This is a genomic window from Halomonas sp. H10-59 (genome assembly GCF_040070555.1).
GTDB lineage: Bacteria > Pseudomonadota > Gammaproteobacteria > Pseudomonadales > Halomonadaceae > Halomonas > Halomonas litopenaei.
Map to the genome: position 1 here is coordinate 963,244 of NZ_CP098828.1, position 115,343 is coordinate 1,078,586.

A 115,343-nucleotide genomic window follows, 5' to 3' on the forward strand; every position below is an offset into this window, starting at 1 on the left:
CCGAGGTCGGCGCTACCCTGCTCGGGCTGTCGCTGCCAGGCTGGACGCTGATCGGCTTTGTGGTACTGCTGGCGGTGCCGGTGGGCATGCTCACGACGCTGCGGGCCACGACCAGCGGCTATCGCTGGAACGGCTGAAGCTTGGCGGTAGAGGCGTTCTCTGCGCCGTTTTGCTGTCGGTGATGACGGCCAATCAGGTACTTGGCATGCATTCGTTGACAGGGGCGGCGGCACGAGGGAGTCTGTTCATCCGCCTGGATTCGGGGTGAGGCAGTGCTAGGGAGGCCGCCATGTTGGAAGATTGCAAGACCGCTCGCGAACGCTGGGGAGGCGTCCATCGACTGATCGACCGCTGGCTCGAGCAGCGCGAGGGTCTGCTCGTTGTCTTGAATGAGCTCGAACAGTCATGCGATGCGGATCTGGAAACCATCACCAAGGAACGCATCGACACCTTCAGCGAGACGCTGATGGACTACATCAGCGCCGGCCATTTCGAGGTCTATCCGCAACTGAGGGAAGAGGCGCGTGCCTTCGATGACACGTCGGCACTGAATATCGCCGATCGTCTGCTGGAACGCCTCGAGATGTCCACCGAACTGGTGCTGTCCTTCGACGAGGACTACTCTACTCCGGTGCGCTGCCAACGCTTTCTGCCGCGTTTGCCGGCCTGGCTCGAGCGTCTGAAGAAGGGTCTGTCGGAGCGCTTCGGCCTGGAAGATCAGCTGATTGCACGGCTCCACGACGAGCACGCTCCCGCCGAAGGCATCTCCTGACAGGGGGTGCCGGCGGTGAAGGAGGGCTGTGAGGGCGGACAGTGAGTGAGAGGGTGAGTGAGAGGGTGAGTGAGCGCGCAAGGCCAACGCGGCGCCTTGATCGCCTTCGATAACACCGAAGGCTTTGGCGTCGTCGTTCGCACCAGGCCGCCGATTTCGCCCGCTCCCGATACTCGAGGATCCGACACTTCTGGATCTGGCTCTTGAGGGGCCGCCACGTCAGGTCGTCCAGGCGGACGTGGCTGGCGACAGCCCAGGTCGGCGGTGCCATGCCAGGTCAATTGCGTCGGGCCGATTGAGTTTTGTGCACTGCAAGCATAAGATTTTCCGCGTCCTGAACGCCGCCCGAGGCAGCCAAGGTGTCGGCCGACGTCTGCAAGATGCCGCCCGGGCCCCTTCACGGCGACAATCCCAAGGAGCCATGATGAAAGACCCCGTACGTATTGCCATTACCGGTGCCGCCGGTCAGATCAGCTACTCTCTCGCTTTCCGTATCGCCGCCGGCGACATGCTGGGCCCGGACCAGCCGGTCATCCTGCAGCTGCTCGAGATCACTCCGGCCATGGAAGCGCTGAATGGCGTGGTGATGGAGCTCAACGACTGTGCCTTCCCGCTGGTTCAGGACATCGTCGCCACCGACGATGCCAACGTGGCCTTCAAGGACGCCGACTTCGCCCTGCTGGTGGGTGCCCGTCCGCGCGGTCCGGGCATGGAGCGCAAGGACCTGCTCGAGGCCAACGCCGCCATCTTCTCCGCCCAGGGCAAGGCCATCAACGACAACGCCAGCCGTGACGTTCGCGTGCTGGTGGTGGGCAACCCGGCCAACACCAACGCCCTGATCGCCTCCTGCAACGCGCCGGACCTCGACGCCGGTCAGTTCACCGCGATGATGCGTCTGGACCACAACCGGGCCAAGACCCAGCTGGCGCAGAAGGCCGGCAAGCACGTCACCGACGTCGACAGCATGATCGTCTGGGGTAACCACAGCGCGACCCAGTACCCGGATCTGTCCCACTGCAAGGTCGACGGCAAGCCGGCCTTCGACCTGGTCGAGCGCGACTGGTACGAAAACGACTTCATCCCGACCGTGCAGCAGCGTGGCGCCGCCATCATCAAGGCGCGTGGTGCATCCTCCGCTGCCTCCGCCGCATCCGCCGCCATCGATCACATGCGTGATTGGGCGCTGGGCAGCGACGGCATCGTCAGCATGGGCATTCCCGCCGACGGCAGCTACGGCGTCGAGCCGGGCATCATGTATTCCTACCCGGTGGTGTGCAAGGGCGGCAAGTACGAGATCGTCCAGGGCCTCGAGGTCGACGAGTTCAGCCGCACCAAGATGAAGGCAACCGAAGACGAGCTGCGCGAAGAGCGCGCTGCGGTCGAGCACCTGCTGGGCTGATATCGGTCTCGCAAGGCCCGACAGGGCCTTGCAGAGCATCGCCGGCACGTCGGCCAGCGGTCATCGTGCCAACGAAGAACCCCGCCACATTGTGGCGGGGTTCTTTTGTGGACGGCGTCGGCGTCGTGCGAGGGGGCTTGGCTCAACCGCGCTTGGCTCAACCGCGCAGGGAGATGATCTTCCAGCCCTTGGCCTCGGCGACTTCGCGCAAGGCAGGGTCCGGGTCCACCGCGACCGGATGATCGACCTGCTCGAGCAGCGGCAGGTCGTTGTGGGAGTCGCTGTAGAACCAGGCGCCGTCGAGGGTGTCGTCGCGCTCAGAAAGCCACTGTTCCAGGCGGGTCACCTTGCCCTGCTGAAAGCTCGGCACGCCGCTGACCCGGCCGGTGTAGCGGCCATCGACGAGCTCCGGTTCCACGGCGATCAGGTCATCGATGCCCAGGCGTTCGGCGATGGGGCCAGTGATGAAGCGATTGGTAGCGGTGATGATCAGCAGGGTGTCGCCCCGTGCGCGGTGGCGGGCGATCAGTTCCTCGGCCTGGGGCAGGATGGCGGGCTCGATCTTGCTGGCCATGAACTGCTGGTGCCAGGCGGCGAGCTGTTCCATGGAATTGTCCGCCAGTGGCTTCAGGGCCACCTCCAGGAAGGCCATCATGTCGAGACGACCGGCGTCGTAGTCGGCCTTGAAACGGTCATTGGCCTCGCGATAGGCCACCGCGTCCACGGCGCCCTGCTCGAGCAGGAATTCGCCCCAGGCATGGTCGCTGTCGATCGACAGCAGGGTATTGTCCAAATCGAAGATGGCCAGACTCAAGGTGTGTCTCCCGGCGCTTGGGTGAGGCGACCTCCCGGCCCGGCGATCTGTGTCGGAGTGGCCAGCAACAGGCGTACGTCATGCCCATGGGCCCCTGGCCCGGGAAGGCCACAAAGGGGGCGATTATGTCAGAACCTCGGCAGGGGTTCGAGATGTCGTATTGATGCGCTTCGAGCCATTGTGGAAGAATGCAGTCAATACCGATTGGAAAGGTGAAGCCCGTGATCGACGCAGACGGCTTTCGCCCCAACGTTGGCATCATCATCGTCAACGACCAGGGGCAGCTGCTATGGGCGCGTCGGGTAGGGCAGAACGCGTGGCAATTTCCCCAGGGAGGCATCAAGTCAGATGAGACGCCCCAGCAGGCTTTGTTCAGAGAGCTCCACGAAGAAATCGGCCTGACCGCCGAGGATGTGGAGGTACTGGCCTGCACCAGGGGGTGGCTACGCTACCGCCTGCCGCGACGCATGGTTCGCACACATTCGCGCCCAGTGTGCATAGGACAGAAACAGAAGTGGTTCCTGCTGCGGATCCGCTGCCAGGAAAGCCGCATCTGTGTGGATGGCACCCCCAAGCCCGAGTTCGATGGCTGGCGTTGGGTCAGTTACTGGTATCCGCTGGGGCAGGTGGTACCGTTCAAGAGGGAGGTCTACCGCCGAGCACTACGTGAGCTATTGCCTCGCGCCCAGAGCCTGGCGCTGGAGAAGGGATGAATCCAGCGCCCGCGGCAGCACATCAGCCACGTCGGCGAGAGGCCGGTGGCGTTGCTGCCTCCCACTTATCGTTCGGTCGCCCCATGGCCGGACCAGTACAAGAACAGGGGTGAGACCTTTCCATGCTCAAGGTCCTGCAACGAATCATTCAGGAGGTCAACAGCGCGCGCAGCCTGGACGCGGCGCTGGCGACCCTGGTGCGCCGGACACGCAAGGCGATGCAGACCGATGTCTGTTCGTTCTACCTGTTTGACGGCGAACGCGATGCGCTGGTGCTGATGGAGACCATCGGCCTGAGAACCCAGGCGGTGGGCCAGGTGGCGCTGCCGGTAGGGGAGGGGCTGGTCGGCACCGTGGCCCGCCGCGAGGAACCGCTCAACCTGGAGGACGCCCAGGCTCACCCCAGTTTCCGTTACTTCGAGGCCACCGGTGAAGAGCGCTACTCGAGCTTTCTCGGTGTGCCCATCATCCATCAGCGCCGCATGCTCGGTGTACTGGTGGTGCAACAGGCAGAGCGTCGTCGTTACGATGAATCCGACGAGGCCTTCCTGGTCACCATGGGCGCCCAGCTTGCCGGCGTGCTGGCCCATGCGCTGGCCACCGGTGGGTTGACCTGCCCGGCCTTTCCCGGCGTCCAGGCGACCTTCATCGGGGTCGCCGCCTCACCCGGCATGGCCATCGGCGAGGCGGTGGTGCTGTCACCGCCGGCCGATCTCGACAGCGTGCCGGATCTGGTGCCCACCGACGTCGAGTTCGAGATCGCACGGCTCAAGGACGCCATCGCTCGGGTGCGCGAAGAGATTCGTGCCGCCGGCGAGCGGCTGGCCAATCGTATCTCGGCCCAGGAACTGGCGCTGTTCGACGTCTATCAGCAGATGCTCGGCGAGGCGGCGCTGTCCCAGGAAGTCGAAAAGCGTATCCGCGAGGGCCAGTGGGCGCCCGGCGCCCTGGCCGACGTGGTGCGCCGCCATGTGCAGTATCTTGAGCGTGTGGACGACGATTACCTGAGAGAGCGTGCCGCCGACGTGCGCGATCTCGGACGCCGAGTGCTGGCCCATCTGCAGGAAGAGTCGCCGCGGTTGCCCGAACACTACCCCCAGGGGGCCATCCTGATCGGTGACGAGATCAGCGTCGCGCTGCTTGGCGAGGTGCCCCGGGACCGACTTGGCGGACTGATCTCGGTACGAGGGTCGAGCAACTCCCATGTGGCCATCATCGCCCGTGCCATGGGGATTCCGCTGGTGTCGGGGATGATCGACCTGCCATTGCCGCGACTCGACGGCGCCCCGCTGGTGCTGGATGGTCACCGAGGGCGCGTGTTCGTGCGTCCTGGCCCGGAGCTGGTGGCCCATTACCAGAGCCAGATCGACGAGGAGAAGGCCCTGGCGGCGCTGCTCGAACACGAGCAGGACCTGCCCAGCGTGACCCCGGACGGTCACGCCATGACGCTGATGGTCAATACCGGACTGACCGTCGATACGGTCGCATCGCTCAAGACGCGTATCGGCGGGGTAGGGCTGTATCGCACCGAAGTGCCGTTCATGATCACCGAACGTTTCCCCGGCGAGCAGGAGCAGACCCGGCTGTACAGGGAGCAGCTCGAGAGCTTTGCACCGCTTCCGGTGGTGATGCGGACCCTGGATATCGGTGGCGACAAGGACCTGCCGTACTTCCCCATCGAAGAGGCCAACCCCTTTCTCGGCTGGCGCGGTATTCGCGTCACCCTGGATCACCCCGAAGTGCTGATGGTCCAGCTGCGCGCCATGCTCCGGGCCTCCCAGGGGCTCGACAACCTCGAGCTGCTGCTGCCCATGGTGACCAATGTCGATGAAGTCGATGACACCCTGAAGCTGATCGAGCGGGCGATCATCGAGCTGGGCGAAGAGGGGGTGGAAGTGCGCCGGCCGCGCCTCGGGGTGATGCTCGAGGTGCCGGCGACGCTCTACCAGCTCAAGGCACTGGCGGCGCGGGTCGACTTTTTCTCCGTGGGCAGCAACGACCTGACCCAGTACCTGCTGGCGGTGGATCGCAACAACCCGCGGGTCGCCGACCTCTACGATTCCTGTCACCCTGCGGTGCTGTCGGCGCTGCATCGCCTGGCCGCCGAGAGCAGCGAGCTGAACGTGCCGACCTCGGTGTGTGGCGAACTCGCCGGCGACCCGGCAGGTGCGCTGCTGCTGATGGGCATGGGCTTCCGGGTGCTGTCGATGAATGGCCCCAACCTGCCGCGTGTGCGGGCGGCCATTCGCCGGGTATCGCGGGAGGCGGCAGCCGAGCTGGTGGAGCAGACCCTTGCGCTGGATACGCCAGCCGAGGTGCGCGCCCACCTGGCGAACCGCATGCAGGCCTGGCAGCTGGCCCATCTGCTGCCGCCCAGGGATTGAGCGAGGCAGCGGCCGTCAAGGATGGCCGCGCGCCTTGGCATCTCGCAGCGTGGCCAGCGACTCTTCAGCCGTCTCGGTCGATGGTCAGCGCCAGCCGGGTCTCGCCCTGAGGCCGCCCGCCCGGGCCAAAGCGCCGTTCCGAGATGTCGAAACGCTCGCCGTTCACGTCGCGGTGCAGCGTCAACTCGCTGGTGGCACGGGTGCCGTAGTCGTCGCCGACGATAAAGGCCGGTGACAGGAAGCGTTCGAGCTCCAGCCCCACGCCGGTGTCCGGCAGGCTAGCGTCCGGCGCCGGGTGGCGGTCGAGGAAGCCCTGGCGGGCGTTTGCCAGGGAGGCGTGTCTGGCCTCGGCGATGTCTTCGGCCAGGGCGTTGCGCACCTGGACCAGCTTGGGCCAGGGGGTATCCAGAGAGGCGTTGGACAGGCCGTGCACTCCGGCCTCGACCGCCTGCAGTGCGCAGCCGTGGCGATGCCGCTCGAGGTGCCAAAGCCGCTTGCCGTCGCCGATCAGCAGATTGAAGCCACCGTAGCGCAATGCCTCGCCCGCACTCTGGCATTCGAGCCAGGCCTCGAGGTCATCGGTTTCGAGGCCACGGCGCACCAGCAGGCCGCGGCTTTCGCTCGGTTGCGGTGGTATCAGTTCGGGGTCGCGAACATTGGTGATGGCGGCGAAGCGGCCGCGACGATGGAGGCCGAGCCAGGTCCCGCCGGCCTCGAGGTCGCGACCGGCGACCAGTCCCGGGGCGTCCGGCCAGGCGGCCAGGGGCGCGGTGGGGCGCGAGTGGACCTCGTCGCGGCTGGCGATCAAGGTGATCGGCCGCGCACTGTCCGGGGCGAAGTGAAAGGCAATCAGGCACATGGGCGCAGCGTAGCCGGATTTTCTGCCCAGGGGAATCCGGGGAGAGCCTGCAACTGTGCCACCATGACAGGCTGCGGCCGGCAACGTACACTCTTGGCTTCTTCATTCAACAGGATGGAAGATGGAAGGCGACGATAGCAGGGATCGCTTTTGGCGCAGGCTGGTGATTCCCATCCTGTGGCCGGTGGTAGCCGCCCAGGGGGTGCTGCTGGCGCTGTGTCTGGTGCTGGGCGCCTCGCTGCACTGGCTGATGCCCGCCGCCGCCGGCTGGAGCACCACCCTGTGGATCGTCATGGGTCTGCTGGTGGGCACCACGCTCAACATCCTCGTCTTCCTGGTGCTGCTCAAGCATCGCCTATCCCGCGCTCAGCGTGACTTCGACAGCCTGCTCGAACGGGTCGAGAGCCAGTTGTCGCCACAACTCGATGGGCGGCACGAAGCCCCCTCGCCGGAAGACTCGCTGATGGAGCGAGTCAGGTGGCTGCTCGAGGCCATCGACGCTCGACCGAAGGCAGGCCAAAGACGGCGTGGCAGTCCGCCTGACGTCGAGAGCGGTGATGCGGTTTGGCTCGAAAGCCAGGTGGAAGTCAGAGCAGATATCGGAGTAGATAGCCGAGCAGAGAACACGCCGGATTCGCTGGGCGAGCCCAGCGACTGGGAGCACGAAAGCCGGCGCCTGGCCGCGGCGCTGTCCCGCGCCAGAGAAGAGTCGCGTCTGAAGTCGAGCTACCTGAGCCACGTCGGCAAGGCACTGGCGCCCTTGATCGCCGAGCTCGATCAGCTGATCAACCGGGCCGGCGACGGCGCCGAGCCCGAGGCGTTACGCCGACTGAGCGATATACGGTTGTTGCTCGACAACCTCGAGGACGGCACCGACACGGCGCCTGTGGCAGAGCCTTCCGAGTCATCGGCCGACGAAGCGACACCCAGGGTGCTGATCGTCGACGACGGTCCGGTCAACCTGATGCTGGCGCGGGAGGTTCTCGAGCGCCGAGGCGTCGAGGTGGTGACCGCGACCCGCGGAGAGGAAGCGCTGGAGCGGCTGGCGGCGGTTGCCGTCGATCTGGTGCTGATGGATATCGTGCTGCCGGATATCGACGGCGTAGAGACCTGCCGTCGTCTGCGCGCGATGGAGGCGGCGGATTCGGGCCGCCCGCGTGCGGTGGTGATCGCCCTGACCGCCAATGCCAGTGACCAGGACCAGGCGCGCTTTCAGCAGGCCGGCATGGACGCCTGGCTGGCCAAGCCCTATCGTCCCCAGGCGCTGCTCGAACTGCTCGATCACTGGTTGCCGCTGCCGACGAGGTCGGTCTGATGCTGGCGTCGCTGGTCTCTTATCTGGCGCTCGGCACCGCGGCGGGCTTCCTGGCCGGTCTCTACGGCGTGGGTGGCGGGCTGATCATCGTGCCCAGCCTGATGACGGTATTCGCGCTGCAACAGGTGTCCGGCGAGGTGGCCATGCACCTGGCGGTGGGGACCTCGCTTGCGACCATTGTGATCACCGGCGCCTCGTCCGCCTGGGGCCACTTTCGCCGGGGCAGCATTCGGCGTGACTGGCTGGTAGCGCTGCTGCCGGGGCTGGTGATGGGCGCCGTGCTCGGGGTGTTCGTCGCCGGCGCCCTGTCGGGTGGCCTGCTCGGCACGCTGTTCGGCGTCTTTCTGCTGCTGGTCGCCGCCAAGCTGGTGCTGGGGCGCTCGCCCAAGGCGGGGCGTCAGGCACCCGGGCGTGGCAGCATGGTCGTCGCCGGCGGTGTCATCGGCGGTGTCTCTGCCCTGTTCGGTATCGGTGGGGGGACACTGAGCGTTCCCTGGCTGATTCGCTGCGGTGCCAGCATGACCCAGGCGGTCGGTACCTCGGCGGCCTGCGGACTTCCCATCGCCCTGGTCGGCGCCGTGACCTTCATCGCGGTGGGCCTTGGTGATCCGCGTCTGCCCGATGGCGCCTTCGGTTTTGTCATGCTGCCGGCGCTTTTGGGGATTGCCCTGACCAGCGTTCCCTGTGCGCGGCTTGGTGTGCGACTGGCGCATCGGTTGCCCGCTCGGGTGCTCAAGCTGTCGTTCGCGCTGTTGCTGACGGTGGTGGGGCTCGGCTTCCTGCTGTAGCGAACCGTCGCCGCCGCTTGCTGTCCTATTGCCGCTGTGGCGTTTTTCTGGCGGTCATCCGCTTGTATAGCGCTACGTTACTCTCTGGTCACCTCGGTCACTTTCAGGAAATCTACCGACTATGCTGTCTTATCCCCAGATCGATCCCGTTGCCATCTCGCTGGGTCCGCTCCAGGTCCACTGGTATGGACTGATGTACGTGGTGGGCTTTGTCGCTGCCTGGTGGTTGGGCTGTCGGCGCGCCCACCGCATCGGCCTGACCCGGGACGACGTGGGCGACCTGCTGTTCTACGCCGCCCTCGGCGTGGTGCTCGGCGGACGCCTTGGCTACGCGCTGTTCTACGGGCTGGATCAGTGGCTCGCGGACCCGCTGTGGATCGTCAAGGTGTGGGACGGCGGCATGAGCTTCCATGGCGGCCTGCTCGGGGTGTTGCTGGCGGCCTTGCTGTTCGCCCGGCGCAAGAACCTGGCGTTCTTCACCCTGACCGACTTCGTCGCGCCGCTGGTGCCGATCGGCCTGGGGGCCGGGCGTATCGGCAACTTCATCAATCACGAACTGCCGGGCCGCGTCACTGACCTTCCCTGGGGCATGCCGTTCCCTGGCTACGGCCCCGAACCGCGTCATCCTTCCTCGCTGTACGAGGCGCTGCTCGAAGGCCTGGTACTGTTCGTGGTGCTGTGGTGGGTGTCGAGCACACCGCGACGTCGCGGCCTGGTCTCTGGTCTGTTCCTGTTGATCTACGGCTTGAGCCGTTTCGCCGTGGAGTTCGTGCGTCAGCCGGACCCGCAGCTTGGCTTCATTGCCCTGGGCTGGGTCACCATGGGCATGCTGCTTAGCCTGCCGATGATTCTGTTCGGCGTGCTGTTGGTGGCCTGGTCTCGCCGCCAGCCGGTGGATGCCAGTACCGCGCCTGCGGCCGGCTAGGCGCTGACGAGCCGCCGATGCATGATGCGGCCGCCTTGACCGCGCCCGGTTGGACACGCCCAAGAGGCTGCGTCACGCAGACCGGGCCCCGGTGGCCGCGCCAAGCTGGCCGCGCCAAGCTGGCCGCGTCTGGTATCGAAGCATGCCGAGCAGTACAATTGCCGGTTTTTCTGGTTTCGAGAAACCGTCCCGAATCCGTCACGACCAAGCGAGTGAATCCCGATGCCTGTTGATAGCGCTGCCGAAGCCACCGACCTTCCCGCCCTGGAGCAGCCGTATCTGGATTTGATGCGCAAGGTGCTGGACGAAGGTATCGAGCGTGACGACCGCACCGGCGTGGGCACACGCTCGATCTTTGGTCATCAGATGCGCTTCGATCTATCCCGCGGCTTTCCGTTGGTGACCACCAAGAAGCTGCATCTGCGGTCGATCATCCATGAGCTTCTGTGGTTTCTGAAGGGCGATACCAATATCGCCTACCTCAAGGAAAACGGCGTGCGTATCTGGGACGAGTGGGCCGACGAGAACGGCGACCTCGGCCCTGTCTATGGCTATCAGTGGCGTAGCTGGCCGGATCCTCGCGGTGGCAGCGTCGATCAGATCGAGACACTGCTCGACCAGCTTGCCACCAACCCGCGCTCACGGCGGCTGATCGTGTCCGCCTGGAACCCGGCGCTGGTGGACGAGATGGCACTGCCTCCCTGTCATTGCCTGTTCCAGTTTTACGTGGCCGACGGCAAGCTGTCCTGCCAGCTCTATCAGCGCAGTGCCGACATCTTCCTTGGCGTTCCCTTCAATATCGCAAGCTACGCGCTGCTCACTCGGATGATCGCCCAGGTGGCGGGTCTTGCCCCCGGTGATTTCGTTCACACCCTGGGGGATGCCCACCTTTATCTGAACCATCTCGAACAGGCCGAGTTGCAGCTGAGTCGAACGCCCACCCGGGCGCCTCGCCTGGAGCTGGAGCCGTCGGTGGATAACCTGTTCGACTTCCGTTTCGAGCACATCAGCATCCACGACTATGAACCCCATCCCCATATCAAGGCCGAGGTAGCGGTATGAGCAGCGCCGACAATGCGAGCGAAGGCCAGGATCTGGCGAGGCTCGACACCTTCGTGCCGGTGGCGATGATCGCCGCCATGTCGCGTAACCGGGTCATCGGGGTCGACAACCAGCTGCCCTGGTACCTGCCGGAGGACCTCAAGTTCTTCAAGCGCATGACCCAGGCCAAGCCCCTGGTGATGGGACGCAAGACCTTCGAGTCCATCGGCCGTCCGCTGCCCAACCGGCTGAATATCGTGGTCACCCGTGACACCTCCTTTCATCACGATGGCGTCAGGGTCTGTCACGACCTGGCCAGCGCGATCGAACTGGCCGACCGTCAGGCCACCATCGAGGCCGCCGAAGAGATCATGGTCATGGGCGGGGCTCAGATCTACGCCCAGGCCATGCCGATCGCATCGCGGCTCTATCTCACCGAGGTGGATGTCGATATCGAAGGTGACGCCCACTTCCCGGCGCTTGAAGGCGACTGGCAGGAAGTCGCCAGCGAAGCCGGCTCGCCGAGCGAAGGCCAGCCCGCCTACCGCTTCGTTCGCTACGAGCGTTCAGCCGAGAGCTGAAGCGCCTAATGCCTGGTTGCGGATTTGCGGTAGTCGCCACGGGACGAAATTGGCGTCTTGCAGGTGACACGATGACCGTCGCCGAGCGGCGACAATTGCGACATCGCAAGCCCTGGCACAGACTGTGGCGACAACCCTGACAACAGCGGGGCGTGACCGGAGTCACCCCTGCAACGCGGCATTTTGCTGAGCCTGGAGGAGTCGACGTGATCGAGACACACGCAGAACACCCGTTGGAGGCGCTCGAGCAACGCACGGCGACGCTATTGGACGGACTGCGTGAGGGGCGTCGGCGCGAGCGGCAGCTGTCCAGCGAGCACCAGCGTATGGCCGACGAGCGCCGGCGCTTGGTCGAGGAGTGCGAACGGCTGGCGTCGGAGCGAGAGCGGTTGAGCGCTGAGCTGAACGCCGAATTGACCGCCGCCCGAGAGCGTCAGCGCGAGCTTGAGTCGCAGCTTGGCAGCGCCGTCGAACGCAGCGGACAGCTCGAGACGGAGCTTGAGGCACTGCGCGCCGAGCGCCAGGCGCTGTTTGAAGAAAACAGCGAACTGACCGAGGAAAATCGCGAACTCGACGAACAGAATCGTGAACTCGAGGCCCACAACGCCAGGCTGCGTGAGCGCGTCGAACATCCCGAGGCCGAGCCTCAGTCCCCCGCCTTTGTACGTCCCAAGCGACGCGCCCAGGGCCTGGCTGCATTGATGCAGCATCGCCCGCGTCATGCCAGTGATGATCAGTCAGCCGACGAGACAGGCGATCGGACGACTGAACAAGCAGCCGACCAGGCCTCTGACCAGACAGCGGCTTCCACAGCCGCTGAGCAAACCGAGCAAGCCGACAAGACATCTGCCGAGCACAGCGGTGAGCAAACCCCTGTCCAGTCTCCTGAGCAAGCCTCTGACCAGGATGCTGAGCGAGATGGCGAGCCGGCCGGCGAGGTCGCTTCGGCTGTAACGGCCAGCGAAGCGTCCCCGGACCCGTCCACTGACGCGACGGTGTCATCCGACGGCTCTCGGTCGCAGTCAAGCCAACAAAGCCAAGGGGCGCCTTCCAGGGACGCTGACCTCCAGGGTGATACATCCGAAGCGACGGCCTCCGACGAGGCTGGCCGCCAGGGGGATCTGGCCATCGACAAGGCGCCGTCTCCCCAGGCGCTGTTGGGTGAGTGGTACCAGCGCTATGACAAGACCTTCTTCAAGGGCCACACCCGTCCCTTGAAGGTGGGCATCCACGAGGACCTGGCGGCCAGCGAGCCCTGGCCCGAGAAGCTGGTGCGGCGGGCCCTGGCCTGCTACGTCAACCTGCCGCGGTATCTCAAGTCGGTCAGGGAAGGCGCCGAGCGTATCGATCTGCAGGGCGCGCTGGTCGGGGCGGTCGATGCCCAGGCCGCCGAACACGCCAAGCGCAAGCTGGACCGCCTGCAGGCGGAGCAGCAAGGGCGCGGCAAGGTGTCGCAGCGGCGCAGCGGCCAGGGCCGGCGGCGCGCTGGCGCAGGCAAGGGCAATCAACCCCAGGGGGCATCAAAGGCCGACCCGCAGCCCCATCGGGAAGTCGAGAGTGAACAGAGCAGCCGCACGGCGATGTCACAGGGGCGCGCCTCGCATCTCCACCAGCCGCAGAACGAGTCCAGGCACCAGCCTCATGGCCACGACAGCGAGGAGTCGCGGCTACAGCGCAAACTCGACGCCCTGATGGCCCGCCACAATGGTAGTCACTGACCGCGCTCCCTGGGTGTGGTCGTTGTCTGGGCGCTTTATGCCTGGTCCTGATGTGTAGCCGCCGCCGTTGACGACTGTCGACAGTGTTCAACCCAGCTGACTTGAAAGCGTCACATCAGCGGGGCATGATGTAGTCGCCATGCCCGGCGCAGCATTCTATGCAGAATCGGTACGAGGTTAGCGAACAATGTTCGTTAAGTCGGTTTTTCCGGTTCCAGCGCTGGCGGCGCCTTCGCAGGGATCGGTGTCGAATCGAGGGGCAGCGGGAACGAAAACAGTGTTTTTTTCTTGTTGCGCTCCTGAGAATCCCGGTATATGGTTGCCCTTGCGAGCATTGGACTATAACAAGGCTTCGCCGCTGTCAGGCTCGCTGCCTCGGTTCCCTGCCAGGAACCACAAGGCCAGAAAAACGAGCCGGCAATGACCGGCAAGCCAAGGCTGCCAAGTGCAGCAACGATCGAAACAGCAAGCTAGTCAAAAGGAACTCAGCAATGAAAAAGACACTGTTAGCGACTGCCATCGCCGGTGCTGCCGCCTTTACCGCTGCAGGCGCCCAGGCTGCCACCGTCTACAACCAGGACGGCACCAAACTCGACATCTACGGCAACGTCCAGATTGTCTACGCCGGGGTGAAGGACGAAGACGGTCACTCCCGTGACGAGATTGCCGACAACGGTTCTACCTTCGGCTTCGCCGCTGAGCACGTCATCTACAACGGTCTGATCGGCTACGCCAAGATCGAAATCGACGACTTCAAGGCCGACGAAATGAAGGTTGCTGGTCGTGATGCAGGCGACACCGCCTACATCGGCCTGAAGGGCAACTTCGGTGACGCGCGCATCGGTTCCTACGACTCCCTGCTGGACGACTGGATCCAGGATCCGATCTCCAACAACGAATACTTCGACGTCTCCGACTCCAACACCTTCAAGGGTGCTCCGGGTGAAGACGCCGATGACGCCAGCGTTGTTGCCGGCGATCCCGAAGGCGACAAGATCACCTACACCTCTCCGGTCTGGGGCGGCTTCCAGTTCGCTCTGGGTACCCAGTACAAGGGTGACGCCGAGAACGAAAACCTGACCGACGGTGGCGAAGCCTCCATCTTCGGTGGTCTGAAGTACACCATCGGCGGCTTCTCTGTCGCCGGTGTCTACGACGACCTGGGCATCTACGACATCGAAGACCAGTCTGTCAGCTACCTGTCCACTGACGTGGCTGCTGACGGCACCGTCACCACCACTCAGAACAACGTCACCATCGACGACGAAGATCTGGGTGATCAGTACGGTGTCACCATGCAGTACCAGTGGGACAGCCTGCGCGTCGCCGTCAAGTACGAGCGCTTCGAGTCTGACAACGACTTCCTGAAGGACGCTGACTACTACGCCATCGGTGCCCGTTACGGCTACCTGAACGGCATGGGTGACGTCTACGGCTCCTACCAGTACATCGACTTCGGTGGCAGCGGCTTCAGCGACTTCGACAGCGCCAACGATGACGAGAACGACGACGACAACGTCAACGAGGTTGTTGCCGGTGTGACCTACAACATCTCCGACGCCATGTACACCTACGTGGAAGGCGCCGTGCGTGACCGTGACAACGACCAGGGTGACGGCTACGCCGTGGGTCTGACCTACCTGTTCTAATCCGACAGGTTTGACCCCCTAGCGTTGGAACGCTATAAACGAAAGCCGATCCTCCGGGATCGGCTTTTTTTCTGCTCTCAATCGGCAAGCATGTGAGGATCCATGAAAGACGTCACCCTACCCGCGGCGCTGCTGGCGCTTGGTGTTGCCCTTGCAGGTACCACCGTACAGGCTTCCGACAGTGCCATGACCGAGCGCTTTCGCGAGGAAAACCGCCAGCTCGATCTGACCGGCTTCTTCAAGCCGGAGAGTGACGCCCGCAGCCAGAGCTTCATGTTCGGATCCCCCCATGCCCACGACTTCGAGGTGGAAGAAGAAGGCGTCTACCGCTTCGAGAGCCGCGTCAGCGCAGGCTACGAAGACAGCTACCAGATCGATGCGGTGCTGATGGATGATGCCGGCAATGTGATCGCTCGGGGCGAGGGCTACGGCCAGGACGGCGGTCTCCAGTTGGAGAGTCGCCTGACGCCTGGCATGTACGAGCTGCAGGTCAAGGGCACCCGCTTTGGCCGACGCGGCCGCGCCGGCGACGGCTACAGCATCGCCGTGGTGGGTCTCGATGATCGCGGTAATCGTATCGAGGTGGATGATGGCACGGGTCTGCAGTTCGTGGGCTCGGATCGTGACGGAAGCCAGAGCGCCTTTGTTACCAGTCGTGACGCCGTGGTCACCCTGGGTAGTCAATCCGGTGCCTCCGGGGCCGCCGCGACTCAGTCTGCCGCAGCCCAGTCCTCCAGCGCAGCAGCGACTTCTGCGTCTGCCTCCTCCGCAGCGGCAGCAGGCGAAGTGGCCTCAAGCGCAGGTGCCTCGGCGGCCACCACGGCGTCCACGGCCGGGGTGGCGGGTTCCTCCTCGGCGGCCGGTGCCACAGCAGGTGCAGCCGCCGGCGCTGGCGCGGCAGCCAGCGTCAGCGGTAGTGCAGCGCGCAGCGATAACCCGGATGAGCGTCAGGTGCAGAGCGTCAAGACCGACGTCAAGATTCGCGCTCGTGGTGAGGTACTGAGCTTCAACGTGGCCGAGCCGAGCAGCGTGCGTATCACCACCTCGACCTTCCCGCCGGGCGACGAAGACACCTATCGCCTGACCATGGAGGTGGCCGATTCCTCCGGGCGTATCGTCGCCGAGGGCGAAGGCCAGGGCTTCAACGGCAACGTCGATCTGACCACCCAGCTGGACCCGGGCATGTACCATATCCGGGTCGCCGGTCAGAAGTTCGGCAACGCCCAGGACGGCCCCAACAACTACGAGCTCAAGGTCGTGCTCGACAACTGACTATCGCGAGCGACGTATCGTCGCGAGTGGTGACAACAGGACGGGCCCTTCGGGGCCCGTTTTTTTGTGCAAGACGTTGGCCTCTGGCTGGCGTTGTCGCCCGACAAGCCGAACGACGCCACCACGGTGGACACAAAAAAATACCCCCGCCTTTAGGCGGGGGCATGGGGACGTGCTGTTACAAGTTAGCAAGTCACTGCTAGAGGGGCTGCGTCGTTGGCTCAGTCACCGACCCTTGCGATGGCCTCACGCACACCGGCAGCGTACTCCGGGTGGCACTTCTCGAAGTGGCCGAGCTGACGCTCCTTGATAAAGTCCGGGACACCCTGCATATGCCGGGCGATATTGCCGAACAGTCGCTCCCGCTGCTCCGGGCTCATCAATTCGAACAGGGCGCGAGGCTGTGCGTAGTCGTCATTGCCTTCGCGGTGGTCGTAGCGCCAGGCGTCGCCTTCCAGCGGCAGCGGCGGTTCCACTACGCTCGGGTCCTCGGTCGGTCCATCGAAGGAGTTGGGCTCGTAGTAGGCGTCGCCGTTTTGCTCTCCGTTGGCGAAGAAGCGCATCGGGCCGTCCTTGTGGTAGTGGTGGACCGGACACTTCGGCTGGTTGACCGGCAGCGCCTCGTAGTGGGTGCCGAGGCGGTAGCGGTGGGCGTCGGCGTAAGAGAACACCCGTGCCTGCAGCATCTTGTCCGGCGAGAAGCCGATGCCCGGCACCTTGTTGGACGGTGAGAAGGCAGCCTGCTCGATCTCGGCAAAGTAGTTGTCGGCGTTGCGGTTGAGCTCGAAGTAGCCGACCTCGATCAGCGGGTAGTCGCCATGGGGCCACACCTTGGTCAGGTCGAAGGGATTGAACGGCGCCTGCCTGGCCTGTTCCTCGGTCATCACCTGGATAAAGAAGTTCCAGCGCGGGTAGTCGCCGTTTTCCAGGGCGTTGTAGAGGTCTTCCTGGGTGGTCTCGCGGCTCTTGCCCACCACCTGTTCGGCCTCGGCATCGGTAAAGTGCTTGTGACCCTGGGCGGTGCGGAAGTGGAACTTGCACCACACGCGCTGGTTGTCGGCGTTGATCAATGAGTAGGTGTGGGAACCGTAGCCATTGATGTGACGAACGTCGGTGGGCAGGCCACGGTCCGACATCAGCATGGTCACCTGATGCAGTGACTCTGGCGACAGCGACCAGAAGTCCCAGGCCGCGGTGGCCGAGCGCATGTTGGTGCGCGGGTGGCGCTTCTGGGTATGGATGAAGTCCGGGAACTTGGACGGATCACGGATAAAGAACACCGGCGTATTGTTGCCGACCACATCCCAGTTGCCTTCCTCGGTGTAGAACTTCAGGGCGAAGCCGCGCACGTCACGCTCGGCGTCCGCCGCACCCTGTTCGCCGGCCACGGTGGAGAAGCGGGCCAGCATCGGCGTCTGGCTACCCGGGGTGAAGACCTTGGCCCTGGAGTAGCGGGTGATGTCCTGGGTGATGGTCAGGGTGCCGTGGGCGCCCCAGCCCTTGGCGTGGACGGTGCGCTCGGGGATGCGCTCGCGGTTCTGGTGAGCGAGTTTCTCGAGAAGCTGGTAGTCCTCGAGCAGCAGAGGTCCACGGGGGCCCGCACTCAGGCTGTTCTGGTTGTCACCGATGGGGGCACCGGCGCTGGTGGTCATTGTCTTGCGGGTCATGTGGCGTCTCCTGCTCTTGGTCTGGTCCGATATAAGGTATAGACCGCTGTCGATGAAGAACAATCGAACCTTTCTATTTCGTTTATAGGAAATGGATGTTTAGCGTTACTATTTATGCTATTCACGATGCATGTAACGTATTTCGCACCACCGCCACCGGCGGTTCGACCCTGAAGGAAAGCCTTCGTGCCCAAGCTGTGCAGATTTGTCGCTTCGCTCTCGCTGCAACTGAGAATGATGACTGGCCTGGCGATGACCTGGGTTGTCGTGGTGACGATCCTGCTGGCGTGGGGCTGGTACACCGGCAAGGACCTGGTGCGTGAGGTGAACTTTTCTCACCTGCGTTACGAGACGCATCTGATCGCCGATGAGGTGACCGAAGAGATCGAGACCCGCCTGGCGATGCTTGAGCGGGTGGCGTCCAGACACTCGAGTGGCGCGTTGCTCGATCCCGGCGGTGGGGTGTTGAAGGACAACAGCGTACTGCTCGAGCTGTTCGACGGCCTGGTGGTATTCGACGGCGACGGCAGGGTGGTCACCGATTGGCCGGTGACACCTGGGCGCGAAGGGCTCGATATCAGCGATCGCGAGTACTTCAGTTTTTTGCGCGAGGTCGAGCGGCCCTACGTCAGTGACCCCATCTATGGACGTATTACCGGGCTTCCGCTGGTGCTGTTGCTGGTGCCGCTGAAGGGCGACGACGGTCGTTTCATGGGGGCTCTGGGAGGCGTGGTCGAAGTTCACTCGGGCGGTATCTTCCGACGCTTGAGCCGGGTCCGGCTGGGTAACGAAGGCTACGCAGCGGTGTTCAGCGCCTCAGGCCAGGTGCTCTACCACCCTGACCGCCAGCGCGTGATGGGGACGCTGGGAGACCTTTCCCACAACCCGGCCCTGGACCTGGCCCTCGATGGCTGGGAGGGCGAGCGTTATGGACCTACGGTAAATGGCGAAATGACCTTTCAGGCATACCGGCAGGTGTGGCCGGCGGACTGGATCGTCGGCGTGTTCTTGCCGGAAGGCCAGGTATTGGCGCCCTTGTGGGGCTTGCTGAAACGCCTTAGCTGGGTCGGGGTGGGTATCGCGCTATTGCTGCTGCCGCTTCTTGGCTGGATGGTGTGGCTGCTGCTACGGCCGCTTTACCAGTTGCAGTCGCAGATCGCCCAGGTAGGCAAGGGGCTGCGTGGTCGCGTCTCGCTGGGTACCGAGATGAAGGAATTGACCCAGGTTGCCGAGGCATTCAATGCCGTGGAGGTCGAGCGAAACCGGGCGCTGAATGATCTGCGCGGACGTCAGGCGTTCCTCGACAGCGTGCTGGCGTCCTCGCCGGTGGGCATGTTCGTGACCGACACCCAGGGTCGCATCACCTACATGAATGACGCCCTGGCCCAGTTGACCGGTCGTACCATGAAAGGGCAGGACCGCTATGGTTGGGTCCAGGCGATCCATGCCGAGGATCGCGATGCGGCGATCGAGCTGTGGCGCTACAGCATGGCCTCAGGGAAGGACTTTCTGCGTCAATACCGCTACTGGCGGGCCGATGGCGAGCTTCTATGGCTGGAGGTTCACGCCAGCCAGGTCGCCATCGATACCGAGGTGATTGGCTTCGTCGGTACCGTCAAGGACATCACCGCCCGTCGTCAGCAGGAGGCAATACGTCAGTGGGAGGCCGAACACGATCCCCTTACCGGCCTCTTGAACCGACGAGGCTTCGAGCGTCGCCTCGAAGAGGCCATGGCGGACTGGCGCAAGATGGCCAAGCCCTCCGTTCTGATGCTGTTCGACCTGGATCGGTTCAAGCCGATCAACGATGAGGGTGGCCACCCGCTCGGTGACGAGATGCTGCGTCGCATCGCTCGGGAAGTCGGCCGCTGTGTTCGCAGCAGCGATCACGTGGCTCGCCCGGGCGGCGATGAATTCGCGGTGCTGCTGCCAAGTTGTACGCTGGCCCAGGCGCAACGTATCGGCGAAGACATCCTGACAGCGATCAACGACACCTGTGTGGTCCACGAGGGGCGTGAATACCATGTCACCACGAGCCTCGGCATCACCGAGTTTCGTGAAGGCGATGCCGATATTCACACTCCCATCGAACGTGCCGATGCGGCCAGCTATGCGGCCAAGCGCCAGGGGCGCAATCGCCTGGTGGTGGACGAGAGCGAGGCGTAAGGCCGGCCGCACCGACGACACCACCGACGTCCCCACCGCCAACTTTCAGTCTGTCGCATCAGCGCCTGGGCGTCGTCGGTCGACGACCGATGACCCCCAGGCACTTTTTCATCCAGGCCGAAGGGGGCAGGGCATCTTCAGGGATGCTATTGATTGCCGCGTAGCTGGCGCTCCAGCTGTCCCAGCCGTGGGTCGTCCGGACGAAGTCGGCGCAGCTCGGCCAGGGCCGACAGCGCCTGGGGGATGCGCCCGCTGGTGGCGTTGACGTAGACCAGGGCGTAGAGCAGGTCGGGATCTCCGGGTGCCTGCCGGCGTCCCTGCTCGAGCGCCGCCAGGGCCTCGTCCTTGCGTCCCAGGCGATCCAGCATCAGTCCGCGGTTGTAGTGGGTGCGGGCGTGGTCCGGGCGCCATTCGGCGGCCTTCTCGAGCCAGGACAGGGCCTCTTCCATCCCACCCTCTTCTTGCATCCCTCCATCCTCTGCCAGCGACAGTGCCAGCAGGTAGGCCAGGTGGCCTCGATCCGGCGTGGGCATGCCATCGAGGGCGATGCCGTCCTTCAGCAGTGCTCGGGCGTCCTGTTGGCGGCCTTCGGCGCTGAGCTGGGTGACCAGGTTGGCGCGGGCCGGCAGGAAGTAGGGGTCCATCGCCAGTGCCGCACGATACTGTTGCTCGGCTTCGTCCTCGCGTCCGGTGCGCGCCAGCAGTACCGCCAGGTTGAGGCGGTTGCCGGGCAGGTCGGCGTTCTGCTCCAGGCGCCGCTCGTAGTCGCGACGTGCCTCCAGAAAGGCTGCACGACGCTCTTGTGGCATGACCATCAACGAGGTGCCGGCCAGCGCCTTGACCGCCTCGTCGCGGACCGCCAGGCGTTCGTCATCGATCAGTGGAAGCAGCAGCTCGACCCTGGCGCCTTCGGGGGCCTGGGCGAATACTGGCGCTGCGGCGGCGCGGACCAGTGGGGACTCGTCTTGCAGCGCCTGCTCAAGCGTCGGCAGGGCGTCGCCGGCAAAGGGGGTGAGCTCGCCCACCGCGGTGGCGCGCACAATGTCAGGAGTATCGTCATCCTCGATCAGCGCCTTGAGGTAGTCCGGCGCTTCAGGGCGGCCCAGGCGGGCCGACTGAAGCGCCACACCGTAGTGGGAACGACTGGCGCTGCGGCTGTCGTCACCGAACCACTCACGAATCTGCGCCGCGGCGTCGGCGGGTGACAGGTCCTGGTGGCAGCCGGTACAGGCGTCGGGGCTACCGGTGGCCTCGGCGAGATCCGGGCGGGGCACCCGGAAGCTGTGGTCGCGACGCGGGTCCACCACCATGTAGGTGGTCTCGGGCATATGGCAGCTCACGCACTGGGCGCCTTCGCTGCCGGGGGTATGGTGATGGTGCTCGGGACTGTCGTAGTTGTTGCGCTGCATGGTCGGGAAACGCGGCGGAGGCGCCGGGTTGTGGCACTGCAGGCACAGGCCGTTGCCCTCGATCTTTACCTCGCTGGTATGCGGGTCATGACAGTCCACGCAGCCGACACCCTGCTGGTACATGCGGCTCTGGGTGAACGAGCCATAGACGTAGACCTCGCCCTGGATCTGGCCGTCGGCGTGGTACATGCCCTCGCCCAACAGGCTTGGCAGGGCGGCATCGGTCAGCGGAGCACCATGTACCGGGCCCGCGCCCAGCATCTGGCGGCGACTGTGGCAGCGAGCGCACTGCTCGACCATCTCGGGGGCGTCCATGTCGGCGAGATCCAGGGCAAGGCCCATATCGCCGGCTGAGGCGGGAGAGGATGCGGGAGCGTCTTCGTCGGCCTGCCACCGGGCCGCCCAGCCCAGGTGATCCTGGGCGGGGCCGTGGCAACTCTGGCAGCCGACACTCTGCTCGTGCCAGGTGGTGGCGAAGCTGTCGCTTTCAAGATCGTAGTGCTTCTCGAGGTTGGTCGAGTGGCAGTCGGCGCACATGGCGTTCCAGTTCTGGTAGCGCCCGCGCCAGTGCAGGGGGTCATCCGGGGTAAACGCCTGGCCCGGGTAGAGCGAGAACCAGCGCTGTCCGCCTTCGTTGGCGGGGCGCGAGTCCCAGGCGATGGTCAAACTCTGCAGTCGTCCCCCTGGCTGCTCCACCAGATACTGCTGCAGCGGGCGTACGCCGAAGGTGTGGCGGATCTCGAAGGTCTCGGCGGGGTCCTGGGGGCCTTCCAGGGTCGCCAGGAAGGTATCGCCTCGGCGGTGAAAGCGTGCCTTGACCTCGCCATCCTCGAAGCTGGCGTCGTCGAAGTCGCCCAGTACATTGTCGGGGGTGGCGTCGCGCAGCGCCCAGGCGTGGTCGGAATCCTGCCATGCCTGGGTCTCGGCCTCGTGACAGGAGGCGCAGCTTCCTTCGGGGGCGTAGCCCTTGGCTTCGGTGGCCGTCGTCGGGGGCGTTCCCTGGGGCGTTCCCTGAGGCGTCTGGGCAATGCTCTCCGGTGCGGCCAGCAACCCCGCCATCAGGGCCATGGCAAGCGCTGGTGCCGATACCATCGAAAGCGCTGGTGTCAGCGTCGACGAAAGCGCTGGTGCGGGCCCTGTGGACTCGACGCTCGGAAGGAGCGTCGCAAGTCGAGCACGCAGGCATCGAAGAAAGGATAAACGGCCAGGTTCACGCATTACGTCGGGTCACTTGTGCAGTCGGGTTCAACGCCGTCAGGCGGTCGTGGGCAAGCTGTCGGTTTGCAGGGCGCGATGATGCAAGCTCTCGTGCACTTGGCAGGGCCTGTGCCAGGCGTTGCCAGAGGGATTCTTTATTGTCCATGCCATCGCCTTCGCCGCCGCCGTCGCCACCAGTATCGCGAAAACCTGCCGCTGGCTTGGCGATCTCGCGGTCGGGACCGAGGCGGGCGCGACACAGGGCGTCGAGTCGGTTGGCAAAGCGGGCGCGCGCTTCGCTATTGCTGTCCAGATGGGGTTCCAGGGCCTCCCAGTGTCGGCGCACCGCGACCAGGTCGCGGGCATCGAGGGATCGCTTCAGACGCTGAAGCCCGGCCACGCCGCTGGCCTCGCGACGCTGGCGCTGTTGTTGCTGGTGATATTGCCAATGCGCACGCACCTTGGCACCGATGGCAAGGCGCCGCCACAGCCAGGTGGCGAGCGACACCAGCAACACCAGTCCCAGCAGCCAGGGCAAGACGCCGAGAACGAGGCGGGCCCAGTCCTCTGCGCTGCGTGCGGCGCGGGGTGCCGAGACGCTGACCTCGATTGGCGCAAGCTCGGCCTGCTCCAGGCTGTCGCTTTCGGGATCGTACCAGCGCAGCGAGACTCCGGGCAGAGAACTCTTGCCGCCAGTTTCGGCCACATAGGTCACCCGGTCGGTACGGGTGCCGCCATCGCTGGACTCTTCAAGGCGTGGTGTCTCGGGATAGACCCCGAGCGGGGCCATCGCTGTCTCGTCGCCTGCCTCCTTGGCCGTTGCAGATAGCAGGTCGGGCAGCAGCAGGGCGCTGCCGCCGCTCAGTCGCGCGGTGACCGTGCGGGTGACGCTGTCGCCGGCCTCGAGCTCGATGGGGCCGCTGTCGCCGTCGGCATCGTCTTGCTCCGGTGACTGTCGGTCGTCGCCCGCGTTTTCGGTGTCGTCAGCATCACCATCGTCTCCCTTCTGGCCCTGCGCCTGCTCACCGTTCTCTCCGCTCTTGCCGCTCTTGCCGCTCTTGCCGTTCTCACCCGCTCGCACGATCTCGAGCGTCTGGGTCAGCTCGATGTCGCGGGCCGACAGATAGGGGTCGAGTCCCTCGGCGGCCTCGGGCAGCCGGGCCGTCAGGGTCACGGGTGGCAGGGTGAGACGTTGCTGGGTCGGGGAGTTGTCCTCGGGAGAGGCGTAGGTGACCTCGAGGCTGCCGCTGCCCAGCTCGAAGCGTCCGGCGGACAGTGGCGTCAGGCGATAGCGGCGCGATACACCGGACCAGGTCTTTCCATCGACGCGCTGGCTGGTCGGGGTGGTGGCGCGATCGCCCAAGGTCACCCTGAGCCCCGGCTGGTCCAGGCTCGGAAAGGTCACCGGCTCAGGCATCCAGGTGGGTACCAGCACCTGGACACGCAGCTCGGCGCTGTCGCCGGGCGCCAGCTCCTGTGGCTCGAGTTCGACCGTGAGCCGGACCGGGGACGAGCTGGTATCCGCCGCTGTCGCTGCGGCCGAGCAAAGCGTCGACATCAGCGCCAGAGACGACAGCAGCAACGACAGCAGCATGAGCCCCGCCAGACGCGGCGCACTCTTGCCAGGGCGCGAGGCGCGGCTGACGCGACGTGGGTTCATGGCGCCGTCTCCCTGTCGTTGTCGCTATCGCTATCACTATCAGAGCTAGCGGGAGCCTGCGCCTCGATGGCGAAGCGCTGGCGCAAGAAGTCGCTGGTATCGGTGTCCAGGGTCTCGATCCACTGCTCGGCGGTGATCTGCTGGCCAGGTTCCTCCACCGGCTGTTCGGTGTCCTCACCCCGGGCCTCTTCATTGTCGAATACCACGTCGTCGGCGCCGATGCCGAGCTCCTCGCCGGTATCGGACTGCTCACGGGTGTCCTCGACGTAGGCGAGAATCTCCCTGGCCAGTTCCAGGTTGCGTTGACCTTCGGGATAGTCGGGGTCGCGCTCGAGCACCGTCTCGAAGGCGTCGATGGCGGGGCGGTACTGACGATTCTTGATCAGCGCCAGACCCTGGGTGAAGGCAGCATCGGCGCTGTCGAGCCGTTCGAGCACCTCGACCGCCGCCTGGTACTGGCCATCGCGGTAGAGCGCATAGCCGAGCCAGGCCGGATCCTCGAAGTGGCGGGCCGCACGGCCGTAGTCGTTGTGTTCGGCCCACCATCGGCCCTGCTGATCCGGCGTCAGAAAGGCGTCCGCGAGGCCCTGGGTCAGCCTTCCCGCCAGGCTGGTGTCGAGGGTCTCGGTGGCCCGGGACGCCTCCTGGGCCAGGGCCGGCGTGACGGGCCCGGCCCACAGCACCGGCAGCAGCGCCAGGCCGGACAGGCCGAGCTGCCAGCCGCGGCGAAAGCCCAGCAGAGCGAGCAGCGCCGCCGGCCAGGCCAGCCATACGCCGCGATCCTCCCAGGCCAGGCGGTCGTCATCGCGTAGCGCTTGCTGGTAGGTGGCGGCCAAGCGGCGGGTGATCTCGTCCACGTCGGCGTCGTCAACGCTCAGCCCCACGCGGGTCGCACCCGCCACCGACGCCGTGCTTGTCCCGGAGCTGCCGGGAGCGTTCATGTCCAGCACCAGCAGGGTGTCATCCTCGCCGAGACCGGCCGTGACGGAACCCTGGGCGGTGACACCATCGCTCACCAGCAGTACCGCGCCGGGAAGCCCTGCGTTGTCGCGTCGAGCCCCGTCGAGCACGCTGGCGGCAAGCGCCAGCGCTTGCCCGGCGGCGTCGCCGTCTTCCGGCATGACGTCGCTGGAAAGCCCCTCGAGGTAGGGCGTGACCAGCGCCGGGTCGTCGGTCAGCGGCACCACCTGGTGGGCACTGCCGGCGTAGGCGATCAAGGCGGTACGGGCGCCGTCGCGACGCTCGAGCAAGGTCTGGATCTTGTGCTTGGCGCGCTCCAGGCGGCTTGGTGGCACGTCGCTCTGGTCCATGCTGGCGCTGACCTCCAGCACCACCACCAGCGGGGCGCTCTGGGCGATCAGCGGGTTGGGCATGCGCGTCCAGGCGGGGCCGGCAACGCCCAGGACCAGCAGGATGGCCAGCAGCGCCAGGGTGTCCAGCGGCCGCAGTCGGCGGCGGTCGTGCCCATCGGCACGCAGGGCAGATGCCAGGTGGGGGGCAAAATGGTCGCCGCCGATGTCCGCCGAGGGGATCCGTCGGCGCCACCACCACAGCACCACCACCAGCGGCAGCAGCAGGCACCACAGTGGACGCAGCAGGTGCAGCGCAGAGAGACCGTCGAGCCACTCGCTCATGGCGTGCCCTCCTGCGTGTTGTCACCGCGGCTGGTATCAGGGTGTTCGGCGACGTCTGTCCGGGCATCTGCCTTCCCGCCAGGGGGATCGCCAGCCGTCCGTGAGCGGACCAACTGCCGGCGATCGAGTGCCAGGGTCAGCAGCACCAATGCCGCCGCCAGAGCGAGCGGCCAGTGACTCAGCGAGCGGTGCTCGCGATAGCTGTGGGTGGCGACCTCACGCGGTGCCAGTTCATCGATCCGCGCGTAGATGGCGGCAAGCGCCTGCTGGTCGGTGGCGGTGAAGAAGGCGCCGTCGGTGATCTCGGCGATGGCCTCGAGGGTTTCGCTATCGACGCGGTTTTCGCCGCTGCCCTGGGGGTCACCCATGGCGATGGTGATCACCCGCACGTCGCGCTCGGCGGCGATGGAGGCGGCGTTGATGGGGCTCATGCGGCTGCCGGTGTCGGCGCCGTCGGACAGCAGGATCAACAGCCGCTGTTCCACGTCGCTTGCCTCGAACTGGCGGATGGCCAGACCCATGGCGTCACCCAGCGCGGTATGCGGGCCGGCCATGCCGACCTCGGTCTGGTCGAGCAGCGTGGTCAGCGTCTTGAGGTCCTCGGTCAGCGGCGCCTGGACGTAGGCCCGCGAGCCAAACACGATCAGCGCCAGACGCTCGCCCTCGCGATCGGCGACGAAGTCGGCGATGACCTCCTTGACCGCCGCCAGGCGCTGGCGGGGCTCACCCTCGGCATCGATCAGGTCGGACTCATCCATGCTGCCGGAGATGTCCACCGCCAGGATCAGGTCGCGGGCGGCGCTCTGCCAGACGATGGGTTCGCTGAGTTTCTCCGGACGGGCCAGGGCCAGCACGATCAGGCCCCACACCAGCGCCTGTGTCAGCCGAGCCAGCGGCGAGCGCTGGCGGCCGCGTGGAACCGAGACACCGGCGGCCTCCACCAGTCGCTGAAAGAACGGCAGGCGCAGCGCTGCCAGCCGTTGGCGGTGGGCTGGCAGCAGCCAGTAGGCCAGTAAAGGTAGCGGCAGCAGGGCCAGCGCCCAGGGCGTCGCCAGTTCGATCATGACGCCGACTCCTGGGGAATATCGCGACGGTGGTGGCGGATCCAGCGTCGGCTCAGTGCCACGAGTTCCGCCGATGGGGGGGTGGTGCCGTCTGTCGTGGTGGCCCGGTAGGGCGCCGTGGACAGCTCCTGGCCCAGCGGGCCGTCGAAGTGCGGGGTGCGTCTGTCGCCCAGGCTTGCATCGAGAAAGCGCCACCAGCGCTGACCGGTCAGGCCGGCGACACGCTCCCGCGGGTAGGCAGAGAGGGCGGTCCGCCTGAGGATTTCCGCCAGGGCGATCGCTCCTTCGTCATCCAGGCGCTGGTCGAGCTCGATCAGGGCGGCGCGGCGATAGGCATCGGCACGCCAGCGCAGATACCGACGGATGCCCCATAGCGTCAGTAGCGCCACTATCACGACGGCCAGCAGCGACCAGCCCCAGGTCTGGGGTATCCAGGGGATCGCAGGGGGAACCGGTGCCTCGGACAGCTGATCGATCAGGTCGGGCAACATCACGATATCGTCGTTGCTCGCAGCGCTACTCATCGCGGCCCCCTGTCGCCGGGTCATCGCCAGCGTCTGAACCAGCAGCACCCTCGGACGGCAGCCCAAGCAAGGTACGCAGCTGGGGCAGGGTGGGTGAGCCAGCAGACAGCGACGCCAGGCCCACGCCAAGCTGTCGTGACCAGCGCTCAAGCTGCTGGCGGCGCTCCCTGGCCACGCTTTCCAACGCCCGGCGCTGATCGGCGTCGGAGGTATCAAAGCGGGCGTGGCGCTGACCGTCGGTGGCCACGCAGGCGAGGTCGTCAGGCAAGCGCTCGGACAAGGGGTCGCTGACCGCCACCAGCATCAGGTCATTGTGGCGGCGGATGGCGCCGAGCAGCGCTTCGGTGCGCGGGCCCGGAACGTCGAAATCGCTGAGCAGGATGATCAGGTGGTCACGGCTGGCCAGGCGTGCCACCGACGTCAGTACCTGATCCAGCGAGGTCGGCGCGGGTGCCTTGCGCTGTGGATGCAAGGCCTGGTTGGCCTGGGCCAGGGCGCTCAGGTAGCGCATCAGCTGGGCCCGGGAGCGACGCGGTCGGAACTCTTCGACGGCCTCGTCGCTGACCACGATGCCGCCCACCCGGTCGCCCTGCTCCAGCACAGCGAAGCCCAGCAGCGCGGCGGCTTCGGCGGCGGTGACCGACTTCATGGCGTGGCGGCTGCCGAAGAACATCGACATGCGCTGGTCGACCACCAACAGGGCGGGGCGATCGCGCTCTTCGGTGAACACCCGTACATGGGGAGTGCCGGTGCGCGCGGTGACCCGCCAGTCGATGTTGCGCACGTCGTCCGATGGCTGATAGTCGCGTAGTTCAAGGAAGTCCAGGCCGCGCCCCCGGAGGTGCGAGCCATGGCGGCCATTGAGCACGCTGCGAGCCGGCTGGCGCGGCAGCAGTCGCAGGCGGCGGCCCTGGGGTTCCAGCGCCGTCAGCTGGGCCAGGTCCAGGTGCACGCGCGGATCCAGCGTGGTTCGCTCCGTGGAGCCGGGCACCGTCCGGGAAGCCGGGTGTCTGGCGAATGGCAGGCGCATCGATACCTCTTGTCCAGGGATCCGTCCCTTGCCGGGGCGAGGCTCACGCCGTGGCGAAGTCTGGCGGCTAGAAGGCGTGTACGGACCGGGTTTGCACGAGACCAGGCCTCAGGGGAGCGCCACGCAGCCAAGCAGGGTGGCGACCGCGTCGTCGGCGCTGAAGCCCTGGCCCTGGGCCTCGAAGCTCAGCCCGATGCGGTGGCGCAGCACCTCCGGAGCCACCTGCTGGACGTCCACCGGATCCACGTAGTCGCGGCCTTCGAGCCAGGCGTGGGCGCGGGCGCAACGGTCGAGCGCCAGCGAGGCGCGCGGGCTGGCGCCGAGTTCGATGTAGCGGGCCAGGTCGTCGCTGAAGTCCGCCGGGTGACGGGTGGCGTCCACCAGCGTGGCCATGTACTGCTCCATCGGCTCGGCCACGTGCAGGGCGGCGATCTCGCGGCGGGCGGCGAAGATCGCCTCCTGGGCCAGGGCCACGGGGACCTGAGCAGTAGCGTCGCCGGCGGCCGGGCTTGCCTCGCGATTGTTGGCCTGCTCTTCCTGACGCACCAGGCGAATCACCTGAACCTCTTCCTCGCGGCTGGGGTAGTCGACCCGCACATGCATCATGAAGCGGTCCATCTGCGCCTCGGGCAGCGGGTAGGTGCCTTCCTGCTCGATCGGGTTCTGGGTGGCCAGCACCATGAACAGCGCCGGCATCTTGTGGGTCGTGCCGCCCACCGTGACCTGGCGCTCCTCCATGGCCTCGAGCAGGGCCGACTGTACCTTGGCCGGGGCGCGGTTGATCTCGTCGGCCAGCACCAGATTGGCGAACAGCGGGCCCGGGTGAAAGCGGAATACCGCGCCTTCCTCGCCCTGATGGTAGACCTCGCTGCCGGTCACGTCGGAAGGCAGCAGGTCGGGCGTGAACTGGATACGACTGAAGTCGGCCTCCAGGTGGCGCGCCATGGCCTTGACCGCGCGGGTCTTGGCCAGTCCCGGCAGGCCTTCGATCAGCAGGTTGCCGCCGGCCAGCAGGCCGATCACCAGCCGCCGAATGACGTCGCGCTGGCCGATGATCGACTCGCCGATGGCGGCCTCGAGTCCCTTGATGTCGTCGTTGAGGCTCATGGTTTCTCCGGGTAAAGGCGTTGCCAGTCGCGGGCCATGTCGATCAACTGCCAGTCGCGCGCTTCAGCCTGTTCCAGGCCATCGGCCAGACGTCCGATATGGCTGTCGCTGTCGTAGGCGACCTCGCGCTCGCCATCGGTGTGGTGAACCAGCACGCCAAGGCGCGGGCCTTCGCCCTCGGTGGTCCAGATCAGCATCGGCACGTCGCCGTCTGAGTTGCCCACGGCGAGAATCGGGCGCTGGCCCAGATGGCGGTTGATCGATATCACCTTGCCGGGGCCGTCATCGAGCCAGATGTCGCCGCCGCGCTTGTAGAGCTGCGGATCGTCTTCGAGATCGACCAGTTCCATCTCGCCGGTACTGCCGATGATGTTCTGGGGCGGCACGCCATAGACGTCGCTGGCGAAGACGCGCATGAACTCGAGCCCGCCACCGGAGACGATGTAGGTCGAGAAGCCGTGGTCGCGCAGATAGCCGAGCAGTTCGAGCATCGGCTGGTAGACCATGTCGGTGTAGAAGCGGCCGGTCGCGGGGTGGGTGGCGTTGGCCAGCCAGTCGCTCACGTCCTGCTGGAAGTCACTCAGCGACAGGTCCTGGTGGGACAGCGACAGCAGCGCCTGGATGCCTTCCTCGCCGGCCTCCAGCAGGGTGTCGATGTCACCTTCGGCGGCGGCCTTCTTGAGCGGCGTGTCGAGCGCCTCGGGGTCGGTCTCGCTGGCGCGGTCCAGGGCGTAGAGCAACTGGGTGTAGGCGGGCTGCTCACTCCACAGGGTGCCATCGTTGTCGAACACCGCGATGCGTCGCTCCTGTGGCACGAAGTCATCGTTGTCCGGATCGCTGGTGGACTCGACAAAGTCGACGATGGTGCTCTTGCTGTGACCGGCATTCCAGGAAGGCAGCGGGTCGGCCAGTGCCATCGCAGGAAGCAGAGACAACAGTACCGCGGGCAGCAGCGTTGCCAGTGACTGTCGTTGGAGGATGCTCGGATTAGGGGGATTCATGCACTCGGTTCCTTGAGAGAATGGAACGGGCTCTTCGACCCGTCTTTTTTCACCGACGAGCCGCCCCCGGGGGAGCGGCTCGTGGCGTTCAAGCCGGCGTCAGTGAACGCTGGCGGGCTGTTCCAGGGCTTCCATTACCTGATCCAGACTGAAACTTGCTGCCTTCATGCGTGGCGGAAACTCCTTGAAGGTCTCCAGGAAGTTTGCCACATAGGACTGGGCGGGCAGGGCCAGGAAGGAGTGATCCAGCAACCAGTCATAGTAGGTGTTGGAGGTCAGCTGAGCACGCTCGTAGGGATCGCGGCGCAGGTTGAACATCAAGGGGACACGCAGCGGGGTGAAGGGGTTCGCCCACACTTCGAAGGTTCCCTCGATGCGCTGCTCCATGAACACCAGCTTCCAGTCATCGTAGCGCAGCGCGGTCAGGTCACCGTCATCGGAGAAGTAGAACACCTCATGACGCGGGCCTTCCTCACTTTCCCCGGTGAGCAGAGGCAGGAAGTTGTAGCCGTCCAGATGTACGTTGTACTCGCGACCGATGGCCTGAACGCCACCCTCCAGCAGGTCCTGCTTGATGGAATCGTTGCCGACGGCGGCCATGAAGGTCGGCATCCAGTCCATGTGGTGCATGACCTCGTTGGAGATGGAGCCTTCCTCGATCTGACCTGGCCAGCGGACCATGGCGGGTACCCGCCAGCCGCCTTCCCAGTTGGTGTTCTTCTCGCCGCGAAACGGCGTCATGCCAGCGTCGGGCCAGGTATTCATGTGCGGCCCGTTGTCGGTGGAGTAGAACACGATGGTGTTGTCGGCGATGCCCAGCTCGTCAAGCTTGTCGAGGAACTGGCCGACGTGCATGTCGTGCTCGACCATACCGTCGGCGTATTCGTTCTGACCGGAGATACCGCGCAGCTCGTCCTTGACGTGGGTACGGAAGTGCATGCGGGTGGCGTTCCACCAGACAAACCAGGGGGTGCCCTCGGCGGTCTTGCGCTCGATGAAATCCAGCGCCGCGGCGGAGGATTCTTCGTCGATGGTCTCCATTCGCTGGCTTGTCAGCGGTCCGGTGTCCTCGATCTGCCCGTCGGCGCTGGACTTGATCACCCCACGGGGTCCGAAGGCCTCGCGGAAGGTGCGGCCGTCCGGCATTTCCATGTCGGCAGGGTAGTCCGGATGCTCGGGCTCTTCCTCGGCGTTGAGGTGATAGAGGTTACCGAAGAATTCGTCGAAACCGTGATTGGTCGGCAGGTGTTCGTCGCGATCGCCCAGGTGGTTCTTGCCGAACTGGCCGGTGGCGTAGCCTTCGGCCTTGAGCAGGGCGGCGATGGTCGGGTCCTTCTCGCTGATGCCCTGAGCGGCGCCCGGCAGGCCGACCTTGGATAGCCCTGTGCGAAACACGCTCTGGCCGGTGATGAAGGACGAGCGGCCGGCGGTGCAGGACTGTTCACCATAGTAGTCGGTGAACATCATGCCTTCGTCGGCGATGCGGTCGATATTGGGGGTCTGGTAGCCCACCAGACCGTGGGTGAAGGCCGAAATGTTGGACTGCCCGATATCGTCGCCCCACAGCACCAGAATGTTGGGTTTGGACGAGTTTCCATTGTCCTGCTGCTGGGAGTCATTCTCCTGGGCAAGCACCGACGTGGACATCGTCATGATAAGGCTGGCCGCTAGATAACCGCTCCAGCGTTGCGCTCTGTTGCGATAAGGACTGAATGCGAACACCGTCTGTCTCCCTGACCCGGTCACGTACCACGATGACCAGTGATTTGACGCGATGAGAGGCTCCAAGGGAGCCCGATCGCTCGAGTATAGGAGGAGTTGTTGACGATTCAGTGCAACAGAAGAGGTAAGGAGGGGGAGGATAATCAGGGTAAGGAGAGAAAGCGTTTCATCGCGGCGAGAAAGACCGATGTTGGCGGACGTTTCGCGACAAATACAAGGAGTTGCTGGATTGTCGTATTTTTGTAAAAAAGTGTTTTGATGACGCGGTCGACGTCGGTACAAAGATCGGAAGGGCGTCGAACGAAAGGTCAGTTAGAAAGGTCAGGCAGAAAGGCTAGACAGAAAAGCCAGACAGAAAGGCCAGAAAGAAAAGACAGACAAGATACAAGAAAGACAATCGATGGCGCGCCCGGGAGGATTCGAACCTCCGACCACCTGATTCGTAGTCAGGTACTCTATCCAGCTGAGCTACGGGCGCGCAGATGCCGCAGGGGATGCGGCGTCGAGAGGCTGCGCATGGTAGAGCAAAGAATGTGATTTCGCAAGGTGTCTTCGGGAGGCAGTACCAGGCCCGGCCTGCGGGACTGGCCGCCGAATCAAGTGGCGGAGCTGCTTGATCAGGAACCAATCAACCGATCCGCCAACTTGCCGATATCGTCGACACTGTAGTCCGGTACCGGGACGCCATCCGCCGGCAGCATGGCGTTGTAGGGCCGGAGCACCAGTGCACCCTGCCAGCCGGCGGCCTGGGCGCCGATGGTATCCCACAGGTGGCAGGCAATCAGGCACAGTCTAGATGGCGGTGTCTGCATGGCCTCGGCGACCTGGGCGTAGGTGTCCGGCGCGGGCTTGAACTTTTTGACCTGGTCGACGCTGAATGAGCGTTCGAAATACTCGGCCAGTCCTGCCTTTTCCAGCGGCGTGGGGCCAGCGCCCGGTGCCGAGTTGGTCAGGGTGACCAGGCGAAAGCCGGCCTGGCGAAGCCGCTCGAGTGCCGGGGCCACGTCGGGGTGCGCCGGCATGGAGCCGATGCGCTCACCCAGTTCGTCGAGATCGTTCTGCTCGAGGGTGACCCCGTGAATCTCGGCGGTCATGCGCAGGGCGCCTGCGCCGAGCTGACCGAAGGGCGTATAGAGTCCCGACAGGGTCATCGACTGGGAGTAGAGGATCAGTTGGGCGAACCATTCGCGCAGCATCGCCGGGTCGCCGAACAGCCGATCGAACAGCGGCTCAAGGTGGGTCAGGTCGAGCAACGTCTCGTTGACGTCGAAGACCAGCACGTCGGGGCGTTCTGGGGCAGTCATGGCGTCTCCTTGATCGAGTCCGTCGCGATCGACGGGGCCTTCGGTGGCCTCGGCCAGTCACCACGACCAGTCACCTCGACAGGACGCCACAGAGGCGTCCTGTCGATAGGGTGGTCGTTACTCGGCCTTCTTCCAGTCGAACTTGGCGAAGGGTTCGTCCACCGGGGTGTTGGCCAGGTGATTGGTGTAGTTGCTCATGACCTTCTGGGACAGGGCCAGGATCACTTCGAGCACCTGGCGCTTAGTGTAGCCGGCGTCGAGGAAGGCCTGCACGGCGTCGTCATCGACGTTGCCACGTTCGCGCACGACCGACAGGGTGAAGGTACGCAGCGCTTCGAGGCGCTCGTTGGGCAGCGGGTCTTCGTTGCGCAGGGCGTCGGAGACGGCGTCATCCACTTCCATCTGCTTGGCGATGGCGGTGTGGGCCGGCACGCAGTAGTGGCAGTTGTGCTCGACGTTGATGGTCTGCCACACCACGGTGGTTTCCTCGGCATCGAAGGAGGAATCCAGGAATAGCTGGTGCAGGCGCTGGTAGCCTTCCAGCAGGCCCGGTGCCTCGGCCATGACCGCGTGCAGGTTGGGGATCATGCCAAAGGCGTTGACCGAGTTGTCGAGCAGTGCCTGGCTCTCTTCGGGGGCGCTTTGCTTGTCGTGGAGGCTAAAGTCGGTCATCGGGTTCTCCTGTGTGATGGCGCCTGTGGCAAGGCCGCAGACCGTTGCAGACCGGGGCGTTGCACGCGCCATTGATTCCGAATTTTTTGAGCGATTGCTCAAAATTGGCCGCCAGCAGGCCCTGCTGAAAGCCGTTCGGGCATACTCTAGCTATACCTGAGCGATCACTCAAGTTAAAATTTGAGCAGTTGCTCAATTTTCTGAAGGCCGTACCGGCCACGACACCGGACCCATCCATGCCGCGCGCGACACTACATAACCGTCAGGATTCGCTGGAACGTGCCCTGCACCTGTTCTGGCAGAAGGGGTTCCACGCCACCTCGCTCAAGGACCTGGAACGCACCCTCGATATGCGGCCGGGCAGCATCTATGCCGCCTTCGGCAGCAAGGATGCGTTGTTTCAGGAGGCGCTGGAACGCTATGCCCGGCTCGGACTGGTCGAGCTCGAGCGTACCCTGGCCGAGTACGACTCGCCCTTGTCGGGGCTGGCCGCCTACCTGCGCAAGCTGGGCTGTCTGCGGGACCAGGAGCTTCCCAGCCGGGCCTGCATGCTGGTGAAGAGCCTGCTGGAGCTGGGCGAGCGAGAGCAGGCGGCGCTGGGCAAGGCCGAGGCCCTGCTCGAGGCCATGGAAGCCTGCTTCGTCGAGCAGTTTCGCGCCGCCAAGGACGCCGGCGAGCTTGAACCGAGCGCCGACCCGGTGCGCCTGGGACGGCGGCTACAGGCCGAGGTGATGGGCCTTCGCGCCTACGCCCAGCGCGAGGTCGATAGCCAGGCAGTGCACGCCCTGGCGGACGATATGGCCCGGTCGATCGAAGCGCTGCGGCTTCCCTGAACGCGGCGCGCCTGTTCTGATGCACGTCCGCCAATGGTGGGCCGCCTGCCGAGTCCGACGCAGGTAACGCCAGACTCGGCAGCGGGCAGGGCGTCAGGAGGCGGAAGGTGATGTCGCCTCGGCTGTCGCGGTATCGCTATCGGTATCGCTATCGCCTGAGCGTGGCCGGCGACGTTCCACCAGGCGACGCACGCCCACATAGAACAGCGGGGTCAGCAAGAGCCCGAACAGGGTCACCCCGATCATCCCGTAGAACACCGCCACGCCCATCGCCTGACGCATTTCGCTGCCCGCACCGGAGGCCAGCATCAGCGGGATGACGCCTGCGGTGAAGGCCACCGAGGTCATCAGGATCGGCCGCAGGCGCAGGCGGCAGGCGGTCAGCACGGCGTCCAGTCGCGACTGTCCCTGGCTCTGCTGCTCGCGGGCGAACTCCACCAGCAGGATGGCGTTCTTGCAGGCCAGCGCCACCAGCACGATCAAGCCGATGCGGGTGAAGATGTTGTTGTCACCGCCGGTCAGCCACACACCGGCCATGGCCGACAGCAGCGTCATCGGCACGATCAGGATGATCGAGAACGGTAGCGACCAGCTCTCGTACTGGGCCGCCAGCACCAGGAACACCAGCAGCACCACCAGCGGGAAGACGTAGATCATGGTGTTGCCCGCCAGCACCTGCTGGTAGGTGACCTCGGTCCACTCGTAGGCCACGCCGGCCGGCAGGGTGGTGGCCAGCACCTCCTCGATCGCCTGCTTGGCCTGGTCACTGGACATGCCCGGCGCCGGCGAGCCGTTGATGTCGGCGCTGACGAAGGTGTTGTAGTGCATGACCCGGTCCGGCCCGGTGGTCGGGCTGATCTCGACGAAGCTGCCCAGCGGGATCATCCGGCCGTCGTTGCTGCGCACCTTGAGCTGGCGGATGGCCTCGGCGTCCAGGCGGTATTCGGCGTCGGCCTGGGCGCGTACCTGATAGGTCCGGCCGAAGCGGTTGATGTCGTTGACGTAGAGCGACCCCAGGTAGATCTGCAGGGTGTCGAACACCGCGTCCAGCGAGACATTCATCACCAGCGCCTGCTCGCGGTCCACCTCCACGTCGTACTGCGGCACCTGGATGCGATAGCTCGAGTAGACACCGGCCAGCCGCGGGTCCTGATTGGCGGCGCCGACCACCGCCTGGGTCGCCTCGAACAGCCCGTCGAAGCCGACGTTGCCGCGGTCCTGCAGCTGCAGCTTGAAGCCCCCGGTGGTGCCGAGGCCAAGGATCGGCGGAGGCGGGAACACCGCCACGTAGGCCTCGTCGATCTGGGCGAACTGGGCATTGAGGCGGGCGGCGATGGCGCCGGCCGAAAGCTCCGGCGACTGGCGCTCATCGAAGGGCGCAAGCGGGGTGAAGACGATGCCCGAGTTGGAGGCATTGACGAAGCCATTCACCGAAAGACCGGGGAAGGCCACGGTGTTGGCCACGCCCGGCGTTGCCAGGGCGATCTCCTGCATCTCGGCGAGCACCTCGCTGGTGCGCTCGAGGCTCGCGGCGTCGGGTAACTGGGCCATGGCCACCAGGTATTGCTTGTCCTGGGACGGAATGAAGCCGCCGGGGACCTCCTGAAACAGCTTGCCGGTGAGTCCCAGCAACGCCAGGTAGCCGAGACCGACGATCAGCCCGAAGCGCAGCAGGCGACGAATCAGCCCGGTGTAGCCCCGCGACATGGCAGCGAAGGCCCGGTTGAAGGGGCTGAACAGCCAGCGGCCGAACAGGGCGTCGATCAGCCGGGTCAGCCAGTCGGGCTTCGCCCCGTGGGGCTTGAGCAACAGCGCCGACAGCGCCGGTGACAGGGTCAGCGAGTTGAACGCCGAGATCAGCGTCGAGATGGTGATGGTCAGCGCGAACTGCTGGTAGAACTGTCCGGTCAGACCGCTGATGAAGGCGGTCGGCACGAATACCGCGGTCAGTACCAGGGCGATGGCGATGATCGGCCCGGTGACCTCGCTCATAGCGATGCGGGTGGCCTCATAGGGCGAGTGGCCGAGTTCGATATTGCGCTCGACGTTCTCCACCACCACGATGGCGTCGTCCACCACGATGCCAATCGCCAGCACCAGGCCGAACAGTGACAGCGTATTGATCGATACGCCGATCAGCTGCATCACCGCGAAGGTGCCGATCAGCGAGACCGGCACCGCGATCAGCGGAATCAGCGATGCTCGCCAGGTCTGCAGGAACAGCACCACCACGACCACCACCAGCAGCACCGCCTCCAGCAGCGTATGCACCACCGCCTCGATGGAGCCGCGCACGAACACGGTGGGGTCGTAGACGATGTCGTAGTCGACGCCGTCGGGGAAGGTCTCGGCGGCCTCGGCCATATAGTCGCGCACGCCATCGGACAGGGCGATGGCGTTGGAGCCCGGACGCTGGAACACCGGCAAGGCCACCGCGTCCTTGCCGTCGAGCTGGGCGCGCAGGGCGTACTGGTCGGCACCGAGCTCCACCCGGGCGACGTCGCCCAGGCGGGTGATGCGGCCGTCGTCGTCCACCCGGATCACGATCTCGCGAAATTCTTCAGGCGAAGACAACCGTCCCTTGACGTTGAGCAGACGCTGGAACTGGCTCTCGCGCGGGGCCGGCTGGGCGCCCAGGCTGCCGGCGGCGACCTGCTGGTTCTGTTCACGCAGTGCCGCCACCACGTCGCTGGCGCCGAGGCCCCGGGAGGCGATGGCGTCCGGGTCGAGCCACACCCGCATGGCGTACTCGCCGGCCCCGAACAGGCCGACGTCACCCACACCCTCAAGGCGCGCGATGTCGTCCTGGAGGTTCAGCCGCGCGAAGTTCGACAGCCATAGCTGGTCGTAGCGCCCATCCGGTGAGGTCAGGTGGACCACCATGGTCAGGTTGGGTGACGACTTCTCGGTGGTCACCCCCAGCGCCTGGACCTCCTGGGGCAGGCGAGGCGTGGCGCGGGCCACCCGGTTCTGGACGTTGACCTGGGCCTGGTCCAGGTCGGTGCCGAGGGCGAAGGTCACGGTCAGCGTCAGGTTGCCGTCGGCGGTGGACTGGGAGTCCATGTACAGCATGCCCTCGACCCCGGTGATCTCCTGCTCCAGCGGGGTGGCCACGGTCTTGGCGATGACCTCCGGATTGGCGCCGGGGTAGTTGGCCTTGACCACCACGGTGGGTGGCACCACCTCGGGATACTCAGAGACCGGCAACTTGAACAGCGCCAGGCTGCCGGCCACCACGATCAGGATCGACAGCACCGCAGCGAATACCGGGCGTCGGATAAAGAAGTTCGACAGGTTCATGTGCGCGCAGGCTCCTGGTCGAGGTGCTTGGCGTCGGCGGCCAGCGTGCCCGCATCGCCAGTGGTGTCGCCCGAGGCGGCATCGGTAACGGGGCCGGGGACCAATTCAGAGACAGACGCAGTGGGGGAGCCGGGCGCGGCGTCGAGGCGTTCGGCCAGGCGACGGGTACGCTCTCGCAGTTGCTCCAGCGGGGCGCGGTCGGGGCCGTCGACCAGCGCAGGAGAGATCGCCATGCCGGGGCCGAACTTCGAAGGACCGGCGGCGACCACGGACTCACCGCCCTCGAGCCCTTCGCTGATCTCGCGCCAGGCCCCGAAGCGGGCGCCGGTGGTGACCTTGCGGTAGGCGAGTTTGCCCTGTTCGTCGGCGACCAGTACAAAGTTGGCGTCGAGGTCGGTGCCGACGGCGCGGTCGGGCACCAGCACCCCATCGCGATGGCGGGCGGCAGCGATCTGCACCCGGGCGAAGGCGCCGGGGCGCAGCGAGGGATGCCCGGCGTCGAAGCGAGCTCGCACCCTCAGGGTGCCGGTCGCCTCATCGACCCGGTTGTCGATAAAGTCGAGCTCGCCCTGGTAGGCGAAGTCGTCCTGGCCGGCCAGCTGCAGTTCTACCGGCCAGCCCTGATCGGCGGTGATCTCGGCAAAGTCGCGGTTCCAGCTGCGCTCGTCGATATCGAAGTAGGCGTCGACCTGGTCGGTGCTGACGATGGTGGTCAACACGCTCTGGCCGGCGCTGACCACGTTGCCCACCGTCAGGTCGGCGCGGGAGACGCGACCGCTGATCGGTGCGCTGACCTCGGCGTGGGCCAGATCGAGACGAGCACTGTCGAGCTGTGCCTGCAGCGAGGCGACCTCGGCATTCTGGGCCTGGGCACTGGCGCGCCGGGCCTCGGCTTCCTCGCGGGCCATCAGGTTGCGCCCGACCAGCTGATTGGCACGGTTGGCCTCACCGTTGGCGCGGGCCAGCTCGGCCCTGCCCCTGGCAAGCCCCGCCTCCAGCTCACGCACCCGCGCCTCGAAGGGCGCCAGGTCCAGGCGAACCAGCGGTTGGCCCTGTTCGACCAGGGAGCCTTCCTCGAACAGAATCTCGGCCACCTGACCGGTGACCCGGGGACGCAGGGTGACACGCTCGGGAGCCTCGAGGCGGGTGGTGTAGCGATACCAGTTCGAGACCGGCTGACGCACCGCCTGGACCACCTCGACCCGAGGCGCGGGCGCAGAGCCCGCGCCATTGGCAGCGTCACCCTGTCCGCCCTGACCTTCGCCGGGTTGGCAGGCTGCCAGCAACAGCGCCAGGGCGGCGAGCCCCAGGCCTCGGGCCAGGCGACGTATTGCACGAGGTGTCTTACGCGGTGCTGTACGACGTGCCGTGCGACTCGCCTTGCGATGTCCAGTGCGGCCAGCGCTATCGGCACCCCCTCGAGCAGGCAGGTCGTCAGACTCCGAGGGCGATACGGCAAGCGCAGGGGAGGGGGCAGGCGACACCACCTGGGGGTCGCACGGGGGGCGTTGGTCGGACATCTGGCGACTCCTGAGCAAAAGGTTCGCCAGTGTAATCCTCGATCGAGACTTGTATTAGACCGGTTGGTCGCACATTATTGATGCCAAATATGCACGCATCTGTGCGCTTGTACCTTCTGTGGAGACCTTCATGGACCAACCGAGTCGTCTGCTGCTTCTGGTCGATGTGGCCGAGCTTGGCAGCTTTTCCGAGGCCGCCAAGCGCCGCGAATTGGATCGCTCGGTGGTGTCCAAGCATATCGCGCGCCTCGAGCAGGAGCTGGGGGTGCGCCTGCTCAATCGCTCCACGCGCTCGCTGTCACTGACCCAGGCGGGGCAGGCCATGGTGCAGCAGGGGCGTGAGCTGCGTGACTGGATGTACCACACCCAGGCGCTGGCCGAGAACATGCAGCAGCTGCCGAGCGGACGGCTTAAGGTGAGCGCCCCGGGCATCCTCGGCCGCTGCCTGGGCTTCGAGGCGATGCGACGCTTTCGCCAGCACTATCCCGATGTGCAGGTGGACCTGCAGTTGGAAGAACGACGGGTCGACGTGATCGGTGAAGGCTACGACCTGGTGCTGCGGGTCGGCGACCTGAAGGATTCCAATCTGGTGGCCTCGCCACTGGCGCCCAATCATCTGTTGATCGGCGCCAGTCCCGCCTTTATCGAGCGCCATGGTGAGCCACGAGACCTCGCCACCCTGGCCCGGCTGCCGGCGTTGACCTTCAGCTCACAGCAGTTCCAGCTCGACTATCTGCCTTACCTGGATGACCAGGGGCGGGAGCAGAAGCTGCCGCTCAATAGCCAGGTGCGCACCAGCGAGGCCGAGGTGATCAAGCGCGGGGTGATGGAAGGCATGGGCATCGGGGTACTGCCGGCATTCGCCATGTACAACGAGGTCAGCGACGGACGTATCGTGCCGCTGATGACCGACCTGGCACTGCCGGAGTTCGGCGTCATCACGCTGCTCTATCCCCACCGCGAGATGCCGCTGCGTACCCGGCGCTTTATCGAGATTCTGCGCGAGATGGTCGGCTCGCCACCCCAGTGGGAGGCACGCATCCCCGGCTTTGCCGAAATGTACGGCAAGGGCACTGGTGGGATGGGCCTGGCGTCCTGAGTGTGGCAAGGGTGACGAGCCGGCTGTTAGTCGCACGTCGCTGCGCGGTGAGCCTAGCCAGCATCGAAGGCCGGCAACACTTCCTCGGCCAGGCGATGCAGGGTCTCTTCCACCGGCGCCTGGTTGCGGCGCAGGTTCAGGCCGATGTGATTGACGCCGGCGGCCTGCATGGCCTCGAGCTCGGCGATCAATCCCTGGCTGCCAACCCTCAGCCCGAAGCGGTGGCGGCGAGGCGGTTCGTCCGCGCGCTCGGCCAGGTCCAGGTGCAGGAAGCTGATGTAGGGCTTGTCGCCGGCCACCTCGCGCCACAGGCCGACCCGACGGCGGTGGTCCTCCGGCGTGCCGGGGTAGGCCAGCCAGGCATCCATGTGCTGACCGACCCAGTCCGGGCGCTGCTGGGCCAGACCGGCCACCAGCAGGGGCGGTGGCGTCGCCATCGGCAGCAGCGCCTGGCCGGCGCCCAGCCGCGCATCCTGATCGCCCCTCAGCACCGCGACGGCGTCGCGGAAGGCCTCACCACGCTGCTCGAAGGGTATTCCGAACAGCGGATATTCAACCGGACGGTCACCGCTGGCGACACCCAGCAGCAGCCGGTCACCGCTGAGCTGTTGCACGCTGGCGGCGGCCTTTCTGACCAGCCAGGGCATACGCAGCGGTAGCACCGCAGCGGCGGTGCCCAACAGTGCACGCTGCGTGGACGCCGCCAGATAGCCCAGGTAGGTGAACATCTCGAACACCTGACCGGCGTCGCCAAAGTGCGGGTCGTAGAGCGGTACATCGCGTAGCCACAGCGCACGAAAGCCGAGGCGATCGGCCAGCTGGACAGGGTTAAGGTGTTCGCTCAGATCGGGGACGCCGAAGGCGCGACCATCGCGCAGGCGGGCGGCTTCACCGGCGGGGCTCCAGTCATTGTCCAGCGCCAGCTCCAGGCCCAGGGTCAAGGGGCCACTGGTCAGTCGTTGCAAGCTCATCTTGGCTCCTGCCTCGAGGGGAGGCGTATCAGTTCGATAGAACGCTAGGCGCTGTCCGAAAAGTCGACGAGCGAAGGTTAGACAAGGCAAAAAGCGGTGAGAAAGCGCAGTTTACGGGGTGTAAATGAGCATTTTGATCCGATTTTAACGCCGTATTACCGAGCGCAGGCACTTTTCAGACAAGCCCTAATCGTTGTAATGGAGTGTGGCGCCGTCAGTGGCGGGAAAAAAGAGGCTCGCGGCGGAATCACTTTTTCGTTTGCGGCAACAATCGACACGAAGCATCCGATGATGCTGGCGCAGGCACGGGGCAGGGCGACACCATTGAACCGATACCGGGAGTCCTGCTTCACTAGGACAGCGGTATCGGCGATAAAGGTATCGTCGATAATGGTATTGCCGACTGGGGCCGGCTCAGGGAAGGGCAGCGGGCGATGCCACAGCGCAACGGGAGGAAACAATGAAAGACGAGACAACCCAGCAGGTCATCCTGGCCGGAGAGCCGATCGAAGAGCACCAGGGCCACTATTCCGACGAGCGCTTCTGGGCCAAGGTCGGGCGCTACGCCAAGGCCGCCGGCGAGGTCACCCTGTCCCGGGCGCTGACGCTCTACTACGCCGCCCGGGACAAGGACACCCCCGTGTGGGCCAAGACCACCATCTACGGTGCGCTCGGCTACTTCATCTCACCGCTGGATGCCCTGCCGGATCTGACCCCGCTGGTCGGCTACACCGACGACATGGGCATGCTGGCGGTGGCACTGATGACCGTGGCGGCCTACGTCAAGGATGAGCACAAGGACAGGGCCAGCGCTACCTTGAAACGCTGGTTTTCCTGATCAGCCCTCGACCTCCACGACCACCTTGCCGACGGCCTTGCCCGAGGTGAGGTGGGCGTAGGCCTTGCCGACGTCGGCCAGGGCGAAGCGATTGTCGTCCACCAGCGGCGTCAGTGCCCCCGAATCGATGATCTCGGCAAGCGTCGACAGGATGGTGCCGTGCACTTCCCGACCGACGTTGTGGATCATCGGAATCAGCATGAAGATCACGTGCAGCGAGGCGCCCTTGAAGTGCGCCGGCGTCATGTCCAGTTCGGCCAGCGACATGGTCGTCGCCACCTGGCCGTTGAGCTTGACCGCATTGAAGGAGTTGATCAGGTTGGGGCCGCCGACGCTGTCGAAGATGACGTCGAAGCCGGCACCATCGGTGTGCTGGTTGACGTAGTCATCGACGCTCTGGGTCTTGAAGTCGATGGCGGTGGCACCGAAGCCTTCGATCAGTTCGCGCTGATGCTCTCCCGAACCGGTGGCGTAGACCTCACACCCCAGATGGCGGGCAAGCTGCACCGCCACATGGCCGACGCCACCGGCACCGCCATGCACCAGTACTTTATCGCCGGTCCCTGCGCCTGCGCGGGTCAGGCCTTCGTAGGCGGTGATGGCGACCAGTGGCAGGGCCGCGGCGTCACGCATCGACAGGGAACGCGGTTTGTGCGCAATCAGTCGGGCGTCGGCGAGCATGTACTCGGCCAGACTGCCCTGTAGGTCGGTGAGCCCGCCGGCGCAGCCGTAGACCTCATCACCCGGGGCGAAGCCGGTGACGCCTTCGCCGACTTCCTCGATGGTGCCGGCAAAGTCCATGCCGAGCACGGCGGGCAGATCCGGTGCGATCGGCAGCTCCTCCTGGCCCAGCTGACGGATCATGGTGTCGATGGTGTTGACGCTGGTGGCGGCGATACGCACCACCACCTGACCGGCGCTGACCTGGGGGCGAGACAGGGTGGCGGATTCGAACGGCGCGTCCTCGCCGTAGCGGTTGAGGACCATGGCGGACATCGATGAGGTGGACATTGTCGGTCTCCTGTAGAGGGTGTGAATCGATGCCTACAGGATTGCCGATGCCGCCTTGGAAAAAAACGCCATGACCCGGGAATCAGTTTCTGGAAATCGCTGACAGTGCGCGCCGGCTACGGCGTAGTACGGCTTAGTACGGCTTAGTACGGCGTAGTGCTGTCAGTGCCTGTCCCAGATCGGTGGTGTGCCGATCTTCTCCAGCAGGAAGTCGATGAACACCCGGACCTTGGCGGTCAGCACGTTGGCTTTCGGGTAAACCAGCCAGATGGCGGAATGATCGTCGACCTCGTGGTCGGGCAGAACCCTGACCAGCGTTCCCTGTTCCAGGTCCTTGTGGATGCTCCACAGCGCATGCATGGTGATGCCGGTGCCCGCCACCGCGGCCACCCTCATGCTGGCGCCATCGTCGCAAGTCACGCGGGGCTTGGCCCCGGCCGGGGGAAAGGTGTGAGGGGTGCGCATCCCGTTCTTCGATAACGCCCGCGGCGTGCCACCCTGAAAGGCCACCAGCCGATGGCTTTGCAGGTCCTGCGGCGTCCTGGGCACGCCGTGGCGCTTCAGGTAGTTGGGGGAGGCACACAGTACGCGCTTGTCGTCGGCCAGCTTGCGTGCCTTGAGGTTGCTGTCCTCGATCGGATAGTTGCGCAAGGCCAGGTCAAACCCACCCTCGATCAGGTTGGTCTGGGTATCCGACAGGCGCAACTCCAGGCTGACGCTGGGATAGCGTTCGAGAAATTCCGGCAGAATCGGCGCGACATAGAGCTGAGCGAAGGTGCTGGAGGCGGCAAATCGCAGGCGCCCGGTCGCCTCTTCGCTGTCCTTGCCGAGGGCGGCGAGCCCTGCGTCCTCCTGGGCCAGCATCTCCTTGGCGAAGGGAAGAAAGGCTGCCCCTTCCTGGGACAACGATACCTTGCGGGTAGAGCGATGCAGCAGGTCGGCGCCGACCTGATGTTCCAGCTTGGATAGTCGAGCGCTGGCGACCGCCGGCGCGATGCCGAGCTGGCGTCCCGCCGCGCTGATATTCAGCGTCTCGGCCGCCAGTACAAACAGGCGTAGTCCATCTGTGTCCATTCACTAGGCTCCCGGTGACGTTGATGGCCCCGGCACCAGCTTAAGGCAAGCGCCACGCCGCAGATAGCGCGGTTAGCTGCTGAGCCGAGGCAGGGCATGAAAGGGCCGCGTCGCGGTGGCGCTCCGGCGATGCCTTACCCATGCCTTACCCATGCCTCGGCGATGCCTTACCCTGCCTCGGCGATGCCTTCACCATGCGCAGCGCCCCCCGGCCGGGCCGGGCGGCAGCACCGAGCCGCCCCGGAGGGCAGAGGCGCGGTATCGAGCCTGCACGAATTTTTCCAGGAGGCCGGGAGGCCGGGGGCACGGCGAACGCGAGGCGTCAGCAGGTCAGCGCGAGGCGAAGTCGAAGCTGCCATCCGTGCGCAAGTAGAACAGGCATTCGGCGTCCGAGGTGCAGGTCAAGAGCGGAGCCGAGTCGTCATTCGCGCTGAAATAGCTGCCAGAGGGAAGCGGTGACGAGCCCTGAATATCGGCCCCGCTCAGTTCGGCGTCGCCCTGGATGACAACCGCGCGCAAGGTGTCGCCGTCCCCGCTGATGGTCCCCGAGGCTCCTGCCGGGATCTTCAGCAGGGAGCCGTTGGCTTCTCCGGGCGCGGTGCTTCCCCAGAGAAAGGCCACTTCGGCGCCCTTTTCCTGCGACTGGCCGGGTACCTCGAGCCAGTTGATGGCATCGGCATGCAGCCAGACCATATTGCCGGCTTCCAGGTTGACGGGTTTCTCGCCATTGTCGAAGGCCTGGTCCGAGGGCTGGACCAGGTAGGGGCCCTTCAGAATTTCCAGAAAGATGGTGGCGCCTTCTTCGGCGATGGCGGAGGTAATGTGGTCCTCGCCAGCCGGCTGTGTCCAGAACGACCCCGGACCCATCCACATAGTGGCGGCATCCGGGTCATCATTGTGCACGGCACCCTCGATGACGACCGCACGGTAGGTGATGTTGTGAATATGTGGGGGCGAGGCAAAGCCTTCCTTGAACTCGATGATGGCGCCACTGGGCACATCTTTGGTGATGTCGCCCCACAGCACGCTGGCCTGGGGACTGGCGTCGCCTCTGGCAGGGTTAAGTGGCTGTGGCGTCACCTCCGAGCGCAGCACCACCTCGGTGGCGGCGGTGGCCGGGCCGGCGATCGAGAGCGTTGCCATCGCAACGCCGGTGGCAAGCAAGGGGAAAGCAGACAAGCGCATGGGATCACTCCTGAGAAGACGCTGGTTGGACGGCGGGGCCGGAGCTTCGGAATGCAAGGGTCGGCAACCGAAGCCTCGTTCAAGGCACCGCAGGGAGGAGCATGGTTACCGGCCCAGCAGTGAGGCGATGAACGGTATCGGCTGGGGTTGGGGGGATAAACCGCCTATATTCGAAAAATAAATCCGGAGAATCCGAATAATGCTCGTCCACAACATGCGCCTCTTTCTGACCATCGTGGAAAAGGGCAGCCTGGTGGCGGCGGCCAGAGAGACGGGGCTTTCCAGTACCACCGTGTCCGAGCGCCTGGCGTCGCTGGAGCAGTACTTCGGCGTGGTGCTGATCAATCGCACGACCCGCTCCATCAGCCTCACCGAAGAAGGCCGTACCCTGGTCGAGGGCGCCAAGCAGGTGCTGGCAGAGCTTGAGGAGCTGGAATCCCGCATTCGTCATGGCGCCCAGACCCTGTCCGGGCCGATTCGCATCAGCGTGCCCATCGACTTGGGCCGCGGGGTGGTGTCCCAGGTGATGGCGAACTTTGCCCGCGAAAACCCGGATGTATCGCTCGAACTGTCGCTGTCGGACGGTTTCACCGATATCGTCGGTCAGGGCTTTGATCTGGCGCTTCGGTTCGGGCAAGTGCTGGACAGCAGCCTGCGCATTCGCCAGCTGGGATCGTTTCGCCGGATCGTCTGTGCCGCCCCTACCTACCTGGAGCGCCATGGCGTTCCTGGCATCCCCACGGAACTCGCACAGCACAACTGCCTGGTGATGCGTTTTGGTGCGGCGCTGGACAACGTCTGGAGCTTTGGGCCTGAGGACGCACCGCAGCAGGTGACGGTAAAGGGCAATCGGATCGCCAACGACGGCTCACTGGTGCGCCAGTGGGCGGTGGAAGGTCATGGCATCTGCCTCAAGTCCGAGCTAGACGTCCAGGAAGACCTTGAACAGGGACGGCTGGTGCCACTGCTCGAGGACGTGGCAGCGCCCCCCAAGCCCTTGCAGCTGATGTTTCCTCCCGCTCGCGACCAACCCCGGCGGGTGAAGGCGTTCGCCGAAGCGCTCTGCCAGGAGCTATCTGTGAGAGAGCAGGCCGTCACGGCCTACAGGGCTGGCAGAGAGAACCGGTAGAGAGAACCGGTAAAGAGAGCTGGTAGAGAGCTAGCAGAGGGAACTCTGGTACAGAGAGCTGGCACTGCCGGGCGTCTTGTCGGGGGAGAGAATGTGAGGGAAGTGCCTGAAAGGGCAAAAATTGGTCCCCATTATACGGATTTTGCGAATTCTGAAACCGGAAAGCGGCCATTCTGAAGCCATCTCGACTGGGCTAAGTTGGTCCGAGTGTCATCGAGCTGAATGGTAGCCACGGGAGGCCGGCGTGCAAGGCGCAGAATGGCTCGACCATCCGCAGTGCCAGGCCGGCGACGGATTCACGAATCTGTCCGAGGGGATTGTCATGCAGTACAGAAATTTCACCACCTTTAACGTATCGGTACGCCGAGGTGCCGCCTGGGTGACCTTCCTGGATGCCCCGCTGGACCCGAGTGGTGCCATCTTTCTCGACGAGATGAGCAAGCTGCTGGATCATCTCGAGCGCGATGCCAGAATCGATGCCATCGTCTTTCAGTCTCGGTTCCCTGAAGTGTTCTCGCGCCTGGCGGGATACAAGACATTGAAGGGTGCCTCATCCCCCCAGGTCGGCGATGACGACAGCAGAAAACGTGAGTTCAAGCGTCTTCTTGCGCGAATCGAAGACCTCCCGCAGACCACCATCGCCAAGGTGGAAGGCATGGCCCGGTATGGAGGCCACGAGCTCGTCATGGCGTGTGACGTACGCATTGCCGCAAGAGGCCTTGCGAGATTCGTGCCGATGGAGGTGGGCTTGACGGGGCTGCTGGCCCGTGGCGAGTCTTACGGGCACGAGAATCGTGTGGGTCCGGTCGGTGGACTGAGTTCCTTGCTGGGTAGCCGAGACTACGGAGCCGATCAGGCGGAATATCTTGGCACCATTCACCGTGCCCTGGACCCGGAAGATGTCGCCGCCTATGTCGATGATCTGGTGAGACGCCTGACGGGCCAGACCGGCGTGACAGATGAACGCAGAGACATCGACCCTGCGTCGACACCCCTGCACGATAGCCCAAGGGAAGATGCGCAGACGGATTACACAGGCTTCGCCCTGGCCTAGGGCTTGTCTGAAAAGTGCCTGCGCTCGGTAATACGGCGTTAAAAATCGGATCAAAATGCTCATTTACACCCCGTAAACTGCGCTTTCTCACCGATTTTTGCCTTGTCTAACCTTCGCTCATCGACTTTTCGGACAGCGCCTAGTCGAGAGAAATGACGCGCGACCTGACGCACAGTGCAGCGCGCGACATGACAGACGGTATGACAAGCCCGGTGTGAACCTCCCGGGCCGGCAGGACCATGGCTTCCCGCGTGCGAGCGTGCCGACATCGACAGCACGATCCTTGATGTAACGTTCTGTTGTTTAATTGCTTTCTTTTGGATGTTTTTCCGTTTTGCCGGTCATTGGTGAGATAGGCTGGGGGCGCCGATACCTCGGCGACTTTTCACCAAAAAAAGACGGGAAGGATCCATGTCACGACACCTCTTGCTTGCCTCTCTGCTGATCGCGGTATCCACCAGCGCCATGGCCAGCGACCTCAAGCCTGGACAATGGGAAATTATCCAAAGCATGTCGGGCGACCAGATGCCTGAGCAGATGACTCAGGAGACGACCGAGACGCAGTGCATGACCGCGGAAGAATCCAGTGACATGATCGCCACGTTGCGCGAGGACTGGACATCGTCTGGTTGCGAAGACATCAAGATCAGACGCGATGGCGATACCATCGATGCCCAGGCAACCTGTCCCGCCGGCGCTCGCACGACCACCTTCGATGCCAGTATCACGATGCACAGTGACGAGCACTTCAATAGCATGATCGAGATGGACAACGGCCAGCAGGTCACCATCGAGCAGGAAGGTCACTGGGTCGGCGAGAACTGCGAAAGCTAAGCCTCAGGCGAAACCAGGCCCTGCCCCGCATCGTGTAGACGAAAGCCCGCCACTCTGGTGGGCTTTTTTGGCATCAGGGGGCGATCCAGAGATGCTGTTTTCTACCAACATCAAGCCGCTGGCCATCTTGTGATGCGCGTGATGGCCGAGTGTGGGGCGGCCAAGCCACCCAGCAGCCAACAAGTCCCAAGGGGAGCAGAAACGAGAAGTAATGAAGAAAGCAGAGCAGACATGGCGCCCTCTGCAGGATTCTATTATTTGCAGTAAAGCATTGATTTATAATTATTTTTTAGGAATAGAAAAATGTCTTTATACCAGTGGCTATACCGACGACCTTTCAATAGGCAGCTTTGTACCAACGCTTTCGCAGAAAGGGGTGCGTCCCTATATAGGCTCTCGGCCAGAAGCGAAAATTGAGATTTTTCTGATATAACGCATGCAGCGGGGACGCGACGTGAGGAGCGACCCTTGCCTGCACTGGTTATGTTCTCTGTTCATATTCACGGCGAGCCTGTTGAAATCGATTCGCCAACGAGCCTGGATCCGCTAAGGATTCTAGACGACTGCCAACATGTTTAGCGAAATCCTCCACAACATCCATGTTGTTATCACTGGGATACCCCGGCTTTGCGAGTTCCTCCCGAAGAGCGCTGAAGGTTTTAACAGACAAAAGCGATTCTTTGTCTTTGTCGGTTACCTTAGCCTCTAAAGTATGAGCCAGTTGATTCCTGACCTTATTCAAGCGCCGAATCCCAGCAGCTAGTTCTTGGATCTCGGGGGAGTAATTTTCTATAAGCGCCAATTTTTGCGAAAAACTGAGGCGTGCTTTATCCAAGTCCCCCAAAGCCGGATTAAATGCAATCAGACATTCAGTAATAAAGTGCTCGACGAAAAGATGCGCACGAAGAATACGGCCAATAGCCCCTACATCCTGATCCCATTTATTGCTAATCCGAGCAAGCTTTTGATCCATCTCGTCACTGAGATTTTGCTTTCCTCCAGAGAGTTCAATCACTCGTTTGGCAAGCTCGCTATGATCAATATTCAAGCATCCCCCTTAGAGCATAAGACTACCAGAATGACAGCTTTATAGAGTAGGCGAAGCCGCAACGGAAAATTTGTCACTGTACTTGGCATTGTTAAACACTGTATCCATAGTTGCTAATACCAACATTGTTCAATAACTTTCTGCGAGGCTCACCAACACTCTCAGATATTTTTCTTATGTATATAGCTAGTGCTTTTACCTCACCATCATCATTGTAGCCTGGCCAGAAGAAAGGTACGTTTTGGTTGCTCAGGCTTTCTATAAATGTTATGTGCGTCAAGGCTAGGAAAATTCGCGGGAAGTTTGCTGGATTATTAAATTCATTTTTCAGCATGTGTATAATGATATGCCTATTTAATCCGACCACTCCTTGCCTATTGCTTTTGTATAAGACATGAGAAAAAAACATACGAAATGCATTTATTACATCTGCCTGAGGGCAGATGTGAGTAAAAAAATCGATTTCTACCGCGGTGTTATATCCTTTTCCTGGGTGCCAAATATATTGGTTGGTTCGGCGCCGCCCCCAATTGAGGCATAGTTCTTTTAAACCTTTTTCAAATTCTTGAGAGCTAACATTTTGCGAGCTCATTCCAAGAACTGAATTTTGTATATTCCTCAATCCTGCTTCAAAAACTGGGATAAGTGACATTATTGCTACATGATCCATGCCCATGTAATAGGCTTCAATGGCTTCAAAAATTATAGTTTTATATTCTTTAAAACTATTGCTTGCAGAAAAATATCTTTGAAAATAAGTGATTGCTATCTCTATGGAAAAATTCCTGTGCAACCATTGGTCTGATCCCTTTAATGGGTTTTTTGATTGGTTTATTTCATGGATCTCTTTAGATATAGTCCCTTCACCAATATAAAGAGGAACCGGAATGGCTAATTCAATCATTTTTTCTTGAAGAGCAGTGACACGCCCCCACCTTTTGTTGTAATAATCAATGCTTCGCTCAGTTACAAAGCAAGTACCTTCATTCGTAGTTATTTCAAACCCAGGTTTCCCCAGATTTATGGGCGCGACTTTAACAGTGGTGTTCTCTTGTTTGAGAAATATTGCATGAATTTGCTCTTCCGTTACCTTTGGTAAACGACAAATTTTTTTCAATGTTTTTTGATAAATCATAGCTAATTAATCTTGCCGTTTTAATAATCGCAGTTGCGGCTGTGTTGGTGCGCGATGCAAAGCCAGTCCAGCAATATGGGATTGTCAAATTTAGTCTATTCTGAACTGAGCGTTCCATTGTCTTGCTCTAATGCTCGTCTCTTTAAGGTTTATCTCTGGATACTTCTGAATGATAAATTCAGTAAAGTTACAGAAGATGGTTCGAAACTCTTGGTATAGAACGAGCAATTTATCATATAGATTGCTTTCGTCTTGGCTTCTGAATCGGTCCATTGGCATTGGGAATATCAAACGGTTTGAATTGCCATGGTAGTTATATGTAAAACGACCTGCGCAGATAATCTCATACCACTTATCAAGCCAAGAGTTGAGCTTTAGCCTCAGCACTTCATCATGGATGTAAAAACAAGGATTTTCCCTTATTGCATTGAAGGTGTCGGACTCGCAAAGAAAATCAGCATCTACATATTTTGGAGCCATTTCTATCGCATAATTAATTCTCTCCACATCAATATACTCTAATAGTCCCTTAAGAGTTTCGATATCTCGTGCCCTTAAATCTAATGAAACAGGCTGAGTCTGCTCAGTTTCTGGAAAAAACTGAGGGTAGTAGTACTTAAGAGTGTTTACGTCTCTTTTGAGATCTTTAATAATATCCATCCAGAAAAGTATACCAACGGAGAATTTTCCTTCTTGAGCTCTCGTCACCGACAACATGCGAACATATTGTTGTAGTTTTACATCGGTAGGCGATGTGGTGGCGATATATAAGGCGAAAATGGTTGGCTGAAAACCCTCTGCTTTATGTATCTCTTCATTTATTATAGATTCGTTTATTGAGTTAGTGGTCAATTTACATTGAATTCCAACTAAACGTGCAAGATCATCTGTTCCATATATATCTATCCCATCTTGCTTTTGCCCCTGGCGTCCATGCATGGTTAGGTCACTTGTTCGCCATCTCAATTCCAAGGAGCTTTTTACAATACTCTCAAACTCTTCCCAGCCGCTTGGTTCCGGAAAATTCATACTTTCTAGAGTAGGCAACTTTTGCTCCTCTTTTTTAGTGATTAAATTTACACAGAAGTTTAATGTGCCCTAGCACACATATCTTTGTGGTGAAAGCGAAGCAAAAACGAAAAAGTTTGTACGGTGATTCGCCCTGTTAGGAGTTTGCATATTTACTCGCATACTTAATTATGGCTTCATCGAGTCGTTGGCGGCAACCTTGAACGTGAGACCCTACTTTCGATAAAGCGTCTGGATTTTTATGCGCCGCCTGAGTCCCGGCATCATGTTCAATATGGAACTCATGGTTTTCAATGAGCATTATTTGAAACCTGACCAAAGCGTTCAAATATTCTTCACAAACACCGTGAAGCTTTGGAAAGTAGATGTGGGATAAGACCATAGCTTTCCTAGCCTCCGCGGGCTGAGCGCTTCTAAGAGCACGCAGGGAAGACGCATTCATTTGCTCGTTTAGCCAATCTTGGCTTTCCGTAACGAGATACGCCAACTCCTCATATTTATTTCTAAGAAAAACACGGCGATTGTGCTTCTTCTCCAAAAAGTCACGAACCAATATTATGACCTGGGAGAAGAGTGCTCCTGCTATCGCAGCGCTTGCGGAAATTACAGCTATTAGTATTTTTGTCTCGTGTTCCATTTCTTTTGCCTAGCAACTATATTAGATTGCGTTTTCGATATTCCACTTTAACGCTGACGTGCATAAATTAGTGTGTATATTACACACCAGTCCATCTGTAGCTAACTAAAACTTCAGGAAAGTATAGGCAGGAAATATAGCGCCAATCATCCTGAATGCAGAAAAACTGGTGAACGTGCCTACTGTCTTTAACAGAACGTCAGCACTGGGTTGTAAGCCGACTTCGGACTGTTCAAGCCTTTCTAAGATCACACTGTTGCGAACTTGACATAAATTTTCCCAATACGCCACTGACGCTCCTCCAACGCGTCGCATCCTCAGCATAAATTCGCATGATTCCGCATGAGCTCTGGTGAACCTCTATCACTGGCAGAGCTCAGCAGTGGTGCGTGTTGGCGGGCAGCGCATGAATGCATTAAAACCGACAGGTTTAGCGCGCAGGCGGGGAGGGGTGTCGACAGCGCGCCAGGGTGGCGGACGGGGGAGGTGGGGGATGGTGGCAACTGGGCGCTGGTGAGCCAGGACAGCTGGTTACTCAAGGATGCCCAGGGCAGCGCTTTTGATAGGGCCCGAAACGGATCAACCCCGCCGTATGGCGGGGTTGATGGGTAGGGAGCTTGTAGTAACTGCCCTTAGGCTGAAACTCTTGCCAGAGCGGCCTCCAGCTCCTTCAGTCGTCTTACGGTCGCCATGCTGTTTTGGATGGCCTCTCTCGGTATTTCACAGCTCAGCGCTGGGATCACTGCTTGATGCTCATCGCAGTCATTCGGTAGCGGTAGCAGCTTGAGGAAAAGAGCACCGATAGCGGCCAACTGTCTCTTCTCAATGTCATGGTTGACCTGCTGGTTCTCTTCTTGGGTGAGCTGGCTGAGGAATCCTCGCCCGAGCCTCTTACTGGTATCGACGCCGAAGTGGGCCATGTACAGCGGGTCGTTGCAGGTCTCGATTGCGACGTGTTCGAACATTGGCTCAAGGCAATCGCGCACTGCTTGTGCTTGTTCTGCGGTCGCTAGCTCCTGCATGTTCTGTAACAGCGCGCTGTAGGCATGCACTTCCTTGGCTGCTTGAGCCGCTGACTCATATGTCTGACGAGCGAGTGCGGTTAGCAGTTGCAGCTGTTCGACCTTGGGCTCAAGCAGGCGAATCATGTCCTCGTGTTGCTCTGCCTGCACACGTGACTCCGCTTGTTGCTTTTGGTGCTCGAGGACGCTTTTGCTTTGCTTGCCATGGCTCGACATGAAGTCCTGCTTCCATGCCTTCTCGGCAGCCTTGCTCCGCTCTAGAAGAGCCCGATGCGTCTTGCGTAACTTCTCCAGGGTCTCGTTGGCGTTTGCAAGCTCGTCTCGCTTTTCGCGGTAGTCAGTGATGGCCTGGTCTAGACGTGCTGATGCCTTTTCCTGGCTGAGTGCCTTGACGCTCACCGGGACTGGAAATTGCTTGACGGACGAGAGTAGATCAACCGGATCCGCGAGGTGTTGCTGTTGATCTGTAGTTGTCATGGAGTCGTCGTCCTGAGTAGCTGAGGTACAGGTGCGTTGCGCTTGTCTCGTGGTCATCGTGTGTTCTCGATCAGTGGTTGCCGGCGTAGGAGGAAACTGAAAGTGGGGTGCCCTGGCACAGGACTGACGATTCGCCTGCCAGAGCGGGAGCATGGCCACCAAACGGCGCATAATTGCGAATACCTATTGATTGCATTTCTCCCTCCTTATATTCCTCTGTCTGGTTTTGAAAATTGGTGGCAACGTGGCAACAGAGGTAAAACGCTTTATTTTCAATGGATTGAAAATGGCAACCTGTAGCCGGTGTTTTTGAATCGGCAACAGAAATAGGGGGAGGTATTGGTATAGAAAGAGATGTGTTGCCGTTGTTGCCACCTCTCTTATCTATAGGCAACGCCTGTAAGCCGCATGGTTGCTGGGTTGTTGCCCCGTTGCCGGTGTTGCCATGAAAATCAGGTTCCTGTGAAGAATTGCCTTGGCTCATGCGCTACTCCTTTCCGTATCGAGTCTGTCGGGGTCAACCACGAAAAAGCGGGTACTTCCTCCTCCTGGCAGGCGATAGTTTTTCTGCCGCCGCCCCGCGTCGGTCTTGGCCAGCACACCGTAGGTTTCCAGTGTGCGAATGATGCGTTCGCGCCCATAGCCGTTGGAGGCCTCGACCAACGAAGCGCGGTTGAACAGATAGAACCGCTTTCGGTCCTCGATCTCGTAGTAGCCTGCGCGCTGTCGGACATTCGGGTTGGGCAACTCTGCCGATATGTCGGAGAAGCGGCTGTCGCCGTGCAGGGCGATAAAGTCCGCGATGGCCGTGAGAATCTGACGATCCTCGGCATTTCCATCCCCCACACTGGCTAGCCACTTCTGAAAGAGTTGCCGGCAGGCATGGGCGGCAGTCTGCACCGGCCAGGGCAATAGCCCATAGGTAATGGCCAGTTCGCCTGCTAGACCGATGATGGCAAAGCGGTCAGCGACGCGGCCGGCCTGTGGGCTGCTCGCCTCGAAAAGTTCTCGGATCTCGGTGAAGCGGTGATAGACCTGCTCTTGGTCCTTCTCCTGCACCAGCCGCTCGACAAATGCTGGTCCGACATGCCCGAAGTGCTGATAAGCCGCGGTGGTAAGGCGACGATGAAAGACAGCTCCGGTCATGTCATGAACGTTGTCGAAGGCGCGGTAGGTCCGAGTGCCCGCATTGACATCCACCATGCGTAGTTCGGCGCCGGCATGGGCGGTATTGCCCGAGATGGCGGCATGCTCAGAAAGCGAGCGTTCTCCGCTGGACAGGGCCAGCACACGCCAGTAGAGCTTGGGCCGTCCTTCGCGCTCGCGAGTCATGGTGCCCTTGCCGGTTCCGTTGGCGATGGCATAGGCCATCTCCTGTACCCGTTTGGGGTCGGCTCGCTTGATCTCGTCCAGGATCAATACCGTATCGTTGCGCGACGCGGCCTCGATCTCGATGCCGCCCTTGGACATATCCCAGGACGCGGCGAACACACCAGGGTTGCCCCAGACCGACGCGGCCATGGCTTGGGCCAGCGACTTGCCGCTCGAGGAATCACCGACCAGGTGAACACCACCACCATTGACGCCCACTTTGGCCAATAGAGGTCCTGCTAGTGCACAGCAGACCGACAGGATCAGGACCGGATTGCCCTGACAATAGTGCGCCAGTTCGGTCTGCCAGCCGGTCAGCGTGCCTCGTTCGGTAAACAACAGCGCACCCTTGCCGCTGTCCTGATAGCGAACGTCTGCGCTGCCGATGATGCGACTAGGTAGAACGAAGGCACCGCTGGCGTCATGCCAGCCTGGTCGAGTGGTGGTGGCCAATACCCGCTCCAGGCCATAGTGGCTGGCGATGTAGGCAGGAACGTAGCGACGATGGGTGTAGTCGATCTCCAGACCCTGACGCATCAGTGCTTTCAGGACCTCCTCACCTTTACCGGCAAGCGCCTCCATCGGCATGACGTGCTCCACCTCCTTGCGGCGGTACTTGAAGCGCAATAGTCGTCCGACGCTGCTGTCATCACTGTTGATGGTCTCAGCGTCAACATGCAGTGGGGCGCAGATCCACAAGTCGAAGGGCTGGCCAGCCTCGTCACCGTGGGAATGCTTGATGCCATGGAACCAGGTGCCGGCACGAAACACCTTGCCACCGACACTTACCGGGCCGTCATAGACTGCATAGGATGGGCGCTCCAGACGCTCAATCTGCGGCGCGGCCGGTTGACCGACCAGGCGCAGTGGGGACTGGCTCTCAGTCATGGCCACCCCCTGCGTCACGCCGTTGTACCTGATACCAACGGTAGAGGTCGTTGAAGTCGGTCAGGTTATCCGGGCAGTCGTCCGGCCATTCGGGGTAGAGCACCAGTGCCCCGACTGCAAGAGCTGCGTCATTGGCGGCCTGGCGGCCCGGGTTGCCTGAGGTCTGGCGATCATCGTCCCCCGCTATTACCAGATCAAGGGAGCCGTTCAGAACGGTACGCATGGATTTTGCCACCGCCAGTAAGTTGCCGGCATGCATGGCACAGACGACGGGATCTCCCGTTAGGTGATGCAGGGTTGCACCCGTAGCCCATCCCTCACCGATGAACAGTCGGCCACCAGGAACTGGCCTGCCGAGCAGCGCATAGGCGCCCTGGACCTGGCCACCCTTGAGAAACCGCTTGGTGCCGTCGGGCAGGATGCGTTGGAGATTGACGATCTCGCCACCGGCATACAGGGGGATGAGCAGAGAACCACGACGGCACTGTCGTAGATCGAAGGCCGGGACCTGGCGACTGGCAAGGTAGGGATGATGAGGGCTGGCTGGGAGTGCTCTTTCCCATGCCGACTTGGCGCGTCCTATCGCTTCCTGACGAGCAAGCGCCCTTGCGGTGTCCTGTGCTTCTCGTCGTTGTCGCTGACTATCGGCCACGTTGTGCTGGTGGTGCGTCAAGGTCTTGTCAGGAATGCCGGCTTGTCCGTGCCAGCGAAAGACACCCAATCCGAGACGACGGTCGATGGCCATGGCCGCGTCCACCTGGCGGCAACCGTTCAGGTAGCTGTAAAGGGAAACCAGATCTCCTCCATGAGCGCTCCGGTCGGCAAAGTCATTCCACTTGCCGGTGGCTAGGGAAACACCAAAGGAGCCGCACGAGCGATCACCGCGTGTCATGTTTCGGGCGACCCATTCGCTCCCCTGGCGGCTGCCATCCGGCAGCCACTCGCTGGTTAGGGTCTCGGCATAGGCCAAAGCGGCTTCTGCCACTTGCTGGATCTTGACGATGACTTCAGACATGGCCACCCCCTGCACGGCGGGGGGACTTCTTCATTGCCTGTCGGCGTGCTGCCACCAAAAGGTCTGACGCATCGGCCAGCAAAATCCGGGATACACCGGCGAGGTTGGCAATGTCGGTGACTTCCAGGGCCCCGTGGCGACCATCGAGCGAGCTCAGTGTGAACATCAGATCCTTAACGGCATCCAGGCGTTGCTCTGCTGAGTCGTAAAGGGTTTCGGGATCGGATGAAGGGTCAATTAGAAGGCATTCGGTCTCTGTCAGACACAGCCCATTCTCGAGGTGCTTAGCCATGGTGCACCTCCAGTGCCTCGAGGCGGCGGGCCTGCTGCATGTGGTGGTTGTAGCGCTGGAGTCGTGTGCGGGTGCTTGAGTTTGAGAAGAGCGCCGCACGGGCCATGGCGCGATGGGCGCAGGCCTTTGCAGACGGATTGCGGGTAGGGAACAGGCGAGATGCCATAGGGTGACTCCTGTATCTGTGGAGTCGTCCCCGGCTGCGGCCAAGCAGCGGATGGGGGCGACTGTACGCGGGTTGGCCGACCGGAGATACAGGAACCCGGCACACCCGAAGGTGTCCCACGCACAGCCGCCATAACATGCTGCGGGCACAAAAAAAGCGCCTGCTAGCAGAGGGGCGCTTGTGCGCCTGTATTCTTTCGACCGGCCAAGGTCGACCACTGAATTTGCAGTGGTGACCGCATCATAGCCAGCCTTTCCATACATGTGCAAGTGATTGCCCGTGCTGCAGGCGAGATTTGTGGTATCGTTAGTCATGAGCTATGTCTCTTGAACCCTTGCCGCGTGGCCGCGCAGCAAGGGTTTTCTGTTTTTCGGGCGCAAAGGCCCCCATACCCACTCGGCTTGCGCCGAGCAGCATCGTTCTTGCTGTTGAGTTAGGAAGTGCTAGCAGTCGGTCTGGATGACCGGGCTATCAGCGCCAAGTTGGTCGAGCGAAGATGAGACCGTGGCAAAGCTCCGCGTCACCTTCACCAATCCGCTTTGGGCGAATCGTTGTGTCGAACAATGGTTGGTCGAGGCATTGTCCAGTGCCTCCTTGATCGCCGGAATATCGCCCTCAGTGAAAGCCAGGGATTTGCCGTTCAAGGAGATGACATAGTGGCTCATGCGGATACCTCCAGTTGGTGGTTGAAGCCTTGGGCTTGGCCTAGGCTCAGATTGCGCTCCTGGATGCGCGCGGCGATCCAGGCGTCAACCTCTTCCTCGAGCCAAGCGACACTTTTGTCTCCGATAGGGACTGGCGCAGGGAAAGTGCCATTGCTAATTCCCGCATAGATGGCGGATCGACTCTTTCCGGTTTTGAGCTCAACATCTCGCCGTCGTAGAAGGCGATTGCCGAGGTGAAGGTGCTCCACCGGAGTAAACCGCGATGTGGATTCCGTAGATCGAACGGTCATACCGCATTCCTCTTGCAAGCTGCTATTTGGTAGTCGGACGGTGCCGTTTTGTCATGCTGGGTGCAGGGTAGGACTGTCGTGGAAAACGTCTCGGTCCGTACCTGCTGCCCAGGACATACTCAGCTTGCAGAGATCTTGAGAGGAAAACGACAAGCACGCGGTGTGAGAGACCCTTCCCACACCCAAAAGTCCGAAAAAAAGTGGCTTGATACTATTGACAGGCGTTCGATAGTGAATTTTGCAAGGTGTTCGGGATAGCGGACATGAGCTTTCAACAGGTTTGTCTTCAACTATCGGCGTTGGAGCTTTGGTGTTACTCCGGTTCAGAAAGGCAAAGCTAGATAACTTTCGCGTATTGAGGCGGGACATTTTCGTTCCTGTAGCGACTGCTGGTGGTGTGACTTGCGGGCACGCTGCCCGAGGTCGCTATCAGGTTGAGGTGAAAATGCAAGGGGCGCCATGAGGGGGCGTTGTACCGGCCACCCGGTACAACAGGGGATCGCTCTGGAGCATGTAAGAAGACGCGTTAGGCGTCGAGCAAGGATACAAGCAACATCGCAGTACCAGGGTTATTTAGGGAAACACTGATCTGCCCACGCCTGCATCATGGCTGGGCGCTGCTCGGGGGCCATGTGTTCCGCGTGTGTATAGACGCCCTCGATGCCGGGAAGCTTGTGCGAGAGCTGAACTTCGATCCACTCCCTGGGATAGCCCATCTCCTTCAGGCCGGTGGCCACGACGTGGCGGGTCCCATGGGGTACATGTCGACCCTCGAACCCCATGCGTTTGAGCGCCATGCCGAAGGCGGCATCCGAGATAGGCTTGCGAGGATCATTGCGTCCAGGGAACAACAACACGTAGCTCCCCGTCATAGCAATGAGTTCTTCCAGGATATCAAGAGCCTGCGTCGGTAGTGGAACCTGATGCGCTCTGCCCATCTTCATCCGCTCGGCGGGGATCTTCCAGATGCCGGCATCGAGGTCGAATTCCTTCCACCTGGCCTGACGCAGCTCTCCAGGTCGCACCGCTGTCAAAAGCAGCAGCTTGAGCCCGATTCGAACCAATGGGCTCTTGTCGTACCCCTTGATCGCCTCTACGAGTTCTGGCAGCTCGGATTGCTCGATGTGATGAAAATGCCGGCGCTGCTGCCTCTCCAGGGCGGCGCCAAGGTCAGAGAGGGGATTGTACGAGGCGCGCCCAGTGATGATGGCGAAGCGATAGATGTCTCGGCAGAACGAGTGGAGTTTGCGACGCTGCTCGAACTTGCCAGCCGTCTCTAGGCGACGCAAGACTTCCAGCCACTCAAGTGGCTTGATGCTATCGATGGCCAAGTCACCGACGAAAGGGAAGATATGGCTCTCCAGGGCACTCCAGCTCTGAGGGGCACGCTTAGACGTGGCTTTCCAGCGCTTGACCATGGTGGCGTGCCATTCACCGGCCAGCGCCCTGAAGGTGTTCTCGGAGGCGTATCGCAGCTCCCTCTTTTCCTGTTTGCGCTGCTCCACCGGATCAATCCCTTTGTCCAGCAAACGTCTTGCATCGGTGCGCTTCTCACGGGCTTCGGCAAGGCTGACTTCGGGGTAGCTGCCCAGGCTCATCATGTTGCGTTTACCGTTTGGGCGGGTATAGCGGAGTCGCCAGCCTTTACGGCCTTTGGGGGATATCCTGAGTTCGAGTCCCAAGCCGTCAGATAGCGTCACTTCCTTGCTGCCTGGCTTGGTTGTCTCGATTTTTCTGATGGTTAGCGGCATGGTGGTATAGCGAGCATCTTCGAACAGGGGGATATACCATGTTCTATACCACTGTGGTGCCGGATTGGGAAGGACGTGTCAGGAAGGGGTGGGAAGAAAAATAGCTGAATTTCAGGGGTTTTTTAGAGGTTTTTGGAATCGTGAGGAACGCTCGGGACCCTGAAATGGCGCCCTCTGCAGGATTCGAACCTGCGACCTGCCGCTTAGGAGGCGGCTGCTCTATCCTGCTGAGCTAAGAGGGCGTTGGGGCGGCATTATAAGCGGCTGACTCGCCAAGATAAACCCGCAGTTGGCAGGGAAGGTGGCTGGGACGGTGGCTAGGCAGGTGATGAGGGCGGGTGTCAGCGCTGGCCTGGCTCGGTAGAATGCGCGCCACGGCTCTTTGTTATCCACACCTGTCTGGCGTTTTCGATGTCTCAACACCCCACGAGTGGCGCTGCTGTCACTCCCGCTGCTGGTTCTGTCGCTGCTTCTGATGCTGCCGCTTCTGTTGCTGGTCATGCGTCTGGCGGTACGCCGCTGTCTGTCCATGGTGATCGTCACTTCGATGGACTGGCAGACAAGTTCTCGGCGTCGCTCTACGGGCACCTGCGCGGCGAGCTGCGCCTGTCGTTGCTGGACCGTCTGCTGCCGGAGATGCTCGATCTCGAAGGCCAGCCGGTGCTGGACGTGGGCGCGGGGCTCGGTCAGCAGGCCCAGTGGTTTCTCGAGCGCGGGCATGCGGTGACGCTGGCCGAGCCCGCCGGCGAAATGCTCGACCGGGCCCGGGAGGCGATCGACGCCCAGGGTGTCGAGGCGTCCCGGGTCCGCTATCTGACGTCGCCGCTGCAGGACCTGGCGGGCGAGGCCCCTGGGCCCTGGCCGCTGGTGGTGTGCCACGCGGTGCTTGAGTGGCTGGGCGACCCCAGGGCGGCCATCGATCGCCTGGCCGCGCTGATGCCGCCGGGGGCTCAACTGTCTCTGATGGTGTTCAACCGCGACGCCCTGCGGCTGTCCAACGTTGTAAAGGGCAACCTGGACAAGGCGCTGGAGGATCGGCTCGAGGGCAAGGGACAGCGCCAGCGGCTGACACCGATCTCGCCGCTGACCCATGACCAGGTGATGGCCTGGACCGAAGAAGCCGGGCTTCGTTGCGAGGGCGTGGCGGGGATCAGGGTGTTCCACGACTACCTGCGCCGCCCACCCCAGGACGACAAGGAACTCGACAAGCTGGTGGCGCTGGAGCACGCCTACTGCCGCCTGGACCCCCACTGGCGGCTGGGCCGCTATCTTCTCTATACCTTCCGCCGTCCGGCCGACCCCGAGGGGCGTCCATCGCCGCGCGACGGCGGCGCTGCCACCCGTGAGGAGACCACGCCATGAGTGCCGAAACCCCGGTGTGCCAACTGCTCGAGCTTCAGGACGCCGACTATCGCGGCTGGTGGTGGGTGGCGCCGCCTCGGGATAGCTGGCTCGAGCAGGGCGAAGGGACCCTGATCAGCGCCGATGTGTCGGTGCGTGCTGCCTGGCAGGCCCAGGGGCGCCCGGCGCTGTCGCCGTTCTCGCCCGAGGCGTCGCCGCCGCCCGGTGTGGTGCTGTTCTGGCCCAAGTCCCACGCCCTGGGGGAGTGGTGGCTGTTGTGGCTGTGTCAGGTATTGCCCGAGGGCACGCCGATGCAGCTGGTGGGCGAGCACCAGGGTGGCATCAAGCGGGTACTCAAGGTGCTGGCGGCCCTGGGCATGGGCTGTCGCAAGCTCGACAGCGCCCGGCGCTGCTCGCTGTTCGCGACCCGCTCGGCGCCCCAGCCCCTCGACCCTGAAGCGGTGTGGACGCGCTTCGAGGCCGCCGGCCTGACGCTGGCAAGCCACCCGGGCGTCTTCGGACACGGAAAGTTCGACGAGGGCACGGGGCTACTGATCGAGCAGCTAGAGACCGCCTTGCCCCGGAGCCAGGTGCTCGACATGGGCTGCGGTGACGGCATCCTGGCGGCCTGGATGGCACAGCAGGGGCATGATGTCACCGCGGTGGACGTCAGCGCCTTTGCGGTGGAAGCGACCCGGCGCTCGCTAGCGGCCAATGGGCTCAACGGCGAGGCGCTGGAAAGCGACGTCTACTCGGCGCTGGCGGGTCGTCGCTTCGACGCCATCGTCTCGAATCCGCCGTTTCATCAGGAGCGCTCCATCGACTACGGTCCGGCGGCCCGTCTGATTCAGGAGGCGCCCCAGCACCTGACGCCAGGCGGGCAATTGATCCTGGTGGCCAACGCCTTCCTGCCCTACGCAGATCCCCTGGAGAAGGCCTTCGGCGGCTTCGAGATTCTGGCCGACAATGGCCGCTTTCGGGTCTACCGTGCCCGCCTCGCCAGGGGCTAGGTGTTCTGACCCGGCGTACGATAGTGGATATCGGTGATCAGCCAGGTGGTCTCCCCGCCGGGGGCGGCCACCGTCACTTCGTCGTCCAGCGACTTGCCCAGCAGCGCCTTGGCCAGCGGCGCGTCGACGCTGATCCAGCGCTTGCTGGTGTCGGTCTCGTCGTGGCCGACAATGCGCACTGACATCTCTTCGCCGTCTTCCTCCTCCAGGGTGACGAAGGCGCCGAAGAACACCCGATCGGTGTCGGCCGGCAGGCGGTCCACCACCTGCAACTCATCCAGGCGTTTGGTCAGGTAGCGAATGCGACCGATGACCCGGTTGAGTTCCTTCTTGTTGTAGGTGTAGTCGGCGTTCTCGCTGCGGTCGCCAAGGGCCGCCGCCTCGCCCACCTTGGCCGATAGCTGCGGTCGCTTGACCCGGCTCAGGTGGTCGAGAATACCCCTCAGGCGCTCGGCACCTTCCAGGGTGATCAGGTTGCTCTTGGGTTCCTGACGGGGATCCTTCGCCGGGTCACGCCAGCGAGTCATGTTGCGGCCTTTCATGGCGATCCTCGGTGAGTCGTTGAATCAGACAAGGTCCACGAGGGTGCCGCGACTTGGGTCAGGTCGCAAGCGCTTTGGGTGGTGGGGGAAAGGTCAGGGGAGCGATGCAGTGAGCGGTCGACGAAGAATGCGACTGGCGAATAAATCAAACGTTCGTTACATTTCGGGGAGGGCGCCAGAACGCATGTGGCTTTCCGTATCGGGTCACAACGCCAGAGTCAGTGCTCGGCTGCGCTTGGCGTGATTGCTCGGCCTGATGGCTTGGCCTGACCGCTCGGCCTGATCGCTCGGCCGCCCACCATGACCACCCAGCATCAGGGTGCATCACAATAACAGTATCCGGAGCCGCCAAATGTCACGAACCCTGTTTTCCGCCTCGCCTGATGTTCCATCTACCGCGTTGCGTCGACGCCCGCGTCGGCTCTTAGCCTCGACGGCGCTGACGCTTGTCACCCTGTCCGCCTGCCTCGCCAGCGGCGTGGCGCTGGCCTGGCAGGGTGAGCTCGACCAGCTCAAGAATCGCTGGGAAAGCGTCACCACCTCGAGCGCCTTGTCGGCCCAGGAGGCCCCGTTGACGGCGCTGGCCGCCGAGGCCCACGAACTGAGCTCGGCCAATCCCAACGTCAGCGAGCTGCTGGTGTGGGAGGGCATCATCGAGGCGTCCCTGGCCAAGGCCAAGGGTGGGCTCGGCGCGCTGGACAACGCCAAGGCCGCGCGGCGGGCGCTGGAGCGGGCCATCGCACTCGACGCCAATGGCCTCGATGGCTCGGCCTACGTGACCCTGGGGGCGCTGTATGACCGTGCTCCGGGCTGGCCAGTGGCCTTCGGTGATGACGACAAGGCCGAGGAAATGTTCAAGCGCGCGCTGACGATTCGCCCTGGCGGTATCGACGTCAACTACTACTATGCCGCCTACCTGGCCGACGAAGGACGCGATGCCGAGGCCCGCCAGCACGCCGAGAAGGCCATCGCCGGTGCGGTTCGCGCCGGACGCGAAGCCTCTGATGAGGCGCTCAAGGCCGAGGCGCGCGCCCTGCTCAACGAGCTCTGATCAGGCGCTCAACGAGCTCTGACCCGCGCCGATTTCCCTGTCGTTTCCCGCCTTGACAGGAGGCCCCACCTGGACTCGCCTTGTGGGGCCCCTGACCGATCCGGATAATGGGCCGATCTGTCTGCGGAGGTCCCCATGCCGGAAACGAGCAACATCGATGCCCCCTTTACCGCCCAAGACGTCGAACTGGTGTCACGCGATTGCCTGCACCAGGGCTTCTTTCGTCTGGACAAGCTGACCTTCCGCCATCGCAAGTTCGAAGGTGGCTGGAGCGAGGCGGTGGTGCGCGAGGTGCATAGCCGGCACGACGCCGTGGGCGTCATGCTCTATGACCCCGAGCGCGACAGCGTGGTGCTGGTGGAGCAGATCCGTGCCGGCGCAATGGAAGACGCCCACACCCCGTGGAAGCTCGAGTGTGTGGCCGGACTGGTCGACAAGGACGAGTCTGCCGAGGAAGTGGCCCGTCGTGAGGCCCTCGAGGAGGCCGGTTGCGAGGTCGGGGACCTCATCTTGCTGCATAGCTACTATCCTAGTCCGGGTGCCTGCGACGAACGTGTGACGCTTTTCTGCGGTCTCGTCGATACCAGCGGACTGGGTGGGGTGCATGGCCTGGACGAAGAGCACGAGGATATCCGCGTCCATGTGTTGCCATTTCATCGTGCCTGGGAACTTCTCAATCAAGGGAGACTCGATAACGCCATGTGCCTGATCGGCTTTTACTGGCTGGCCGCCGAACGGGCGTCGTTGAGAGCAAGGAGGTAGCGTGACCCAACGCAGCGCCTACGTCACCGATCTGCGCACCCTGCAGAGCGAGTGCACGGCCAACTACATCCGCCTGACGCGCCTGCTGGGCGAGCTGGAAGAGGGCGAAAGTCGCGAGGTCGAACTGCTCAACGGCGAGCGTCGACTCGGTGCCCTGCGCCTGCATGTCGAAGAGCTGGCGCCCTATACCAGCATCATTCGCGTCAGCCAGGAGGGTATCCTCGACGGCGTCATCGACAGCCCGCGCATGCGCGTGCACTTGTATCACGACGTGCGCATGGCCGAGGTCACCGACTTTCAGCGCCGGCGCCACTTCGATGGCCGCTACCGCTATCCCAACGCGCATATGCACCAGCCCGACGAGAAGCTGCAGATCAATCGCTTCCTCGGCGAATGGCTCGATCACGGGCTGGCCCACGGCCACTCGCTGGATCTGCCGCAGTTGCCCTGAGCCGGTTCGCCGTTGCCGCCCGTCGAGAGATCTCCATGCGCCTGATCCAGATTAGTGATTGCCACCTGTACGCCGACCCGATGGCGCGCTCGCGCCGAGGCCTGCCCGCTCATCAGCTGGAGGCGGTGGTCAAGGCGGTGGACGCCGACCGCCCGGACCTGGTGCTGGTCACCGGTGACATCAGTCAGGATGAGTCCGAGGCCGCCTACCGGCTCGCCATCGAGCGATTGAGCGAGCTCGACTGTCCCTGGTTCTGGATTCCCGGCAACCACGACGACGTGGCGTTGATGGCCGCCGAGCGGGACATCCTGCCCGAGGTCGAGGCCGGCCACTGGCGGCTTCTGCAGCTCGACACCCAGCTTGTTGGCGAGGCCACCGGGCAGCTCGGAGAAGAGGCTCTGGCCGCGCTCGGCGCGCGTCTGGCCGAGGACGACCGGCCGACCCTGATCGCCATGCACCATCCGCCGCTGGCGGTGGGCAGCGCCTGGATCGACGCCCTGGGCCTGGTAGATGCCGACGGCTTCTGGGAGGTGCTGGACGGCTATCCCCAGGTGAAAATGGTGCTGTGCGGTCATGTGCATCAGGCCTTCCATGGCGTGATGTCTCTGGCCCATGGACGGGTCGACGTCTACGCCTGTCCCTCCACCTCTGATCAGTTCCTGCCCGGCAGTGAGGACTTCGCCGTGGACGAGGCGTCGCGCCCCGGCTACCGGGTGGTGGAGTTGAAACGAGAGGGAGAGTGGCAGACTTGGGTAGAGCGCGTCGATATCTAGGAGCCTTACGCTTGGTTCTAAAAAGATAGTTATTAATTCTTTTACGTTATTACTCGCCCCGCAGTATCCTCGCTGACATCTCCACTTTTCCCGTCATGCGAGGTGTCCGGCCATGACCAGCCTTACCGCACCAGCCCGTGAGCGCGCCGCCCAGGCGTCGCTCACGCCGAAGCGACTGACCCACCTCAAGCAGCTCGAGGCGGAGTCCATCCATATCATCCGTGAAGTGGCCGCCGAGTTCTCGAACCCGGTGATGCTCTACTCCATCGGCAAGGACTCCTCGGTGATGCTTCACCTGGCGCGCAAGGCCTTCCATCCTGGCCCGCCGCCGTTCCCGCTGATGCACGTGGACACCACCTGGAAGTTCCGCGAGATGATCGCCTTCCGCGACCGCATGGCCAAGGAAGCGGGCATGGAGCTGATCGTCCACACCAACGAGGAAGGGCGTGCCGCCGGCATCAACCCCTTCGACCACGGCTCCAGCGGCTATACCGACGTGATGAAGACCCAGGCCCTCAAGCAGGCGCTGGACCAGTACGGCTTCGACGCCGCCTTCGGTGGCGCCCGCCGCGACGAAGAGGCCAGCCGTGCCAAGGAGCGGGTGTTCTCCTTCCGCGACCGTCACCACCGCTGGGACCCCAAGAACCAGCGTCCGGAATTGTGGAATCTGTACAACGCCCGCATCAACAAGGGCGAGTCGATCCGTGCCTTCCCGCTGTCCAACTGGACCGAGCTGGATATCTGGCAGTACATCTACCTCGAGAACATCGACATCGTGCCGCTTTACTTCTCCGCCCCGCGCCCGGTGGTGGAACGCGACGGCATGCAGATCATGGTCGATGACGAGCGCCTGCCCCTGGCCGAGGGCGAAGAGCCCGAGCAGAAGTGGGTGCGCTTCCGCACCCTGGGCTGCTATCCGCTGACCGGTGCGGTGGAGTCGAAGGCCCAGACCCTGCCGGAGATCATCCAGGAGATGCTGCTGACCCGTACCAGCGAGCGCTCCGGCCGTGCCATCGATCATGACCAGGCCGGTTCCATGGAGAAGAAGAAGCGCGAAGGCTACTTCTGACGCCGGCACCGACCGCACGCAGCCACGCGCCTTGCTCCGGCCGACAGTGATCGGGAGCGAGGACGCAGATGACAGATCAAGGGCCCGGCGTCCAGCACGACGTCGGGTCACCATCAGGGGTACAGCATGTCTCACCAGTCCAGTCTGATTGCTGACAACATCGAGCAGTATCTGCACGAGCACGAAAACAAGGACCTGTTGCGGTTCATCACCTGCGGCAGCGTCGATGACGGCAAGTCGACCCTGATCGGTCGCCTGCTGCACGATTCCAAGATGATCTTCGACGACCAGCTGGCGGCCATCACCCAGGCCTCCAAGACCAAGGGCACCACCGGCGAAGAGGTGGATCTGGCGCTGCTGGTCGACGGCCTGCAGTCGGAGCGCGAGCAGGGCATCACCATCGATGTGGCCTATCGCTTCTTCTCCACCGACAAGCGCAAGTTCATCATCGCCGACACCCCGGGGCACGAGCAGTACACCCGCAACATGGCCACCGGTGCCTCTACCGCCGGCCTCGCGGTGATCCTGATCGACGCCCGTTACGGCGTGCAGACCCAGACCCGTCGCCACAGCTTCATCGCCGACCTGCTGGGCATCCAGCATCTGGTCATCGCGGTCAACAAGATGGACCTGGTCGACTACTCCCAGGCGCGTTTCGACGAGATCGTCGCCGACTACCGCGCCTTCGCCGAGCAGCTCGACGCCAGCGACATCCACTTCGTGCCGCTGTCGGCGCTCAAGGGTGACAACGTGGTCGATCGCGGCGAGCGCCTCGACTGGTACCAGGGCCCGGCGCTGCTGGAGCTCCTGGAGACCGTGGAGGTCAGCCGCGACCAGAACCTGAGCGATCTGCGCTTCCCGGTGCAGTACGTCAATCGCCCCAATCTCGACTTCCGTGGCTACGCCGGCACCCTCGAGGCAGGCATCCTGCGCCCCGGCCAGGCGGTTAAGGCGCTGCCGTCCAACAAGCTCAGCCGGGTCGAGCGTATCGTCACCTTCGAAGGCGATCTTGACGACGCCTACCCGGGCCAGGCCATCACCGTGACCCTGGAAGACGAGATCGATATCTCGCGTGGCGACTGGCTGGTGGCGGCGGACGCGGACATCACCCTGTCCAATGCCTTCGACGCCGACATCGTGTGGATGCACGACGACGCCCTCGAACCTGGGCGTCAGTACGATATCCGCATGGCCGGGCGTGCCGTGGCAGGCCACGTCGACGCCATCCACTATCAGGTCGACGTCAACAGCCTGGAGCGTCATGGCGCCGAGCGACTCGAGCTCAACGCCATCGCCCGCTGCCGGGTGGCGCTGACCGCCGAGGTGCCCATCGATGACTACGCGCGGGTGCCTGGCACCGGCAGCTTTATCGTCATCGACCGGCTGACCAACGTCACCGTGGGCGCCGGCATGATTCGCGGTGCGGCCAGTGTCGAAGGCGGCGCTACCGAGCAGGTCGACTGGGCCGGCTTCGAGCTGGAACTCAACGCCCTGGTGCGCAAGTACTTCCCCCACTGGGAGGCCAAGGACGTGCGCGAGCTGCTCAAGCGCTGACGTCCGCGACCGGCTTCACCATCGTTGGTTCGCTGCAACAGCGGCCCCTGCGCTACGGCGCAGGGGCCGCTGTCAGATGAGCACTGAAAGAGCATAGTAATAGCCGCTTCTCAGTGGCCTGGTTGAACCAGAATGCTAGTGCTTTTCGATGGGTTTAACTCCAACTGCGCAGCCAGATGGTGGCGGGCTGGTGCCTGGGCTAGACCAAAGGCAGGATGCGTCGCGTGTGACGTCATGACGACGTCTTCCATTCCCCCACGGAAGCAGGGAGGGCACGAACATGGTGGCCTGCCATCTCTATGACAATATCGAAATTGCCTGCCTGTACCATTTTCCGGTCAAGCTGTCGCTGCGAGACGGTGACGAGAAGCACGGCGAGGCACTGGATACCGCCTTCAACGAGGATCGCGAGGAGTGTCTGTCGCTGAAGACAGAGCGCGGCGAGCGCATGGTAGTGCTCGACGACATTACCCGCATGGAAGTGCTGGTCGACAACCCCCATTTCATGGTGCTGGACTTCGTCTGACGCGGATCCGCCACTGACACAGCCCCTGACACCGCCCCTGACGACGACGCCCCGCTGACTGGATCAGCGGGGCGTCGCGTCTTATGCGGGCAGGGGGGGGCAGGGGGGGGCACGGGATCAGGCTGGGCGCGTCGCGATCACGACGGCCCGACGCGGAGCCGGGTGTCCCTCGCGGGTCAGGTGGGGGCGCTCAGGGTCCAGGAAGTCACCCAGCGACTGAAAGGTCATCCAGTCGGTGGAGCGCTGCTCCTCCAGGCTGGTGGGGGCTTCATCCACCACCCGAACGTCGCAAAAGCCGACCTTCTCGAGCCAGCCCACCAGGGCGCGCGACGACGGCAGGAAGTAGACATTGGGCATCGCCGCGTAGCGATCGCCCGGCACCAGCACTCGGGTCTCGTCGCCTTCCACCACCAGCGTCTCGAGCACCAGTTCGCCGCCCCGACGCAGGGCGTCGCGTAGCTGCATCAGGTGGTCGAGGGGGGAAGGGCGGTGGTAGAGCACGCCCATGGAGAACACGCTGTCGAAGAAGCCCAGGCCCTGGGGCACATCGTCGATGCCCACCGGCAGGAAGTGGGTACGCCCGCCGTCGGCATCGCCGACGAAGTGCTTGACCGCCTGGAACTGCCAGTAGAAGCGCGGTGAGGGATCGACCACCAGTACGAAGTCGGCGCCGGCGCCGGCCATGCGCCAGGCGTGATAGCCGTTGCCGCCACCCACGTCGAGCACCCGTCGACCGCGCAGCGGCGACAGGTGCGGCGCCAGCCGCTGCCACTTCCAGTCCGAACGCCACTCGGTATCGATCGCGATGCCTGCCAGCCGGTACGGGCCCTTGCGCCACGGCATCAGCGCGCGCAGCAGGTTCTCGCTCTGGCGACGACGACTGTCATCGAGCTCCAGCTCGACCGTGACCTCGTCGCGATCGAGCTGGACCTGGCGCTTGTCGGGCAGCGCCGGCAGCTTGGCCACCGCCTTCTCCCAGGCCGGTAGGTCGCCGTGACGCTGGCGGTCGAGGCCACGGGCGAACTGCTCAGGCAGGCGGGCAAGCCAGTCGCCCATGCCGGCGTGGCGGAAGGATTGCTCGAGAAAGGCGCGGTACACATCGCGCTGATGCTCGGGAATCATTTGAAAGCCACCATGGAGGCGAAGTTCAGATACTGAAACCAGGTCAGCGAGCGCGCAAAGCCTACCCGCGCCAGGCGCTGGTGGTGCTGTTCCAGGGTGTCGGGTACCAGCACGTTCTCAAGCGCGTTGCGCTTCTGGCTAATCTCCAGGTCGCTGTAGCCATTGGCGCGCTTGAAGTCGTGATAGCGCTCCACCAGCCAGGCATTGTCCTGTTCGTCACCGGCCTTGATCTTCTCCGACAGGATCAACACACCGCCGGGCTCCAGCGCCTGGTAGAGCTTCTCGAGTACGCCGTCGCGGTCTTCCCGGGCCAGAAACTGCAGCGTGAAGTTGAGCACGATCATGCCGCTGGGACGGTAGTCGAGGTGGCGGATGTCGCCTTCGATCACCTCGATGGCGTGGTCGGGGCACTCGTGCTCGAGGGTCTGGCGGGCGCGCTCGACCATGGCCGGGGACAGGTCGACCCCGGTCAGGCTGAAGGCGTCCCTGGGCAGCTGGCCGGCCAGCGCCAGGCCCACGGCGCCAAGCGAGCAGCCAAGGTCATAGACATGGGCGCCGTGGCGCAGGTGGCGCTCGGCGATCACCCCCAGCATGCCGAGGATCTGGCCGTAGCCGGGGACCGATCGGCGAATCATGTCGGGGAAGCAGGCGACGACCCGCTCGTCGAACGAAAAGCGCGCCACCTTGTCCAGGGGTGTGGAAAAGATGGCGTCACGGTAAGATGCGTCACTCATGGATTGCCAGTGTTGTCGGGCTCGGGGGGAGTGATTGTACGCGCCCCGCGGTCAGGCTGCACGATGAGGCTTGCCGTCGCCGTTCGGCCCAGCTTTGCCCACCAGACAGGGCCCAAGGAGAGGAATCATGCCATCGATCGATCAAACGCCGGCCTGGCAGGCGTTGAAGCAGAAGGCACAGGAAGTCGGCAAGCGCCACCTGTGCGACATGTTTCGCGAGGATGCCGGGCGATTTGCCACCTTCAGCCACGAGGCTGCGGGGCTGAAACTCGACCTGTCCAAGCAGCGCTGGGACCAGCAGACCCTCGAGGATCTGCTGGCGCTGGCCGACGAGGCCGGCGTGCCCGACGCCATCCGTCGGCTGCTGGCCGGTGAGCGGGTCAACGTCAGTGAGGACCGCCCTGCGCTGCATACCGCGCTGCGTCTGCCGCAGGATGCGTCGCTGGTGGTCGAAGGCGAGGATCTGGTGCCGGCGGTGCACGCCACCCTGGACAAGATGGCGACCATGGTCGAGCGCTTCCATTCCGGCCAGTGGCGCGGCGCCACCGGCAAGCCGATCCGCGACGTGGTCAATCTGGGGGTCGGGGGCTCCGACCTGGGGCCGCTGATGGTGACCCACGCCCTGGCCGACTATCGCCCGGCGGATACCCATCCGGTCGAGGTCCACTTCGCCTCGACCATGGACGGCTCCCAGCTGGTCGACTACCTGATGCGCTTCGACCCCGAGACCACGTTGTTCGTGCTGTCGTCGAAGTCCTTCACCACCATCGATACCCTGTCAAACGCCAACACCGCGCGGGACTGGCTGCTGTCCCGGCTGGTCGAGGCGCGCCAGGAGGGCGTGGATCGCGAGCTGGTGCTGCGCCAGCACTTCATCGGTGTCTCGGCAAGCCCGGACAAGATGGCCGAGTGGGGCATCGCCTGCGACCACCAGCTCGAGTTCTGGGAGTGGGTCGGCGGGCGCTACTCGCTGTGGGGCGGCATCGGCCTGCCCATCGCCCTGGTCATCGGCATGGACGGCTTCCGCGACTTCCTGGCCGGCGCCCACGCCATGGACGTGCACTTCCAGAAGGCGCCGCTCGAGGACAATCTGCCGGTGCTGCTGGCGCTGGCCGGTATCTGGAACAACAACTTCCTGGATATCCGCGCCCACTCGATCCTGCCCTACGACGGACGCCTGGAATACTTCGCTGCCTACCTCGAACAGCTCGAGATGGAGTCCAACGGCAAGTCGGTGACCAACGACGGCGATATCGTCGACTACTCCACCTGTCCGGTGCTGTGGGGCCAGCTCGGGCCCAACGCCCAGCACGCCTTCTACCAGTTGCTGCACCAGGGCACCCAGGCGGTGGAGTGCGACTTTATCGCGCCGCTGGCCCGCTACGATGACGTCGAGGATCCGGCCACCCGCGAGCACCTGATGGGCCAGCACCGGCTGACGCTGGCCAACTGCTTCGCCCAGTCCCGCGTATTGATGCTCGGCGACGACGCCATCGCCGATGACGGTCCGAGGCCCGAGCACAAGCGCTATCGTGGCAACCAGCCCTCGACCACCCTGCTGCTGGAGCGGTTGACCCCGCAGACCTTGGGCGCGTTGATCGCCCTCTACGAGCACAAGGTGTTCGTCCAGGCCACCATCTGGGGCATCAATCCCTTCGACCAGTGGGGCGTTGAACTGGGCAAGAAGATCGCCAACGAGACCCGTGACATCATCGAGGGGCGCCAGGACCTGGAGGCGATGGATGACTCCACCCGCGGGCTGATCGAGGCCACCTGGCAAGCCGCGCGGGACTGATGGCCGTTGGCATGAGTGATGGCGATAGCGATAGCGACAGCGACAGCGCCCCAGCGGGCGCAGGGGAGGGTCGAAAACTGGCCATTTATACAGGTTTTCCGTTATGCTGAGCCCATCAACAGCGTCGAGTGCTGCCGCAGCGAGCGGCGTGCTCTACCTGCATGGATTCAATAGTGCCGGCGCCTCGCCCAAGGCGCGGCTGATCAAGGCCGCCTGTGCGGAGCTGGGGCTTCCCTGCGAGACCCCGGACCTGTCCTCGCAGGCGGCCGACGCCCTGCGGCTCGCCGAATCGCTGTTACCCCGGCTGGGGCCCAGTCCGATGCTGATGGGCAGCTCCATGGGCGGCTTTCTGGCCACGGTGCTGGCAGAGCGCCATGAGCTGCCGGCGGTACTGGTCAATCCGGCGGTGCGACCGGCCAGGCTGGTCGACACCATGCTCGGCGAGAGCTTCGTCAACGCCTACACCGGTGAGCGCTTCGTGGTCGAGCAGGGCCACCGCGACCAGATCGCCGAGATGACGCCGGAGGTGGTGACACCCGGGCGCTATCTGCTGCTGCTGGTGACCGAGGACGAGACGCTGGACAGCGCCGACGCCTTCGCCGCCTACCGTGGGGCCAAGGCGATCCTGCATCCCGGCGGCGAGCACGGCTTCAATGCCCTGGCCGACTACCTGCCGGCGGTGTTCGCCCACGGTGGTCACGCCCTGGCGCCCGGGCGAGTGGCGCCGGTACCGGCCGAGTGAGCCGTTCAGTCGACGGCGCAAAGACGATCCCAGTCATCCTGATGATGGACCACGCATGACCCAATACAGTGCCAGTTCGATCGAGGTGCTTTCCGGGCTGGAGCCCGTTCGCAAGCGCCCCGGCATGTACACCGACACCTCCCGTCCGAATCACCTGGTCCAGGAGGTCATCGACAACAGCGTCGACGAGGCGCTCGCCGAACACGCCAACGAGATCCGCGTGGTACTGCGGGACGACGGCGGCATCGAGGTGACGGACAACGGTCGCGGCATGCCCATCGACGTTCACCCGGAGCATGGGGTATCGGGGATCGAGCTGATCATGACGCGGCTGCACGCCGGCGGTAAGTTCTCCTCGTCGAGCTACCGCTTCTCCGGCGGCCTGCACGGGGTCGGGGTGTCGGTGGTCAACGCCCTGTCGCGACGCCTCGAGGTCGAGGTCCTGCGCGACGGCGAGCGCCACGCCATGGCCTTCGAGCACGGCGACAAGGTCGAGGACCTGCACGTCATCGGCACCGCCGCCAAGCGTGCCAAGGGCACCCTGGTGCGCTTCTGGCCGGATACCAGCTATTTCGACAGCCCCAACCTGGCGGTAGGGCGGCTCAAGCACCTGCTGCGGGCCAAGGCGGTACTCTGCCCCGGGCTCAAGGTGGAGCTGGTGGAAGCCGACGGCACCGCCACCACCTGGCAGTTCGCGGACGGTCTGCGCGACTATCTGGCCCAGACCACCGACGGCTACGAGGTGCTGCCGAGCTCGCCCTTCGTCGGACACTTCGCCGACGACGAGCAGGGGGTGGACTGGGCGATTCAGTGGTTGCCCGAAGGCGGCGACTCGCTGATGGAAAGCTACGTTAACCTGATCCCCACCGCCCAGGGCGGTACCCACGTCAATGGCCTGCGTTCCGGCCTGCTCGAGGCACTCAAGGAATTCTGCGAGTACCGCAGCCTGCTGCCGCGCGGGGTCAAGCTGACCGCCGAGGACCTGTGGGAGCGGGTCGCCTACGTGCTGTCGGTAAAGATGCTCGATCCGCAGTTCGCCGGCCAGACCAAGGAGCGGCTGTCGTCACGCACCGTGGCGGGCTTCGTCTCCGGCGTCGTCAAGGATGCCTTCTCGCTGTGGCTCAACCACCACGTCGACCAGGCCGAGGCGCTGGCCGAGCTGGTGATCAGCGCCGCCCAGCGGCGCCAGAAGAGCTCGAAGAAGGTGGCGCGCAAGAAGGTCACCTCCGGCCCTGCGCTGCCCGGCAAGCTGGCCGACTGCAGTGGCCAGGACCCTGCCTTGAGCGAGCTGTTTCTGGTCGAGGGTGACAGCGCCGGGGGCAGCGCCAAGCAGGCGCGCAACCGCGAGACCCAGGCGATCCTGCCGCTGCGCGGCAAGATCCTCAACACCTGGGAGGTCGACTCCCACGATATCTACGGCTCCCAGGAGGTCCACGACATCGCCGTGGCCATCGGCGCCGATCCGGCCAGTGCCGACCTGTCCAAGCTGCGCTATCACAAGATCTGCATCCTCGCCGATGCGGACTCCGACGGGCTGCACATCGCCACCCTCCTGTGCGCGCTGTTCGTGCGCCACTTCCCGTCGCTGGTCGACGCCGGCCACGTCTTCGTCGCCATGCCGCCGCTCTACCGCATCGACCTTGGCAAGGAGGTCTACTACGCCCTGGACGAGAGCGAGAAGGCGGCCATTCTGCGCAAGCTGGAAGGCAAGCGCGGCACCCCCAACGTGCAGCGCTTCAAGGGCCTTGGCGAGATGAGCCCGCTGCAGCTGCGCGAGACCACCATGGCGGTGGAGACCCGGCGGCTGGTACAGCTGACCCGGGAGGAGGGCGACGGCACCATGGAGATGATGGACATGCTGCTGGCCAAGAAGCGCGCCTCGGACCGCAAGAGCTGGCTCGAGGACTACGGCAACCTGGCGGATATCGAAGTGTGACGGGCCGCCATCGCGGTGACTTGCACGCAGTGACGCTCCCGGATTTCACGTCGTCGGTTCAGGCGACCAGGATTGAGAACGAGGGATCATGACTCTGGACATTGAGGTGGCGGAGGGCGACGTCGAGCGACTGTCCCTGCGCGAATACACCGAGAAGGCCTACCTCGACTATTCGATGTACGTCATTCTCGACCGGGCCCTGCCCCATATCGGCGACGGCATGAAGCCGGTGCAGCGGCGCATCATCTACGCCATGCGCGAGCTGGCGTTGAACGCCAACGCCAAGTACAAGAAGTCGGCGCGTACCGTCGGCGACGTGCTCGGCAAGTTTCACCCCCATGGTGACAGCGCCTGCTACGAGGCCATGGTGCTGATGGCCCAGTCGTTCAGCTATCGCTATCCGCTGGTGGACGGCCAGGGCAACTGGGGTAGCCCGGACGATCCCAAGTCCTTCGCCGCCATGCGCTACACCGAAGCGCGGCTGTCGAAGTTCGCCGAGGTACTGCTCAGCGAACTCGGCCAGGGCACCGTGGACTGGGCGCCCAACTTCGATGGCACCATGAACGAGCCGGTGGTGCTGCCGGCACGTCTGCCCCACGTGCTGCTCAATGGCGGCACCGGCATCGCCGTGGGCATGGCCACCGACATCCCGCCCCACAATGTGCGCGAGGTGGTCGAGGCCACCTGCGAGGTGCTGCGTAATCCCGGCGTCACCACCGCCGACCTGATGGCGCACCTGCCAGGCCCGGACTTCCCTACCCGGGCGGAGATCATTACCCCGCGCGCGGACCTTCGAAAGCTCTACGAGAGCGGTCGCGGCAGCGTCAAGATGCGCGCTCGCTACGAGCAGGAAGAGGGCCAGGTGGTGATCACCGCGCTGCCCTACCAGGTCAGCGGGGCCAAGGTGCTGGAGCAGATCGCGGCGCAGATGCAGGCCAAGAAGCTGCCCATGGTGGCCGACCTGCGCGACGAGTCGACCCACGAGGAGCCGACCCGTCTGGTGATCGAGCCGCGCTCCAATCGGGTCGATATCGAGTCGCTGATGGCGCACCTGTTCGCCACCACCGACCTCGAGAAGAACGTGCGGGTCAACCTGAACGTGATCGGCCTCGACGGCCGCCCGCGGGTGATGCCGCTGCCGGAGCTGCTCGGTGAATGGCTCGACTTCCGTCGCACCACGGTGCGCCGTCGCCTCGAACACCGGCTGGGCAAGGTCAACGACCGCCTGCACCTGCTCGAAGGCCTGTTGATCGCCTACCTCAATATCGATGAGGTGATCCGCATCATCCGCGAGGAGGATGAGCCCAAGAGCGCACTGATGGCAGCCTTCGGTCTGACCGACCGTCAGGCCGAGGCGATCCTGGAGCTGCGCCTGCGCCACCTGGCCAAGCTCGAGGAGATGAAGATCCGCACCGAGCAGGACGAGCTCGAGGCGGAGCGCAAGCGTCTTGAAGAGCTGCTCGGCAACGAGGCAGCGATGACCGACCTGATCGAGCAGGAGCTGCGCAAGGCCGCCGAGGAGCACGGCGACGAGCGCCGCTCGCCGATCGTCGAGCGCGAGGAAGCCAGGGCGCTGTCCGAGGTCGAACTGGTGGGTGCCGATCCGGTGACGGTGGTGCTGTCCGAAAAAGGCTGGATTCGTGCCGCCAAGGGCCACGACATCGACCCCTCCGGGCTGTCCTACAAGGCCGGCGACGCCTTCCACCTGGCCGCGCGAGGCAAGACCAACCAGCCGCTGGTGCTGCTCGATGACACCGGCCGGGCCTACACCCTGCCGGCCCACCAGCTACCCAGTGCCCGCGGCCAGGGCGAGCCGGTCACCGGCAAGGTCAACGTGGTGGCCGGCGCGCACATGGCCGGCGTCATGCTGGCACCGGGGGACGCCCGCTTCCTGCTGGCCTCCGACGGCGGCTACGGCTTCGTCGCCCGGCTCGAGGACCTGACCGGCAAGAACCGTTCCGGCAAGGCGGTGCTGAGCCTGCCCAAGGGCTGCAATGTGCTGCCTCCGGTGGAGCTGCCGGCGGCCGACGAATTGACCGTGGCCACGGTCTCCAACGAAGGCCGACTGCTGCTGTTCCCGCTGGACCAGTTGCCGGAGATGTCCAAGGGCAAGGGCAACAAGATGCTGGATATTCCCGGTGCCCGGGCGGCCCGGCGCGAAGAGTTTGTGCGCGGCCTGGTGGTGCTGGCGCCAGGGGATACCCTGGTGGTGCACGCCGGCAAGCGCAAGCTGTCGCTCAAGAACGGTGAGCTCGACTACTATCGGGGAGATCGCGGACGGCGAGGCAGCAAGCTGCCACGCGGGCTGCAGAAGGTCGACCGGCTCGAGCGCCTCGAGGCGTAACCCTTACGACGGTACGGCGCCCGCCGGTTGCTGCGGGTGCCCAAGGAAGACACACCATGACACGACGAATCCTGATGCGCGCTACCGGCCAGGCCCGCCCCGGCCAGCTTGCCGGCCTGGGGCGGATCCTGGCCCGCAGCGGCGCGCGCCTTCTGGACATCAACCAGAGCGTGACCTTCGGTATCGTCTCGCTGGAGGCGCTGGTAGCGCTTGACCACGAGGCCGACCTGGAAGGCGCCCTGTCGGGCGCCGGCGATGAGCTGGGTCTGGATGTCCAGGCGATCCAGATCAGCGCCGAGGAGTACCATCGCTGGAGCGAGACCGCGAGTCAGCCGCGCCTGATCATGACCCTGCTGGCGCCGCGACTGCCTGCCGGCATCCTGGCCGAGGTGGGGGCGCTGACCGCCGAGCACGGGCTGACGGTGGAGTTGATCCATCGCCTGTCCGGGCGCGAGCCGCTGGACGGCGAGGCACCGGCCCAGGGCAGCTGCGTCGAGTGCTGGCTGCGCGGTGAGGACGTCGACCTCGAGTCGCTGCGCGAGAAGGCGCTGGCGCTGGGTGCGACCCACGGGGTCGATATCGCCCTGCAGGAAGACTCCATCTGGCGCACCCACCGTCGCCTGGTGTGCTTCGACATGGACTCTACCTTGATCAAGGCCGAGGTCATCGACGAGCTGGCGCGCCGCCACGGGGTCTACGACGAGGTCGCCGAGGTTACCGAGCGGGCCATGCGCGGTGAGCTCGACTTCCAGCAGAGCTTCCGTGAGCGCATGGCCAAGCTGAAGGGCCTGGACGAGTCGGTGCTGGCCGAGATCGCCGAAGAGCTGCCGCTGATGGACGGGGTGGAACAGTTGATGGCCCAGCTCAAGCGCTTGGGCTACCGCACCGCCATCCTGTCCGGCGGCTTCACCTACTTCGCCCGGCATCTACAGCAGCGGCTGGGCTTCGACGAGATCCACGCCAACGAGCTGGTGATCGAGAACGGCAAGGTCACCGGCGAGGTGCGCGAGCCGATCGTCGATGCCGATCGCAAGGCCGCGCTGTTGCACCAGATCGCCCAGCGCGAGGGGATCACCATGGAACAGACCATCGCCGTGGGCGATGGCGCCAACGATCTCAAGATGCTGGCCGCCGCCGGACTCGGTATTGCCTTTCGCGCCAAGCCGCTGGTGCGTGCCCAGGCCCGTCAGAGCATCTCGACCCTGGGGCTTGACGCCGTGCTCTATCTGATCGGCTATCGCCAGGCGGATCTGTCCTGCCAGGCGCCGGGCCACGACTAGCCCGGACGTCATCGACATCGTCGCTTGGACGCGATGTTCACTTCTACTGCAAGGGAGCCCAGGGCTCCCTTTTTTTGTGTCTCCCATTCTCGCACGGTGCCAGCGAGCCTGGACGTTGTCGCGAACCTGGTAGCGACATGGCGCTGCAGGCACCCGCGAAGCAAAGTTCCCTCGCTCGGGACGAGCCACTGACCGCAACTCCGAGGGAAAGGTCGTTGCAAGCGGCCGAGATCAAACAGTGGTGGTGGAGCGATATAACCTGATCGGGGTCGTTATTATGTACGTCGAAAGGCGTAGTTGACACGAGTCAGCAGAGAGGTGTGTACGGCGGTTTCGGTAGCCTCAAGGGGCCAAAAAGAGAGTAGCCTGAATTGGCAAACTTTTGGTCCCCACGAGGAAACCCTTCCCATGGAAAATGACACAGGAAAGCTGAGACTCGGCGCCTTGCTTGCGCTGGTCGTCGGCTCGATGATCGGGGGCGGCATCTTTTCGCTTCCGCAGAATATGGCGGCGAGCGCCGCACCAGGGGCGGTGCTGATCGGCTGGGGAATTACCGCGGTCGGCATGCTGGCACTGGTGTTCGTCTTCCAGACGTTAGCCAATCGCAAGCCGGAACTCGACGCCGGCATCTATGCCTACGCCAAGGCCGGTTTCGGCGATTATCTTGGCTTCTCTTCCGCCTGGGGTTACTGGATCAGCGCCTGGCTCGGCAATGTCAGCTACTTCGTTCTGTTGTTCAGCACCCTGGGCTTCTTCTTCCCCATCTTCGGCGAGGGTAATACGCCGGCGGCCATCGGCTGTGCCTCGATCCTGTTGTGGGCGGTTCACTTCCTGGTGGCCAGGGGCATCCAGCAGGCGGCGTTCATCAATCTGGTGACCACCATCGCCAAGATCGTCCCGCTGATCATGTTCATCGTGCTGGCCGCCATCGGTTTTCACCTGGACGTCTTCACCATGGACTTCTGGGGTGCCGGCAACGCCGATCTTGGCAGCGTGATGGACCAGGTTCGCAACATGATGCTGGTCACCGTCTGGGTATTTATCGGTATCGAGGGCGCCAGCATCTATTCCGCCAAGGCTCGCGATCGTCGCGATGTCGGGCGCGCCACCGTGATCGGCTTTGTCGGTGTGCTTCTGCTGTTGGTGATGGTCAATGTGCTGTCCATGGGCATCATGAGCCAGCCGGAACTCGCTGAGCTCAAGAACCCGTCCATGGCGCTGGTGCTGAGCCAGGTGGTCGGCCCCTGGGGCGGTCATCTGATCAGCCTGGGCCTGGTGATCTCGCTGCTCGGCGCCTTGCTGTCCTGGACACTTCTGTGCGCCGAGATTCTTCACGCGGCCTCCAGCGACGGCACCATGCCTGAACTGTTGAGCAAGGAAAACGCCAACAAGGTGCCGGTCAACGCCCTGTGGCTTTCCAACGGCCTGATCCAGCTCTTTCTGCTGCTGACACTGGTCAACGAGTCCACCTACCTGAGCCTTCTTTACCTCGCAAGCTCGATGATCCTGGTGCCTTATCTGTGGTCGGCGGCCTACGCCCTGTTGCTCGCGGTAAAGGGAGAAACCTACGAGAAGGAGCCCGAGGTACGCCGCAAGGATCTGTTTATCGGCGGCCTGGCTACCCTCTACGCGATCTGGCTGCTGTTTGCTGGCGGTATCGACTATCTGTTGCTGTCGGCGCTGCTTTACGCCCCTGGTGCCGTGTTCTTCTACAAGGCCAAGAGCGAGCGTGATGAAAAGGTCTTTACCCCCATCGAGAAGATTATCTTCGCGGTCACTATCGCCTCGGCGCTGGCGGCCACGCTGGGGCTCTATCAGGGGTGGTTGAGTCTGTAGCTAGACCTCGATGTTCAACATGTTACAGCGGTCAGGTTCATTGATGATGCGGTAGTGACAGTCCCGCAATAGGGAAGGAGCAACAGAATGAAAAGTGGATCTTCACGATTGGGCGTCTATTCCGAGGTAGGCAAGCTTCGCAAGGTCATGGTGTGCTCGCCAGGGCTTGCTCATCAGCGGCTGACCCCCAGCAACTGTGATGACCTTCTGTTCGATGATGTGCTGTGGACCAACCAGGCCAAGCGCGACCACTTCGACTTCGTGACCAAGATGCGCGAGCGTGACATCGAAGTGCTCGAGATGCACAACCTGCTCACCGAAACCCTCGAAAATCGCGACGCCATGCGCTGGATTCTCGAGCGCAAGGTGACCTCCAACCTGGTCGGCTTCGGCCTTGCCGATGAGGTCCGCGCCTGGCTTAGTGAACTGGAGCCACGGAGACTCGCCGAGTTCCTGATCGGCGGGGTGTCCTGGGCCGACATCACCGAGAGCCACGGAGGCGAGACCCTCAAGACCTTCCGTGACTATCTGGGCCAGTCCAGTTTCGTTCTTCCGCCGCTTCCCAACACCCTGTTCACCCGGGATACCACCTGCTGGATCTACGGCGGGGTGACACTCAATCCGATGTTCTGGCCGGCCCGCCGCCAGGAGACGCTGCTGACCTCGGCGATCTATCGCTTCAACCCGCGCTTCGCCGGCGCCGACTTCAAGGTGTGGTACGGCAATCCCGACCAGGACCATGGTTCGGCCACCCTGGAGGGCGGCGACGTGATGCCGGTGGGCAACGGCGTGGTGTTGATCGGCATGGGTGAGCGCACCTCGCACCAGGCCATCGGTCAGGTGGCGAGCGCGTTGTTCAGGGCCGGCGAGGCCGAACGGGTGATCGTGGCGGGGCTGCCCCGGTCGCGCGCCGCCATGCACCTGGACACCGTCTTCAGCTTCTGCGATCGCGACCTGGTGACGGTCTTCCCTGACGTGGTCAAGGACATCGTTCCCTTCAGTCTGCGCCCCGACGAGAGCAAGCCCAGTGGCATCGACGTGCGCCGCGAGAAGGGGAGCTTCATCGAGGTGGTGGCCGAGGCCCTGGGACTGCCGAAACTGCGGGTGGTGGAGACCGGTGGCGACAGCTTCGAGGCCGAGCGCGAACAGTGGGACGACGGCAACAATGTGGTCGCCCTGGAGCCAGGCGTGGTGGTCGGTTACGACCGCAACACCTACACCAACACCCTGCTGCGCAAGGCCGGGGTCGAGGTGATCACCATCAGTGCCAGTGAACTGGGCCGTGGGCGAGGCGGCGGTCACTGCATGACCTGTCCGATTCAGCGAGATCCCGTCGACTTCTGACGACGTCGTTACGCGTTACTTCGCTTCTTTAACTGTGAATCGACGGCTGCCCTGGTGGCCGTCAAGGAGACCCTCATGTCCTTCAATATCCACAACCGTCACCTGCTGTCGCTGATGCATCACTCCGAGCGCGAGCTGCGCTACCTGCTGGACCTGTCGCGGGACCTCAAGCGGGCCAAGTACAGCGGCTGCGAGGCCCAGCGACTCAAGGGCAAGAACATCGCCCTGATCTTCGAGAAGACCTCCACCCGCACCCGCTGCGCCTTCGAGGTGGCCGCCTATGACCAGGGCGCCAACGTCACCTACATCGATCCCACCTCGTCCCAGATCGGGCACAAGGAGTCCATGCGTGACACCGCCCGGGTACTGGGGCGCATGTACGACGCCATCGAGTACCGCGGCTTCAGCCAGGAGGTGGTCGAGGAGCTGGCGGCGTTCTCCGGGGTGCCGGTCTACAACGGCTTGACCGACGAGTACCACCCGACCCAGATGATCGCCGACGTCCTGACCATGCGCGAGCACGCCGAGAAGCCGTTGCACCAGATCTCCTTCGCCTACCTGGGCGATGCCCGCAACAACATGGGCAACTCGCTTCTGCTGATCGGCGCCAAGCTGGGCATGGACGTGCGGATCGCCGCGCCACGTTCGCTGTGGCCGGACGAGGAGCATCTGGCCAACTGCCGGCGCTTCGCCGAGGACAGCGGCGCGCGCATCTGCCTGACCGAGGACCCCCGCGAGGCGGTCAGGGGCGTCGACTTCATCCACACCGACGTCTGGGTGTCCATGGGCGAGCCGGTGGAGGCCTGGGCCGAGCGCATCGACCAGTTGCTGCCCTACCAGGTCAACAAGGTGCTGATGGAGGCCGCCGGCAACCCCAGGGTCAAGTTCATGCACTGCCTGCCGGCCTTCCACAACTGTGACACCAAGGTGGGGCGCCAGGTCGCCGAGCAGTACCCGATGCTGAAGGACGGCATCGAGGTCACCGAGGAGGTGTTCGAGTCGCCGGCCTGCATCGCCTTCGAACAGGCAGAGAACCGCATGCATACGATCAAGGCGGTGATGGTCTCGACCCTTGGCGATGTGTAAGTCACGCACCAACGGATCGGCAAGATAGCCTGGCGGCCCCTGGGCCGCCAGCAACCCCGAACGGGAAGGACACTGTTATGCGTATCACGATTGCCCTTGGTGGCAACGCCCTGTTGCGGCGTGGCGAGGTCATGAACGGCGAGGCCCAGCGCGCCAACATTCGTATCGCCTGCGAGCAGATCGCGCGCATCGCATCAGGCAACGAGCTGGTGATTGCCCACGGCAATGGGCCCCAGGTGGGCCTTTTGGCCCTGCAAGGGGCGGCCTACGATGAGGACAACGTCTTTCCTCTGGATGTGCTGGGTGCCGAGACCGAAGGCATGATCGGCTACATGATCGAGCAGGAACTCGGCAACCTGTTGCCGCCGGAGGTGCCCTTTGCGTCGCTGTTGACCCAGGTCGAGGTGGACGCCGATGACCCGGCCTTCCAGCAGCCGAGCAAGCCCATCGGTCCCATCTACCCGCGCGACGAGGCTTGCCGGCTGGCGGAGCTCAAGGGCTGGACCATGGCGCGTGACGGCGATCACTACCGCCGGGTGGTGCCGAGCCCTAGACCCAAGCGAATCTTCGAGATTCGCCCGCTGCGCTGGCTTCTGGAGAAGGGCACCGTGGTGATCTGTGCCGGCGGTGGCGGCATCCCCACGGTCTACGGGGAGGATGGCAAGCTCGAGGGCATCGAGGCGGTGATCGACAAGGACCTGTGCTCATCGCTGTTGTCACAGGAGCTGGCCAGCGATCTTCTGATCATCGCCACCGATGTGGACGGGGTCTATCTGGACTGGGGGACCCCGCATAGCCGTCGGGTGGCGATGGCTGATCCCGATAGCCTGGAAGCCCAGGGTTTTGCCGCAGGATCCATGGGGCCCAAGGTGCAGGCGGCCTGTGAGTTTGCTCGTTCAAGCGGCAAGACTGCAGTTATCGGGGCGCTGGCCGATATCGAGGCTATCGTCGCAGGCCACGCCGGCACTCGGGTGAGTATCAGGGCCACCGGCATAAGCTTTGCTCAGGAGACGACGACTCCTTGAAGGAGGAGCGGGACATGCCTGGTTGCCTGCCCTCGTCTGGAGGCGGCTGGCTACCGCCGATGGGGGAGCGCTCTCGAGGTTGACGATCGTTAGGATGGAGCCCTCGGAATGGCGTTAGGGGCGCCAACGCCACGGAAGGCGTTCTGGCCGGGTGGTTATCCACCCGGCCGTTTTTATGCGTTCCGACCAGGTTCGCGGGTGGTCATTGCCGCTTATTTTGCCAGCTCGTCGGCCATGCAGTTGGCGTAGAAGGTGACCGCCGCCGGCCAGTCAGAGAACACCGCCTTGACCCCGATATCGCGGGCCATCACGTCAAGTGCCACCATCTTGTCGCCATCGTTGTCGACGACATTGTCGATGGTCTGGTGGTACCAGGCACCGTCACGGGTCAGCGGCGCCGAGCGCTCGAAGGACCAGGCGATCAGCTCCAGTCCTGCCTCCATGGCCTTCTCGGCGTAGACCGATGGCACGATGGGCCGGTCTTCGCTGTCCCCCTCGGCCAGCAGCATCCACATCGGCGGGGCCAGAATCTTCACCCCCATATCGGCCAGCTCCTGCATCGACGGCTCCCAGCTTGCGGGGTCGGTCACGTCGAAGCCTTCCACGTCATAGCGATCGTCCAGGTACACCGCCTGGTCGGCGAACTCGGTGTTGTCGACCCAGTACCGCACGTCATCGAGCAGAAACGACTGGGGAAAGACGTCTTCCGGGGGCACGCCGGCCTCGACGTACTCGTCGATCAGCTTCTGGGCATAGTCCTGCTGGCTCATGCCGTCGAAGGGCATCTCGACGCTCGGTGTCTTCAGCTCCGGGGTCATCTTGACGCCCAGGTCCTGAAACAGCGCGATGCTTTCGGCGTGACTCATCAGGGTGCCGCGATCGGCATAGAGCTCGGTGCGCCAGCGCGGGTTGCCGGCCAGGTAGGCCTCCAGGGTGTCGGCGCTGGTGTCGACGCCGTCCATGCGGCCTTCCAGGGTCTTGAACTCGGCCAGGGTGATGTCGCTGGTGCAGCACTGGACGTCGGCAGCGTTGGTCAACTTGCCATCGGCATCGAAGGTCGGTGGCACGCTGCACTGCTCGGCAAGCTCGGTCGCGAGGATATTGGTGGTGCCGTGCAGGTCGCACTGGGAGTGGCGGCAGACCAGTTCCTTGTCTTCGGTAAAGGCCACGTCGCACTCGAGCACGCCAGCGCCCATGCGCGCGGCGGCCAGGTAGGATTCCCGGGTGTGCTCGGGGAACATCAGGGGGGCGCCGCGGTGGCCGATGGAAAAGTCGCTCCGGGTGGGCTGCTCAAGGTTGGCCGCGCACTGCTCAAGGGTCGCCTTGAGCTCCGCGGACTGGGCATTGTCCTCGTCCATGTCGTCGATCAGGAAGTAGGGGCGGGGGCCCAGACTGACCGGCAGGGAGGAAGAAGCGCTGGCGTTGGAGGCGTTGTCCTCGGCCATGGCGGGCGCGGCGGTGACCCCGCAGAGCGCGATGGCTGTGATCGCGCATGACAGTAACGCGGCGAGGGGCGCGGGGCGGCGGTGGTGATGGGCATCCATGGAGCGTCTCCTTTGTGTCAGCCATGCTGAACCATCAGCACGAGTCTGGTGGTGTTGTCAGAGATTACGGTGGTTCCGGGGCGCCGGAATCGCTCTATTACCCTAGTCCGGCTCGAGGACATTCACATGACAGCGAGCGCTCGTGGCGCCCGCGCTGGCGCGCCGCAGTTGACAACGTCGCTGAAGACTGATTTTCTAGAGCGCATGAACATGACATCTCGCCACCTCGACCTACGACTACTACTACGCGTTTGAATGCGCGTGGCGACGCCCTTTGTGCTTGCGTCGCTGGCAGGATCGCCACCAGTCAGGTTGAGTCGAGGTTGCAAGATGTCCGTCAGTACCCAGTGCCCCACCATGAACCCGTCCCGTCACGCCACCTGTGGTGTCCGCTCTCGTCGTTGTGACGATGTACGGATGGCTGGTGCGCGAATTGTCGTGGTCGCTATCGTCTCGGTCCTGGAACGACTTATGACGCCCCGCTCGCCTCTGGCGAGCGGGGCGTCGCCGTTTTCACCTGGCCTTTGCTCACAAGGCGCTGGCCGGGCCGCCCAACAGGCCTTCCAATAACGCTTCGCTCGACACACCCTATTCCGGAGAAAACGCCATGATGCTCAAGGACCCTTCGACCAAGTACCGCCCCTTCGTGGCCGTGGACCTGCCTGATCGGCAGTGGCCCAGCCAGCGCATCGAGACCCCGCCCCAGTGGTGCAGCGTTGATCTGCGCGACGGTAACCAGGCGCTGATCGATCCAATGGACCAGGAGCGCAAGCAGCGCTTCTTCGATCTGCTGGTCAAGATTGGCTTCAAGCAGATCGAGGTGGGCTTCCCCTCCGCCTCCCAGACCGACTTCGACTTCGTGCGCAGCCTGATCGAGGAAGACAAGGTCCCGGACGACGTCACCATCCAGGTACTGACCCAGGCCCGTCCGCACCTGATCGAGCGCACCTTTGAATCGCTGAAGGGTGCCAAGAACGCCATCGTTCACGTCTACAACGCCACCGATCCGGTGTTCCGTCGCGTGGTATTCAATGTCGACAAGTCCCAGTGCATCCAGATCGCGGTCGATGCCACCACCCAGATCCGTGACCTGATGAAGGCGGCCCCCGAGACCAACTGGACCTTCCAGTATTCTCCGGAACTGTTCACCACCACCGAGATGGACTTTGCGGTGGAGATCGTCAATGCCGTGCGCGAGACCTTCGGGGCCAGCGCCGACAACAAGATGATCGTCAACCTGCCGGCCACGGTGGAGTGCGCCACCCCCAACAACTACGCCGACCAGATCGAGTGGTTCTGCCGCAACGTCGAGCACCGCGATCACCTGATCGTCAGCGTTCACCCCCACAATGACCGTGGTACCGGTGTGGCCGCCGCCGAACTGACGGTGATGGCCGGTGCCGACCGGGTCGAGGGCACCCTGTTCGGCAACGGCGAGCGCACCGGCAACGTCGACATCGTCACCCTGGCGATGAACCTCTACACCCAGGGCGTCCATCCGGGCCTCGACTTCTCCAACATCACCCCGATCATGCGTGAGGTCGAGCACTGCAACCAGCTGCCGGTCCACCCGCGTCATCCCTACGTCGGCGATCTGGTGTTCACCGCCTTCTCCGGCTCTCACCAGGACGCCATCAAGAAGGGCATGGCGCTGCGCAAGGAAGACCCCGACAGCGTCTGGGCGGTGCCTTACCTGCCCATCGACCCGCTCGACGTGGGCCGCAGCTACGAGGCGGTGATTCGCGTCAACAGCCAGTCCGGCAAGGGCGGCGTCAGCTACCTGCTGGAGCAGGAGCACGGCATCGAACTGCCGCGCCGGCTGTCCATGGAGTTCAGCCTGGTGGTGCAGGAGGTGGCCGATCGGGTCGGCAAGGAGATCACCTCGGCGATGATCTACCAGACCTTCGTCGACGAGTACCTGGCCAAGACCGAGCCCTACAGCCTGGTCAGCCACCGTCTGTCGTCCGAGCCGGACAGCCCGACGGTGACGCTGGAAGCCTGCATCGCCAAGGACGGTGAGCGCCACACCATCAGCGGCGAAGGCAACGGCCCGCTGGCGGCCTTCGTCAAGGCGCTGCGCAGCGAAGGCCACGATATCGAGATCATTGACTACCACGAGCACTCCCGTGGTCAGGGCGCCGACGCCGAGGCGATCGCCTACGTCGAGGTCCGGGTCAAGGGCGAGGCGGTGTTCGGCGTCGGTACCGACGAGAGCATCACCAGCGCCTCGATCAAGGGTGTGATGAGCGCGATCAACCGCTGCCTGTCCACCGAAGAGGTGGCGCCCAACGTCACCGCCGACAGCGTGGCCTGATTCGCGCCGCCGGCAAATGGCGTAAACGCACCGCCCCCGGAAGAAATCCCGGGGGCGGTGCGTGTCACAGGGGAAGGAGTCAACTGAACAATTACCAGCGTAGTGCTGTGTAGTTGTCAGCTTTATCTCCGTAGACGTCGCAGAGTTCACTAAGTCCCAGGTCCTGAGCCAATGTCATGGCGCAACGCGCCAGACGTATTCCTTCCTGAACAGTAAGGTCATAGCGTCGAGTGAGGTAATACTCTACGGGTAGCATGCTGGGCATCTGGCCAATCTCACGGTCCATGTCGTGAAGCAACTGGGCGACCAGTTCACCATCCCTGTTGTAATCAGCTACCTGAAGTAAATGTCGGAACACCGTAGGCGTTCGATAAGTGCTCTGTGCACTCAAGGCCAACGCCTGGGTTGCTCGCTCATGATCGCCGAGCATCAAGTAGGCGGCAGTGAACTTGCTGTGCAGGGACGCATCGTCGGCAAGCTCTGGAGGCAAATCGAGCCTCTCGATCCGAGGAAGATCACGCGCCAGGGCTTCTTTCGAGGTGAAATCCATATCGGCGACCTGGTCGAGATACTCGATGGTGTAAAATTCCGGAACCTGCCCTTGCGTACTCCGTCGTCGTCGGTCATCTGGCAACTCCATGGCGAGTGCCATGGCGGCTTCGGTGCGCGCCTCCTTGGCCAGATACCGGCTGGAGTCTGCTCCGGTAAGTGTTGAAGTGCACTGGGTGAAGTTGATGAATATCTCGCCCTCGTCGTCCATACGTAGGCAAGCAGCGGCTGCCGGTGCGGAAGCCCGGGCTTCGCTGGCGTACTCCCCCAGGCGGCGGATCATCATGTTCATGCCGTTTTGCGAGTAGCCGGCTCGAGCCAGGAGGTCCACCGCGAAGGCGTCGGCATCAATTTCATCTTGAGCCTCGAAATGTCGATAGATCAATCCAGTGGCGGCTTCTTTCAAGGAATCGCCAAATACTACTGTGACATCTTCGCCTGCTGCGACCGCTCCCATTCGCAGGGCGGCGATGGCTCCATCCTGCAGCATCGAGTCAAGTACGTCATTCTCGTAGACATGGTAAAGCTCATGGCCGATCAGGGCTGCGACTTCGTCTTCACTCTCGGCCTGGGAGATCGCACCCGACGACAGCACGATAGTGTTGGCAGAAACGGTGTATGCCTCATAGCCGGGCGAAGTATCCACCACGACCTGGCATTCGCAAGGCTTGCCGTGCGTAGCTTCCAGGCGCTTTAGGATTCCCTCTACATAAGTGAGCACGGACTGATCCTTGAGTACCGTACGATCACGCTGATGGATCGCCTGATTGTCCCTGGTCGGGATCGTGAGGTCGACGTCAGTGTAGTGCTGCTCGGGCTCCAATAACGCAGCGCAGCCGCTGAGACCGACCACCAGCGATGCGGCACCCAGAATTTTGCTTAGTTGCATAATTCACCCGCTCCTCGAATTGCCGCAGAACGACTGTCTGTGCGCATCGCTGTCGCGACACGCTGGCAGCCTCGCTCAAGCAGCACCTCGTCCTGTAGTTCCACCGTAGAGCGGGCGATGGCGTAGTCTGTCCCTGCTACGGTGAAACGGATCTCGCCATTTTCGCTGGTGGCCGGTAGCGGAAGGTGCAGGCCTTCGATTGTGGATAAAGGCACCCAGCTGTCATTTTCGACCTTTCTGACTTCTGCATACTGTCGTCCGATAATACTGTTGATAATTACCTGCTCGGCGAAAGTCGGAAGGCTGGCAAGTAGAAGTACTGAACCGATCGCAATGGGTGGAAAGGGGCGTTTCATGCAAGCTCCTGAGTTGCTTTCAGATGGGCTTCGTGGCGCGCAATGATCTCTCGCGCCAACGGAGCAATTGCCAGCAGGGGAAGCCACCCCTCTGGTACGAGATTTAGGCGGGTATGGAACACATGGTGTGTCAGAGCCACGCTGGTGGCCGTAAACGTGAACCAGGCCAAACTCCGCAACAAGGCGTTGTTGTTTCGCTCAAAAGTGGGTGGGGAGCGCATGATCAGGGCAATGGTGATAATCCATGCCAGCATGGCCATCCATGTCATGTCTTCGTATCGCAAGTAGCCCTGCTGCATGCGAAAGAGATTCTCGAACGCCATGGCGTGGGTGAAGATTCCGGCTAGCTGGCTGTAGACGGGGATATCGCGAAAGTCGCCAAGGTTGTAGTCATCGACTCCTACCATTACGACGTAGGAAGCTGCACCAGGTGGTGGAAGGTCGGCACCTCGGCTTGCGACAAGGTTCCGCAGTGTTATCTGGTGAAAGGGAAGACAGGAAGCGTCAGCCTCCGCAGGTAAATCGATGCCCAGCATGTTGCTCAGCGACGGGCCTAAAGCGCTGCTGAACAGTTGGCTGACACTGTAGTGCAGTAGTTCCGAAGTCCTTTCAAAAATGCCCCTGGCCACGCACCTGTCAGAAAGCCGCCATTGGATCGCCATGTGTTCATCGCTTGCCGTGTGCAATGGGGGCATTCCCGCGATCTGAGCCCACTGGCGGTAGAGGCCCAAGGCACCACTGTCTCTAGGGGAGGCGTTAGCTTTCAGGGGTGTAGCCAAGGCGTAGTCGGTACTACGCCCTCGCCAGTTGCTTGGGGTAAGCTGGCTTACAGGAAGAGTCTCGCGCATTCGCTGCGACATAGGGGTATCAACCCCACCAGCCGCAAGCAATAGCGTGGGAAGTCGCTCGTCTTCGGCGATACGATGTGTGAGGCGTTTCAGCCGATCCAGGGAGCCACTGAGATTACGATAGTCCTGCAAATGGATATCGTAGAAGACAGCTGCAGGCGCGGTGGTTCCGGGAGCGTCAGGCGCAAGCACCTGAGCCAGGATGGTGGCGTGATCGTTGTATGTCAGCGGCCAGTCGTTGCTTTGTAGGCGGTGGGCCTTATGCAACTCTCTTATGTCGTCAAGATTGATGGTGACGACTGACACCGGGGGAATCGGAACCCCAGTCATGCGTGCACTGACCCGCTGGTACGCCTCCGAAAATGCCTGGTCTGAGTTGCTGGCTAGACCAAAAGGGTCGCCATACAGCAGCCAGGCACCGATCCCCAGGTAGAGCGCCAACCTCGCCGGCAGCGATGAACGACACGCTCGGCAGACGTGCTGCGCGAGGTGAATTTTGGATTGCATTGCGAAGTCCCTGCTGCGTCCCCCTGGAGCCTCTGTCGGGCACCTTGGGGTATTTTTTTAGTTAGTTTTTAATTAGAAGAATATGTATTACATATAATGAAAATAGTGATCAACCACTCACCTTCATCTTTTTGTAGCAGGCTGACAGCTGACAGGGAGGGGGCGTGGCGGCGTGGCCCAGGTAACGCCAAGTCGTAAAAACGCCGTCTGTTGCGGGCGGCGTTTTGGAAGCCAGGGTCGCTGTGCTGCTGAGAGAGCGTTCCAATGGAGGGGCTAGGGGCGTTTATCGGGAGCGAAGGGCATCTCTCGGGCTTTATCGACCATCGCCTTGAAGCTGACATGTGCCGGGTTGATCAGGTAGTTCGTTTCCCTCGGCACGACGACGCTTGGCACCGCGATTTCGTCACCGACATGGCGTGCCAGAGGTCACTTTTGTGGTCGGCCTGCTTCGGTCGGAAAACCTTGATGGCAGACTTCATGCTTCACCTTTCCTTGTGGCATCGGTCGATATCACAAAAGAGGACGAGAGGCTGTTGCAGCTTCCCTCGCCCCGTGACGGGCATGATAACCAGCGTACTTTGACGATTGCGTCACTGCTACAACGGCGTCTTGCTGGCCTCGCCGGGGACCTCGCGGACCAGGGTCGGCATCAGGAAGCCGGGCAGGCGGGTGCGCAACTCGTCGACCAGGGCGTTGGCGCGGGCGTCGGCCACGTCGAAGTGGGCTGCCCCGGACACCGGGTCGAAGGCGTGCAGGTAGTAGGGCAGTACGCCGGCCTCGAACAGCCGCTCCGAGAGCGCTTCCAACGCATCTACCGAGTCGTTCACTCCCTTGAGGATCACGCTCTGGTTGAGCAGGGTCACGCCGGCCTGCTTGAGCCGCGCGCAGGCGCCGGCCACGGCCTCGTCGATCTCGTTGGCGTGGTTGATATGCAGCACTATGACCTTCTGCAGGCGGCTGCCGGTGAGCCACTCGAGCAGGGGGCCGTCGACGCGATCGGGGATCACCACCGGCAGCCGGGTATGCAGGCGTAGTCGCTTGAGATGGGGGATGGCGTCGAGCCGCTCGACCAGCCAGGCCAGCTGGCGATCGCTGGCGGCCAGCGGATCGCCACCGGACAGGATCGCCTCGCGCAGGGTGGCGTCCTCGCGCAGGTAGTCCAGGGTGTCGTCCCACTGGCTGCGTGAGGGCGCGTTTTCCTGGTAGGGGAAGTGGCGACGGAAGCAGTAGCGGCAATTGATCGCGCAGGCGGGGCTGGTGATCAGCAGTACCCGTCCGGCGTACTTGTGGATCAGGCCGCGACGGGCGGTGTGCTGGGCCTCCTGGAGCGGATCGGTGACGTAGCCCTCAGGGCTTGTCTGCTCGGCATCCAGGGGCAGCACCTGGCGCAGCAAGGGGTCGTCCGGGTCTGCGTGGCGCATGCGCGCGGCAAAGGCCTCGGGCACACGCACCTCGAACAGGGAGTGGCCGGCCTCGGCGCCGGGGATCAGGGAGGCGTCGAGCCCCAGGCGGCGGCACAGCTCGCGCGGGTCACGAATGGCGCCGGCCAGCTGGCGCTGCCAGCCGCCGGGGGCGGGAAGTCCCGGCTCATCCGGGGCAGAGCAATGCAAAAGCGTCGAGCTTCGGGTTATCATGCGGGCCATCCATCGATGCGTGCGAGGGGCTTGTCCTCGCAAAATGTCAGTTGAGTGCCGCTCTGAGCCGATGGCCGGGCCGGGCACCGAAAGGAACGAGATCTCATGGCGAACTATTCTACCAACGAATTCAAGGGCGGTCTGAAGGTGATGCTCGACGGTGACCCCTGTGCCATCGTCGAGAACGAATTCGTCAAGCCCGGCAAGGGCCAGGCCTTCAACCGCGTGAAGCTGCGCAACCTGATGACCGGCCGCGTGTGGGAGCGTACTTTCAAGTCCGGCGAGTCGCTGGAAGGCGCCGACGTCATGGATCTGGACATGGAGTACCTCTACACCGACGGTGACATGTGGTACTTCATGAAGACCGACGGTTCCTTCGAGCAGTACGCCGTCGAGAAGAAGGCCCTGGGCGACAGCGACAAGTGGCTCAAGGAGCAGGTGGTGTACACCGTGACCCTGTGGAACGACAACGCCATCTCGGTCTCCCCGCCCAACTTCATCGAGCTGGAAGTGGTCGAGACCGACCCGGGCCTCAAGGGCGACACCGCCCAGGGCGGCTCCAAGCCGGCGACCCTGTCCTCCGGCGCGGTGGTGCGCGTTCCCCTGTTCATCAACCAGGGCGAAGTGCTCAAGATCGACACCCGTAGCGGTGATTACGTCTCCCGCGCCTGAGGCGAGGGCGATATCCCCGGATCGGCAGATCGAGATACAGACAAAGGCCACGCGATCGCGTGGCCTTTGTCGTTTGGGCAAGTGGTAAGGAACGAACGATGACAGACTGGCAACCCACGGCCTCGTTGGACACCCTGCGCCGTCGCGCCGTGCTGATGCAGCGGGTGCGCGGCTTCTTTGTCGAGCGCGGTGTGCTCGAGGTGGAGACCCCCTGTCTCGGTCACGGCGGCAGCACCGACGTGCACCTGGCGTCGCTGTCTTGCCAAGCCGTCACCCCGGCGGGCAGCGAGACCCTGTGGTTGCAGACGTCGCCGGAATTTCACATGAAGCGCCTGCTGGCGGCCGGCAGTGGGCCGATCTTCCAGATCGCCCGCAGCTTTCGCGACGGCGAGGTGGGACGCCGCCACAATATCGAGTTCAGCATGCTGGAGTGGTATCGCCCGGGCTGGAGTCTCGATGCTTTGATCGAAGAAACCCAGGCGCTGATCCGCGAGGTGCTGCCGTTCGATCCTGGCCCGATGCGAAAGCGTCGCTATCGCGAGCTGTTTGGCGAGGTGCTGGATATCGATCCTTTTGAGGTGGACATCGCATCGCTTCGCCGTCTTGCCGGTGAACGCGGTGGCCTCGACATGGGTGAGGCGCCGCGCGATGAGTGTCTCGACCTGCTGATGAGCCTCGTCATCGAGCCCGAGCTTGGCCGCGATGGCATCGACGTGGTGCTGGACTACCCGGCCAGCCAGGCGGCGCTGGCCAGGCGTCACCAGGACCCCCGCGACGGCGCCTGGGTAGCCTCGCGCTTCGAGGTCTATCTAAACGGGCTCGAGCTTGCCAACGGCTACGACGAGCTGACCGATGTGGACGAGCAGCGCGCACGTTTCGCCGACGACAATCGCGCCAGGTGTGAGGAAGGCCTTGCCGAGGTCGACGTCGACGAGCGCCTGCTGGCGGCGCTGGGCGCCGGCATGCCCGAGGGCAGCGGGGTCGCCCTGGGGCTCGACCGGCTGATCCAGTTGGCGCTGGGCAAGTCGCGTCTTGAAGAGGTGATCGCCTTTCCCACACCGCGCTGTTGAGGGGGCTGGGCACCTCGTGGGGTGGTGAGCCCAGGTGCCCAGATCTTTTGATCGTCAGCTAGAAGGGGTCGCGGGACAGGGAGGTAGAAGGTCTGTGGCGGTTCAGCCCTGGAGCTTCGCGACAGTGGCCATCGGCAGGAACATGCGTAACGGATTCGATGGCAGAGACTGAAAACCAAAGCCTGTGTATAGACGCAGCCTTCTTTCCACCGCCTGCGAGTCTCCGCAGTCCAGAATATCGAGCAGCACAACGGCCGTGCCTATTCTCAGTGATGCTGCAAAGGCTCGATTCAATGCATCGACCAGCAGGAGTCTACCGATTCCCTGCCCCTGGAACTGTTGATCGACGCCGATCATGCCGATGAAAGCGGCAGAGATACTGCCATCCGCATTCGCCATGCGCTTGTAGCGGTTGGGCAGGTCGCTACAGTCCACGCTATGGGCGTTGAGCGAATAGAAACCCAGGATCTTCGAGGGATCCCGAGTTGGGTCTGTCATCACGAAGACGCGAATCGTGCCACCATCCATCAGTCTGCTGGCGGTGCGCTGCAGAAAGTTGTCGACTTGATCCACCCCAGACGAAAAAGCCGCTCGATGGTGTCGAGACTTGTCGAGCGGCTCGATGACGACGGTGGCCGACATCAGCGCTTCGCCACCGTCTGCCGATGGTGGGTGAAGGCGTCACGTAGTTTCTCGGTCGGAGCCGGAGGGTTCTCGATGGCCTCAAGGAAGGCCTCATGATCTTCAGGCATGAGCCGTGTCACTTCATGCGCCCGGATGGTCTCCATTGCTCGCTCATACGCTGCGGACAACGCGAACGTGGACATGTCCTGGCCACTCAGCGCGGCCGCCTGCTCGATGGCTTGCTTGATACGCGGTGTTGTACGGAAGCCAAAACGTTCAGTGTTGCGCTGACGTGCTTCTGTACTGGCGTCGGAAGATTGGCTGGCCAAGGTGTTGACCTCCAGTGCGTGTGATCTTCAAATCACACTGTACGCCCTGCCGGCGTACATCTCCAGAGCTTGCTTTCTTTCCCTCGGTGTCTTGCTGTGTTCGTTCAGTCGATTAGGCGAAAGGCTCTGTGGGGGCTTGGGACAGACGCGAAAGGGGCGGCCACCGCCGCCCCTTTCAATAGTGTTGTCATGCCTAAGGCGTTGTCATGCCACCGGCGTTGCCGACACACCTTGGCGCTTCAGTCCGCGCTGGCGGTCGCTTCGCCGTCTGCCGTCGCCGGTGCTGCGCTGGTTCCCGGCTCGCCGCCCAGGCGTTGGCCCATGCTCACCGCGACGGGGCTGCCGGCCTTGCCGCTCAAGGCATCGAAGTCGACCTTTTCGGCGAAGGCCATGACCACGGTGGAGCCGAGCTTGAAGCGGCCCATCTCGGCGCCCTTGGCGAGGTGAATCGGACGATCGAAGCGGACACGCTCGACCCGGCCGGACTGCGGTGTCACCTGGCCGGCCCACACCGTTTCAATGGCGGCGACGATCATCGCACCCACCAGCACCAGCACCATGGGGCCGTGTTCGGTCTCGAAGTGGCACACCAGCCGCTCGTTGCGGGCGAACAGACCCGGGACGTGGCGGGTGGTGGCGTCGTTGACCGAGAACAGGCGCCCGGGCACGTAGACCATCTCGGTCAGGGTGCCGGAAAGCGGCATATGCACCCGGTGGTAGTCCTTGGGCGACAGGTAGACGGTGGCAAAGCTGCCGCTCTGGTAGCGGGTGGCCGCCCTGGGGTCGCCGCCGAGCAGCTCGGTCATGCTGAAGCGATGGCCCTTGGCCTGGACCAGCCGACCATGGTCGATGGCGCCCCATTGGGACAGGGTGCCGTCGGCGGGGCACAACAGGCCGTCTTCCAGCGGGCGGGCGCCGGCCGCCAGCGCCCGGGTGAAGAAGGCGTTGAAGCTCGGGTAGACCCTGGGGTCCGATTCCACCGCCTGGCTCATGTCGACCTTGAAGCGCTTGATGAAGGCGCGGATCAACAGGTTCTTGAGCCAGCCGATACGGCAGTCGGCAAGCAGACCGACCAGGCGCGACAGCAGGTGGTGGGGGATGGGGTACTGGATCAGGGAAAACAGCTTGGCGAGGGTCACGAAGGGACGATCTCCGGGTGGTCAATGACGCGCACGCGGCCTCACGGCCGCGCCGCTGGTGCAATCAAGTGCCCTAGGCTCAGTCCGAAAAGTCGACGAGCGAAGGTTAGACAAGGCAAAAATCGGTGAGAAAGCGCAGTTTACGTGGTGTAAATGAGCATTTTGATCCGATTTTTAACGCCGCATTACCGAGCGCAGACACTTTTCAGACAAGCCCTAGATGGGCAGAGGAACAAGGGCGTCAGTGTTCGATGGGGGTATCGTCGCGATTGCCCCACTCCTTCCACGAGCCCGGGTAGGCACGCATGCGTTCGAATCCCAGTGCCTTGCCTACCAGCCAGGTGAAGCCGCTGCGATGATGGGTCTGGCAGTGAGTGACCACTTCCATATCCGGGGTGATACCCATGGCGCCCAGCTCGGTGATCAGCTCGGCGTAGTCGCGCAGGCGAAGTGAGCGTTCACGGTCCATGGCGTCGGTCCACTCCATGTTGACCGCTCCGGGCAGGTGGCCGAGGTGCCGGTTCTGGCCCTTGTTGCCATCGAACTCGTCGACGGAGCGGGCATCCCAGATGGCGAAGTTGTCGCTGCCCAGGCGCTCTTCAAGCTCGAGTCGGTCGATCGCGACCTCGGGATTGAGGACCTCGGCCTGGTAGTCCGACGGCTTCGGCGCATGGTCTTCGGTGGACTGGGGCAGCCCCTCGTCACGCCAGGCGTGAATGCCGCCATTCAGGTAGGAATAGCGCTTGTGGCCAATCAGCTCCAGGGTCCACAGCAGGCGCCCGGCCCAGCCGCCGCCCTCATCATCGTAGGCGACAACGTGGGTGTCCCGGGTCAGGCCCAGCGACGAGAACAGTTGTGACAGGGCCTCTTCATCGGGGACGTCGTTGGGGACGTCGCCGGAACCTTTCAGCAGACGACGATGGTCAAGAAAGATCGCGCCGGGCACGTGGCCCTCGGCGTAGCTTTCCGCCTTCAGCGGCACGTCGATCACCAGGATGTCCTCGTGATCCAGCACGCCGGCGAGTTCCTCGGGCTCGGCGATCAAGGGCAACAGATTGTCTTCTGAGCTCATGGTTCTCTCCTGGCGGATCCACACGGATGAAAGGGGCGGGCGCTGTGTCTGGCGCCTGGCACTTCGCGAGGGGACGCTACTGGCGTTTCCCTATTGGCTATCCAGACTATCGACGATACGACGATAACTGGCAAAGCGTTCGGGGTGAATCGCCCCCTCGTCGATGGCGTCGCGAATGGCGCAGCCCGGCTCCTGCCGGTGGCGGCAGTCGCGGAAGCGACACAGGCCGAGGTAAGGGGCGAATTCGATAAAGCCCTCGGTGACCTCGCGCTCTGTCAGGTGAGTAAGGCCAAACTCGCGGATGCCGGGGGAGTCGATCAGCTCGCCCGAGGCCAGGCTCTCGTCCGGTGCGGGCAGGTGGTAGAGCTGGGCGGTGGTGGTGGTGTGGCGACCCTTGCGCGAGTCCTCCGACAGCGCGCCGATGCGCAACTGTTCGTCGGGCAGCAGACGGTCGATCAGTGAGGACTTGCCGACCCCGGACTGGCCGACGAACACCGAGGTGCGGTCGGCGAGCTGGGCGTAGAGGGCGTCGAGTCCGCCGTCGACCTCGGTGGAGGTGGCCACCACCTGGTAGCCGATGCCGCGGTAGCGATCGAGCAGCCCGCGCAGTTCGCCGCCCTCGTCGGGCAGCAGGTCGGTCTTGTTGAGTACCAGCACCGGGGTGATGCCGGTGGCCTCGGCCGCCACCAGGTAGCGATCGATCAGGCCGGCGTGGGGCTCGGGTTCCACCGCGAAGACGATCAGTATCTGGTCGATATTGGCCGCCACGGGCTTGAGTAGCCCGCGCATATCCGGGCGTTCGAGCACATTGTCGCGCTCGCCTCGGGCCACCACCACGCCGCTGCCGTCCTCGCCGGCCCGCCAGATGACGCGGTCTCCGGTGACCAGGCCCTCGAGGTTGGCGCGCAGATGGCAGCGGGTGGGCGTCTCGCCGGCACGGCTGGCGACGTCCAGGGTCCGTCCGAAGTGAGCGATCACTCGGCCGTCTCGCTCGGCGCCGTATTCGCCGGCGGCAAGCTTTTCGTCGTCCTGGCCGGCCTTTCTGGCGGCGCGCTCGGCGCGTTCGGCCTGGATCTTCTCGATGCGCCAGCGCTGCTGGCGGCTCAACTTGCGTTTGCTCATGAGCACCCGATGGTCGGTACAATGGTCGGCATTGTACCTACACGCACGGCCCCTGTCCCGACAAGGGCCACCGCCTGATCAAGGAAGCGACGATGTCCGATGCCAGCGCCAGCCCCGACGATACCCTCAACCCGCGTCCTGACGATGCCAAGACCGGCCCGCGAAACGACGCCCTGATCTGGATCGACCTGGAGATGACCGGGCTCGACCCGGAGCGTGAACGCATCATCGAGGTGGCCACCCTGGTCACCGACGGCGAGCTCAATGTCATCGCCGAGGGGCCGGTGATCGCGGTTCACCAGAGCGACGCACTGCTGTCCGGCATGGATGAGTGGAATACCCGTACCCACGGCAATTCCGGGCTGGTCGAGCGGGTGCGCAAGAGCCAGATCGATACCCGCGAGGCCGAGCGCAGGACGCTCGAGTTTCTCTCAGCCCATGTGGCCCCGGGCACCTCGCCGATGTGCGGCAACTCGATCCACCAGGACCGGCGCTTTCTGGAGCGCGAGATGCCCGAGCTGTGGGCGTTTTTCCACTACCGCAATCTCGACGTCTCGACCTTGAAGGAGCTGGCCAAGCGCTGGAATCCCCAGGCGCTGGAGGGCTTTTCCAAGCGCAACGTGCACCTGGCCATGGACGACATCAAGGAATCCATCGCCGAACTCGCGCACTATCGCAAGACGTTCCTCAAGGCTGGGGAATAGTCAGCAGTTGACGCCGGGGTCGAGGCGAGGGGCGCGTTCAGCTCGAGGCGCTCAGCTCGAGGCGCTCAAGCAGAGGTGATCAGCTCGGCGCGCCGCTGGCGCTGGCGGGCGAGCGCCCAGCGTACGTGCTCACGCACCAGCTCGGAGGGATAGGCCAGGCGGGTGAGCAGGGCGCGTTCGATGGCGGCGCTCCAGGGGGCGTTACCGAGCCCCACCGCCAGGTTGCGCAGCCAGCGTTCGTAGCCGATACGACGAATCGGGCTGCCGGCGGTGCGCTCGAGAAACTCCTCCTCGCTCCAGCCGAACAGGGTCAGCAGCTCCACCCGGTCGAGATCGTGGCGCGGCGCGAAGTCAGGTTCGCTGCTTGCCCGTGTGAAGCGGGTGAAGGGGCACACCAACTGGCAATCGTCACAGCCGAACACCCGATTGCCCATAGCCTCGCGATAGCGCTCGGGAATGGCGCCGAACAGCTCGATGGTCAGGTAGGAAATGCAGGCGCGGGCGTCGACCACCTTGTCCTCGACGATGGCGCCGGTAGGGCAGGCGGTGCGGCAGGCGCTGCAGCTGCCACAGTGTTCCTGCTCGAATGGCTCGTCCACCGGCAGCGGCAGGTCGGTGTAAAGCTCACCGAGAAAGAACATCGAGCCGGCTCTGGGATTGAGCAGCATGGCGTTCTTGCCGAACCAGCCGATACCGGCCTTGCGCGCCAGGCCGCGCTCCATCACCGGGGCCGAGTCGACGAAGGCGCGGTAGCCGAAGTCCCCGACTTCCGCCTCGATGGTCTTTGCCAGGCGCTGTAGCCGCTTGCGCATCAGCTTGTGGTAGTCACGCCCGGTGGCATAGCGTGACACATAGGCGCGGCTGGGCTGTCCCAGCACCTTGGTGGTCTCCACCTCCGGCGGCAGATAATCCAGGCGCACACTGATGACCCTGATGGTGCCGGGTTCGAGCTCGGCCGGACGGGTACGTTTGGTGCCGTGCTTGGCCATGAAGCCCATCTCGCCGTGGAAACCTGCCTCCAGCCAGCGCTCGAGGTGAGCCTCGTCGTCGCTCAAGTCGACGTCGGTGATGCCGACCTGCTGGAAGCCGAGCTCCCGCCCCCAGGTGCGGATGCGCGCCGCCAGGTCGTTGAAGTCGACGTCGGTGGACGGGGACGATGCAGACATAAATGAGGACATACCCGGCAAATGGCAAGACAGCCCGGCTCTGCGCTTGGCGCGAGAGGAGAAGGGCTTAGACTTCATAGGGAAGGAAGTGACCGCCATGGTAGACCATCACGATCGAAGGGAGAACCGCATGGACATCTTGGACGGCGGCGTGATTGAGCCAGGACAGACTCCGTTGTACACCGCCGAGCAGGTACGCGAGCTGGACCGACGGGCGATCGCCGGCGAGAGCGACGGCTTCGCCCTGATGCACCGGGCCTCCGGCGTCGCCTGGCGCTGGCTGAAGGCGCGCTGGCCGGCGACCAAGTCGCTGACGGTGTTCTGCGGTGGCGGCAACAACGGCGGCGACGGCCATGTGCTGGCAGCGCTGGCCGCGACCGAAGGGCGCCAGGTGCAGCGCATTTCCCTGACCCCGCGTGAACGCCTGAAGGGTGACGCCTTGCGCGCGGCCGAGATGGCCGACGACGCCGGGGTCGGCTTTATCGAATGGCGAGAAGGATTGCGCGTGGAAGGGGACGTGGTGGTCGATGCCATGCTCGGTACCGGCTTTGCCGGCGACCTGCGTCCGACCTACGCCGCGGCCATCGCCGCCATCAATGAAAGCCGGTGCCCGGTGCTGGCGGTGGATATTCCCTCGGGCATCACCGCCGACGGCGGTGCCGAGCCCAGCATGGCGGTCAGGGCGGTGATGACGGTGACCTTCATCGCCGACAAGCTGGGACTGCACACCGGGCGTGGCGCCGCCCTGGCCGGCGAGGTGGTGGTGGAATCACTGGGGGTGGACGCCCTGGCCCACGACGATATCGCGCCCACCGCCTGGCGCCTGCAGTCGAGCCTGGTGAACCTGGCGTTGCCTCCGCGTGAGCGCGACATGCACAAGGGCGCCGCCGGATTCGCCGGCATCTTCGGTGGCGCACCCGGGTTCGGCGGGGCGGCGCTGCTGGCGGCAGAGGCCTGCGCCAGGGTGGGCGCTGGCCGAGTGCTGCTGGCCACCGCGCCGGAACACGTCGGTGCCAGTCTGGTGCGCTGCCCCGAGGTCATGGCGCGTGGGGTGACCCATGCCAGCGAACTCGATGAGCTGCTGGATCGCCTGAGTGTGCTCGCCGTGGGGCCAGGGCTTGGCCAGGGGAGCTGGGGCCAATCGGTGCTGCAGACCGCGCTGAAGCGCTCGATTCCGCTGGTGCTGGACGCCGATGCCCTCAATCTGCTGGTCAGCCGCTTTGCCGATCAGCGGCGTGACGACTGGATCCTGACCCCCCACCCGGGAGAAGCGGCACGCCTGCTCGAGACCAGCGTGGCCGAGGTCGAGGCGGACCGCCCCGGTGCCGCGCGCGCCCTGCAGCAACGCTGGGGCGGGGTGATCGTGCTCAAGGGAGCCGGTACCCTGATCGCCGGTCCAGACGGCCTGGCGCTGTGTCCTTTCGGCAACCCGGGCATGGCCAGCGGCGGCATGGGCGATACCCTGACCGGTGTGCTGGCTGGCTTGATGGCCCAGGGCCAGGCCCCGGGCTGGTCACTGGAACGCACCGCGCGGCTGGGCGTGCTGGTGCATGCCCTGGCCGGTGACATGGCGGCGAGAGAGGGCGGTGAGCGTGGTCTGTTGGCCAGCGATCTGGCATCCTGTGCACGAAAATTGGTCAATCCGACGATGGGCGAGGAAGATGCAGCTGCGACTCGATGATGAAGACCGCCAGGTCGCACTGGGGGAGTGCCTGGGACGGGCCTTGCAAGGACGAGGACGCGTCCACCTGTCGGGAGAGCTGGGGGCCGGCAAGACCACCCTGGCTCGCGGTGTGTTGCGCGCCTACGGCCATCAAGGTGCGGTGAAGAGTCCTACCTATACCCTGGTGGAGCCCTACGAGCTTTCGCTGGACGGGGAGCCGGTCACGCTGCACCACTTTGACCTCTACCGCCTGGGCGATCCCGAGGAGCTTGAGTTCATCGGTGGGCGCGATCTGCTCGCCGAGGGGCATCTGTGCCTGGTGGAGTGGGCCGAGCGCGGCGAGGGCTGGCTGACGCCGCCGGATCTCGAGGTAGCGCTAAGCCACGCCGAGACAGAAGGGCGCGAGGCGCGCATCAGCGCCGCCACGACCCTGGGCGAAGCGCTGCTGACACGCCTGGAAGACGAAGTCTCCCGCGATCAACGACTGGCGGGAGGCAAGGCATGAGGCGTCGCCTTTCGGCCCGTATGGGTGCTGGTCTATTGACGTTGGTGGCCACACTGGGCCTTACGCTTTCGAGCCTTGCCCAGGCCGCCAGCGTGGACAACATGCGCCTGTGGGCCGCGCCGGATCACTCGCGGCTGGTGTTCGACCTGTCGGCGCCGGCCACCGCCAACGTGTTCGAGCTCGACAACCCGCGCCGGCTGGTCATCGATCTCAGTGGCACCAGTCTGGCCGCCGATCCTGCCAGCATGGACCTGTCCAACAGCGCCATCAGCTCGGTGCGCACAGGCGTGCGCGATGGCGGCGATCTGCGCGTGGTGCTCGAGCTCAGCCGTGCCATCGAGCCGCGTCACTTCTCGTTGGCGCCCAACAACCAGTACGGCGATCGTCTGGTGGTGGATCTGGAGTACCCCGGCGAGAGCGCGGTGGAAGACCCCATCGATCCGATCGAGTCGATGATCCGTGAGCAGGAGATCGCCGCCGAGCGGGCCAAGACCGTGGCGGTGGCCGAGGGCCGTGACCCGGTGGAGGCAGCACCGGTGATCGACACCGCTCAGCCCCATCCCAAGCGCGACATCATCATCGCCGTGGACGCCGGGCACGGTGGCGAGGACCCCGGCGCGCTAGGCCCGAGTGGTACCCGCGAGAAGGACGTGGTGCTGCAGATGGCCGATCGCCTGGCGCGCATGATCAACGACTCCCCCGGCTTCAAGGCGGTGCTGATCCGCGACGGCGACTACTACGTCGGGCTGCGTCAGCGCACCCTGATCGCCCGCGAGCAGAAGGCCGACTTCTTCGTCTCCATTCACGCCGACGCCTTCAACAGTCCGCGTCCCCACGGCAGCTCGGTGTTCGCGCTGTCCCAGAGCGGAGCCACCTCGGAGACCGCCAAGTGGCTGGCGGCCAGCGAGAACCGCTCTGATCTGATCGGCGGGGTCGACGGCAACCTGTCGCTGGATGACAAGGACCAGGTGCTCAGAGGCGTGCTGCTGGACCTGACAATGACCGCGACCCTCAATGACTCCCTGACCATCGGCGATGAGGTGCTCAGTCGCATCGGGCGCATCAATGATCTGCACAAGCCCAGGGTCGAGCAGGCCGGCTTCGTGGTGCTGAAGTCCCCGGACATTCCTTCCCTGCTGGTGGAGACGGGCTTTATCTCCAACCCCGAGGAAGAGCGACGACTCAAGGACGGTGGTTACCAGCAGCGGATGATGAGCGCCGTGTTCGGCGGCATCCGCTCGCACTTCGAGCGCAACCCGCCACCGGCAAGCCTGCTGGCCTGGCAGCGCGATCAGGGGCGGTCCACCGCTACCAACGAGTATCGCATCCAGCCAGGCGACACCCTGTCCGCCATCGCCTCGCGTCACGGCGTGGCGCTCAGCGCGCTCAAGCAGGTCAACGAGCTGTCCGGGGACGTCATTCGCGTCGGCCAGGTGTTGAGGATTCCCAGTTCATGAGTGATATCCCGTGTGAGAGCGAGCCTGGCGTCCAGGTGTCACAGCGCCGCTCGATCAAGATTCTCGACCCCCGGCTGGCCAACCAGATCGCCGCCGGCGAGGTGGTGGAACGCCCGGCCTCGGTGGTCAAGGAGCTGATCGAGAACGCCATCGACGCCGGCAGCACCCGCATCGAGGTGGACATCGAGTCCGGCGGTGCCCGGTTGATCCGGATCCGTGACGATGGCTCCGGCATCGGCGAGGAGGACCTGCCGCTGGCGCTGTCACGACACGCCACCAGCAAGATCCTGTCGCTGGAGGAGCTCGAGGGCGTCGCCAGCCTGGGCTTTCGCGGCGAGGCGCTGGCCTCGATCAGCTCGGTGTCGCGACTGGAACTGACCTCCAACGTCGAGCAGGACCCTCAGGGCGGCTGGCGGGTGGTGGCCGAAGGGCGTCGCATGGAGCCCCGCGTCACGCCGGCTCCCCATCCGCGAGGTACTTCGGTGGCGGTGCGTGATCTGTTTTTCAACACTCCGGCACGGCGCAAGTTCCTGCGTACCGAAAAAACCGAGTTCAACCATGTCGAGGAGGCCTTTCGGCGCCAGGCGCTGTCGCGCTTCGACATCGGCTGGACCCTTCGCCACAACCAGAAGACCATCCACCAGTTGCCGGTGGCACGGGATGACCACGCGGTGGAGCGACGTCTCGCTTCGCTGCTGGGCAAGAACTTCCTGGACAATGCCCTGACCCTGGACATCGCCACCGGCAGCCTGCGCCTGTGGGGCTGGGTGGGGCTACCGACCCACTCTCGCGCCCAGGCCGACCAGCAGTACTTCTTCGTCAATGGCAGGGTGGTGCGCGACCGGCTGGTGGCCCACGCCATCCGCCAGGCCTATCGCGATGTGCTGTTCAATGGTCGCCACCCGGTATTCGTGCTCTATCTGGACGTGGACCCCACGGTGGTGGACGTCAATGTCCACCCGACCAAGCACGAGGTGCGCTTTCGCGACGGGCGCATGGTCCACGACTTTCTGTTCTCGAGCCTGCACCGGGCGTTGGGCGAGGCCCGCGCAGGGCATCAGGATGGTCAGTCTTCGCAGCAGCAGGCGAGCATCCAGAGTGATAGCCTCGACGTCGACCCCGAGACCGGCGAGATCCGCGAGCCGACCCCCCAGGGCGGGAATCCCGGCCAACACCCGTCCCAGCAACAGCCTTCCTGGCAGCAGCAGCCGATGGCGCTGTACCCGCGCCGCGACGAGGGCGAGGGCGGTGTCACCCCGGACCGGGTGCGCGCCTTCATGGACGGCTACCGAAAGCTGCATCCGGACCACGAAGACAGCCTGCTGACGCCGCAGCCAGGAGGCCCTGGCGCCGGCGGTCTGGCCGCCGGCACGGCCCAGGCCGAGCGCCATAGCCCCACGCCGAGAACCTGGCCCGGCGCCGCTGGCGCGGCTAGCGAGTCCCCTGCTGGGGTCGGCGGCGCATCGCTCACCTCGTCGACGCCTGAGGTAATGCCGGAAGACGACGCCACCCAGGCGCCGCCGCTGGGCTACGCCATCGCCCAGTTGCACGGCATCTACATTCTGGCCCAGAGCGCCCAGGGGCTGGTGCTGGTGGACATGCACGCGGCCCACGAACGGATCGTCTACGAGCGCATGAAGACCCAGGTCCACGGTGGCGCGCTGGACGCCCAGCCGCTGCTGGTACCGGTGTCGCTGGCGGTCAGTGCCGCCGAGGTCGAGACCGCCGAGCGCGAGCGCGAAGCCTTCACCCGGCTTGGTGTCGAACTCGATGCCGCCGGTCCGGAGACCCTGCTGGTGCGCCAGGTGCCGGCGCTGCTGGCCGATGCCGACGTGGAACCGTTGGTGCGCGAGATGCTCTCGGACCTGGAGCGCTACGGTCGCTCCGATCGCATCGAGGCCCACATTAACGAGCTGCTGTCGACCATGGCCTGCCACGGCAGCGTACGCGCCAATCGCCAGTTGACCATTGCCGAGATGAACGCGCTGCTGCGTGACATGGAGCGCACCGAGCGCAGCGGTCAGTGCAACCATGGCCGCCCCACCTGGACCCAGATGAGCCTCAAGGATCTGGACCGGCTGTTTCTGCGAGGGCAATGATGGCGCCGACAGACGCTCCGGCCGCGGCCACGCCGCCCGCGCAGGACGACCGACCGCTGGCGCTGCTGCTGATGGGCCCCACGGCGGCGGGCAAGACCGATCTTGCCATCGAGATCCGCGAGCGCCTGGGGGGCGAGATCATCAGCGTCGATTCGGCGATGATCTATCGCGGCATGGACATCGGCTCGGCCAAGCCCTCGGCCGAGGAACTCGCCCGGGCGCCCCATCGACTGATCGATATCCGTGATCCGGCCCAGGCCTACTCGGCGGCAGAGTTTCGCGACGATGCCCTGGCCGAGATGCACGATATCGCCGCCAGTGGCCGGCTGCCGCTGCTGGTCGGTGGCACCATGATGTACTACAAGCGCCTGGTCGAGGGGGTCGCCAACCTGCCCTCGGCGGACAGCGCCGTGCGTGAACGCCTGTCCCGCCAGGCCGAGCAGGAAGGGCTCGAGGCGCTGCATCGGCGCCTGGGCGAAGTCGATCCCGAGTCGGCCGCGCGCATTCACCCCAATGATCCTCAGCGCCTGATGCGGGCGCTGGAAGTGTTCGAGTTGTCCGGTCGCCCGATGAGCGAGTTATGGAATGAACAGCGTCGTGAAACCTTTCCCTTTCGTCTGCTGTCCATAGGGCTCGCTCCCGCCGAGCGCTCCGTGCTGCACGAGAGAATCGCCAGGCGCTTCAACGCCATGCTGGACGGCGGATTTCTCGATGAAGTGGCGGCGCTCAAGGCGCGTGGCGATTTGACGCTGTCGCTGCCATCGATGAAGAGCGTGGGCTATCGTCAGGCATGGCAGTACCTGGATGGCGAGTTTGATCGTGAGACGTTCATTCATCGTGGCGTGGTGGCAACGCGTCAGTTGGCCAAGCGGCAGCTGACCTGGATGCGTAGCTGGCCTGCGCTGACCTGGGTGGACCCGTTGGCGGCCGACCCCGCCGAGCGCCTCGTGAAACTCGTGCGCGAAGCGGGGACTTAGCGTAAGATAACGAGTTCGTGCGACCACTTGCAGGGTCCCGCCGAACAACCGAATACCTGTCGCCCGCCGTCTTGAAGACCTCGGCGGGCGGCACCATAACCTAAAACCCTAAGACACTTCAGGGAGAGCAACATGTCCAAAGGGCAGTCCCTTCAAGACCCGTACCTGAACATTCTGCGCAAGGAGCGCATTCCGGTATCGATTTTCCTGGTCAACGGCATCAAGCTGCAGGGCCAGATCGAATCCTTTGACCAATTTGTCATCCTGCTGCGCAACACCGTCAGCCAGATGGTCTATAAGCACGCCATCTCCACGGTGGTGCCGTCACGCAATGTGCGTCTGCCGGCCCAGGATCCCGCTGCGCAGCCGGAGAGCTGATATTTCGTGAGGTATTGATTGTTTTTTGAACGTCCCGACGCCGGTGAAACGGCGGTACTCGTCCATATCGACTTTCAGGACGAGAAGGAGCGCGAAGATCCCGGTGAGTTCCACGAGCTGGTGAGGTCGGCGGGTGCCGAACCCGCAACCCTCGTGACCGGCTCGCGGCAACGACCCGACCCCAGGAGTTTCGTGGGGTCGGGCAAGCTCGAGGAAATCGGCGAGGCCCTGGCGGTACACAAGGCCGAACTGGTGATCTTCAACCACGCGCTCAGTCCTTCCCAGGAACGCAACGTCGAGCAGACGCTGAAGTGTCGTGTGCTCGATCGTACGGGCCTGATTCTGGATATCTTCGCCCAGCGGGCGCGGACTCACGAGGGCAAGCTGCAGGTGGAGCTGGCCCAGCTCGAGTACATGTCCACGCGGCTGGTGCGAGGCTGGACCCACCTGGAACGCCAGAAGGGCGGTATCGGCCTGCGCGGTCCGGGTGAAACCCAGCTCGAGACCGACCGTCGCCTGCTGCGTGCGCGCATCAAGTCGATCCACAAGCGCCTGGACAAGGTGCGTAGCCAGCGCAGTCAGAATCGCCGCGCCCGCTCGCGTGCCGAGATCCCCAGCGTCTCGCTGGTGGGCTACACCAACGCCGGCAAGTCAACGCTTTTCAACAGCTTGACGGCGTCTGAGGTCTATGCGGCGGACCAGCTCTTCGCTACTCTCGACCCTACGCTGCGGCGTCTTGAGGTCGAGGACGTGGGGCCGGTGGTGCTGGCGGACACGGTGGGCTTTATCCGCCACCTGCCGCACAAGCTGGTGGAGGCGTTCCGTGCCACCCTGCAGGAGGCCGCCGAGGCCAGCCTGCTGGTGCATGTGATCGACTCAGCGGATCCTGATCGCGAGCTCAACGTCACCCAGGTGGAGGCGGTGCTCGACGAGATCGGCGCGCTGGACGTGCCGACGCTCAAGGTGATGAACAAGATCGACCTGTTCGACAGTTCGCCACGCATCGAGCGCGACGAGCACGGGGTACCGCAGACGGTGTGGCTGTCGGCGCAGAAGGGGCTGGGACTGGACCTGCTGACCCAGGCCCTGACCGAGCGGCTGGCAGAAGACATCATCGACTTCTCGCTGACCCTGACGCCGGAGCAGGGCAAGCTGCGCGCGGCGCTGCATGAGCTGAATGCCGTGCGCGACGAGTCCTTCGATGAGGACGGCCAGACGCAGCTGGATGTGCGTCTGCCGCGTCGTGACTTCAATCAGTTGATGGCACGCCTTGGCGAGCGTGCCGCCGATTACCTTCCCGTCGCGCTGCAGGAACGCGACGTCTGGGAAGCCTGAACCGACCCGCCTGACGGGTCGGCAAGAGCGTCGCCCGGATGGCGACGCCACAAGGAAAGCACTGAAGAAATGTCGCGAGCGACGACAGTTCGGTCGCCGCCGGAGCGCAAAGGTCGGAGTTGACACAGGGTTAAATGAGAACCTTGAGCACCGCCGGCGGCCGAGATGCCGAGCGCAGCAATGTATGCAGTGTTTTCCAAGGATCGCAATCGATGCGCCTCGTCTAGGCGGGGGCACAGAGTGGAGACGACGTATGGCCTGGAATGAGCCTGGTGGCGGCAACGGCAACCAGCACGACCCCTGGAGTGGCGGGGGGCGCCGTGGCGGTAATGGGGGCGGTGGCAACCGCGGTGGCGACAATCAGGGTCCCCCCGACCTCGATGAGGCCCTGAAGAAGTTTCAGGACAAGCTCAATGGCATGCTCGGCGGCCGCGGCGGCAAGCGCGGCGGTGGCAAGGATGGCGGCAAGGGCGGCGGCAATCGCCCGCGCAATACCTTCGCCTTGCCGGGACTGTTGATCATCATCGGTCTCGCCGTATGGGCGGCCAGCGGCTTCTATCTGGTCGACCAGTCGGAGCGTGGCGTCGTGCTGCGCTTTGGCAAGTTCCAGGAAGTCGTCACCCCGGGTCTGCAGTGGAATCCGCCGCTGATCGACGACGTGCGCATGGTCAACGTCACCCGCGTGCGTTCGGTCAGCCAGACCCAGTCGATGCTGACCCAGGACGAGAACATCGTCTCGGTCGAGATCTCGGCCCAGTACCAGGTGGCAGCGCCGCGTGACTACGTGCTCAACGTGCGTGATCCCGAGCTGTCGCTGGAAAACGCCCTCGACTCGGCGCTGCGTCACGTGGTCGGTGGCACCGACATGATCGACATCCTGACCTCGGGTCGTGAGATTCTCGGCAGTGCCGTGACCAGCCGTCTGCAGACCTACCTGGACAACTACGGTACCGGTATCCGCCTGGTGACCCTGAACGTCGAGTCCACCTCGCCGCCCGATGCGGTGCAGGACGCCTTCGATGACGTCATCCGTGCCCGCGAGGATCGTCAGCGCACGATCAACCAGGCCATGGCCTATGCCAACGCCATCATCCCGGCGGCTCAGGGTCAGGCGCAGCGTATCGTCGAGCAGGGCCAGGGTTACCGCGAATCAGTGGTCGCCGAGGCGCGTGGTCAGGCCAACCGCTTCACCGCACTGCTGACCCAGTATCGCAATGCCCCCGAGGTGATGCGCGAGCGTCTCTACCTCGACGCCATCTCCGAGGTGCTCGGCCAGACCAACAAGGTACTGGTGGACGTCGATCAGGATGGCCCCTTGATGGTGCTGCCGATGGACCGTATCGGCCGTGGTCTGGGCACATCCACCGCTGCCGACGCCGAGAATCAGCTCGATCCGCAGGTGCTGGAGCGCATCCGTGCCGAGTCCGCCAACGCGGCCTCCAATTCAAGCTCGAACCGCAACGGTCGTGACACCGGTATTCAGCGGGAGGGTCGCTAAATGATCAATAATCGATCCCTGCTCATCGTCGGCGGCCTGGCCGCCGCCGCCTGGCTGGCCAGCAACAGCCTCTACGTGGTCGACGAGACCGAGCGTGCGGTCAAGCTGCGCTTCGGTGAGATCATCGAGGAAAATATCCAGCCGGGCCTGCACGTCAAGGTGCCGATCACCCAGACCATTCGCAAGTTCGACACCCGGGTGCTGACCCTGGACACCGACGCCAGCCGCTACCTGACCCAGGAGCAGAAGGCGGTGATCGTGGACTCCTACGTCAAGTGGCAGGTGGTCAACCCCACTCGCTACTACGAGGCCACGGCCGGCGACGAGCTGATGGCGGTGCGCCTGATCCAGCCGCGGGTCGACGAGAGCCTGCGTAACGAGTTCGGCCAGCTGAACCTGCAGCAGATCATCTCCGAGAAGCGTGACGAGCTGATGTCCGGCCCCACCGAGGAGCTCGACAAGCTGATGCGCGAAGAGATCGGGGTGGCCATCCTCGACGTGCGGGTCAAGCGTATCGACCTGCCCGAGGACGTGTCCTCGGCGGTGTACGATCGCATGCGCTCCGAGCGTGAGCGTGAGGCCCGCGAGTGGCGTGCCCAGGGCCAGGAGGAGTCCGAGCGGATTCGTGCCAACGCCGATCGCCGCCGTCAGGTGCTGCTGGCCCAGGCCAACGAGCGTGCCGAGACCCTGCGTGGTGAGGGTGACGCCGAGGCCGCCGGTATCTACTCCGACGCCTACGAGGGCGATACCGAGTTCTATCGCTTCTGGCGTAGCCTCAACGCCTATCGCGACTCCTTCGGTGCCGGCGAGGGCAACATGATGGTGCTGGATCCCTCCAGCGACTTCTTCCGTTACCTCAAGAGCGCCGATCCCCAGGGAGCTGGCAGCCAGCCCCAGGGCTAGCGGTGGCCCCTGGCCGCCGACCGCAAGGGCGAATGCCGCCCTTGCGGGGTTCAACTGGCGGCCAAACGTGATAGAATCGGTAAACCGGGCGTGGCCCGGTTTTTTTGTGGCCGTCATTCCCGACATCGTTCCGTCCGACGCATTCGCCAGCACGCCAGAAGTTCCGAGACCGCTCCGAGATGAGTTCCCGGATTTCACCAGTGCGCGAGGTTTTGCGTGCGCGCGGACCAGGCCCACCGTCTAAGCAAGATATCGACCAAGCAGGATATCGACATGACCATCGCTGACCGCTGGCTCCTGCCCGACGGCATGGACGAGGTGCTGCCGCCTCAGGCCAGTCGTATGGAGGAGCTGCGCCGGGCGCTGCTCGACCTCTTCCATCTCTGGGGTTACGACCAGGTGATGCCGCCCCCGGTGGAGTTTCTCGACTCCCTGCTGACCGGCACCGGCACCGATCTCGACCTTCAGACCTTCAAGCTCACCGACCAGCTCACCGGGCGCATGATGGGGGTGACCGCCGACGTCACGCCGCAGGTGGCGCGCATCGATGCCCACTCGCTCAAGCGCGAAGGGCCGGTGCGTCTGTGCTACTGCACCAATGTGCTGCGAGCCAAGGCCGACAAGCATCAGGGCGGGCGCAGCCCGGTCCAGGTCGGTGTCGAGCTGTTCGGCAGCGCCAGCCTGGCGGCGGATCTCGAGATCCTGCGCCTGGCGCTGGAGAGCCTCTCGGCCTCCGGCGCCGGCGAGGTGCACCTGGCGCTTGGCCACGTCGGCATCTACCGCAACCTGGTCGAGGTCGCCGAGCTCGACGCCGAGGCCGAATACGCCATCTCCGCGGCGCTGGCACTGAAGTCGCCGGGGCAGCTAGAGGCAGAGGTGTCCAGGGCGGTAAGCGATCCCGCTCTGGCGGCCATGTTCCGCACCCTGGGCGAGCTGCACGGCGGCCCCGAGGTGCTCGACCAGGCCCGCGAAGCCTTTGCCGAGGCGCCCCAGGCGGTCAACGACGCCCTCGACAAGCTGTGCGAGCTGTATCAGGGCGTGCATCGCGAACACCCCGAAGTGGCCTGCTACTTTGACCTGGCCGAGCTGCGCGGCTATCAGTACCACACCGGCATGATGTTCGCCGCCTACGTGCCGGGGTACGGTCAAGCCCTGGCCAAGGGCGGGCGCTACGACGACACCGGCCGTGCCTTCGGTCGCGCCAGGCCTGCTACCGGCTTCTCGATGGATCTGAAGCTGTTGGCGACGCTGGCCTCCAGCGAGGCCGCCAGCGACAGCGTCTGGGCGCCGGCGGAAGGTGACGCCGAGGGCCTCGACGAGGCGGTTCAGGCCTTGAGGCGTCAGGGGCGCCGGGTGATCCAGGGGCTGCCCGGACAGCGCGCGGCAGGACACGGCTGCAGCGAGCAGCTGGTGGCCCGAGACCAGCGCTGGGTGCTCGAACCGCTGGCGACATGATCCGATCGGCAGTGCCTGGCACTGTCTGGCAAGCAATACCGGGGCGCCGGGGCGTGGCGCTTTAATCGACTGTGGCGCCAAGGCGCAACCAAGAAGAGACGAGAACTGCAATGGGCAAGAACGTAGTCGTACTGGGTACCCAATGGGGCGATGAAGGCAAGGGCAAGGTCGTCGACCTGCTGACCGAGTCCGCCTCCGCCGTGGTGCGTTTTCAGGGCGGTCACAATGCCGGCCACACCCTGGTCATCGACGGTGAAAAGACCGTCCTGCACCTGATTCCGTCCGGCGTGCTGCGCGAGGACAAGACCTGCGTCATCGGCAACGGCGTGGTGCTGTCGCCGGAGGCGCTGATCAAGGAAATCCGCGAGCTCGAGAGCAAGGGCGTGCCGGTGCGCCAGCGCCTGCGCCTGTCGCCGGCCTGTCCGCTGATCCTCGACTACCACGTGCGCCTGGACCAGGCTCGCGAGAAGGCCCGTGGCATCGCCAAGATCGGCACCACCGGTCGCGGCATCGGTCCGGCCTACGAAGACAAGGTCGCCCGCCGCGGCCTGCGCCTGGGCGATATGCTTCACCGCGAGCGCTTTGCGTCGAAGCTGGGCGAGGTGCTGGACTACCACAACTTCGTGCTGACCAAGTACCACGGCGAAGAGCCGGTGGACTTCCAGGCGACCCTGGAAAGCGCCATGGAGATGGCCGAAGAGCTGCGTCCGATGGTCACCGACACCGTGAGCCTGGTCCACGACCTGCGCAAGGGTGGCGAAAACATCCTGTTCGAAGGCGCCCAGGGTTCGCTGCTGGACATCGACCACGGTACCTACCCCTACGTCACCAGCTCCAACACCACCGCCGGCGGCACCGCCACCGGTTCAGGCGTCGGCCCGCTGTATCTGGACTACGTGCTGGGTATCACCAAGGCCTACACCACCCGTGTCGGCTCTGGTCCGTTCCCCACCGAGCTGTTCGACGAGCACGGCCGTCACCTGGCAGAGAAGGGCCACGAGTTCGGTGCCACCACCGGTCGCGCCCGTCGTTGCGGCTGGTTCGATGCCGTGGCGCTGCGTCACGCGGTGCAGATCAACTCGGTATCCGGCATCTGCCTGACCAAGCTCGACGTACTGGACGGCCTCGAGAACATCCGTGTCTGCGTGGGCTATCGCAGCAAGGACGGTGAAGTGCTCGACAACCCGGTG

100 protein-coding genes and 2 tRNA genes (2 of these 102 only partly in view) are annotated in these 115,343 nt (G+C 63.7%); 53 read left to right on the forward strand and 49 right to left on the reverse strand.

Going from position 1 to position 115,343, the window contains the following annotated elements; all coding sequences use genetic code 11:
* The 3 genes from NFG57_RS04405 to NFG57_RS04415 form a co-directional block, all read left to right on the forward strand.
* Positions 1-137 carry the end of a disulfide bond formation protein B gene (locus tag NFG57_RS04405; protein ID WP_348815474.1) on the forward strand. Its footprint begins 388 nt before the window's first position, so 137 of the gene's 525 nt are visible here — the last part of the coding sequence; its start codon lies off the left edge, out of view; the stop codon is at positions 135-137.
* Between the two features lie 152 nt (positions 138-289).
* A complete protein-coding gene (rsd, locus tag NFG57_RS04410) occupies positions 290-772 on the forward strand; it encodes a sigma D regulator (RefSeq protein WP_045994140.1) in 483 nt (160 codons plus the stop codon).
* A gap of 424 nt (positions 773-1,196) precedes the next feature.
* Complete coding sequence (locus tag NFG57_RS04415; protein WP_348815475.1) at positions 1,197-2,171, forward strand: malate dehydrogenase; 975 nt, start codon at positions 1,197-1,199, stop codon at positions 2,169-2,171.
* Between the two features lie 157 nt (positions 2,172-2,328).
* On the opposite strand, the gene NFG57_RS04420 is transcribed toward NFG57_RS04415, so the two are convergent.
* Complete coding sequence (locus tag NFG57_RS04420) at positions 2,329-2,985, reverse strand: HAD family hydrolase (RefSeq protein WP_045994142.1); 657 nt, start codon at positions 2,983-2,985, stop codon at positions 2,329-2,331.
* Positions 2,986-3,206: 221 nt separating this feature from the next.
* Here NFG57_RS04420 and NFG57_RS04425 point away from each other — a divergent pair, with 221 nt between their 5' ends.
* A complete protein-coding gene (locus NFG57_RS04425) occupies positions 3,207-3,698 on the forward strand; it encodes an RNA pyrophosphohydrolase (protein ID WP_045994143.1) in 492 nt (163 codons plus the stop codon).
* A gap of 122 nt (positions 3,699-3,820) precedes the next feature.
* Entirely contained in the window at positions 3,821-6,082 is a 2,262-nt protein-coding gene (gene ptsP / locus NFG57_RS04430) for a phosphoenolpyruvate--protein phosphotransferase (RefSeq protein WP_045994144.1), read from the forward strand.
* A gap of 64 nt (positions 6,083-6,146) precedes the next feature.
* Here the strand turns inward: ptsP and NFG57_RS04435 are convergent, their stop codons facing one another.
* Positions 6,147-6,941, reverse strand: a complete 795-nt coding sequence (locus NFG57_RS04435) for an NRDE family protein (protein WP_348815477.1) — start codon at positions 6,939-6,941, stop codon at positions 6,147-6,149.
* A 121-nt stretch (positions 6,942-7,062) separates the two neighbouring features.
* Between NFG57_RS04435 and NFG57_RS04440 the strand changes: the two genes are divergently transcribed.
* The 8 genes from NFG57_RS04440 to NFG57_RS04475 all read left to right on the forward strand — a co-directional run bounded on the left by NFG57_RS04440 (position 7,063) and on the right by NFG57_RS04475 (position 16,230).
* On the forward strand, positions 7,063-8,256 hold the full coding sequence (locus NFG57_RS04440; protein WP_348815478.1) for a response regulator: 1,194 nt from the start codon (positions 7,063-7,065) through the stop codon (positions 8,254-8,256).
* Positions 8,256-9,044 carry a sulfite exporter TauE/SafE family protein gene (locus tag NFG57_RS04445; RefSeq protein ID WP_045994147.1) on the forward strand — a complete coding sequence of 263 codons (789 nt, stop codon included), beginning with the start codon at positions 8,256-8,258 and terminating at the stop codon, positions 9,042-9,044. The genes NFG57_RS04440 and NFG57_RS04445 overlap by 1 nt, the downstream gene beginning before the upstream one ends.
* Positions 9,045-9,165: 121 nt before the next feature.
* Positions 9,166-9,969, forward strand: coding sequence for a prolipoprotein diacylglyceryl transferase (gene lgt, locus NFG57_RS04450; RefSeq protein WP_348815479.1), 804 nt, complete (start codon positions 9,166-9,168; stop codon positions 9,967-9,969).
* Positions 9,970-10,191: 222 nt separating this feature from the next.
* Positions 10,192-11,031, forward strand: a complete 840-nt coding sequence (locus tag NFG57_RS04455; protein ID WP_045994149.1) for a thymidylate synthase — start codon at positions 10,192-10,194, stop codon at positions 11,029-11,031.
* On the forward strand, positions 11,028-11,591 hold the full coding sequence (locus NFG57_RS04460; protein ID WP_222515572.1) for a dihydrofolate reductase: 564 nt from the start codon (positions 11,028-11,030) through the stop codon (positions 11,589-11,591). The genes NFG57_RS04455 and NFG57_RS04460 overlap by 4 nt, the downstream gene beginning before the upstream one ends.
* A 206-nt stretch (positions 11,592-11,797) precedes the next feature.
* Complete coding sequence (locus NFG57_RS04465; RefSeq protein ID WP_348815480.1) at positions 11,798-13,309, forward strand: ProQ/FINO family protein; 1,512 nt, start codon at positions 11,798-11,800, stop codon at positions 13,307-13,309.
* 491 nt (positions 13,310-13,800) lie between these two features.
* Positions 13,801-14,958, forward strand: a complete 1,158-nt coding sequence (locus NFG57_RS04470; protein WP_348815481.1) for a porin — start codon at positions 13,801-13,803, stop codon at positions 14,956-14,958.
* A 102-nt stretch (positions 14,959-15,060) separates the two neighbouring features.
* Complete coding sequence (locus NFG57_RS04475; protein WP_045994153.1) at positions 15,061-16,230, forward strand: hypothetical protein; 1,170 nt, start codon at positions 15,061-15,063, stop codon at positions 16,228-16,230.
* Positions 16,231-16,451: 221 nt separating this feature from the next.
* Here the strand turns inward: NFG57_RS04475 and NFG57_RS04480 are convergent, their stop codons facing one another.
* A complete protein-coding gene (locus NFG57_RS04480; protein WP_348815482.1) occupies positions 16,452-17,897 on the reverse strand; it encodes a catalase in 1,446 nt (481 codons plus the stop codon).
* A 186-nt stretch (positions 17,898-18,083) separates the two neighbouring features.
* On the opposite strand from NFG57_RS04480, the gene NFG57_RS04485 reads away from it, so the two are divergent.
* Positions 18,084-20,063 (forward strand): diguanylate cyclase, encoded by a 1,980-nt coding sequence (locus NFG57_RS04485; RefSeq protein WP_315900713.1) that lies wholly within the window; start codon positions 18,084-18,086, stop codon positions 20,061-20,063.
* A gap of 146 nt (positions 20,064-20,209) precedes the next feature.
* On the opposite strand, the gene NFG57_RS04490 is transcribed toward NFG57_RS04485, so the two are convergent.
* The 12 genes from NFG57_RS04490 to NFG57_RS04545 form a co-directional block, all read right to left on the reverse strand.
* Positions 20,210-22,564 carry a tetratricopeptide repeat protein gene (locus NFG57_RS04490; protein WP_222515569.1) on the reverse strand — a complete coding sequence of 785 codons (2,355 nt, stop codon included), beginning with the start codon at positions 22,562-22,564 and terminating at the stop codon, positions 20,210-20,212.
* A 118-nt stretch (positions 22,565-22,682) separates the two neighbouring features.
* Positions 22,683-24,329 (reverse strand): hypothetical protein, encoded by a 1,647-nt coding sequence (locus tag NFG57_RS04495; RefSeq protein WP_348815483.1) that lies wholly within the window; start codon positions 24,327-24,329, stop codon positions 22,683-22,685.
* Positions 24,326-25,963 carry a VWA domain-containing protein gene (locus tag NFG57_RS04500; protein WP_348815484.1) on the reverse strand — a complete coding sequence of 546 codons (1,638 nt, stop codon included), beginning with the start codon at positions 25,961-25,963 and terminating at the stop codon, positions 24,326-24,328. Before NFG57_RS04500 ends, NFG57_RS04495 begins: the two co-directional genes overlap by 4 nt.
* The gene (locus NFG57_RS04505) at positions 25,960-27,027 is read right to left on the reverse strand and encodes a VWA domain-containing protein (RefSeq protein ID WP_222515566.1); all 1,068 of its coding nucleotides are present in this window, start codon (positions 27,025-27,027) and stop codon (positions 25,960-25,962) included. The genes NFG57_RS04500 and NFG57_RS04505 overlap by 4 nt, the downstream gene beginning before the upstream one ends.
* Positions 27,024-27,551: a DUF4381 domain-containing protein gene (locus NFG57_RS04510; protein ID WP_222515565.1), complete on the reverse strand. Its 528-nt coding sequence runs from the start codon at positions 27,549-27,551 to the stop codon at positions 27,024-27,026. The genes NFG57_RS04505 and NFG57_RS04510 overlap by 4 nt, the downstream gene beginning before the upstream one ends.
* Complete coding sequence (locus NFG57_RS04515; protein WP_222515564.1) at positions 27,544-28,581, reverse strand: DUF58 domain-containing protein; 1,038 nt, start codon at positions 28,579-28,581, stop codon at positions 27,544-27,546. The genes NFG57_RS04510 and NFG57_RS04515 overlap by 8 nt, the downstream gene beginning before the upstream one ends.
* Before the next feature lie 108 nt (positions 28,582-28,689).
* Positions 28,690-29,688 (reverse strand): MoxR family ATPase, encoded by a 999-nt coding sequence (locus tag NFG57_RS04520; protein ID WP_222515563.1) that lies wholly within the window; start codon positions 29,686-29,688, stop codon positions 28,690-28,692.
* Entirely contained in the window at positions 29,685-30,689 is a 1,005-nt protein-coding gene (locus tag NFG57_RS04525; RefSeq protein WP_222515562.1) for an HAD family hydrolase, read from the reverse strand. Before NFG57_RS04525 ends, NFG57_RS04520 begins: the two co-directional genes overlap by 4 nt.
* 99 nt (positions 30,690-30,788) lie before the next feature.
* Positions 30,789-32,342, reverse strand: coding sequence for an arylsulfatase (locus NFG57_RS04530; RefSeq protein WP_108131420.1), 1,554 nt, complete (start codon positions 32,340-32,342; stop codon positions 30,789-30,791).
* Positions 32,343-32,812: 470 nt separating this feature from the next.
* A tRNA-Arg gene (locus tag NFG57_RS04535) sits at positions 32,813-32,889 on the reverse strand.
* Positions 32,890-33,028: 139 nt separating this feature from the next.
* On the reverse strand, positions 33,029-33,715 hold the full coding sequence (locus NFG57_RS04540; protein ID WP_045994170.1) for a haloacid dehalogenase type II: 687 nt from the start codon (positions 33,713-33,715) through the stop codon (positions 33,029-33,031).
* A 117-nt stretch (positions 33,716-33,832) separates the two neighbouring features.
* On the reverse strand, positions 33,833-34,387 hold the full coding sequence (locus NFG57_RS04545) for a carboxymuconolactone decarboxylase family protein (protein ID WP_108131421.1): 555 nt from the start codon (positions 34,385-34,387) through the stop codon (positions 33,833-33,835).
* 236 nt (positions 34,388-34,623) lie between these two features.
* On the opposite strand from NFG57_RS04545, the gene NFG57_RS04550 reads away from it, so the two are divergent.
* Entirely contained in the window at positions 34,624-35,220 is a 597-nt protein-coding gene (locus NFG57_RS04550) for a TetR/AcrR family transcriptional regulator (RefSeq protein ID WP_213227637.1), read from the forward strand.
* 93 nt (positions 35,221-35,313) lie between these two features.
* On the opposite strand, the gene NFG57_RS04555 is transcribed toward NFG57_RS04550, so the two are convergent.
* Together NFG57_RS04555 and NFG57_RS04560 are read right to left on the reverse strand one after the other, a co-directional pair.
* Positions 35,314-38,520 carry an efflux RND transporter permease subunit gene (locus NFG57_RS04555; protein ID WP_261395028.1) on the reverse strand — a complete coding sequence of 1,069 codons (3,207 nt, stop codon included), beginning with the start codon at positions 38,518-38,520 and terminating at the stop codon, positions 35,314-35,316.
* Positions 38,517-40,040 carry an efflux RND transporter periplasmic adaptor subunit gene (locus tag NFG57_RS04560; protein ID WP_348815486.1) on the reverse strand — a complete coding sequence of 508 codons (1,524 nt, stop codon included), beginning with the start codon at positions 40,038-40,040 and terminating at the stop codon, positions 38,517-38,519. The genes NFG57_RS04555 and NFG57_RS04560 overlap by 4 nt, the downstream gene beginning before the upstream one ends.
* Positions 40,041-40,170: 130 nt before the next feature.
* Here NFG57_RS04560 and NFG57_RS04565 point away from each other — a divergent pair, with 130 nt between their 5' ends.
* Positions 40,171-41,139: a LysR family transcriptional regulator gene (locus NFG57_RS04565; protein ID WP_222515560.1), complete on the forward strand. Its 969-nt coding sequence runs from the start codon at positions 40,171-40,173 to the stop codon at positions 41,137-41,139.
* A gap of 53 nt (positions 41,140-41,192) precedes the next feature.
* Here NFG57_RS04565 and NFG57_RS04570 read toward each other — a convergent pair whose 3' ends face one another.
* Positions 41,193-42,110 carry a TIGR03571 family LLM class oxidoreductase gene (locus NFG57_RS04570; RefSeq protein WP_348815488.1) on the reverse strand — a complete coding sequence of 306 codons (918 nt, stop codon included), beginning with the start codon at positions 42,108-42,110 and terminating at the stop codon, positions 41,193-41,195.
* A gap of 460 nt (positions 42,111-42,570) precedes the next feature.
* Between NFG57_RS04570 and NFG57_RS04575 the strand changes: the two genes are divergently transcribed.
* Positions 42,571-42,948 (forward strand): YkvA family protein, encoded by a 378-nt coding sequence (locus tag NFG57_RS04575; RefSeq protein ID WP_045994728.1) that lies wholly within the window; start codon positions 42,571-42,573, stop codon positions 42,946-42,948.
* Here NFG57_RS04575 and NFG57_RS04580 read toward each other — a convergent pair whose 3' ends face one another.
* The 3 genes from NFG57_RS04580 to NFG57_RS04590 form a co-directional block, all read right to left on the reverse strand.
* Positions 42,949-43,959 carry a zinc-dependent alcohol dehydrogenase family protein gene (locus NFG57_RS04580; protein WP_261395027.1) on the reverse strand — a complete coding sequence of 337 codons (1,011 nt, stop codon included), beginning with the start codon at positions 43,957-43,959 and terminating at the stop codon, positions 42,949-42,951.
* A gap of 162 nt (positions 43,960-44,121) precedes the next feature.
* Positions 44,122-45,033 (reverse strand): LysR family transcriptional regulator, encoded by a 912-nt coding sequence (locus tag NFG57_RS04585; RefSeq protein ID WP_222515558.1) that lies wholly within the window; start codon positions 45,031-45,033, stop codon positions 44,122-44,124.
* A gap of 330 nt (positions 45,034-45,363) precedes the next feature.
* The gene (locus NFG57_RS04590) at positions 45,364-46,218 is read right to left on the reverse strand and encodes a DUF4437 domain-containing protein (protein WP_222515557.1); all 855 of its coding nucleotides are present in this window, start codon (positions 46,216-46,218) and stop codon (positions 45,364-45,366) included.
* 199 nt (positions 46,219-46,417) lie between these two features.
* Between NFG57_RS04590 and NFG57_RS04595 the strand changes: the two genes are divergently transcribed.
* From NFG57_RS04595 to NFG57_RS04605, 3 genes are all read left to right on the forward strand, one after another.
* Positions 46,418-47,347, forward strand: a complete 930-nt coding sequence (locus tag NFG57_RS04595; protein ID WP_045994731.1) for a LysR family transcriptional regulator — start codon at positions 46,418-46,420, stop codon at positions 47,345-47,347.
* Between the two features lie 244 nt (positions 47,348-47,591).
* A complete protein-coding gene (locus NFG57_RS04600) occupies positions 47,592-48,401 on the forward strand; it encodes an enoyl-CoA hydratase/isomerase family protein (RefSeq protein ID WP_108131430.1) in 810 nt (269 codons plus the stop codon).
* 411 nt (positions 48,402-48,812) lie between these two features.
* The gene (locus NFG57_RS04605; RefSeq protein WP_108131431.1) at positions 48,813-49,235 is read left to right on the forward strand and encodes a DUF3617 family protein; all 423 of its coding nucleotides are present in this window, start codon (positions 48,813-48,815) and stop codon (positions 49,233-49,235) included.
* A 481-nt stretch (positions 49,236-49,716) separates the two neighbouring features.
* On the opposite strand, the gene NFG57_RS04610 is transcribed toward NFG57_RS04605, so the two are convergent.
* The 14 genes from NFG57_RS04610 to NFG57_RS04675 form a co-directional block, all read right to left on the reverse strand.
* A complete protein-coding gene (locus NFG57_RS04610; protein WP_348815490.1) occupies positions 49,717-50,283 on the reverse strand; it encodes a hypothetical protein in 567 nt (188 codons plus the stop codon).
* Positions 50,284-50,374: 91 nt separating this feature from the next.
* Entirely contained in the window at positions 50,375-51,418 is a 1,044-nt protein-coding gene (locus NFG57_RS04615; protein WP_348815491.1) for a hypothetical protein, read from the reverse strand.
* Positions 51,419-51,508: 90 nt separating this feature from the next.
* Positions 51,509-52,465: a hypothetical protein gene (locus NFG57_RS04620; RefSeq protein ID WP_348815493.1), complete on the reverse strand. Its 957-nt coding sequence runs from the start codon at positions 52,463-52,465 to the stop codon at positions 51,509-51,511.
* Between the two features lie 118 nt (positions 52,466-52,583).
* Entirely contained in the window at positions 52,584-53,084 is a 501-nt protein-coding gene (locus tag NFG57_RS04625) for a hypothetical protein (protein WP_348815494.1), read from the reverse strand.
* Positions 53,085-53,716: 632 nt separating this feature from the next.
* Entirely contained in the window at positions 53,717-54,583 is an 867-nt protein-coding gene (locus NFG57_RS04630) for a hypothetical protein (protein ID WP_348815495.1), read from the reverse strand.
* Positions 54,584-54,653: 70 nt separating this feature from the next.
* Positions 54,654-55,067, reverse strand: coding sequence for a hypothetical protein (locus tag NFG57_RS04635; RefSeq protein ID WP_348815496.1), 414 nt, complete (start codon positions 55,065-55,067; stop codon positions 54,654-54,656).
* Positions 55,064-56,842 (reverse strand): DUF927 domain-containing protein, encoded by a 1,779-nt coding sequence (locus NFG57_RS04640; protein ID WP_348815497.1) that lies wholly within the window; start codon positions 56,840-56,842, stop codon positions 55,064-55,066. Before NFG57_RS04640 ends, NFG57_RS04635 begins: the two co-directional genes overlap by 4 nt.
* Positions 56,835-57,857, reverse strand: a complete 1,023-nt coding sequence (locus tag NFG57_RS04645; RefSeq protein ID WP_348815498.1) for a toprim domain-containing protein — start codon at positions 57,855-57,857, stop codon at positions 56,835-56,837. The genes NFG57_RS04640 and NFG57_RS04645 overlap by 8 nt, the downstream gene beginning before the upstream one ends.
* Positions 57,850-58,149: a hypothetical protein gene (locus NFG57_RS04650; protein ID WP_287162933.1), complete on the reverse strand. Its 300-nt coding sequence runs from the start codon at positions 58,147-58,149 to the stop codon at positions 57,850-57,852. The genes NFG57_RS04645 and NFG57_RS04650 overlap by 8 nt, the downstream gene beginning before the upstream one ends.
* Positions 58,142-58,315 carry a hypothetical protein gene (locus NFG57_RS04655; protein ID WP_287162931.1) on the reverse strand — a complete coding sequence of 58 codons (174 nt, stop codon included), beginning with the start codon at positions 58,313-58,315 and terminating at the stop codon, positions 58,142-58,144. Before NFG57_RS04655 ends, NFG57_RS04650 begins: the two co-directional genes overlap by 8 nt.
* A 443-nt stretch (positions 58,316-58,758) precedes the next feature.
* Positions 58,759-58,980, reverse strand: a complete 222-nt coding sequence (locus NFG57_RS04660; RefSeq protein ID WP_222561226.1) for a hypothetical protein — start codon at positions 58,978-58,980, stop codon at positions 58,759-58,761.
* A complete protein-coding gene (locus tag NFG57_RS04665) occupies positions 58,977-59,270 on the reverse strand; it encodes an AlpA family transcriptional regulator (protein ID WP_348815500.1) in 294 nt (97 codons plus the stop codon). Before NFG57_RS04665 ends, NFG57_RS04660 begins: the two co-directional genes overlap by 4 nt.
* 569 nt (positions 59,271-59,839) lie before the next feature.
* Entirely contained in the window at positions 59,840-61,021 is a 1,182-nt protein-coding gene (locus tag NFG57_RS04670) for an integrase arm-type DNA-binding domain-containing protein (RefSeq protein WP_348815501.1), read from the reverse strand.
* A 165-nt stretch (positions 61,022-61,186) separates the two neighbouring features.
* Positions 61,187-61,263: transfer RNA gene (locus NFG57_RS04675), tRNA-Arg, on the reverse strand.
* A 169-nt stretch (positions 61,264-61,432) separates the two neighbouring features.
* On the opposite strand from NFG57_RS04675, the gene NFG57_RS04680 reads away from it, so the two are divergent.
* The gene (locus NFG57_RS04680) at positions 61,433-62,383 is read left to right on the forward strand and encodes a methyltransferase domain-containing protein (RefSeq protein ID WP_222515556.1); all 951 of its coding nucleotides are present in this window, start codon (positions 61,433-61,435) and stop codon (positions 62,381-62,383) included.
* Positions 62,380-63,372, forward strand: coding sequence for a methyltransferase (locus tag NFG57_RS04685; RefSeq protein ID WP_222515555.1), 993 nt, complete (start codon positions 62,380-62,382; stop codon positions 63,370-63,372). Before NFG57_RS04680 ends, NFG57_RS04685 begins: the two co-directional genes overlap by 4 nt.
* Here the strand turns inward: NFG57_RS04685 and greB are convergent.
* Complete coding sequence (gene greB / locus NFG57_RS04690) at positions 63,369-63,914, reverse strand: transcription elongation factor GreB (RefSeq protein ID WP_222515554.1); 546 nt, start codon at positions 63,912-63,914, stop codon at positions 63,369-63,371. The genes NFG57_RS04685 and greB overlap by 4 nt on opposite strands.
* A 352-nt stretch (positions 63,915-64,266) precedes the next feature.
* Here greB and NFG57_RS04695 point away from each other — a divergent pair, with 352 nt between their 5' ends.
* The 7 genes from NFG57_RS04695 to NFG57_RS04725 all read left to right on the forward strand — a co-directional run bounded on the left by NFG57_RS04695 (position 64,267) and on the right by NFG57_RS04725 (position 70,100).
* The gene (locus NFG57_RS04695) at positions 64,267-64,965 is read left to right on the forward strand and encodes a hypothetical protein (RefSeq protein WP_348815503.1); all 699 of its coding nucleotides are present in this window, start codon (positions 64,267-64,269) and stop codon (positions 64,963-64,965) included.
* Positions 64,966-65,100: 135 nt separating this feature from the next.
* Positions 65,101-65,727, forward strand: a complete 627-nt coding sequence (locus tag NFG57_RS04700) for an NUDIX domain-containing protein (protein ID WP_108131435.1) — start codon at positions 65,101-65,103, stop codon at positions 65,725-65,727.
* A gap of 1 nt (position 65,728) precedes the next feature.
* Positions 65,729-66,178, forward strand: coding sequence for a DUF1249 domain-containing protein (locus tag NFG57_RS04705; protein ID WP_045994525.1), 450 nt, complete (start codon positions 65,729-65,731; stop codon positions 66,176-66,178).
* A 35-nt stretch (positions 66,179-66,213) separates the two neighbouring features.
* The gene (locus tag NFG57_RS04710) at positions 66,214-66,951 is read left to right on the forward strand and encodes a metallophosphoesterase (protein WP_348815506.1); all 738 of its coding nucleotides are present in this window, start codon (positions 66,214-66,216) and stop codon (positions 66,949-66,951) included.
* Between the two features lie 112 nt (positions 66,952-67,063).
* The gene (gene cysD / locus NFG57_RS04715) at positions 67,064-68,020 is read left to right on the forward strand and encodes a sulfate adenylyltransferase subunit CysD (RefSeq protein WP_348815508.1); all 957 of its coding nucleotides are present in this window, start codon (positions 67,064-67,066) and stop codon (positions 68,018-68,020) included.
* A 126-nt stretch (positions 68,021-68,146) separates the two neighbouring features.
* Positions 68,147-69,574 carry a sulfate adenylyltransferase subunit CysN gene (cysN, locus tag NFG57_RS04720; RefSeq protein ID WP_348815509.1) on the forward strand — a complete coding sequence of 476 codons (1,428 nt, stop codon included), beginning with the start codon at positions 68,147-68,149 and terminating at the stop codon, positions 69,572-69,574.
* A 280-nt stretch (positions 69,575-69,854) separates the two neighbouring features.
* Positions 69,855-70,100 carry a Rho-binding antiterminator gene (locus tag NFG57_RS04725; RefSeq protein ID WP_108131637.1) on the forward strand — a complete coding sequence of 82 codons (246 nt, stop codon included), beginning with the start codon at positions 69,855-69,857 and terminating at the stop codon, positions 70,098-70,100.
* A 117-nt stretch (positions 70,101-70,217) separates the two neighbouring features.
* On the opposite strand, the gene cmoB is transcribed toward NFG57_RS04725, so the two are convergent.
* Both cmoB and cmoA read right to left on the reverse strand, forming a co-directional pair.
* Positions 70,218-71,222: a tRNA 5-methoxyuridine(34)/uridine 5-oxyacetic acid(34) synthase CmoB gene (cmoB, locus tag NFG57_RS04730; protein WP_348815510.1), complete on the reverse strand. Its 1,005-nt coding sequence runs from the start codon at positions 71,220-71,222 to the stop codon at positions 70,218-70,220.
* Complete coding sequence (cmoA, locus tag NFG57_RS04735; RefSeq protein ID WP_348815511.1) at positions 71,219-71,956, reverse strand: carboxy-S-adenosyl-L-methionine synthase CmoA; 738 nt, start codon at positions 71,954-71,956, stop codon at positions 71,219-71,221. The genes cmoB and cmoA overlap by 4 nt, the downstream gene beginning before the upstream one ends.
* A gap of 127 nt (positions 71,957-72,083) precedes the next feature.
* Here cmoA and pgi point away from each other — a divergent pair, with 127 nt between their 5' ends.
* The 9 genes from pgi (at position 72,084) to arcC (ending at position 85,344) form a co-directional block, all read left to right on the forward strand.
* Entirely contained in the window at positions 72,084-73,751 is a 1,668-nt protein-coding gene (pgi, locus tag NFG57_RS04740) for a glucose-6-phosphate isomerase (RefSeq protein ID WP_222568123.1), read from the forward strand.
* 103 nt (positions 73,752-73,854) lie between these two features.
* Positions 73,855-74,493 carry a YqiA/YcfP family alpha/beta fold hydrolase gene (locus NFG57_RS04745; protein WP_108131440.1) on the forward strand — a complete coding sequence of 213 codons (639 nt, stop codon included), beginning with the start codon at positions 73,855-73,857 and terminating at the stop codon, positions 74,491-74,493.
* Between the two features lie 55 nt (positions 74,494-74,548).
* The gene (gene parE / locus NFG57_RS04750) at positions 74,549-76,429 is read left to right on the forward strand and encodes a DNA topoisomerase IV subunit B (RefSeq protein ID WP_045994516.1); all 1,881 of its coding nucleotides are present in this window, start codon (positions 74,549-74,551) and stop codon (positions 76,427-76,429) included.
* 88 nt (positions 76,430-76,517) lie between these two features.
* Positions 76,518-78,773, forward strand: a complete 2,256-nt coding sequence (gene parC / locus NFG57_RS04755) for a DNA topoisomerase IV subunit A (protein ID WP_222515551.1) — start codon at positions 76,518-76,520, stop codon at positions 78,771-78,773.
* 56 nt (positions 78,774-78,829) lie between these two features.
* Entirely contained in the window at positions 78,830-80,053 is a 1,224-nt protein-coding gene (gene serB / locus NFG57_RS04760; RefSeq protein WP_222515550.1) for a phosphoserine phosphatase SerB, read from the forward strand.
* A 408-nt stretch (positions 80,054-80,461) separates the two neighbouring features.
* On the forward strand, positions 80,462-81,889 hold the full coding sequence (arcD, locus tag NFG57_RS04765; RefSeq protein WP_222515549.1) for an arginine-ornithine antiporter: 1,428 nt from the start codon (positions 80,462-80,464) through the stop codon (positions 81,887-81,889).
* A gap of 87 nt (positions 81,890-81,976) precedes the next feature.
* Positions 81,977-83,233, forward strand: coding sequence for an arginine deiminase (arcA, locus tag NFG57_RS04770; protein ID WP_045994512.1), 1,257 nt, complete (start codon positions 81,977-81,979; stop codon positions 83,231-83,233).
* A gap of 75 nt (positions 83,234-83,308) precedes the next feature.
* Positions 83,309-84,319, forward strand: coding sequence for an ornithine carbamoyltransferase (locus NFG57_RS04775; RefSeq protein WP_108449821.1), 1,011 nt, complete (start codon positions 83,309-83,311; stop codon positions 84,317-84,319).
* 77 nt (positions 84,320-84,396) lie between these two features.
* Positions 84,397-85,344, forward strand: a complete 948-nt coding sequence (gene arcC, locus NFG57_RS04780; RefSeq protein ID WP_348815512.1) for a carbamate kinase — start codon at positions 84,397-84,399, stop codon at positions 85,342-85,344.
* A 212-nt stretch (positions 85,345-85,556) separates the two neighbouring features.
* Here the strand turns inward: arcC and NFG57_RS04785 are convergent, their stop codons facing one another.
* Complete coding sequence (locus NFG57_RS04785) at positions 85,557-86,888, reverse strand: glycerophosphodiester phosphodiesterase family protein (protein ID WP_348815513.1); 1,332 nt, start codon at positions 86,886-86,888, stop codon at positions 85,557-85,559.
* 607 nt (positions 86,889-87,495) lie between these two features.
* Here NFG57_RS04785 and leuA point away from each other — a divergent pair.
* Positions 87,496-89,202, forward strand: coding sequence for a 2-isopropylmalate synthase (gene leuA / locus NFG57_RS04790; protein ID WP_045994508.1), 1,707 nt, complete (start codon positions 87,496-87,498; stop codon positions 89,200-89,202).
* A gap of 91 nt (positions 89,203-89,293) precedes the next feature.
* Here the strand turns inward: leuA and NFG57_RS04795 are convergent, their stop codons facing one another.
* From NFG57_RS04795 to epmB, 4 genes are all read right to left on the reverse strand, one after another.
* Positions 89,294-90,640 carry a M48 family metalloprotease gene (locus NFG57_RS04795; RefSeq protein ID WP_348815515.1) on the reverse strand — a complete coding sequence of 449 codons (1,347 nt, stop codon included), beginning with the start codon at positions 90,638-90,640 and terminating at the stop codon, positions 89,294-89,296.
* Positions 90,631-90,996 carry a hypothetical protein gene (locus NFG57_RS04800; RefSeq protein ID WP_222515546.1) on the reverse strand — a complete coding sequence of 122 codons (366 nt, stop codon included), beginning with the start codon at positions 90,994-90,996 and terminating at the stop codon, positions 90,631-90,633. Before NFG57_RS04800 ends, NFG57_RS04795 begins: the two co-directional genes overlap by 10 nt.
* Positions 90,993-92,351, reverse strand: a complete 1,359-nt coding sequence (locus NFG57_RS04805) for a CHASE2 domain-containing protein (RefSeq protein ID WP_222515545.1) — start codon at positions 92,349-92,351, stop codon at positions 90,993-90,995. The genes NFG57_RS04800 and NFG57_RS04805 overlap by 4 nt, the downstream gene beginning before the upstream one ends.
* Positions 92,352-92,947: 596 nt before the next feature.
* Positions 92,948-93,985, reverse strand: coding sequence for an EF-P beta-lysylation protein EpmB (epmB, locus tag NFG57_RS04810; protein ID WP_348815517.1), 1,038 nt, complete (start codon positions 93,983-93,985; stop codon positions 92,948-92,950).
* Between the two features lie 105 nt (positions 93,986-94,090).
* Here epmB and efp point away from each other — a divergent pair, with 105 nt between their 5' ends.
* Together efp and epmA are read left to right on the forward strand one after the other, a co-directional pair.
* A complete protein-coding gene (gene efp / locus NFG57_RS04815) occupies positions 94,091-94,657 on the forward strand; it encodes an elongation factor P (RefSeq protein WP_045994506.1) in 567 nt (188 codons plus the stop codon).
* 98 nt (positions 94,658-94,755) lie between these two features.
* Positions 94,756-95,727, forward strand: coding sequence for an EF-P lysine aminoacylase EpmA (epmA, locus tag NFG57_RS04820; protein WP_348815518.1), 972 nt, complete (start codon positions 94,756-94,758; stop codon positions 95,725-95,727).
* A gap of 102 nt (positions 95,728-95,829) precedes the next feature.
* On the opposite strand, the gene NFG57_RS04825 is transcribed toward epmA, so the two are convergent.
* The 5 genes from NFG57_RS04825 to rsgA form a co-directional block, all read right to left on the reverse strand.
* A complete protein-coding gene (locus NFG57_RS04825; RefSeq protein WP_348815520.1) occupies positions 95,830-96,369 on the reverse strand; it encodes a GNAT family N-acetyltransferase in 540 nt (179 codons plus the stop codon).
* Positions 96,369-96,680, reverse strand: a complete 312-nt coding sequence (locus NFG57_RS04830; protein WP_213227713.1) for a DUF1778 domain-containing protein — start codon at positions 96,678-96,680, stop codon at positions 96,369-96,371. The genes NFG57_RS04825 and NFG57_RS04830 overlap by 1 nt, the downstream gene beginning before the upstream one ends.
* Before the next feature lie 239 nt (positions 96,681-96,919).
* Positions 96,920-97,819 carry an archaetidylserine decarboxylase gene (gene asd / locus NFG57_RS04835; protein ID WP_348815522.1) on the reverse strand — a complete coding sequence of 300 codons (900 nt, stop codon included), beginning with the start codon at positions 97,817-97,819 and terminating at the stop codon, positions 96,920-96,922.
* A gap of 241 nt (positions 97,820-98,060) precedes the next feature.
* Entirely contained in the window at positions 98,061-98,891 is an 831-nt protein-coding gene (locus tag NFG57_RS04840; protein WP_045993089.1) for a rhodanese-like domain-containing protein, read from the reverse strand.
* A gap of 90 nt (positions 98,892-98,981) precedes the next feature.
* A complete protein-coding gene (gene rsgA / locus NFG57_RS04845) occupies positions 98,982-100,013 on the reverse strand; it encodes a small ribosomal subunit biogenesis GTPase RsgA (RefSeq protein ID WP_045993090.1) in 1,032 nt (343 codons plus the stop codon).
* A gap of 92 nt (positions 100,014-100,105) precedes the next feature.
* Between rsgA and orn the strand changes: the two genes are divergently transcribed.
* The gene (gene orn, locus NFG57_RS04850) at positions 100,106-100,717 is read left to right on the forward strand and encodes an oligoribonuclease (protein WP_108131452.1); all 612 of its coding nucleotides are present in this window, start codon (positions 100,106-100,108) and stop codon (positions 100,715-100,717) included.
* Positions 100,718-100,782: 65 nt separating this feature from the next.
* Here orn and queG read toward each other — a convergent pair whose 3' ends face one another.
* On the reverse strand, positions 100,783-101,883 hold the full coding sequence (queG, locus tag NFG57_RS04855; protein ID WP_045993091.1) for a tRNA epoxyqueuosine(34) reductase QueG: 1,101 nt from the start codon (positions 101,881-101,883) through the stop codon (positions 100,783-100,785).
* Positions 101,884-102,013: 130 nt separating this feature from the next.
* Here queG and NFG57_RS04860 point away from each other — a divergent pair, with 130 nt between their 5' ends.
* The 11 genes from NFG57_RS04860 to NFG57_RS04910 form a co-directional block, all read left to right on the forward strand.
* Entirely contained in the window at positions 102,014-103,564 is a 1,551-nt protein-coding gene (locus tag NFG57_RS04860) for an NAD(P)H-hydrate dehydratase (protein ID WP_222568112.1), read from the forward strand.
* Positions 103,545-104,051 carry a tRNA (adenosine(37)-N6)-threonylcarbamoyltransferase complex ATPase subunit type 1 TsaE gene (tsaE, locus tag NFG57_RS04865; RefSeq protein ID WP_222515538.1) on the forward strand — a complete coding sequence of 169 codons (507 nt, stop codon included), beginning with the start codon at positions 103,545-103,547 and terminating at the stop codon, positions 104,049-104,051. The genes NFG57_RS04860 and tsaE overlap by 20 nt, the downstream gene beginning before the upstream one ends.
* Before the next feature lie 20 nt (positions 104,052-104,071).
* Positions 104,072-105,508, forward strand: coding sequence for an N-acetylmuramoyl-L-alanine amidase (locus tag NFG57_RS04870; protein ID WP_108131638.1), 1,437 nt, complete (start codon positions 104,072-104,074; stop codon positions 105,506-105,508).
* On the forward strand, positions 105,505-107,607 hold the full coding sequence (gene mutL, locus NFG57_RS04875) for a DNA mismatch repair endonuclease MutL (RefSeq protein ID WP_222515536.1): 2,103 nt from the start codon (positions 105,505-105,507) through the stop codon (positions 107,605-107,607). The genes NFG57_RS04870 and mutL overlap by 4 nt, the downstream gene beginning before the upstream one ends.
* The gene (gene miaA, locus NFG57_RS04880) at positions 107,607-108,584 is read left to right on the forward strand and encodes a tRNA (adenosine(37)-N6)-dimethylallyltransferase MiaA (RefSeq protein ID WP_348815524.1); all 978 of its coding nucleotides are present in this window, start codon (positions 107,607-107,609) and stop codon (positions 108,582-108,584) included. The genes mutL and miaA overlap by 1 nt, the downstream gene beginning before the upstream one ends.
* A 132-nt stretch (positions 108,585-108,716) precedes the next feature.
* Positions 108,717-108,962 carry an RNA chaperone Hfq gene (gene hfq, locus NFG57_RS04885; RefSeq protein WP_045993095.1) on the forward strand — a complete coding sequence of 82 codons (246 nt, stop codon included), beginning with the start codon at positions 108,717-108,719 and terminating at the stop codon, positions 108,960-108,962.
* An 18-nt stretch (positions 108,963-108,980) separates the two neighbouring features.
* On the forward strand, positions 108,981-110,297 hold the full coding sequence (hflX, locus tag NFG57_RS04890) for a ribosome rescue GTPase HflX (RefSeq protein WP_045993096.1): 1,317 nt from the start codon (positions 108,981-108,983) through the stop codon (positions 110,295-110,297).
* A 253-nt stretch (positions 110,298-110,550) separates the two neighbouring features.
* Positions 110,551-111,795 (forward strand): FtsH protease activity modulator HflK, encoded by a 1,245-nt coding sequence (gene hflK, locus NFG57_RS04895; protein WP_045993097.1) that lies wholly within the window; start codon positions 110,551-110,553, stop codon positions 111,793-111,795.
* Positions 111,796-112,698, forward strand: a complete 903-nt coding sequence (hflC, locus tag NFG57_RS04900) for a protease modulator HflC (protein ID WP_045993098.1) — start codon at positions 111,796-111,798, stop codon at positions 112,696-112,698.
* A 273-nt stretch (positions 112,699-112,971) separates the two neighbouring features.
* Complete coding sequence (locus tag NFG57_RS04905; protein WP_045993099.1) at positions 112,972-114,153, forward strand: ATP phosphoribosyltransferase regulatory subunit; 1,182 nt, start codon at positions 112,972-112,974, stop codon at positions 114,151-114,153.
* Positions 114,154-114,263: 110 nt separating this feature from the next.
* Positions 114,264-115,343 carry the 5' portion of an adenylosuccinate synthase gene (locus NFG57_RS04910; protein WP_045993100.1) on the forward strand. 216 nt of this gene lie beyond the right edge of the window, so the window shows 1,080 of its 1,296 coding nt (coding positions 1-1,080); its start codon is at positions 114,264-114,266; its stop codon lies off the right edge, out of view.

Coding starts and splice junctions, on each gene's coding strand:
- parE (WP_045994516.1), top strand. CDS start 74,549: ATGACCCAATACAGTGCCAGTTCGATCGAGGTGCTTTCCGGGCTGGAG.
- NFG57_RS04650 (WP_287162933.1), bottom strand. CDS start 58,149: ATGGCTAAGCACCTCGAGAATGGGCTGTGTCTGACAGAGACCGAATGC.
- lgt (WP_348815479.1), top strand. CDS start 9,166: ATGCTGTCTTATCCCCAGATCGATCCCGTTGCCATCTCGCTGGGTCCG.
- tsaE (WP_222515538.1), top strand. CDS start 103,545: ATGCAGCTGCGACTCGATGATGAAGACCGCCAGGTCGCACTGGGGGAG.
- parC (WP_222515551.1), top strand. CDS start 76,518: ATGACTCTGGACATTGAGGTGGCGGAGGGCGACGTCGAGCGACTGTCC.
- NFG57_RS04545 (WP_108131421.1), bottom strand. CDS start 34,387: ATGACCGACTTTAGCCTCCACGACAAGCAAAGCGCCCCCGAAGAGAGC.
- hflC (WP_045993098.1), top strand. CDS start 111,796: ATGATCAATAATCGATCCCTGCTCATCGTCGGCGGCCTGGCCGCCGCC.
- cmoB (WP_348815510.1), bottom strand. CDS start 71,222: ATGATTCCCGAGCATCAGCGCGATGTGTACCGCGCCTTTCTCGAGCAA.
- rsd (WP_045994140.1), top strand. CDS start 290: ATGTTGGAAGATTGCAAGACCGCTCGCGAACGCTGGGGAGGCGTCCAT.
- NFG57_RS04480 (WP_348815482.1), bottom strand. CDS start 17,897: ATGACCCGCAAGACAATGACCACCAGCGCCGGTGCCCCCATCGGTGAC.
- greB (WP_222515554.1), bottom strand. CDS start 63,914: ATGAAAGGCCGCAACATGACTCGCTGGCGTGACCCGGCGAAGGATCCC.
- serB (WP_222515550.1), top strand. CDS start 78,830: ATGACACGACGAATCCTGATGCGCGCTACCGGCCAGGCCCGCCCCGGC.
- arcA (WP_045994512.1), top strand. CDS start 81,977: ATGAAAAGTGGATCTTCACGATTGGGCGTCTATTCCGAGGTAGGCAAG.
- NFG57_RS04500 (WP_348815484.1), bottom strand. CDS start 25,963: ATGAGCGAGTGGCTCGACGGTCTCTCTGCGCTGCACCTGCTGCGTCCA.
- pgi (WP_222568123.1), top strand. CDS start 72,084: ATGCCATCGATCGATCAAACGCCGGCCTGGCAGGCGTTGAAGCAGAAG.
- NFG57_RS04435 (WP_348815477.1), bottom strand. CDS start 6,941: ATGTGCCTGATTGCCTTTCACTTCGCCCCGGACAGTGCGCGGCCGATC.
- NFG57_RS04680 (WP_222515556.1), top strand. CDS start 61,433: ATGTCTCAACACCCCACGAGTGGCGCTGCTGTCACTCCCGCTGCTGGT.
- NFG57_RS04615 (WP_348815491.1), bottom strand. CDS start 51,418: ATGATTTATCAAAAAACATTGAAAAAAATTTGTCGTTTACCAAAGGTA.
- NFG57_RS04595 (WP_045994731.1), top strand. CDS start 46,418: ATGCTCGTCCACAACATGCGCCTCTTTCTGACCATCGTGGAAAAGGGC.
- cmoA (WP_348815511.1), bottom strand. CDS start 71,956: ATGAGTGACGCATCTTACCGTGACGCCATCTTTTCCACACCCCTGGAC.
- NFG57_RS04475 (WP_045994153.1), top strand. CDS start 15,061: ATGAAAGACGTCACCCTACCCGCGGCGCTGCTGGCGCTTGGTGTTGCC.
- NFG57_RS04625 (WP_348815494.1), bottom strand. CDS start 53,084: ATGGAACACGAGACAAAAATACTAATAGCTGTAATTTCCGCAAGCGCT.
- NFG57_RS04630 (WP_348815495.1), bottom strand. CDS start 54,583: ATGACAACTACAGATCAACAGCAACACCTCGCGGATCCGGTTGATCTA.
- NFG57_RS04505 (WP_222515566.1), bottom strand. CDS start 27,027: ATGATCGAACTGGCGACGCCCTGGGCGCTGGCCCTGCTGCCGCTACCT.
- NFG57_RS04695 (WP_348815503.1), top strand. CDS start 64,267: ATGTCACGAACCCTGTTTTCCGCCTCGCCTGATGTTCCATCTACCGCG.
- arcD (WP_222515549.1), top strand. CDS start 80,462: ATGGAAAATGACACAGGAAAGCTGAGACTCGGCGCCTTGCTTGCGCTG.
- arcC (WP_348815512.1), top strand. CDS start 84,397: ATGCGTATCACGATTGCCCTTGGTGGCAACGCCCTGTTGCGGCGTGGC.
- NFG57_RS04575 (WP_045994728.1), top strand. CDS start 42,571: ATGAAAGACGAGACAACCCAGCAGGTCATCCTGGCCGGAGAGCCGATC.
- NFG57_RS04590 (WP_222515557.1), bottom strand. CDS start 46,218: ATGCGCTTGTCTGCTTTCCCCTTGCTTGCCACCGGCGTTGCGATGGCA.
- NFG57_RS04525 (WP_222515562.1), bottom strand. CDS start 30,689: ATGAATCCCCCTAATCCGAGCATCCTCCAACGACAGTCACTGGCAACG.
- hflK (WP_045993097.1), top strand. CDS start 110,551: ATGGCCTGGAATGAGCCTGGTGGCGGCAACGGCAACCAGCACGACCCC.
- NFG57_RS04860 (WP_222568112.1), top strand. CDS start 102,014: ATGGACATCTTGGACGGCGGCGTGATTGAGCCAGGACAGACTCCGTTG.
- NFG57_RS04645 (WP_348815498.1), bottom strand. CDS start 57,857: ATGTCTGAAGTCATCGTCAAGATCCAGCAAGTGGCAGAAGCCGCTTTG.
- NFG57_RS04905 (WP_045993099.1), top strand. CDS start 112,972: ATGACCATCGCTGACCGCTGGCTCCTGCCCGACGGCATGGACGAGGTG.
- NFG57_RS04510 (WP_222515565.1), bottom strand. CDS start 27,551: ATGAGTAGCGCTGCGAGCAACGACGATATCGTGATGTTGCCCGACCTG.
- cysN (WP_348815509.1), top strand. CDS start 68,147: ATGTCTCACCAGTCCAGTCTGATTGCTGACAACATCGAGCAGTATCTG.
- NFG57_RS04745 (WP_108131440.1), top strand. CDS start 73,855: ATGCTGAGCCCATCAACAGCGTCGAGTGCTGCCGCAGCGAGCGGCGTG.
- ptsP (WP_045994144.1), top strand. CDS start 3,821: ATGCTCAAGGTCCTGCAACGAATCATTCAGGAGGTCAACAGCGCGCGC.
- orn (WP_108131452.1), top strand. CDS start 100,106: ATGTCCGATGCCAGCGCCAGCCCCGACGATACCCTCAACCCGCGTCCT.
- NFG57_RS04520 (WP_222515563.1), bottom strand. CDS start 29,688: ATGAGCCTCAACGACGACATCAAGGGACTCGAGGCCGCCATCGGCGAG.
- NFG57_RS04710 (WP_348815506.1), top strand. CDS start 66,214: ATGCGCCTGATCCAGATTAGTGATTGCCACCTGTACGCCGACCCGATG.
- NFG57_RS04555 (WP_261395028.1), bottom strand. CDS start 38,520: ATGAACCTGTCGAACTTCTTTATCCGACGCCCGGTATTCGCTGCGGTG.
- queG (WP_045993091.1), bottom strand. CDS start 101,883: ATGTCTGCATCGTCCCCGTCCACCGACGTCGACTTCAACGACCTGGCG.
- NFG57_RS04665 (WP_348815500.1), bottom strand. CDS start 59,270: ATGACCGTTCGATCTACGGAATCCACATCGCGGTTTACTCCGGTGGAG.
- miaA (WP_348815524.1), top strand. CDS start 107,607: ATGGCGCCGACAGACGCTCCGGCCGCGGCCACGCCGCCCGCGCAGGAC.
- NFG57_RS04805 (WP_222515545.1), bottom strand. CDS start 92,351: ATGCAATCCAAAATTCACCTCGCGCAGCACGTCTGCCGAGCGTGTCGT.
- NFG57_RS04605 (WP_108131431.1), top strand. CDS start 48,813: ATGTCACGACACCTCTTGCTTGCCTCTCTGCTGATCGCGGTATCCACC.
- NFG57_RS04700 (WP_108131435.1), top strand. CDS start 65,101: ATGCCGGAAACGAGCAACATCGATGCCCCCTTTACCGCCCAAGACGTC.
- NFG57_RS04670 (WP_348815501.1), bottom strand. CDS start 61,021: ATGCCGCTAACCATCAGAAAAATCGAGACAACCAAGCCAGGCAGCAAG.
- NFG57_RS04560 (WP_348815486.1), bottom strand. CDS start 40,040: ATGTCCGACCAACGCCCCCCGTGCGACCCCCAGGTGGTGTCGCCTGCC.
- NFG57_RS04825 (WP_348815520.1), bottom strand. CDS start 96,369: ATGTCGGCCACCGTCGTCATCGAGCCGCTCGACAAGTCTCGACACCAT.
- NFG57_RS04550 (WP_213227637.1), top strand. CDS start 34,624: ATGCCGCGCGCGACACTACATAACCGTCAGGATTCGCTGGAACGTGCC.
- NFG57_RS04490 (WP_222515569.1), bottom strand. CDS start 22,564: ATGGTATCGGCACCAGCGCTTGCCATGGCCCTGATGGCGGGGTTGCTG.
- NFG57_RS04655 (WP_287162931.1), bottom strand. CDS start 58,315: ATGGCATCTCGCCTGTTCCCTACCCGCAATCCGTCTGCAAAGGCCTGC.
- NFG57_RS04725 (WP_108131637.1), top strand. CDS start 69,855: ATGGTGGCCTGCCATCTCTATGACAATATCGAAATTGCCTGCCTGTAC.
- NFG57_RS04495 (WP_348815483.1), bottom strand. CDS start 24,329: ATGAACCCACGTCGCGTCAGCCGCGCCTCGCGCCCTGGCAAGAGTGCG.
- NFG57_RS04775 (WP_108449821.1), top strand. CDS start 83,309: ATGTCCTTCAATATCCACAACCGTCACCTGCTGTCGCTGATGCATCAC.
- efp (WP_045994506.1), top strand. CDS start 94,091: ATGGCGAACTATTCTACCAACGAATTCAAGGGCGGTCTGAAGGTGATG.
- NFG57_RS04515 (WP_222515564.1), bottom strand. CDS start 28,581: ATGCGCCTGCCATTCGCCAGACACCCGGCTTCCCGGACGGTGCCCGGC.
- NFG57_RS04565 (WP_222515560.1), top strand. CDS start 40,171: ATGGACCAACCGAGTCGTCTGCTGCTTCTGGTCGATGTGGCCGAGCTT.
- hfq (WP_045993095.1), top strand. CDS start 108,717: ATGTCCAAAGGGCAGTCCCTTCAAGACCCGTACCTGAACATTCTGCGC.
- NFG57_RS04795 (WP_348815515.1), bottom strand. CDS start 90,640: ATGCAACTAAGCAAAATTCTGGGTGCCGCATCGCTGGTGGTCGGTCTC.
- NFG57_RS04445 (WP_045994147.1), top strand. CDS start 8,256: ATGCTGGCGTCGCTGGTCTCTTATCTGGCGCTCGGCACCGCGGCGGGC.
- NFG57_RS04455 (WP_045994149.1), top strand. CDS start 10,192: ATGCCTGTTGATAGCGCTGCCGAAGCCACCGACCTTCCCGCCCTGGAG.
- NFG57_RS04800 (WP_222515546.1), bottom strand. CDS start 90,996: ATGAAACGCCCCTTTCCACCCATTGCGATCGGTTCAGTACTTCTACTT.
- NFG57_RS04585 (WP_222515558.1), bottom strand. CDS start 45,033: ATGGACACAGATGGACTACGCCTGTTTGTACTGGCGGCCGAGACGCTG.
- NFG57_RS04570 (WP_348815488.1), bottom strand. CDS start 42,110: ATGAGCTTGCAACGACTGACCAGTGGCCCCTTGACCCTGGGCCTGGAG.
- NFG57_RS04685 (WP_222515555.1), top strand. CDS start 62,380: ATGAGTGCCGAAACCCCGGTGTGCCAACTGCTCGAGCTTCAGGACGCC.
- NFG57_RS04870 (WP_108131638.1), top strand. CDS start 104,072: ATGGGTGCTGGTCTATTGACGTTGGTGGCCACACTGGGCCTTACGCTT.
- NFG57_RS04840 (WP_045993089.1), bottom strand. CDS start 98,891: ATGAGCTCAGAAGACAATCTGTTGCCCTTGATCGCCGAGCCCGAGGAA.
- NFG57_RS04640 (WP_348815497.1), bottom strand. CDS start 56,842: ATGACTGAGAGCCAGTCCCCACTGCGCCTGGTCGGTCAACCGGCCGCG.
- NFG57_RS04660 (WP_222561226.1), bottom strand. CDS start 58,980: ATGAGCCACTATGTCATCTCCTTGAACGGCAAATCCCTGGCTTTCACT.
- NFG57_RS04440 (WP_348815478.1), top strand. CDS start 7,063: ATGGAAGGCGACGATAGCAGGGATCGCTTTTGGCGCAGGCTGGTGATT.
- NFG57_RS04580 (WP_261395027.1), bottom strand. CDS start 43,959: ATGTCCACCTCATCGATGTCCGCCATGGTCCTCAACCGCTACGGCGAG.
- NFG57_RS04785 (WP_348815513.1), bottom strand. CDS start 86,888: ATGGATGCCCATCACCACCGCCGCCCCGCGCCCCTCGCCGCGTTACTG.
- NFG57_RS04635 (WP_348815496.1), bottom strand. CDS start 55,067: ATGAGCCAAGGCAATTCTTCACAGGAACCTGATTTTCATGGCAACACC.
- rsgA (WP_045993090.1), bottom strand. CDS start 100,013: ATGAGCAAACGCAAGTTGAGCCGCCAGCAGCGCTGGCGCATCGAGAAG.
- NFG57_RS04460 (WP_222515572.1), top strand. CDS start 11,028: ATGAGCAGCGCCGACAATGCGAGCGAAGGCCAGGATCTGGCGAGGCTC.
- NFG57_RS04540 (WP_045994170.1), bottom strand. CDS start 33,715: ATGACTGCCCCAGAACGCCCCGACGTGCTGGTCTTCGACGTCAACGAG.
- cysD (WP_348815508.1), top strand. CDS start 67,064: ATGACCAGCCTTACCGCACCAGCCCGTGAGCGCGCCGCCCAGGCGTCG.
- NFG57_RS04530 (WP_108131420.1), bottom strand. CDS start 32,342: ATGACGATGTCCACGTCGGTGCTTGCCCAGGAGAATGACTCCCAGCAG.
- mutL (WP_222515536.1), top strand. CDS start 105,505: ATGAGTGATATCCCGTGTGAGAGCGAGCCTGGCGTCCAGGTGTCACAG.
- NFG57_RS04415 (WP_348815475.1), top strand. CDS start 1,197: ATGAAAGACCCCGTACGTATTGCCATTACCGGTGCCGCCGGTCAGATC.
- epmB (WP_348815517.1), bottom strand. CDS start 93,985: ATGATAACCCGAAGCTCGACGCTTTTGCATTGCTCTGCCCCGGATGAG.
- leuA (WP_045994508.1), top strand. CDS start 87,496: ATGATGCTCAAGGACCCTTCGACCAAGTACCGCCCCTTCGTGGCCGTG.
- epmA (WP_348815518.1), top strand. CDS start 94,756: ATGACAGACTGGCAACCCACGGCCTCGTTGGACACCCTGCGCCGTCGC.
- NFG57_RS04470 (WP_348815481.1), top strand. CDS start 13,801: ATGAAAAAGACACTGTTAGCGACTGCCATCGCCGGTGCTGCCGCCTTT.